The sequence below is a fragment of the Aeromonas sp. Marseille-Q7275 genome (assembly GCF_965119515.1).
Map to the genome: position 1 here is coordinate 1 of NZ_CBCPLW010000008.1, position 115,343 is coordinate 115,343.

The window sequence follows — 115,343 nt, forward strand, 5'->3', positions numbered from 1 at the left end:
TAACACGGCCTTAAGAAAGTGCCTCCATGATGCGGACAACGGCGTGCCGACAACAGGCGCATGGAAAGTCGGTGTGCATCACAACGAGAGGAAAAAATCATGGCGAAATCGATGGGAAGCGGCAGGGCCATCAGGGTATGGGATCCCCTGATCAGGGTATTTCACTGGGCAACCGTCCTGCTGTGCGTGCTCAACCTGTTCATCCTGGAGGAGGGCAGACGCAATCACCGCTATGTCGGGTACGCCCTGGCCGGATTGCTGGTGCTGCGCATCCTGTGGGGATTTGTCGGCTCCGACTACGCCAGGTTTGCCCAGTGGTTTCCGACCCCGGCCCGCCTGGGCCGCTACCTGCAGGCCAGCTGGCAGGGCAGACACCCCTATCATGCCGGCCACAATCCGCTGGGCGCCTTGATGATACTGCTGCTGTTGACCTGTCTGGTGGGGACGGCCGTCACCGGGGTCATGACGGGGTACGAGCGGCTGTTTGATGAAGAGCTCATGGAGGAGCTGCACGAATTCTTTGCCAAGGCGCTGCAGATCGCCATCTTCATCCATGTGCTGGCGGTCATCGTCCTCGATCGCCTGACCCGGGGGGATCTCATCAGGGCCATGATCACCGGCAGGAAGCGCGTACCGGCCGATACCGAGATCGTCGACAAGCGCTGAGGCACCTCGATCAGAGGAGATAAAAAAACCCCGCGATGCGGGGTTTTTTCATATCGGGTGTTGTCAGCCGACGTTGCAGCTCTTCAATTTCCAGATCCGATCCACGTAGTCCTGGATGGAGCGGTCGGAGTTGAACTTGCCCATGGTGGCCGAGTTGATGATGGCCTTCTTCGCCCACAGCGCCGGATCCCGATACCAGGTATCGATCAGCTTGTGCGCTTCCGAGTAGGAGGCGAAATCGGCCAGGGTCAGGTAGGGATCCCCCCCTTCCAGCAAGGAGCGCTTGATGGAGGCGAGCTCCCCCGGGCGACCCGGCGTGAAGTAGTCGGTGTCGAACCAGTCCAGCACCGCCTTGAGCTCGGAGTTGGCGTAGTAGAAGTCGTACGGGTTGTAACCGCGCGCCTTCAGGGACTTCACCTCGTCCACGTTCAGGCCGAAGATGGCACAGTTCTCGGCCCCGGCCTCTTCGGCGATCTCGATGTTGGCGCCGTCCAGGGTACCTATGGTGATGGCGCCGTTCAGAGCCATCTTCATGTTGCCGGTACCTGAGGCTTCGTAACCTGCGGTGGAGATCTGCTCGGAGACATCCGCCGCCGGGATCAGCTTCTCGGCCAGGCTCACCCGGTAGTTCGGCATGAACACCACTTTCAGCTTGCCCTGGATGCGGGCGTCGTTGTTGACCCGCTCCGCCAGCTTGTTGATGGCATAGATGATGTCCTTGGCCAGCTTGTAACCGGGCGCCGCCTTGGAGCCGAAGATGAACACCCGCGGGTGCATGTCATAGTCCGGGTTCGCCAGCAGACGGCGGTAGAGCGCCATGATGTGGATGAGGTTCAGTTGCTGGCGCTTGTACTCGTGCAGACGCTTGATCTGGACGTCGAAGATCGCCTCGGCCGAGACATCGATGCCGGTTTCCGCCTTGATGACCTTGACCAGCTTCTCCTTGTTGTGACGCTTGATGGTCATGAACTGCTGCTGGAACGCCTTGTCGTCGGCAAACTTGGTCACGCTGCGCAGCTTGTCCAGCTGCAGCGGCCACTCCTTGCCCACCACTTCGTTGTAGAGGGCGGCAAGCTCGGGGTTGCAGGCCAGCAGCCAGCGACGGGGGGTCACGCCGTTGGTGACGTTGCACATCTTCTCGGGCCACAGCTCGGCATACTCGGGGAAGAGATCCTCTTTCACCAGCTTGGAGTGGATCTCGGCCACGCCGTTCACCTTGGAGGAGCCGATGACGCACAGGTTGCCCATGCGTACCTTGCGCACGTCCCCTTCTTCGATGATGGAGAGCTTGGCCTTGATGGCGTCGTTGCCCGGCCACTTGGGCTCCACCAGCTCGTTCAGGAAGCGGGCGTTGATCTCGTAGATGATCTCGAGATGACGGGGCAGCACCTTCTCGAACAGGCTGACAGACCACTTCTCCAGCGCTTCCGGCAGCAGGGTGTGGTTGGTGTAGGAGAAGACCTGGTAGCAGATGGCCCAGGCGGCATCCCAGTTCAAGTCTTCCTCGTCCACCAGCACCCGCATCAACTCGGGGATGGCCACCGTCGGGTGGGTATCGTTGAGCTGGATGGCAATTTGCGCGGCAAAGTTACGGAAATCCGAACCATGGACCCGCTTGTAGCGGCGCATGATGTCCTTGATGGAGCAGGCACAGAAGAAGTACTGCTGGATCAGGCGCAGCTCTTTGCCTGCATCTGTCTCGTCATTCGGGTAGAGCACCTTGGAGATGGTCTCGGCCTGGGCCTTCTCTGCCTGGGAGTCGATGTAACCACCGGCGTTGAACACGTCCCAGTCGAAGAACTCGGAGGCGCGGGATTCCCACAGGCGCAGGATATTGACGGTGTGGCCGCCAAAACCGACGACCGGAATATCCCAAGGCACCCCTTTGATCTTGCGACCGGCGTGCCACACCTTCTTCAGGCCGCCCTTGTCACCGAACACGGTTTCCACGTAGCCGTAGAGCGGGATCTCCTGCACCGACTCGGGGCGGCAGATCTCCCAGGGGTTGCCATATTCACGCCAGGAGTCCGGGCGCTCGATCTGGCGGCCATCCTGGATCTCCTGACGGAACAGGCCGTGCTCGTAATGGATGCCGTAGCCCACCGCCGGGTAGTTCAGGGTGGCCAGGGAGTCGATGAAGCAGGCGGCCAGACGGCCCAGGCCGCCGTTGCCAAGGGCCATGTCCGGCTCTTGCTCGCACAGGTCGGTCAGTTCCAGACCGAGTTCACCCAGGGCCTCTTCGCAAATCTTGTACAGGGAGAGGTTGTGCAGGTTGTTGGAGGTCAGACGCCCCATCAGGAATTCAGCAGAGAGATAGTGAATCGCACGAGTATCTTTCTTGAAGTGAGTCTGCTGAGTACGGGTCAGGCGCTCGTACACCTGTTCGTTGACGGCGGCAGCGGTCGCTTTCCACCATGCTTCGGGAGAGGCTTTCTGTTCGCTTGTACCCAAGGTAGAACGCAGGTGACGCACGATACTCGCCTTGAGCTGATCTTTATCCAGTTGGAGATCCTGGTCTGTCTTCTTCTTGGTAGCCATAAACCATTTTCCTTCGTTACAAATAAAAAATGTTATCCCCTTGAGGGACCGGCGCTGTTGTTATCTCAGAATATGTTCCGGCGTGGGCATACTAGCTAAAGCCGGGGGTTTAAAAGTTAACGTGAGTCACACTTTAACGTATAAAAATGACAGTTTCACCATGAAAACCCTTTCCTATATCCTCCCTGAACAAAATAAAAATAACCTTAAAAATCAAACCATTGAATGAAATCCAAAAAGTTGGATTCATGAATAGGTTTTCAATGATTGCCAGCGGCTGAAAATACGTGAAAATAAGCGCCGACTCGGCCGGTGATGAAATCGCTTTCAATGCTTGGTGTATCAGCACGGCAATAAAAGGAAGCTGCCCCAATTGGGGCAGCTTCCTGAGCTGAATTAACCATGGGCCTTGAACTGGTTACTCATGGGGTCGTAGTGATAACCAATCTGCTGCAGACGGGTGGCCAGCTGATCCTCCGTCATGTCGTAGTAAGCCAGCAACTCTTCCAGACCATCGCACTCCAGCCGCAGCTTCTCGTTGATGATCCCGAGCAGAATATTGGCGTCCAGCCGTTGCAAGGTGCTCACATCCATCTTGGTCCCTCCTCTTGCCATACATACTGTATAACCATGAGCGCCGGCCCGCGCTTTGTCTATAGGTTAAAAAACACCCACCCCATCATCAATATAAATAGTGTTTAAATTCAAATGGTTAATATGAACCCCTGTTAGTCGGCTCACATTTTTAATCACAAACGCCTTGTCACTGGCATGAGATAGAACTACTGTATGCGCATACAGCATGGTTATTCATACAGGACACACATATGAGCCAGCCCCTGAGTCACCGCCCACTCTCCTCCTCTGCCGGTGTGATCACCACCTGGCCCACCCGCCATCAGAGCAAGGCGGAGCATGAGCATCGACTGGTCATGGATCTCCATGAAGCCCCGTTGCTGGATGCGCTGGGAAGATTGAGCCAAAGCGACAGCGGCTGGATCCTGCTCATAGCCCCGCCAGGGCTGCCCGTGGCCAAGCAACTGCAGGCACAGGGAATCAATCCCGCCCGGGTACTGGTGGTTCACGGCCCCAAGATCAAGAACTGGCAACGTCTGCTGGAGCAGAGCCTGGCCAACGGCCATTGTGCCGCCGTCTTGACCTGGCTGCCCGAACGGGTTGCTCTGGATCGCAGCCGCCTCAGCACCCTGGGGCAGCGTGCCGGTGTCCTGACCCGCTTCTTCGAGCCCACCCCTTCCCAGGGCTCTCTCTGCTACGGTGGGCAGGACGTCTACCTGAACCATTGAGTCATATCGTGCCGACCCGGGCTGGCAGGGCTCCCCACCCCCACGTCAGTCTGGCAGGGCGGCAACCAAGACGAGAAAGGCGACCCTGAGGTCGCCTTCTGTCATATGGCCTGGGCTGCCATCTGCCCGGCGCCCCGCCAGGGGCTTCTACCGGATCAGGCGAGCCTGGTATCCAGCTCGGCGATTTTGGCAGACCAGTAGGCCGGGCCGGTTTCATGGATGTTGTTGCCCTGGGAGTCGACCGCCACTGTCACCGGCATGTCTTCCACCTCGAACTCATAGATGGCCTCCATGCCCAGATCGGCGAAGGCCACTACCCGCGCCTTCTTGATGGCCTTGGCCACCAGGTAGGCCGCGCCCCCCACGGCCATCAGATAGACGGCCTGGTGCTGCTTGATGCTCTCGACGGTTTTCGGGCCCCGCTCGGACTTGCCTATCATGCCGATGAGGCCGGTTTCCCCCAGCATCATGTCGGTGAACTTGTCCATCCGGGTGGAGGTGGTGGGACCGGCCGGGCCGACCACTTCGTCACGCACCGCATCGACCGGGCCGACGTAGTAGATGAAGCGGTTGGTGAAATCGACCCCTTCCGGCAAGCCTTCGCCATTTTTCAGCATGTCGGCAATGCGCTTGTGGGCGGCGTCACGGCCGGTGAGGATCTTGCCGGACAGCAGCACGGTATCGCCGCTCTTCCAGCTGGCGAGCTCGGCCTTGGTGATGCCGTCGACATTGACCCGGCGCACGTTGCCGCCCGCTTCACGGGTGATTTCCGGCCAGTCACTCAGCCTCGGCGGAGTCAATTCGGCGGGGCCAGAGCCGTCGAGCTCGAAGTGAACGTGGCGGGTGGCGGCGCAGTTGGGGATCATCACCACCGGCTTGGAGGCGGCATGGGTCGGGGCGGATTTGACCTTCACGTCCAACACTGTGGTGAGGCCACCCAGCCCCTGGGCGCCAATCCCCAGCCGGTTAACCTTGTCATAGAGCTCGACCCGCAGCTTCTCTTCTGTGGTTTCTGGGCCCCGGGCGATCAGCTCCTGAATGTCGATGTGCTCCATCAGGGCTTCCTTGGCGAGCACGGCCGCCTTCTCGGCGGTACCGCCGATGCCGATCCCCAGCATGCCAGGCGGGCACCAGCCGGCGCCCATGGTCGGCACGGTTTTGAGCACCCATTCGACCACGTCGTCGGAGGGGTTGAGCATCACCATCTTGGACTTGTTCTCGGAGCCGCCGCCCTTGGCCGCTATGCTCACTTCCACCTTGTCCCCCGGGATCATGTCGATATGCACCACGGCAGGGGCGTTGTCCTTGGTGTTCTTGCGACTGCCGGCCGGATCCGCCAGCACGCTGGCGCGCAGCGGGTTGTCCGGATTGGTGTAGGCACGGCGGGTGCCCTCGTCCACCATCTCCTGCACCGTCATGTCGCTGTCCCACTGCACCTGCATGCCGATCTTGACGAAGCAGGTGACGATGCCGGTGTCCTGGCACAGGGGGCGATGCCCTTCGGCAGACATGCGGGAGTTGATCAGGATCTGGGCCAGGGCATCCTTGGCGGCCGGGTTGATCTCGCGGTCATAGGCAGCCTTGGCGGCGTGGACAAAATCGAGGGGGTGGTAGAAAGAGATGTACTGCAGGGCGTCAGCAATGGAATCGATAAAGTCCTGTTTTCTAATGATGCTCATATCATCCTCACTGGTCCTTGTCGTCGCTTGCGCGAGCAAGGGCTTCCATATGAGCCGGGCCTTCGGCAGGCGGCGAATGCGCACAGAGCCGGCGACTACGGCGTGTTTTTATAACGGTGTTTTTCTTAAAAATGCCGGCGGCCATGATACGCTTGAGCACCCGAACCGGCTAGGGAGCTGGGTGCAAACTGTTGCCTGTGTAACAAAAAATGAAACCAAGACTGCATATCCACCATTTCGACCCGCAAGCATCGCTTCACGCCCTGTTTGCCCGCTTGCAACACCAGGCCTGGGCCATCCTGCTGGAATCGGCAGGCCCAACGGGCGCCGACAACCGCTTTGACATCATCAGCGCCGATCCGCTTGCCACCCTGGAGACCCGGGGTGCCAGCACCTGCCTCACCCAGGCTGGTCACCAGAGCCATCATGACGGCGATCCCCTCGCCCTGCTCGCCGAGACCCAACGAGCCCTGCTGGGGGAGCTGGTGCAGGATGAGCATGACCTGCCCTTCATCGGGGGCGCCCTGGGGCTCTTTGGCTACGATCTGGGCCGACGATTCGAACGTCTGCCCGTCCAGGCCAGTGCAGACATCCAGGTACCCGACATGGCGGTGGGGATCTACGACTGGGCACTGCTGCGGGAGGTCGCGACCGGTCGCTGGCAGCTGGTGCACTGGGGAGATGAGGCCGGGCTCGTCAGACGATTGCAGTGGCTGGCGGCGCAAGCTCCTCAACCCTGCGCCCCCTTCGCCTTGCAGGGCGAGTGGCAGAGCAACATGAGCCGGGCCGAGTACGGCGAAAAGTTCGCCCGCATCCAGGCCTATCTGGCGGCAGGGGATTGCTATCAAATCAACCTGACCCAGCGCTTCAGCGCCCCCTATGGAGGGGACGAGTGGTCCGCCTATCTCGCCCTCAGCGCCGCCAACAAGGCCCCCTTCTCGGCCTTTGTCCGGCTGCCCCAGAGCGCCATTTTGAGCCTCTCCCCCGAGCGCTTCCTGCTGCTCGATGGCCGCCACATCGAGACCAAGCCCATCAAGGGCACCCGGCCCCGCCATCCGGATCCCGCTATCGACAAACAGGTGGCCGAGTCGCTCGCCAGTGCCGACAAGGACAGATCGGAGAACCTGATGATCGTGGATCTGCTGCGCAACGACATAGGCCGGGTCAGCCGCCCGGGCTCCGTCAGCGTGCCGAGCCTGTTTGCGGTGGAGTCTTTCCCCGCCGTGCATCACTTGGTCTCCACCATCCACGGTGAGCTGGATGCGCGCTGGCAGGGGGTGGATCTGCTGCGGGCCTGCTTCCCTGGTGGCTCCATCACGGGTGCCCCCAAGATACGGGCGATGGAGATCATCGAGGAGCTGGAGCCGGTGCGGCGAAACGCCTATTGTGGCAGCATCGGCTACCTGAGCCAGCATGGCCGGATGGACACCAGCATCTGCATTCGCACCCTGATAGCCGAAGCCGGCCGGCTCCATTGCTGGGCGGGAGGGGGCATCATCGCCGACTCAGACCCTGACGCCGAATATCAGGAGACCTACGACAAGGTGGCCCGCATCCTGCCGCTGCTGGATGCCCTGCGCCAGTGAGCCTGTGACAGCCTTAGCCAGCCCCGAGGAGACCAGGACCGAGATGGATATCGAGATGAACCGCGCCGAGCTGCTGACCCGCTTCCTGTTGCAACGCCCCGCCCCCGCCCACCGCCTGATGCTGGCGGGGCTCAAACCGGCGGCTGTGCTGATCCCCCTGGTGGAGCGCCCCCAGGGGCTGCATCTGTTGCTGACCCGCCGTAGCACTACCCTGCGCCACCACCCGGGGCAGATAAGCTTCCCCGGCGGGCGCCAGGATCCGGAAGATGAGAGCCTGATCCACACGGCCCTGCGAGAGACCCACGAAGAGCTCGGGATCCCCGCCTCCCAGGTTCGGGTCATTGGTAGTCTCACCCCCCTCAACACCATCTCCCTGTATGACGTCCTGCCGGTGCTGGCCATGATAGATCCCGACTATCGGCTTGCCCTCAGCCCCGACGAAGTGGAGCAGGCCTTCGAGGTGCCCCTCAGCCATGTGCTGGATCCGGCCCACCACATAGCCCTGACGCTCCCAAGAGCGGGCAAGCGCCACACCATCTACTGGATCCCCTGGCAACACTCCTTCATCTGGGGGGCCACCGCCAGCATGATCCGCCAACTGGCCCAGCACTTGTCAGGACAACATATTGATAACCTCGTAAGGTGAAAAATTATCCATTTAACATTCAACTAACACCGCATATGATAAATAAATTTTGATTATTTATTCTTTTGATCACATTTCTATAAGAAAGTGCGGGTTTCAGCCTCGTAAAGGTGAATCTGATCAACATTTTTGATTAAAAAAAAAGTATTCTTGCGCCGACTAATTAAAACCACACATTCGGGGTGAGACACATGTCCAATACTGTCACTGGCGCACAGGACGTTGCAGCCGCACAGGAGCAAGGGATCAGCTCGGTCCAATCACGCGGTTGGAGCAAACAAGACACCACCTGGGTTATCAGCCTGTTCGGCACCGCCGTCGGCGCCGGCATCCTGTTCCTGCCCATCAACGCCGGCATGGGTGGCTTCTGGCCACTGGTGGTGATGGCGCTGCTGGTCGGCCCCATGACTTACCTGGCCCACCGCGGCCTGGCGCGCTTCGTGCTCTCCTCCAAGAAGCCGAATGCAGATATCACCGAAGTGGTGGAAGAGCATTTCGGCGTGGGCGCCGGCAAACTCATCACCCTGCTCTACTTCTTCGCCATCTACCCCATAGTGCTGATCTACGGCGTGGGCATCACCAATACCGTCGAGAGCTTCCTGGTCAACCAGCTGCAGATGACGGCGCCACCGCGCTGGATCCTCTCCATAGTGCTGATCATGGCCATGATGTCGGTCATGCTGGCCGGTGAGAAGCTGATGCTGAAGGTCACCGAGTTCCTGGTGTACCCCCTCATCGCCATCCTGGCGGGTATCTCCCTCTACCTGATCCCGGACTGGACAGGTGCCGCCCTGGCCCAGGTGCCTTCCGCCAAGGATTTCGCCACCACCCTGTGGCTGACCATCCCGGTGCTGGTGTTCTCCTTCAACCACAGCCCGGCCATCTCCAGCTTCGCCCTGGCCCAGCGCCGTGATCATGGTGACAACGCCGTCGCCAAGTCCGACGCCATCTTGAAGCGCACCGCCATCATACTGCTGGGCTTCGTGATGTTCTTCGTCTTCTCCTGCGTGATGAGCCTGACTCCGGCCCAGCTGGCAGAAGCCAAGTCCCAGAACATTGCCGTGCTCTCCTACCTGGCCAACCAGCATGCGAGCCCCATCATCTCCTACTTCGGTCCGCTGGTTGCCTTCGTCGCCATCGTCTCCTCCTTCTTCGGCCACTACCTGGGTGCCCGTGAAGGTCTGAAGGGCATGGTGATGCAGCAGATGCGTTCCTCCGGCAAAGAGCCGAACCACAAGAAGATCGAACTGTTCATCATCGCCTTCTTCATTTTGACCCTGTGGGCCGTGGCCGTGATCAACCCCTCCATCCTCGGCATGATCGAATCCCTGGGTGGCCCCATCATCGCCACCATACTGTTCCTGATGCCGATGTACGCCATCAAGCGCGTCCCGGCCATGGCGAAATACCAGGGCCAGATCAGCAACCTGTTCGTGGCAACCATGGGCCTCATCGCCATCTCAGCCATCCTTTATCAGCTGGTCGGCTAACCCCGCCCCGATAGCTCGGGTCAACCGGATCACCGGTTGACCCGAGCAAAGACCCACAGCCCGGCAGGCTCAGCGTGCCGGGCTGTTTTCATTGCTGTGCCCCGGCAAGGGCCAGGATCAAGGCCATCTTCCGTATCAAGCGCCCTCCCCACTCGTTCACCTTCCCCCGCTGCGTTGCCGCCCGTGCAATATGCTCCTCTCCTCAGGCACCACGCCTGGACGAGAAGCAGGAGTGGTGTCAGCCCCCATGCTGCCGAGTGACCCCGCCCATTTACCCTTCTGACATTCCCCAGCCCTTTGCCGGGTTCCAGTGCACGGAGATGGATACGATGCCGCGCCAACATGGGGCCACCAGGGCCACCCCCTCAGGGGCCTGGGTTTGCCCCCAAGAAGCGGGATGTCGTCGCTCGCCGACGCTCCGATGCGGCGACACAGAACGAAAGCCTTGATTCGCCAATCCTGCGCCCGCATGCCTGCTGAGGAGCCTTGGTGCTTTGCCGCTATGACGACGCAGCGGCTGACTACCTATCAGCGCCTGAGCCTATAGACACCGCCACGCCTGCGGCCCTTCCTTCCAGAGGGGATAAGCGCGACCGCCCTCACCAGCAGACGCGTCCTCCCATGGACAAGAGGCCCGCAGCGGCAACCGGCAGATTGGATTAAGGAAGGGGCAAGCGTCGCTGACACAAGATCGCAGGCAATAAAAAGCGCCCTCCGAAGAGGGCGCCAGTACATAGCGGAAAGTCTAGGGGGATCAGGCTTCGCGGCTAGGCAGCGGGGCCGCCTCCATCAGGCTCTCATCCTCGGCCATGCAAGCGGCCGCGGTAAACAGCACGTCGGTGGAGCTGTTGAGGGCCGTCTCGGCGGAGTCCTGCAGCACCCCGATGATGAAGCCCACGGCGACGACCTGCATGGCGATGTCGTTGCTGATGCCAAACAGGCTGCACGCCAGCGGGATCAGCAGCAGGGAGCCACCGGCCACGCCGGAGGCGCCACAGGCGCTGATGGTGGCGACCACTGAGAGCAGAATGGCGGTAGCCAGATCCACTTCCATTCCCAAGGTATGCACTGCTGCCATGGAGAGCACAGTGATGGTGATGGCAGCACCGGCCATGTTGATGGTGGCACCCAGCGGAATGGAGACAGCGTAGGTGTCTTCCGGCAGACGCAGCTTCTCGGCCAGCGCCATGTTGACCGGGATGTTGGCGGCGGAGCTGCGGGTGAAGAAGGCGGTCACGCCACTTTCTTTCAGGCAGGTCAGCACCAGCGGATAGGGATTGCGCTTGATCTTCCAGAACACGATGAGCGGGTTGACCACGAAGGCGATGAACAGCATGCAGCCGATCAGCACCACCAGCAGTTGGGCATAGCCAAACAGGGCATCGAAACCTGTCTCGGCCAGAGTGGATGCCACCAGCCCCAGGATGCCGAGCGGCGCACAGCGGATCACCGCTCTGACGATGCTGGAAACCCCGTGGGACAGGTCGGTGATCAGCGCCTTGGTGCTGTCACCCGCGTGACGCATGGCGATGCCAAGGCCGATGGCCCAGGCCAGGATACCGATGTAGTTGGCATCCAGCAGCGCCTTCACCGGGTTGGTCACCACGTTGAACAGCAGGGTCTGCAGTACCTCGGTGATGCCGCCCGGCGGAGTGATCTCGGCACTGCTGGCCACCAGGTGCAGGTTGGAGGGGAACAGGAAGCTCGCCACCACGGCCACCACGGCTGCCAGGAAGGTCCCCAGCACATAGAGCAGCAAGATCGGCTTCATGTTGGTCTTCTGGCCCTGTTTGTGACCAATGATCGCCGACATCACCAGCACGAACACCAGCAGCGGGGCGACCGCCTTCAGGGCACCGACGAACAGGCTGCCAAGCAGACCCGCCGCCTTGGCCCATTCAGGCATGAACATGGCAAGGAGGATACCGAATACCAGACCGACCAGGATCTGGCTAACCAGACTGGTGCTGTTGACCAGTTTTATGAGGGGGTGTTGTTGTGTCATCAAATAGTCCCTGTGCACTCATGGTGCGTGAATCATTAGTCCTGTTGGCAACCTGCCGCGCGCATTGACACCGGCCTGTAGACGGTGGTGCCGTTGGCAAACCTTCTTCTGGATCTGTCCAGAACGCGTGGTGTTGCGGACAAGGAATATCCCATCTGCCACCGTTTTTTTCCACATAATCACTGAAAAATATCAGGGTTACCTCACAAAAAATCTACAACAATGTGATAACACAATATCAACCACGGTCAAATTGTCACCAAACCAGTCCGATCATCGGCCGATGTGGAAGCGAGAGTGGTATCATGCCGCTCACTTTGCACTGGAGCCTGTTGCCATGATCACCTCTTTATTGACCCGACACTTCGGCTTCGATCGGCTGCGCCCCGGCCAGGAAGCGGTGATCAGCCGCCTGCTGGCCGGCAAGAGTGCGGCGGCCATCTTCCCGACCGGCGCAGGCAAGTCCCTCTGCTATCAGTTGCCCGCGCTGGCACTGCCCCATCTGACCCTGGTCATCTCCCCCCTGCTGGCGCTGATGCACGATCAGCTCGCCTTCTTGCAGAGCAAGGGAATTGCCGCCGCAACTCTGGACTCCAGCCAGACCCCCGAGGAGAGCCGCCGGGTGATGCAGCTGGCCAGTGACGGCCAGCTCAAGATCCTGATGATCTCGGTGGAGCGCCTCAAGAACGAGCGCTTTCGCCGCTTCATCGCCCAGGTGCCGCTCTCCCTGCTGGTGGTGGACGAGGCGCACTGCATCTCGGAATGGGGTCACAACTTTCGGCCCGACTATCTGAAGCTGCCGGACCATCGCCGCGATCTGGCCATTCCCCAGGTACTACTGCTCACCGCCACCGCCACCCCGGCGGTCATGGCAGACATGCAGGCCAAGTTTGCCATCGCGGCCGAGGATCTGGTGGTGACAGGTTTCTATCGTCCCAATCTGGATCTCGCCGTCATTCCACTGGCCGGCAGTGCCCGCGATGGCTGGCTGCGTGACGAGCTGCGCCGCGATCCCGCGGCCCCCACCATCGTCTATGTCACCCTGCAACACAGCGCGCAGCAGTGTGCCGATCAGTTGCAGGCCATCGGCATCCGTGCCTGCGCCTATCATGCGGGGCTGGATCCCGCCCTGCGCAGCCAGATCCAGCACGACTTCATGGCCGGCCGACTCGACTGCATCGTCGCCACCATCGCCTTTGGCATGGGCATCGACAAGGCCGATATCCGCCGTGTCATTCACTACGATCTGCCCAAGTCCATCGAGAACTACAGCCAGGAGATAGGCCGTGCCGGGCGCGACGGCCTCCCCTCCCGCTGCATGGTGCTGGCAAGCCGCGCCCAGTTGCCTGTGCTGGAAAACTTTGTCTATGGAGACACCCCGGACAGGGAGGCCATCCTGACCTTGCTCCAGATCCTGCAACAGAGCGGTGCCGAGTGGGAATTTGGTCTGCTGCGCCTCTCCAACGAGACCAACATCCGCCAGCTGCCCCTCAAGACCCTGCTGGTCTATCTGGAGATGGCGGGGATCATTGCCCCGGCCTACAGCTACTTTGCCGAGTACCGCTTCAAGTTCGTGCTGGAAAAACGGGAGATCCTGGCCCGCTTCAACCCCGATCGCCGCCAGTTCCTGGAGCAGCTGTTTGCCTGTGCTCCCCAGGCGCGCAGCTGGTGCACCATGGACTTCGATGCGCTGTGGCAGGGTTATCAGGGGGAACGCCAGCGCGCCGCGGCGGCGCTGGATTATCTGCAGCAGCAGGGCTGGATCGAGCTTGAAAGCAAGCAGATGACGGAGGTGTATCGAGTCGTGCGCCAGCATATCGACCCGGCGGCACTGGCCGAAGAGCTGCATGGACTGTTTGAAAAGAAAGAGCAGAGCGAGCTGGCACGCCTCCAGGCCCTGCTGGGGTTCTTTACCTCGACTCACTGCCTGAGCCATGAGCTGGCCCGCTATTTTGCCGATGAAGAGGCGCCCGAGCGGTGCGGGCACTGCTCCGTCTGCCGGGGGGAGATGGCCGTGCTGCCGCCGCTGCCATCTCCAGGCTTGCCCAACGAGCACGGCTTGCGCGCCTGGTGCGATCCTCTGATTGCCCAGTGTCACCAGCGCCATCCCAGGATCCTGACCCGCTTCCTGTGCGGTATCGCCACCCCATTGACCACCCGGATCAAGGCGAGAAACCTGGCCGGTTTTGGCCAGCTGGCGGCCCATCCCTTCGCCGAGGTGCTGGCGGCGGTGTCGGCGATCTATCCTGCCGCCGCTTGATCACCCGCTTGCCGGACGCTGAAAAAATAAGACCCTCGCAGATGCGAGGGTCAAGCCAACGGAAACGTGCTTAAACAGAGCTTAGTATCTGCACAATCACCCACTCTCTTGCTAAAGCGATGACTGCTCGACACAGGGCCAATCTAGTGCAGCCGGAATGTAGCGTCAATGTAAAAATTAGAGCTTAAACACCAAACGACAAACATTACGTTAACGTAAGCGTCATGACATTTCCTCCCTTCTCCCCTGCCACCCTTGCCCCGCCTGCACTTCGATTCGACAAACCCGGGAGCCATCATTTTCTGCGCCTGCCACACAAACATTTATTTTTTATGTCTTTGACATTTGCATCACTGTCGTGGCAAAAATAATTTAACAGTCAGTAACATAGAGATGTCATTGGCTGCCTCTTCCCGCATGAGGATCGGGAAGCTCCCGTACAAACTTAAACCAATGATGGCGATGGATTACTGGGGGCTGTTGACTAGGCTTAAGAGGTAAACAGAACAAAAGTAGTGATCCACTCTTTTTCAGGGTAAGCGACTATAACGAGGGCTAAGTTATGGGCATCTTCGAGCACTATCAACAGCGGTATGAGAAGGCCAGAGAGGAGGAGTACAGCATCCAGGAGTTTCTGGATATGTGCAAACAGGACAAATCCTGCTACGCCTCCGCCGCCGAACGACTGCTGGCTGCCATCGGCGAACCGGAAATGATCGACACTTCCGTCAATCCGCGCCTCAGCCGCCTCTTTTCCAACCGCGTCGTCGCACGCTATCCCGCTTTCAAAGACTTCTATGGCATGGAAGAGGCCATCGAGCAGATCGTCTCCTACCTCAAGCACTCCGCCCAGGGACTGGAAGAGAAGAAACAGATCCTCTACCTGCTCGGCCCCGTCGGCGGCGGCAAATCCTCGCTGGCCGAGAAACTCAAGTCCCTGATGCAAAAAGTGCCCATCTATCGCATCAAGGGATCGCCGGTCAATGACCACCCCTTCTGCCTGTTCGACATCGAAGAGGACGGCGAGATCCTGGAAAAAGAGTACGGCATACCGCGCCGCTACCTGAGGCCCATCATGTCTCCCTGGGTCGCCAAGCGGCTGCACGAATTTGGCGGCGACATCACCAAGTTCAAGGTGGAGAAGGTCAACCCCTCCATCCTGGATCAGATAGCCATCGCCAAGACCGAGCCGGGGGACGACAACAACCAGGACATCTCCTCCCTGGTGGGCAAGGTCGATATCCGCATGCTGGAGCACTATGCCCAGGATGATGCCGATGCCTACTCCTACTCAGGGGCGCTGTGCAAGGCGAACCAGGGGATGATGGAATTCGTGGAGATGTTCAAGGCGCCCATCAAGGTACTGCACCCCTTGCTGACCGCGACCCAGGAAGGCAACTACAACGGCACCGAGGGGCTCTCCGCCCTCCCCTTCGACGGCATCCTGCTGGCCCACTCCAACGAATCCGAGTGGCAGCAGTTCCGCAACAACAAGAACAACGAGGCCTTCCTCGACCGGGTGTACATCGTCAAGGTGCCCTACTGCCTGCGCGTCTCGGAAGAGGTGAAGATCTACGAGAAACTGCTGTTCAACAGCGAGCTGACCGAGGCCAAGTGCGCCCCGGGTACCCTGGAGCTGCTGGGCCAGTTTTCCGTATTGTCACGGCTCAAGGAGCCGGAAAACTCCAGCCTCTACTCCAAGATGCGGGTCTATGACGGCGAGAGCCTAAAAGACACTGATCCCAAGGCGAAGAGCTATCAGGAGTATCGCGACTACGCCGGCGTCGACGAGGGCATGAACGGCCTCTCCACCCGCTTTGCGTTCAAGATCCTCTCCCGTGTCTTCAACTTCGACCATGCGGAAGTGGCGGCCAACCCTGTCCACCTCTTCTATGTACTGGAGCAACAGATAGAGCGCGAGCAGTTCCCGCAGGAGCTGCACGATCGCTACCTCGAGTTCATCAAGGGCTATCTGACCCCGCGCTACGTGGAATTTATCGGCAAGGAGATCCAGACCGCCTATCTCGAGTCGTATTCAGAGTACGGGCAGAACATCTTCGATCGCTATGTCACCTATGCCGACTTCTGGATCCAGGATCAGGAGTACCGTGACCCCGAGACCGGCCAGCTGTTTGATCGGGCATCGCTGAACAGCGAGCTGGAGAAGATCGAAAAACCGGCCGGGATCAGCAACCCGAAAGATTTTCGCAACGAGATCGTCAACTTCGTGCTGCGTGCACGGGCCAACAACGCAGGCCGTAACCCCAACTGGACCAGTTACGAGAAGCTGCGCACCGTGATCGAGAAGAAGATGTTCTCCAACACGGAAGAGCTGCTGCCGGTTATCTCCTTCAACAGCAAAACCTCGGCCGAGGAGCAGAAGAAGCACGATAACTTTGTCGAACGGATGATGGAGAAGGGCTACACCCGCAAACAGGTACGCCTGCTCTCCGAATGGTATCTCAGGGTACGCAAGTCATCCTGACCCTGCCGTGTTCAAGGGGGAGTTATGGCGCATTTTATCGACCGCAGGCTCAACGGCAAAAACAAAAGCGCTGTCAATCGGCAGCGCTTCATCCGCCGCTACAAGAAGCAGATCAAACAAGCGGTCTCGGATGCTGTCTCCAAGCGCAGCATTCAGGACGTGGACAAGGGCGAGAGCATCAGCATCCCGACCAAGGACATCGGTGAGCCCCATTTCCATCAAGGCCAAGGCGGTAAACGGGAGATGGTGCACCCGGGCAACGATCAGTTCGTCTCCGGTGACAAGATTGACCGCCCCAAGGGAGGGGGCAGCGGTCAGGGCGGGGGCGAAGGCCAGGCCTCGGATCAGGGTGAGGGAGCTGACGACTTCGTGTTCCAGATCTCGAAAGACGAGTACCTGGACCTGCTGTTTGAGGATCTGGAGCTGCCACGGCTGCAGAAGACCCAGCTCAACCAGCTGATGGAGATGAAAACATACCGCGCGGGCTACACCTCCAACGGGGTGCCCGCCAACATCAACGTGGTGCGCTCGCTGCAAAATTCGCTGGCGCGTCGCATGGCGCTGCAGGCGGGCAAGAAGCGCCAGCTGCGTGAACTGGAGGAGCGGCTGGCCCTGCTGGCCGTCGATCCCAACGAACATTTTGCCGAGATGGCACAGCTCGAAAAGGAGATCAGGGAGCTGAAACGGCGGATCGAGGCGGTGCCCTTCATCGACACCTTCGATCTCAAGTTCAACAACTTCGTCAAACGGCCCGTGCCCTCCAGCCAGGCGGTGATGTTCTGCCTGATGGATGTCTCCGGCTCCATGGATCAAGCCACCAAGGAGATGGCCAAGCGTTTCTACATCCTGCTCTATCTGTTCCTGAGCCGAACCTACAAGAACGTGGAGGTGGTCTACATTCGCCACCATACCCAGGCCAAGGAAGTGGACGAACACGAGTTCTTCTACTCCCAGGAGACCGGCGGCACCATAGTCTCCAGCGCCCTCAAGATGATGAATGACATCATCAACGAGCGCTACCCTGCCAACCAGTGGAACATCTATGCGGCACAGGCGTCCGATGGCGACAACTGGGCGGATGACTCGCCCCAGTGCCGGGAGATACTGATGCGCGACATCATGCCGCGGGTGCGCTACTACTCCTACATCGAGATCACCACCCGCGCTCATCAGACCCTGTGGCACGAGTACGAGTCGGTGGCCGAGCAGTACCCCCACTTCGCGATGGAGCACATTCGCAAGGTAGAGGACATCTATCCGGTGTTCCGGGAGTTGTTCAAGAAGCAAGCGGCTTGAGGGATCACATATGGTAGAAACCGCAAGAAAAATAGCACCGCTGGACGATGGGCCTGACTGGAACTTCGATCTGCTGGAGACCTATCACCAGGAGATTGCCCGGGTTGCCAAGTTTTATCGGCTGGATACCTATCCCAACCAGATCGAGGTGATCACCGCCGAGCAGATGATGGATGCCTACTCCAGCGTCGGCATGCCCATCGGCTACCAACACTGGTCATTCGGCAAGCGCTTCATCCACACCGAGCGCAACTACAAGCGCGGCCAGATGGGCTTGGCCTATGAGATCGTCATCAACTCCGACCCTTGCATCGCCTACCTGATGGAAGAGAACACCATGCCGATGCAGGCCCTGGTGATGGCGCACGCCTGCTATGGCCACAACTCTTTCTTCAAGAACAACTACCTGTTCAAGGCCTGGACCGATGCCTCCTCCATCATCGACTACCTGCTGTTTGCCAAGAACTACATCACCGAATGCGAGGAAAAACACGGCATAGATGCCGTAGAACGGCTGCTCGACTCCTGCCACGCCCTGATGAACTTCGGGGTGGATCGCTACAAGCGGCCCCAGAAGATCTCCCTGGCAGAGGAGAAGCGGCGCCAGAAGGCGCGGGAAGATTACCTGCAGACCCAGGTCAACGAGCTGTGGCGCACCCTGCCCAAGCAGCACAAGGCCGCCGGTATCGAGGACAGGCGCTATCCGCCCGAGCCTCAGGAGAACATCCTCTACTTCATCGAGAAGAACGCCCCATTGCTGGAGCCCTGGCAGCGGGAAGTGGTGCGCATAGTGCGCAAGATCAGCCAGTACTTCTACCCGCAGAAACAGACCCAGGTGATGAACGAGGGCTGGGCCACCTTCTGGCACTACACCATCCTCAATCACCTGTATGACGAGGGGAAGATCAGCGATCGCTTCATGATAGAAGTGCTGCACAGCCACACCAACGTGGTGTACCAGCCCCCCTACAACAGCCGCTACTACTCGGGCATCAACCCCTATGCCCTCGGTTTTGCCATGTTCACCGACCTGCGCCGCATCTGCGAGCACCCCACAGAGGAGGACAGATACTGGTTCCCCGATTACGCTGGCACCAACTGGGTCGACACCCTGCACTTCGCCATGCAGAACTTCAAGGACGAGAGCTTTATCAGCCAGTTCCTGAGCCCCAAGGTGATGCGCGACATGAAGCTGTTTGCCATCGATGACGACGATCTGAAGAACTACCTCAAGGTCTCCGCCATCCACAACGAGGAGGGTTACCGGCTGGTGCGCAACACCCTGTCAGCCCAATACAACCTGAGCAATCTGGAGCCCAACATTCAGGTCTACAACGTGGCGGTGAAGGGAGATCGCTCCCTCACCCTGCGTTATGTCCCCCACAACAGGATCCCCCTCGGCGAGTCGCGGCACGAGGTGCTCAAGCATCTGCACCAGCTGTGGGGATTCGATGTGGTGCTGGAGCAGGATAACGGCGAGCTCACCGCAGACATCATAGGGCGCTGCCCGGATCGCAAGAGCCTGACCTGATGGGCAGGCAAGGAGCATAAAAAAACGCGCCATCAGGCGCGTTTTTCGTTGTGACACACATCAGTTATCGCACAGGTTGCTCGGCATGTCCTGGCGCAGACGGGTCCACAATTTGCCTGACTCTATACCATACTGGCGCACCGTCATGAACACGGCCTCGTGATTCTTGGTCTCGGCCAAGCCCAGCAGCGTCTTGTAGTAGGCATCCGCCGTCTCGCGCGCCTGCTTGTCGGAGAAGTAATAGCGGCCGACCCGGCTGTACAATCCCTTGAACCCGTTGAGGATCAAGGCGTAGATCGGATTGCCGGAAGCAAAGGAGAGCTGGTGGTGCAGGCGGTAATCGAACTCGGCATAGGCCTCAGCCGTGTTCTCGACCTCATCGGCCCCGCGCAGGATCTCGGCGGCTTGCTCCGGGTTGTTGCGAATGGCACCACGGATGAAGATGGTGCAGATGTTGGTGCGCGCCGATAGCAGTTGGGCCACCAGATCCGGCACCTTGTCCTGATCGAGCCGTGCCAGGGTCTCCAGGATGTTGAGACCCGAGGTTTCCCAGAAATTGTTGACCTTGGTCGGTTTGCCATGCTGGATGGTGAGCCAGCCATCGCGGGCAAGGCGCTGCAGCACTTCGCGCAAGGTAGTGCGAGTCACGCCAATCAGCTCGGACAGTTCGCGCTCCGCCGGCAGAATGGATCCTGGAGGAAAGCGATTGTTCCAGATGGACTCGATGATGTATTCCTCGGCAAACCCGGCAGGGCTTTGCGCTTTTATGACCATGTGGTGACTCTGTTGTAGTGCGTAAAAAGGCTCACGAATAATAGCAAAGCCGGTCATGCTGGCAAGCAGAAGGTCAGTCCTCTGCTCACATTAACCCGATCTTTTTGTTAAAAATATGTATACAGCCATATGGCCGGAGCCAAGCAACACCAAATGATGGTGATATCGACGCCTCGCCGCTGGGCAAGTACGGCGGCGTTATTTATAGTTAGCGCTCCCTTGATTAAAATCATGTGCAATCAATTTGATAAAGGTGAATATCCGGATGTTCGGGTCGAGTCGGGCTCGACTGCATAGACGCAGATACCAACAACAGAACAGAGAACCATCATTATGCCAATCAGCCTAGGGCGCGCTTTTGCAAAGAATTTTTTGGGTAATGCCCCTCGGTGGTACAAAATTGCCATCGTTCTATTCCTGCTGATCAATCCGATCGTCTTCCACATTGATCCCTTCCTGGCTGGCTGGCTGCTGGTCGTCGAGTTCATCTTCACCCTGGCCATGGCGCTCAAGTGCTACCCGCTGCAACCGGGCGGCCTGCTGGCCATCGAAGCCGTGCTCATCGGCATGACTTCGGCGAACCAGATCAAGCATGAACTGGTGGCCAACATCGAAGTGTTGCTGCTGCTGGTCTTCATGGTGGCCGGCATCTATTTCATGAAGCAGTTGCTGCTCTACGTCTTCACCAAGATGCTGGTCCGCATCCATTCCAAGACCCTGCTCTCCCTCGCCTTCTGCCTGGTGTCGGCCTTCTTGTCCGCCTTCCTCGACGCCCTGACGGTGATCGCCGTGGTCATCAGCGTCGCCACCGGTTTCTACGCCATCTATCACAAGGTGGCCTCCCGCGACGAGTTTGAGGGTCAGCATCAGGATGACGAGGACATCGACGAGTTGTCTCGCCAGCACCTGAACGAGTTCCGTGCCTTTTTGCGCAGCCTGATGATGCATGCCGCCATCGGCACTGCCCTGGGGGGCGTGTGCACCCTGGTCGGCGAGCCACAGAACCTCATCATTGGTGAGCAGGCGGGCTGGCATTTCGGTGAATTTGCCATTCGCATGGCCCCGGTCACCATCCCCGTCTTCCTCTGCGGTCTGCTCACCTGCATCCTGGTGGAGAAGTGCCGCTGGTTCGGTTATGGCACCAAGTTGCCAGAGCCTGTGCGCCATATCATGGAAGCCTATGAGCGCGACGAAGATGCCGGGCGCAGCCCGCAAGACAAGGCCAAGCTGCTGGTCCAGGCGGCTATCGCCCTCTGGCTCATCACGGGTCTGGCCCTGCATCTGGCGGCGGTGGGCCTGATCGGCCTGACCGTCATAGTGCTCGCAACCTCCTTCACCGGCGTCACCGAGGAACATGCCCTCGGCAAGGCCTTCCATGAGGCGCTGCCCTTCACCGCCCTGCTCACCGTCTTCTTCAGCGTGGTCGCGGTGATCATCGATCAACAGCTGTTCAAGCCGGTGATCCAGTGGGTACTGGCTGCCAAACCCGAGGATCAGCTCGCCCTCTTCTATCTGGCCAATGGCTTGCTCTCCATGGTGAGCGACAACGTCTTCGTCGGCACCGTCTACATCAACGAGGTAAAGACCGCCCTGCTCAATGGCGCCATCAGCCGCGAGCATTTCGATCTGTTGGCGGTGGCCATCAACACGGGGACCAATTTGCCGTCGGTGGCCACCCCCAATGGCCAGGCGGCCTTCCTGTTCATGCTCACCTCGGCGCTGGCGCCGCTGCTGCGCCTCTCCTATGGCCGCATGGTGTGGATGGCTCTGCCTTACACCCTGGTGCTGGGGCTGGTGGGGTTCTTTGCGGTGGAACAACTGCTCGCCCCTGCCACCGAATGGTTCTACCAGGCCGGCTGGCTGACACAGGGGGGCGCCGTGCCAACCCTGGCACCCGCGGCCCACTGATGACGCGAGGGGCCATGAGGCCCCTTTCTTTTTAAATGAGGCTCTGCTCTAATTCAGCCATTATTTTTCTCTGTGAGATCAATCAGATGATCGAGTTTCTTCGCCGTATTGCCAGCCATCGTCTGGCCTGGGGCCTGCTGGCCGCGTCGGCTCTCTGCTTCGAGCTGTGCGCCCTCTTCTTCCAGCATGTGCTGGGTCTGCACCCTTGTGTGATGTGCATCTATGAGCGGATCGCCATCCTCGGGGTGTTTGCTGCCGGCCTGCTCGGCATGGTGGCGCCAGAAAAGTGGTATCTCCGCTGGAGTGCCATGCTGCTGTGGGGCTACAGCGCCTTCTGGGGCCTGAAGCTGGCACTCAAGCATGTGGATTACCAGGTGAACCCCTCCCCCTTCAATGTGTGCGAAGGCTTCGTCGACTTCCCAAGCTGGGCTCCCCTCGATCAGTGGGTGCCCTGGCTCTTCTTCCCGGACGGCGATTGCAGCGAGATCAGCTGGCAGTTCCTGAGTTTCTCCATGCCGCAGTGGTTGATCGCCATCTTCGCCGCCTACCTGCTGGTGTTTGCGGTGGTCGCCATCGGTAACCTGGTCAAGGGCCGCTGCTGCAACTGACGCTGACGCCGCCATATACGACGCATGCAAAAGGGAGCCATCGGCTCCCTTTTCAATCAACGGTGTCAGTCACCCAAGCCGCTCCCGTTTCTCCATGCCCCTGTCATCTGGCTGATGGCCAGCTTCGCCGCCTACCTGCTGGTGTTTGCGGTGGTCGCCATCGGCAACCTGATCAAGGGCCGCTGCTGCAACTGACGCTGACACCGCCATATGCGCCCCATACAAAAGGGAGCCATCGGCTCCCTTTTCCATCAGCGGGGCCAGTCACCCAAGCCGATCCCGTTTCTCCATGCCCCTGTCATCTGGCTGGTGGCCATCTTCGCCGCCTACCTGCTGGTGTTTGCGGTGGTCGCCATCGGCAACCTGGTCAAGGGCCGCTGCTGCAACTGAAGCTGACGCCGCCATAAATGACGCATACAAATAGGGAGCCATCGGCTCCCTTTTCAATCAGCGGTGTCAGCCACCCAAGCCGATCCCATTTCTCCATGCCCCTGTCATCTGGCTGGTGGCCATCTTCGCCGCCTAGCTGCTGGTGTTTGCGGTGGTTGCCATCGGCAACCTGGTCAAGGGTCGCTGCTGCAACTGAAGCTGACGCCGCCATCTATGACACATACAAAAAGGGAGCCATCGGCTCCCTTTTTATTTTCTGCATTATCTGTGCATGGTTGCACAGGCACGCACTCAACTCGCCTTGGCGGTGCTCATCCTGGCCTTCACCATGCCGACGACCATGGGCAGCAGCGAGATGCCGATGATGCCGAAGATGAGCAGGGTGAAGTTGTGGCGCACCACCGGCAGGTTGCCGAAGAAGTGTCCCGCATAGACGAACGACAGCACCCATAGCAAGCCGCCAATCAGGTTGAACGCCAGGAAGCGCGGGTAGGTCATGGCTCCCATGCCCGCCACGAAGGGGGCAAAGGTGCGCACTATGGGCAGGAAACGGGTGATGATGATGGTCTTGCCGCCATGCTTGGCATAGAAGGCGTGGGTCTTGACCAGATAGTCGCGGCGAAAGATCTTCGAATCGGGATTGCGAAACAGCTGATCCCCGAAGAAGTGGCCTATGGTGTAGTTCACCACGTTGCCGAGCACGGCGGCGATGATCAACACCCCCGCCAGGGTGTGCACGTCCAGCACGCTGCCCACTGTGAGGGCGCCTGCGGCAAACAGCAGGGAGTCGCCGGGCAGGAAGGGGGTCACCACCAGGCCGGTCTCACAGAAGATGATGAGGAACAGGATGGCGTAAACCCAGATGCCATAGTGCTCGAACAGCTCTTTCAGGTGCACGTCAACGTGCAGAATAAAGTCGATTGCAAACAGGATCAGATCCATTTTTTCATACCCATGAAGTGAACGGCGTGGAGTCTACGCCAATGCCTTGCGCCCGACAATCTGCGGCATCGCCTCTCCCCTCATTCCAGGGTATCCAGCCCCTTCCTGACCGTTGCGGGCAGGCAGGACTCCCACCCCCAGAGCAGCAACAGCAGCAGACTGACGTCGTCGAGCCAGCCAACGAAGGGCACCAGATCCGGGATGAGATCCACCGGACTGATGCCATATACGAGGATGAGGATCACCAACCCCTTGGCCCACCAGGGGGTGTCCGGGTGGCGAAAACCGACATAGAGGCGACGCAGGCGCCGCCAGATCAGCCAGCTCTTTCCGCTCATGACTCGATCAACTCGCCGCGCAGCCGCTGGATCTGATCCCGCATGGCGGCGGCCTGCTCGAACTCCAGATCCCGGGCATGCTGGAACATCTGCTCCTCCATCCGCTTGATCTCTTTGGCGATCTCGCTGGCGGAGCGAACATGGTACTCCCCTTGCGGCTCGGCCGCCTTGCGACTGCCCCTGCCCGGTTTGCCGGCGGTGCGGCTACCCCCCATGTCCATCACGTCCCCCACCGACTTGTTGAGGCCTGTTGGCGTGATGCCGTGCTCAAGGTTGTGGGCGTGCTGCAGGGCACGGCGCCGCTCTGTCTCCTCGATGGCCACCTTCATGGAGTTGGTGATGGTGTCGCCGTAGAGAATGACCTTGCCGTTGAGGTTGCGGGCGGCGCGGCCTATGGTCTGGATGAGGGAGCGAGTGGAGCGCAGGAAGCCCTCCTTGTCCGCATCCAGGATGGCCACCAGCGACACCTCCGGCATGTCGAGCCCTTCCCGCAGCAGGTTGATGCCCACCAACACGTCGAACTTGCCGAGCCGCAGATCGCGGATGATCTCCACCCGCTCCACTGTGTCTATGTCCGAATGCAGGTAGCGCACCCGCACATCGTGATCCGCCAGATATTCGGTCAAGTCCTCCGCCATCCGCTTGGTCAGGGTGGTGACCAGCACCCGCTCCTCCACCGCCACCCGCAGCCGGATCTCGGAGAGCAGATCGTCCACCTGGGTGGTGACGGGGCGCACCTCGATGACAGGATCGAGCAGGCCGGTGGGGCGCACCACCTGCTGCACCACGTCGCCGCCGGACTTCTCCAGCTCGTAGGGGCCAGGGGTCGCCGAGACGAACACAGTCTGGGGCATCAGGGCCTCGAACTCGTCAAACTTCAGCGGCCTGTTGTCCAGCGCCGAGGGGAGCCGGAAGCCGTACTCCACCAGGGTCTCCTTGCGGGATCTGTCCCCTTTGAACATGGCGCCTATCTGCGGCACAGTGACGTGGGACTCGTCGATGATGAGCAGGCCATCCCCCGGCAGGTAGTCAAACAGGGTGGGCGGCGGCTCGCCGGGGGCCCGCCCCGACAGATAGCGGCTGTAGTTCTCGATACCGGAGCAGTACCCCAGCTCCTGCATCATCTCGATGTCGAACTGGGTGCGCTGGCTGATGCGCTGCTCCTCCACCAGCTTGTTGAGGGAGAGCAACTGCTCGCGGCGTCCCTTGAGCTCTTCCTTGATGTGATCGATGGCCCCGAGGATGGTCTCCCTCGGCGTGGCATAGTGGGTCTTGGGGTAGATGGTGTAGCGCACTACAGTCTGCTCGATGGCGCCGGTCAAGGGATCGAACTGGGAGAGGCGCTCCACCTCCTCGTCAAACAGCTCCACCCGCAAGGCCAGCTTGTCCGATTCGGCAGGGTAGATGTCGATCACCTCCCCCCGCACCCGGAAGGTGCCGCGCTGGAAGGCCATGTCGTTGCGGGTGTATTGCAGCTCGGCGAGGCGGCGCAGAATGTCCCGCTGGTTGATCACATCCCCCACCTTCAGGTGCAGCATCATGCTGAGGTAGGCCTGGGGGTCCCCCAGACCATAAATGGCCGATACCGAGGCGACGATCACCACGTCTCGCCGCTCCAGCAGCGCCTTGGTGGCCGACAGCCGCATCTGCTCGATGTGATCGTTGATGGAGGCATCCTTCTCTATAAAGGTGTCCGTGGTCGGCACATAGGCTTCCGGCTGGTAGTAGTCGTAATAGGAGACGAAGTACTCCACCGAGTTCTCGGGGAAAAACTCCTTCATCTCCCCATAGAGCTGGGCGGCCAGGGTCTTGTTGGGAGCCAGTATCATGGTCGGGCGGTTCAGGGTGGCGATGACGTTGGCCATGGTGAAGGTCTTGCCCGACCCGGTCACCCCGAGCAGGGTCTGGTGGGCGAGGCCGGACTCGATGCCATCGAGCAGGCGGGCGATGGCCGCAGGCTGATCCCCCGCGGGTTTAAACTGGCTGGCCAGCTTGAAAGGCTTATTCATGACGACTCCCGACAAAAAACGGCAAGAGAGCAGTGTACCCCGAGTTGACGGGCCTGGGTATCCGCTCTCGCCCCCTGACGGCTATTGACCCCGAAATGCGACCTCTGTATGATGCTCCTCCTTGCCTGATGTTCCCCCGTAGTTCAGTCGGTAGAACGGCGGACTGTTAATCCGTATGTCACTGGTTCAAGTCCAGTCGGGGGAGCCAATTCCTCACCATCTCGGTGCAAGTTATCCACTTTAGTGCTTTCCTCTGCCAATTTTAATGCACAAGCCGTCCCTCGCGGCACACTCCCCATTTGATCCCCGGTTCCTGGCCAGCAGCGTTTTGTTCTGCTGCGTATAACTATTTGATTTTTATAGAAACATTTTTTTGCCGGTATTTTTTGAACAGTCCTTGCACCCCAGTATTGGCGCGGCTTGCAGGCTGATCGCCAAGTTTCATGAACAGGGTTATCCACAGTTTCTGTGGGTAAGTGTGCCAAACCCAATGCAGGCCTAGGTTGGCAGCGATTGTCTCCGCTTTGGCGAGGCGAAACATCTCGCCCCCCATTTTCTCCTGTTTTTGCCCTCCCCCCTAAATGGGTCGGACGGGGGCGAGCCCTCCTCTTCCTGCCACTTTTTTTTCGCCATGCCCCGTGCCATGGGTCAGCCTCCACCGAACGACAAAAAGGGTTCCTTTGCATCCCTCGCTTCCCGCCAGTCAAAAATGCTGAAAACCATGCTCAATCGCCCCCTGCGCAGCAGGTAATAAATTGTCCACAGGGCTGTCACCCCTTCCCTGGTCGACAGCAGAAATCACTCATTGACAGCGAGAACGGCAGCGGAAAATAGAGGTATTTTCCCCAAGTTGCCCGCGCATCCCTCCCCTCCCCGGGGAGACCAGCACTTAACTGGCCGTTAATCCGCTTTCGCGCTTCTTTCTTGATGAGGGATCCGGCACAATATCGGCCCCACTTTTTTCCTCGGTTTTTCCGGGCATGACCATAGATTTCGTGACACTGCTACATCAAAGCGACTCCCTGCTGCTGTTCGTGGTGCTGGCCTTCGGCCTGCTGCTGGGCAAGGTGCGCATCGGCAACTTCCAGATTGGCAACACCATAGGGGTGCTGTTCACCGCCCTGCTGTTTGGCCAGATGGGGTTCCAGTTCTCCACCTCCACCGAGAACGTCGGCTTCATGCTGTTCATTTTCTGTGTGGGGATAGAGGCGGGCCCGCACTTCTTCAGCGTCTTCCTGCGCGACGGCATCCACTACATCACCCTGACCCTGGTGATCCTGCTGACCGCCTTGCTGCTGACGGTGGGACTGGCCAAGTTCTTCAACCTGGGGCCCGGCATGGCGGCGGGGATACTGGCGGGGTCGCTCACCTCGACCCCGGCGCTGGTGGGGGCCCAGGATGCCCTGCGCAGCGGTCTGCTCAACCTGCCCCACGGCACCGACATGCAGCCCGTGCTCGACAACATGGGCATCGGCTACGCCCTGACCTACCTGGTGGGTCTGGTGGGTCTGATGCTGGTGGTGCGCTACCTCCCCTCCCTGGCACGACTCGACCTCAATACCGAGGCCCAGAAGATCGCCCGCGAGCGGGGGCTCTCCGACAGCGAGAGCCGCAAGACCTACCTGCCCATCATCCGCGCCTACAGAGTCGGTCCTGAGCTCGCCGCCTGGATAGGTGGCCGCACCCTGCGCGAAACCGGCATCTACCCCCACACCGGCTGCTATGTGGAGCGGATCCGCCGCAACGGCATACTGGCGAGCCCGGATGGAGACGCGGTGATCCAGGAGGGGGACGAGATCGCCCTGGTGGGCTATCCCGAGAGCCACGAGAAGCTGGACGTCAACTACCGCAACGGCAAGGAGGTGTTTGACCGCAACCTGCTCGACCTGCAGATCGTCACCGAAGAGATAGTGGTGAAGAACGACGCCGTGGTAGGCCGCCATCTGGTGGAGCTCAACCTGACCGAGAAGGGCTGCTTCCTCAACCGGGTGGTGCGCTCCCAGATCGAGATGCCGTTCGATCGCAACATCATGCTGCAAAAAGGCGACGTGCTGCAGATCAGCGGCGAGAAGCAGCGGGTCAAGCTGCTGGCCAACAAGATCGGCTTCATCAGCATCCACAGCCAGACCACGGATCTGGTGGCCTTCACCACCTTCTTCGTACTGGGCCTACTGATAGGCTCCGTCTCCCTGGTGTTCGGCCAGATAGAGTTCGGCCTCGGCAACGCCGTCGGCCTGCTGCTGGCGGGCATTCTGATGGGTTACCTGAGGGCCAACCACCCGACGGTCGGTTATGTGCCGCCCGGCGCCTTGCGCCTTGCCAAGGATCTCGGCCTCGCCGTCTTCATGGTGAGCACGGGTCTGAAAGCGGGGGGCGGCATCCTGGATCACCTCAGCGAGGTGGGGGTAGTGGTGCTCTTCTCCGGCATGCTGGTGACCACCTTGCCGGTGCTGGTGGGCTATCTATTCGGGGTCTGGGTGCTGAAGATGAACCCCGCCCTGCTGCTCGGAGCCATCACGGGGGCCCGTACCTGCGCCCCGGCCATGGACGTGGTCAACGAGGCCGCCAACAGCTCGATCCCGGCGCTCGGCTACGCCGGCACCTATGCGGTGGCCAACGTGATGCTGACCCTGGCGGGCTCCTTCATCATCGGTTTCTGGTTCTAGCCCAGATCCCCTTGACCCGACACTATCCGCAAAGAGGGAGCCCATGGGCTCCCTCTTTTGTTGTCGGGGCTGAGGGCTTTCAACGACCAGAGAGGGGCAGCAGGCCAGATAGCTGGAATCGTGCTATTGGCTGGCGGCGATGAAACTCAAAGAGCTAAAGCCCCCCCTGCGCGGCACTTACACTCAGTAAAACGAGTGAGGTGATCGTCATGAAACGCTTATGGATTTTCCTTGTTTGGGTGCTGGGTTCCCTGCCACTGGCCTGGAGCGCCGAAGCGGACAAGGCGGCAGTCGAAGAAGAGGCGCGCAGCGCCCTCAGCTTCGCCAGCGAGGATCTCGCCAAACCCATGTTGGGGGACCTCGACGCCATGATGGAACGGCGCACCATCAGGGTGCTGACCACCTACAACAAGACCGGCTACTTCATCCACAAGGGGGTGCAACGGGGGGTCACCTACGACGCCTTCATGCAGGTTGAAAAGCGGCTCAACGAGCAGCTGCGCAAGGACAAGGCCATCAAGCGCCACCTCAAGCTGAACTTCGTCTTCATTCCGGTCGCCCGGGAAAACCTGCTGAAGGCCCTCATCGACGGCAAGGGGGACATCGCCGCCGCCAACCTCACCATCACGGACAAGCGCAGGCAGCAGGGGGTAGAGTTCAGCGCCCCCCTCATCGAGAACGTGCGCGAGCTGCTCATCTCGGGGCCGGACTCCCCCAAGGTGGAGAGCGCCGCCGATCTCGGGGGCAAGAGCATCTATGTCAGGCCCTCCTCCAGCTACTTCGAGAGCCTGATGGCCTACAACCAGGCACGCAAGGAGGCGGGGGAACCCCTCATCGACATCCAGCCCGCCTCCGAGGTGCTGGAGGATGAAGATCTGGTGGAGATGGTCAATGCGGGCCTGCTCCCCTTCATCGTCATGGATGAGCACAAGGCCCGCTTCTGGCAGAAGATCTTCCCGGCTATCCGGATCCACGAAGAGCCCGTGTTCCGCGACGGCGGCATCATCGCCTGGGCGGTACGCAAGGAGAGCACCCAGCTGCTCGCCATGCTCAACGAGCAGATCAAGGCGCTGCGGGGCAAGGCCACCGGCGAGGCCATCCTGGCCCGCTACCTCAAGCAGAACAAGTTCATCAAGAGTGCGGCCGCCGAGGCCGAGCGCAAGAAGTTTCTGCAGGTGGTGGAGCTGTTTCGTGAATACGGCAACAAATACGACGTGGACTGGCTGCTGATCGCGGCCCAGGGCTATCAGGAGTCGGCCCTCAACCACAAGGCGCGCAGCCATGTCGGCGCCATCGGCATCATGCAGATCATGCCCGCCACCGGGAAAGGGCTCAAGGTGGGGGACATACGCCAGCTCGAGCCCAACATCCACGGCGGCGTCAAATACATGCGCTGGATGATAGATCACTACTACGCCGACGAGCCCATGACGGCCCTCGACAAGGCCCTGTTCTCGTTTGCCTCCTACAACGCCGGTCCCGCCCGGGTGGCGCGGCTGCGGGCCGAGGCCAAGAAGCGGGGGCTGGATCCCAATGTCTGGTTCCACAACGTCGAGTACGTGGCGGCCGAGAAGATAGGCCCGGAGACCGTGACCTATGTGGGCAACATCTACAAGTACTACATCGCGTACAAGCTGGTGATGGAGCAGTTGCAGCTCAAGGAGCAGGCCACCGACACCCTCAAGCAGCAGGAGAAGATGGGCGAGAAAGTCTCGGCGGCAGAGAAATCATAGGCAGCCAGGACCAATGCCAGTTGCAGGCGGGGCTCCCTCTTCAGCAGAGGCGAGCCCCGCCTCTTCTTAGGCAAAAAGAGCCCTTCTCCCCATGACCAGAATGAACAGAATGGGCAGAACAGCCTTAATAGCCATTACGGCCAGATTGTTTTCCAATCAGACACGATTAATTAACCTCTTTGCAACAATCACAAGGAGAACACCATGTTGCAAGGAACCTTCAAGCACACCCTGCTTTGCTGCCTGCTGGGGGCCAGCCTCGGCGTCCAGGCCAAGATAGACGAAGTCCACTTCCTGATCCCGGGCGGCGCCGGCGGCGGCTGGGACAACACGGCCCGTGGCACCGGCGAGGCCTTGACCAAGTCCGGCCTCATCACCACCGCCTCCTACCAGAACATCTCGGCCGGCGGCGGCGCCAAGGCCATCGCCCACCTGATCGAGACCTCGGCCCAGTCCGACAAGACGCTGCTGATCAACTCCACCCCCATCATCGTCAAGTCCCTCTCCAAGGAGCTGCCGCAATCCTTCCGGGATCTCACCCCGGTCGCCGCCATCATCGCCGACTATCAGGCGCTGGCGGTCCCCCTGGACTCCCCCTATCAGAACTGGGCCCAGTTGCTGGCCGCCTATGAAGCCAATCCCGCCAAGGTGAAGATTGCCGGCGGCTCCGCCCGCGGCAGCCTGGATCACCTGGTGGCCGCCATGACCTTCAAGAATGCGGGGGCCGATGCCGGCAAGCTGCGCTACGTGGCCTATGACGCCGGTGGCAGCGCCATGGCGGCGGTACTGGCGGGGGAAACCCAGGTGCTCTCCACCGGCTTTGGCGAGGCGATGGAGGCGGTCAAGTCCAGCCAGATGCGGATCCTCGGCGTCACCGCCCCCGAGCGGATGCCGGATGCGAGCGAGGTGCCCACCTTCAGCGAACAGGGCAACCCCACCGTCTTTGCCAACTGGCGCGGCTACTTCGCCTCTCCCGACGTCAGCCCCGAGCAGTCCGCCGAGTTCGCCGCCCTGCTCAAGCAGATGTACGACAAGCCGGAGTGGGAAGTGGTGCGCGCGCGCAACAGCTGGATCAACCAGTATCAGGCCGGCCCCGAGTTCACTGCCTTCCTCAACAGCCAGGAGCAGCAAATTGGCGGCCTGATGCGTGAGCTCGGCTTCATCAAGTAACCCTCAGCCCGTGGCGGGCCAGGCCCGCCCATCGGAGTCATCATGCGACTGACCAAGGAAAGGTTCGGGGGGCTGCTGTTTTTGCTGCTCTCCCTCGCCTATGGCTATCACGCCACCCAGATCCCCGGTTACCCGGGGGACGAATATGAACCCTTTACCGCCAGCACCCTGCCCTATGCCCTGGCGGGTGTCGGGGTCCTGCTCTCCCTGATCCTGATCTGTTCCCCGGGAGGAGAGCGACTGGGCAAGGAGTCCGGCAACTGGCGGCTGGTGTTCGCCCTGCTGGGGCTGATGCTGGTCTATGGCCTGGCCCTCGGCTGGCTCGGCTTCCTCATCGCCACCATCCTGTTCCTCATCGGCGGCATCCTGCTGATGGGCGAGCAGAGCCTCGCCTTCGCCTGCAAGGTGAGCATCCCCTTCACCCTCATTTTCTGGGCCCTGCTGACCAAGGGGCTCAATGTCTATCTCGAGCCGGGTCGGCTGTTCACCCAGTTGCTGGGATAAGGAGAACCCATGTTAGACGGAATCCTGCAAGGGCTCGGCACCGCCATGATGCCCATCAACCTCTTCATGGTGGTGGTCGGCTGCTTCGTCGGCACCTTCATCGGCATGTTGCCGGGCCTCGGGCCCGTCACCGCCATCGCCCTGATGATCCCCATCACCTACGGGCTGGATCCGGCCTCCGGCATCATACTGATGGCCGGGGTCTATTACGGCTCCATGTTTGGCGGCTCCACCGCCTCCATCCTGATCAACACCCCGGGCTGTTCCGCCAGCATGATCACCGCCATCGACGGCTATCCGCTGGCCTGCAAGGGGTTCGCAGGCAAGGCGCTGGCCATCGCCGCCTACGCCTCCTTCGTCGGCGGCACCCTGTCGGCCATCTTCCTGATGGTGGCGGCGCCCCTGCTCGCCAAGGTCTCCCTCGCCTTCCAGTCGGCGGACTACTTCGCCCTCATGGTGCTCGGGCTCTCCGCGGTGGCGGCCTTTGCCGGCAAGGGCCAGGTGCTCAAGGCGCTGATCATGGCGCTGTTTGGCATCATGATCTCCACCGTCGGCATCGACCGCAGCGTCGGGGTGGACAGATTCACCTTCGGCCTGCCGGATCTGCGGGATGGCTTCTCCTTCCTGCTGCTGGCCATGGCCACCTTCGCCCTGGCGGAGATCCTGATGACGGTGCTGCGCCCGGGCAAGGATACCAGCAAGGAGGAGGCGAGCAAGCTGCAGCAGCTAGGCTCCCTCAAACTCAGCCGGGACGAGGTCAAGGAGATAGCGCCCCCCATCGCCCGCTCCTCTGTGCTGGGGTTCCTCATCGGCGTGCTGCCGGGGGCCGGCGCCACCATCGCCTCCTTCATGGCCTATGGCGCCGAGCGCAACTTCGCCCGCAAGGGCAAGCGGGACGAGTTTGGCAAGGGCAGCCTGACCGGCATAGCCGCGCCGGAAGCGGCCAACAACGCCGCCTCCAGCGGGGCCTTCGTGCCGCTGCTGACCCTGGGGATCCCGGGCTCCGGCACCACGGCCCTGATGCTGGGGGCCCTCATCGCCTACGGTATCCAGCCTGGCCCGCGCCTCTTCATGGAGCACCCGGACGTGTTCTGGTCGGTGATCATCTCCATGTATCTGGGCAACGTGGTGCTCTTGATCCTCAACCTGCCGCTCATTCCCTACCTGGCCAAGGTACTGCAGGTGCCGCGCCCCGTGCTCATTCCCATGGTGCTGCTGTTCTCGCTCATCGGGGTCTATCTGGTCTCCTTCAACACCATGGACATCTATGTGATGGTGCTGGTGGCCCTGGTGGCCATCGGCCTGCGCCTGCTGGACTTCCCCATGGCCCCCATGCTGCTCGGCTTCATCCTGGGGGGCATGCTGGAGGACAACCTGCGCCGGGCCCTGGTGATCAACGACGGCTCCCTGAGCTTCCTGTGGGAGCGCCCCATCACCCTGGGCTTCACCCTGGTCACCCTGGTGATGCTGTTGCTGCCGCTCTGGCAGTGGTGGCAGGCCCGTCGCACGCCGGTGGCGACCCTGCAATCCGACCCGACCTGATCCCAGTCATCACAAAAAGAGCGCCAACAGGCGCTCTTTTTTTTGGGTTGGAACCGGCCACTCACCGCTGGCGATAGCGCCGCTCCGGCCGCCCGACGGTGCCGTATTCGAGCTCGGGGCTCGCAAGCTGCTGACCCACCAGAAACTCCAGGTAGCGGCGCGCCGTGGTGCGGCTCACCCCGACCCGGTTGCCTATCTCCTCGGCGCTGGCCCCCTGCTGATCGAGAGCCGCCAGCACCCTTTGCAGGGTGAGGGCGTCTATTCCCTTGGGCAGGCCGCCCGCCGCCACCTGTTGCAGCGGGGTGCCAAAGAGCGCATCCACCGCCTGCTGATCGATGTCCGCCAGGGCGGCCAGGGCGGCGCGGCTCTGGCAATATTTATCAAGGGTGTCGCGCAGTCGCTCGAACACCACGGGCTTCAAGATGAAATCCACCACCCCGAGGCGCATCGCCTCCTGCAGGGCTGCGGCTTCACGGGCGGCGGTGAGCAGGATGACGTCGAGGTGGGCCCCGCACTGGCGCAGCTCCCGTAGCAGGGAGAAGCCCTCCCCGTCCGGCAGCCACACGTCCAGCAACACCAGATCCGGCTTGAGGATGGCTATCTGCTCTCTCGCATCGAACAGGGTGAGCGCCACCCCCAACACCTCGAACCCCGCCAGCCGCTGCACGAAGCGACGGTGGATCTCGGCAATGGCCGGATCATCCTCGACGATCAGGATCTTGATCACTCACACCTCCTTGGGAATGTAACAGACGACGCAACTTCCCTGCGCCGTGGCTTCGATGGTGATGGTCCCCTGCAGGGCATCCAGGGTCCTGCGCACCAGGGCGAGGCCTATGCCGTGGCCGGGCTCCGCCTTGCTGCTCACCCCGCGCTCGAACAGGGTGTCCGCCAGGGCGGGATCCACCCCACCGGCCCCGTCCTCCACCTCCAGGATGAGATCCTGGCCAAGATCGCTCAAAGAGACCCGGATCGGCTGATAGGGGGCGCCATGGCGGCGGGTCGCCTCGAAGGCGTTGTCGATGAGGTTGCCAAGCAGGGTCACCAGCTGGGAGCCGCTGACCCGGGCGGGGATGTCGTGCAGGCGGGAATCCGGGTCCACCTCCAGCACCAGTCCCAGCTCGTGGGCCCTGTGGTACTTGCCAAGCAGCAGACCCGCCACCTTGGGCTTGGCGATGGCCCCCATCAAAAAGCTCAGCAGGGTCTGCTCGGTGGCCGCCTCCCGGCCGATGAAGGCGAGCGCCTCCCGGGTGGCACCCAGCTCGATGAGACCGGCTATGGTGCCGAGCTGGTTGTTGTGTTCGTGGGTCTGCACCCGCAGCAGATCGCTGTAGGCCTGCACCTGGGAGAGCTGGGCACTGAGCTCGGCCAGCTCGTCCTTGCGCCGAAAGCTCGAGACGGCGCCAATCAGTCTGCCCTCCTGCACCAGGGGCAGCCGGTTGACGATGAGGGACTGGCCGTTGAGCACTATCTCCTCGTCATACTGGGGCCGGGGATCCTGGATGAGGGAGAGCATGCGGCTGCCGGGCAGCAAGCGGGTGACGGGCTGGCCTATGGCGGCCTGCGCGGCCCGCTCATCGAGGCGCAGCAGCCGGATGCCGTTGGGATTGAGGGAGGTGAGCCTCCCTTGCTCGTCTATGGTGAGTATCCCCTCGCGCACCGTGCGCAGGGTGCAGTCGAGCTCCGCATAGAGGCGCCCTATCTGCTCGGGCTCAAACCCCAGCAGGGCCCGCTTGTAGCGCTTGGCCAGCCAGGCCGCGGCGGCGCTGTTGAGCAGCACTATGAGGAGGGTCATGGCGAGGCCGAAACGCAGGAAACCCTGGAGGTCCGCCTCTATGTCCCGCACCAGATAACCGACCGAGACCACGCCGATGACCCTGCCCATCTCATCCCGGATGGGCCCCTTGCCGCGCACCGAGACCCCGAGGGAGCCCTGGGCGCGGGAGATGTAGAACTCCCCCTGCAGGGCACGGGCAGGATCGTCCCCCATCATGGGTTTGCCTATCCGGTCCGCATTGGGGTGCACCAGGCGGCGCGCCTCCTCATCGCCGATGACGATGTAGCTGGCACCGACCTCGGCCCGCATCCGCTCCACCAGCACGTTGAGCCGCGCCCGATCGACCCGCTTCACCCCGGCGATGACGCCGGGCTCACGGGCCACCAGCCGCGCCACGTCCAGGGCCTGATCCCCCACCTCCCGGTAGCGCTGCTCGGCGACATAGTAGTAGCTGGCCCCGCTCAGCAGCACCAGCTGCAGCAGGCTGACCAGGCAGAGCATGAGCAGGATGCGTCCTTGCAACCCCAGCTTCATGCCTCCCTGTCACCTCGCAACAGATCGAGCAGCAGGCTGCCATCCCGCAGGGCCTTGTGCACCTGCACCGAGGTGGGCTTGGTGGGATCTTCGTAAAAATGGGTGGACTCTATCTGCAGCCGCACCAGGTATTCCGCCGGCAGCTGGCTCGCCAGGGACTGATGCAGCATGGGGAACAGCAGCCGATCGGCCCGGGTGATCTCCCCCCCCAGCAGCAGCTTGCCCGGGTTGAGCAGGCAGATGAGGTTGGCCAGCACCCGGGAGAGCCGGCCCGCCGCCTGGTGCAGTATGTCCTGACACAGGCTGTTGCCCGCCAGCGCCAGCTCGCACAGCTCGCGGATGTTGACGCTCGCCGGCAGATCGTGCTCCTGCATCCGCTCGCGCAGGTCCCGGTACTGGGCCTCCAGGGCCTGGTTGGTCACCAGCGTACAGGCACAACCGAAGCCGCCGCAGTAGCAGCGCTGACCATAGGGTTCGAGCTGCAGGTGGCTGAGATCCCCGAGCAGGGCCGACTCGCTCTCGATGAGCTGGCCGTTGACCACCATGCCCACCCCTATGTCGTTGTGGACGAACACCAGCACCGCATCGGCGCAGTTCTTGGCGGCGCCCCACTCCCGCTCGGCCTGGATCCAGGTGCGCACGTCGCCGCTCACCAGCACGGGTACCTCGAAGGCCTCTTGCAGGCTGGGCCCGAGCGGCCAGTTGCGCAGATCATAGAAGGGGAAGTGCTTGACCATGCCGGAGTGGCGCTCCACCTGCCCGGGCAGGCAGAGGGCGATGCAGGCCAGCCGCAGGGCCTTCTTCGGCAGGAAAACCTCGATGGCCCGCACCAGGCTGGCCAGCAGATCGTCGCGCTCCGACTCGCTGAACAGGTGACGATGACGCGCCAGGGAGTGGCCGGCGAGATCGAACAGGGCCATGTCCACGTAACCGCGGCCAAGACGCATGGAGAGAAACTGGAAGCGGCGTTCGTTGATGCGCAGCAAGGTCTGACGACGGCCACGGCCCACCGAGCTCTCGCCACAGGTGACCACCAGACCGCCATCGAGCAGTTCGCGGGTGATCTTGGTGATGCTGGCCGGTGAGAGGCCGGTCAAACGGGACAGATCGGTACGGGACAGTTCCTTGTGCTCTTCCAGGCTGGCGTAAACCAGGCCGTAGTTGAGCTGACGGATCAAATCGATACTGCCTTTCACGATCTCATTCATAGGGTAGGGGCTAACGAAAGGAACGAATGACGCGATTTTCCCACATTCTGCGCCGATCCCCAAATTTGCCGTCTGGAAATGACGTCCAGACGGCAAAAATGTGACTAGTAACGGAAGCGGGAGACGAGTTGACGCAATTTGTCACCCGTGCCGGCCAGGGCCCGGGTGGTGGTGTTGGACTCCCCGGCGGCCTCGGTCAGCTCGCTGACGATCTGCTGTATGGCCACCAGGTTCTTGTTGATCTCCTCGGAGACCGCATGCTGCTCCTCGGCGGCGGTCGCTATCTGGATGTTCATGTCGTTGATGGTGCTGACCGCCGTCACCATGCTGTCGAGGGAGCTGGCGATGTGGCTCGCCTCCTGCACCGTCTCCTGGCTGCGCGATTCGCTGGCCTGCATCACCTCCACCGCCTGACGCACGCCGCCCTGCAGCCGCTGCAGCATTTCGTTGATCTCCTTGGTGCTCTGCTGGGTGCGACCGGCGAGCGATCGCACCTCGTCCGCCACCACCGCAAAGCCGCGCCCCTGCTCACCGGCTCGGGCCGCCTCGATGGCGGCATTGAGCGCCAGCAGGTTGGTCTGATCGGCGATGCCGCGGATCACCTCCACCACGGATCCTATCTTGCCGGTCTCCTGGGCCAGCTGCTCGATGACACCGGAGGCGGTGTGCACCTCCTCCACCAGGCGGTTGATGCTGCCGATGGCGCTGCCCACCACCTCGCGGGCCGCATCGGATTCCCGCGCCGCGTCGCTGGTGGCCGTGGCCGCGTTGGAGGCGCTGGCCGCCACTTCCTGGGCGGTGGAGCTCATCTCGGTCACCGCGGTGACCACCTGATCCGTCTCCTTGCCGTGGCCTTGCATCTGCCGGTCGGCATGCTCGCTTAAGCTGTGCAGGCGATCCACGGCCCCCAACAGCTGATGGCTGGTCTCCCCGACCTGGCTCACCACCGACTGGATCCGCTCCACGAAGCGGTTGAAGGCGCTGGCCAGCTGGCCCACCTCGTCCTCGCTCTGCACCTTGAGGCGCCGGGTCAGATCCCCCTCCCCGTCGGCGATGTCATTGAGGGCCGCGACCGCATCCGCCAGCGGCCGGGTGACCCGGTTGCCGAGCACCACTGTTACCGCCAGGGTCACCCCCAGGATCACCAGAATGAGCAGCACGCTGCTCTGCAAGGAGCCGTGCATGTTCTCCTCGCGTTCGCTGCGCAGGGCCGCCAGCTCGGTGTCGATGTCATCTATGTAGAAACCGGTCCCCACCACCCACTGGTACTTGTCGAGCACCAGGTTGAAGGAGAGCTTGGGCGCATCCCGCCCGATGGAGGGCTTGTTGGTCCAGTACTCCGAGTAGCCATCCCCCTCACGGGCCGCCTTGACGATCTCCTGAATGAGGAAGGTGCCCTTGGTATCCTTGTCCTGCCAGCGGTTCTTGCCCTCCACCTCGGGGCGAGTGGGCAGCAGCAGGGTATTGCCCTGGAAGTCGTAGACGAAGAAGTAACCGTCACTGCCATAACGCAAGGGGCGCAGCAGCTCCTTCACCCGGGCACGGGCCTCCGGGCTGTCCGGCGCGGCATACTCTTTCTCGATGGCCGTCTTGGCGAGCATCAGGTAGCTGCTGAGCAGGGCCTTGCGCTCCTTGACCGCCTTGTCTCTCGCCACCACCAGCTCGGACTCCAGGTCGCTCCTGGCCACCAGGTAGTTGCTGAGGTTGACCACCAGGGCCATCAGCAGCACGGGGATGGCCCCCAGCAACAGAATTTTCTGCTTTAGCGTCATCTTGTACTTCCTTTAGCCATTTATTGTGGGTGCTTCGTTCCTGCTCGCTCAGCCATGGAGTGCTGGCCGAAGGGGGAGTGCCTTCGCTACAATCCCGCCACCTTCTATTATCGACCCGATGAACTGACCCATGAGCCAATGTCCTTGCGGTTCCTCTCTTTCCCTCGCCCAATGCTGCGGCGCACTTCACGCCGGCCAGGCCGCCACCACCACCGAGCAGCTGATGCGCTCCCGCTACAGCGCCTTCGTGCTGGGCTTGGGAGAGTACCTGGTCCACAGCTGGCACCCGGACTATCTGAACGGGCTGACCGCGGCCGACCTCTCATCGACCGACACCCGCTGGGATGGCCTCGAGATCCTCGCCAGCCAGGGCGGCCCCGATGACACCCTCGGCATGGTGGAGTTCAAGGCCTGGTTTTGGGAGGGGGATGAGCGCCACTGTCTGCACGAGCGCTCCCGCTTCGTGCGCCACCAGGGGCGCTGGGTCTACACCGACGGCGAGCAGGATCCGGCGCAGCCCAAAGCGGGTCGCAACGATCCCTGCCCCTGTGGCAGCGGCAAGAAGTTCAAGAAGTGCTGCGGCTGACCCTCCCTACACGCCGCCATCCGGCCAGCCCACGGGCTGGCCTTCCCCTCCTCTTCTCGCGCAGCCCCCTGCCCCGCCTCGGCGGTGACGTGACCCTCATCACATTTCGCTCATCACCCCACATACAATGAGCGTTTACGAACATTAATTTGGCCCATATCAAACATTTTCAGCCAGACAGGCGCCACACTGGCCTCATCTGGAAGAGATGAGACGGGCAAGAATGAAAAGAATCACCACAGAAGTCGTCATCATAGGGGGTGGCGCCACCGGGGCCGGCATCATGCGCGACTGCGCGCTGCGCGGCATCGACTGCATCCTGCTGGAGCGGGACGACATCGCCGCAGGCACCACGGGGCGCAACCACGGCCTGCTGCACTCGGGGGCCCGCTACGCGGTGACGGATCCGGAGTCCGCCCGCGAGTGCATTCAGGAGAACCGCATCCTCAAGCGGATCGCCAGCCACTGCGTGGAGGCGACCGGCGGCCTCTTCGTCACCCTGCCGGAAGATGACATCAATTTCCAAAGCACCTTCATGGAGGCCTGCGCCCAGGCTGGTATCGACACCCGCCAGCTGGATCCCCGCGAGGCGCTGCGGCTCGAACCCAACGCCAACCCGGCGATGATAGGCGCCATCCATGTGCCGGATGGCACCGTCGATCCCTTCCGCCTGGCCGCCGCAAACGTCTTGGACGCCAAGGAACACGGTGCCCGCATCTTCACCCACAGCAAGGTGCTGGGGCTCTTGCGCGCACAGGATAGGGTGCACGGGGTCAAGGCCATCAACACCCGCACCGGCGAGGCGTTCGAGGTGGAGTGCCAGGAGGTGATCAACGCCGCCGGCATCTGGGGCCAGCAGATCTGCGAATATGCCGACCTCGGCATCCGCATGTTCCCGGCCAAGGGCTCCCTGCTCATCATGGATTACCGCATCAACCAGCTGGTGCTCAACCGCGCCCGCAAGCCGGCGGACGCGGACATCCTGGTGCCGGGCGATACCATCTCCCTCATCGGCACCACCTCGAGTCGCATCGATTACCACAAGATTGACCAGCTCACCGTCGAGCCCGACGAGGTGGAGGTGCTGCTGCGCGAGGGGATCAAGCTAGCCCCCATCATGGCGCGCACCCGCTTGCTGCGCGCCTACGCCGGGGTGCGCCCCCTGGTGGCGGTGGACGGCGACGAGAGCGGCCGCAACATCAGTCGCGGCATAGTGCTGCTGGATCACGCCGAGCGCGATGGCCTCAAGGGCTTCAACACCATCACCGGCGGCAAGCTGATGACCTACCGCCTGATGGCGGAGTGGGCCACGGATCTCGTCGCCAGCAAGCTCGGCAACAACAGACCCTGCCGCACCGCCGAACTCAATCTGCCCGGCTCGCGAGATCCGGAAAAGGTCTCGGCCCCCGGTCTCTCGGTGCCGGTGGAAGGCTCGGCCCAGTACCGCCACGGCGAGCGGGTCATCGCCTTCTTCCGCGACAACCCCAAGGCCAACGCCCTCATCTGCGAGTGCGAGATGGTCACCGCTGGCGAAATCGAATACGCCCTGCGGGAGCTCGACGTGGACAATCTGGTGGATCTGCGCCGCCGCACCCGCCTCGGCATGGGCCCCTGTCAGGGGGAGCTGTGCGCCTACCGCGCCGCCGGTCTGATGCAGGAGTACGGCAAGGCCGATGGCCGTGAGGCCTGCGTCATGCTGCGCCAGTTCCTGGAGGAGCGCTACAAGGGCACCCGCCCCGTGCTCTGGGGCGATGCCCTGCGCGAAGCGGAATTTTACCTGGATCTACGAAGGCTCTTTGGTCGGGGAGTGGACGGCGCCCCACCTGGTGGCGGGAGCCCCCCTTCCCCCTCGCCCGGACCCCGTCCAGCCCATCCAGCCCATCCAGCCAAGGAGTGCAGCCATGAAATCTGACACTATCGTGATAGGCGGCGGCATGGCAGGCCTGTCGGCAGCCCTGCGCCTGGCCGAGGCGGGCCAGAAGGCGCTGCTGATGGCCTCGGGCCAGAGCGCCCTGCACTTCTCCTCCGGCTCGGTGGATCTGCTGGAGAGCGAAGGCGACCCTCGCGCCGCCCTGCCCGCCTTTATGGCGGCCCATCCGGATCACCCCTACAGCAAGGTGGGTCTTGCCAGCATAGAGGCGAGCCTCGCGGATCTGCAGCGCCACTGCGCCCTGCAGGGCTTGCCCCTGTTTCGCCAGGAGCGCAACCACCAGCGCCTGACCCCCATAGGCACCCTGAAATCGACCTGGCTCTCCCCCGAGACCTGCGCCTGCGTCACGGAGGCGCCCGCACCGGACGTCCTGCTGCTGGCGACGCTCGAGGGCTTTCGCGACTTCCACCCGGCGCTGGCGGCGGCCAATCTGGCGACCCACTCGCGCTTCGCCCACAGCCGCATCCTGACTGGTGAAATTCGCCTGCCCCAGCTCGCCGCGTTCAGCCGCAATCCCCACGAATTTCGCTCCGCCGACATCGCCCGCCTGTTTGACAAACAGCAGCACGACAAGCAGGACCTGCTGACGGATCTGGCCCGCGAGATAGGTCGCATGGTGCAGGAGTGCGGCGAGCCGGGCTGCCGCCATATAGTGCTGCCCGCCTGCCTGTCCCTGGGGCTGGTCGGCCCCCGTCTGGCAGAGCTGGAGCAGCGCACCGGCTGCACCATCAAGGAGGTGGCCACCATGCCGCCGTCCCTCATCGGGATGCGGATGCAGGAGGCCCTCAAGCGCCGCTTCCTGGCCCTCGGCGGCACCTTCCTCACCAGCGAGCGGGTGCTGGGGGCCCGCTACGAGGGCGACAGGGTGGTAGGCGTACACAGCCAGAATGGCGACGATCAGCTGTTCGAGGCGGACCACTTCGTGCTCGCCTCCGGCAGCTTCTTCAGCCGCGGGCTGGAGTCCCGCCTCGGGGGCATTCGCGAGCCCATCTTCGACGCCGACGTGCTGAGCCTGCCCGAGCACGACGCCTGGGCCGGTCGCCGCCTGTTCGACCACCACCCCTTCATGGGCTTCGGGGTCAAGACCGACGACCAGCTGCGGGTGCTGCGCGGCGGCAAGCCGCTCACCAACCTCTATGGCGCCGGCAGCGTGCTGGCCCACTATGACCCCGTTAAAGAGGGCTCGGGCTCCGGGGTCGCCGTCGCCACCGGCTGGCAGGCTGCCGGCCATATTCTGGCGGAGGGCTGAGATGCCTCCCCTTCACTTACTGACTGCGGGCAGCCAACTGCCCGTTCGACAATCCCATTGCCGCGTCCCTTGCGCTTTTTATCCGGCCCGGGAGGAGTAAATCATGCTACTGGATCACGCCAACCAAACCTTCGATCAGTGCATCAAATGCACCGTCTGCACCGCTTACTGCCCGGTGGCCAAGGCCAACCCCGCCTATCCCGGCCCCAAACAGGCGGGCCCGGATGGGGAGCGGCTGCGGATCAAGAGCCCGGAGCTCTTTGACAGCGCCCTCAAGCACTGCACCAACTGCAAGCGCTGCGAAGTGGCCTGCCCGAGCGGGGTGCGCATCGGCGACATCATCGCCAAAGCCAAGCATCAATACAGCGGCTTCAAACCGGGAGTACGCGAGTTCGTGCTTTCCCACACGGATCTCATGGGCAGCATGTCCACCCTGATGGCCCCTGTGGTCAACTTCACCACAAGCCTCAAGCCGATGAAGCTGGTGCTGGACAAGGCGCTGGGGGTCTCCTCCCACCGCGACCTGCCCAAGTACTCCCAGGGCACCTTCCGCGGCTGGTACAAGAAGCAGAAGGCCACCCAGGCCAGCTATGCGCGCCAGATAGCCTACTTCCACGGCTGCTACGTGAACTACAACCACCCGCAGCTTGGCAAGGAGCTGGTGCAGGTGCTCAACGCCATGAACATCGGCGTCCAATTGCTTGCGCGGGAGAAGTGCTGCGGCGTGCCGCTGATTGCCAACGGCTTCATGGACAAGGCCAAGCGCCAGGCGGCGTTCAATATCCAGCAGATGGAGAACTCCCTGCTCGGCAACGAGATGCCGCTGCTGGCCACCTCCTCCACCTGCGGCTTTACCCTGCGCGACGAATACCCCCACCTGCTGGAGCAGGACAACCACAAGGTGCGGGATCGCATCTCGCTAGTGACGCGCTTCCTATGGAACGAGTTCTACCAGGGCAACAAGCCGGCGATGAAGCCGCTCAATCTGCACATCGCCTACCACACTCCCTGCCACATGGAGAAGATGGGGGGCGTCATCTACACCCTGGAACTCTTGCGTGCCATTCCCGGAGTCAAGGTGACCGTGCTGGAGTCCCAGTGCTGCGGCATCGCCGGCACCTATGGCTTCAAGTCGGAAAACTACGAAACCAGCCAGACCATAGGCGAAGGGCTGTTCGATCAGATAAACCGCCTCAATCCTGATCTGGTCATCACCGACTGCGAGACCTGCAAGTGGCAGATAGAGATGAGCACCGCCTTCCGCTGCGAGCATCCGATCCACCTGCTGGCCAAAGCCTTGGCTTGAGATGAGCATGTCCCTATCTCGCTGTGAACATCCCAGCCACCTGCTGGCCCAGGCGTTGGTATAGCGGGCGGCAGACAGGGGCATAGGCAGAGACTAGTCGAGATGAGCACTCCGACCTGCCGCTGCGAGCATCCGATCCATCTGCTGGCCCAGGCGCTGGCCTGATCTTCTTCCAACATCCGGCCGGACGGCCCGTTTAGCAAAGGGGCCGACGGGTAAAAAACTGGCAAAAGAAGAGCCGGCAATCGCCGGCTCTTTTCTATGGTGCTTCAGATCCAGGGGTGCTGGATGATCAGGCTGTGCTGATCCAGCATGGACTGCAGTATGTCGTGAGAGGAGGAGCCGCTCAGGTTCCAGCCGCTCAGATCCACGTCCTTCAGGGTGATCTGCTGGGTCACCTGACCATCCCCCGCCGGAGAGACCGAGAGATTCACATCGCTCAGGCCCGCGCTGCCCGTGGTCACAGACGCAGAGAGGTGGCCCAGCAGGCCATCCACGCTGTTGTCGGTCACCCCCTTGAGCAGATCCGCCAGATCTATCTTGTCCCCCTCCTCCGGGTGGAAGTCGGTGACGGTGTCGATGGCCGGCAAGGCCGCCGTCCCCTCATCACCGCTGCCCCACACGAAGAGATCGCTGCCCGCGCCACCGGTCAGGATGTCGTTGCCCTGACCGCCCCTGAGCATGTCATCCCCCAGGCCGCCCAGTATGCGATCGTCCCCGGTGGACCCGAACAGCCAGTCACTCTGATCCGAGCCCAGCAGATCATGGCCGCTCTGGCTGTGGATATTGAGGGTCTCCTCGGCCGATCTCAGGGTGCTGCCACCCGCGCTGGATTCCGCACTCAGGGTCAGGGCATGATCCCCCGCCGTCAGACCGCTGAGGTAGAGGGGCACGGACTGATCCCCCGGCAGCAGCCAGTCGCCATTGCTGTCCGCATGGCCCACGCTCTGGCCGTGCTCGTCCACCACCTGGGCCCCCCCCAGATTCTGGATGCGGATGGAGAGTTCTCCCGGCGCCGGGTTGACCACGCTGGCGCTCAGGTTGAGCGGCACCCAGGCCCCTTGCAGGGTATGGATGTCGTGGGTACCCAGGCTGAGCTGGGGATCGTCTGCCTCTGCGGTCACCTGGATGCCAATCTGGGCGCTGTCGGTCAGGACGCCGCCCGACCCGGCATTGCCCTGATCCGAGGTGGTGATGGTCAGGTTGTCCTGTCCCCAGAAGTCCTTGGCCGGCTCGTAATGCAGGTTGCCATTGATGAGGTTGTTAAGATCATCAAGGGAGCCCACCAGGGTGATCTCGCTGGTACCCGCCCCCTGCACCGAGACGGCGCCCGCCGCCCCGAGCAGGGTCAGCACGCCGTGCTCGACCCGCAGCACCATGGACATGGGGGCCGTGCCCGCATCCACGTCCTTCACGCTGATCCCGGAGAGGGACAGTGAACCATCCTCCTTCACCTGCATGGCCCCCGGCACCTGGGTCACAGGGGCATCGTTGACCGCCTCCACCTCGATGGGCAGCACGTCGGTATCGGCCAGGGCGCCACCGCTGCCGGTGTTGCCCTGATCATTGGTCACCATGGTCAGTGCATCCTGACCATTGAAGTCCTGCTCGCCCTGATAGGTCACGCCCCCCGCCAGCAGGGCATTGATGGCATCTTGCGATCCGCTCAGCACCAGGGTATCGCTGCCGCTGCCGACCACTGTCACCCCGCTGCCGTCCGCCAGCACCAGGGTGCCGTGCAGGACCGACAGACGCACCTCCATGGGGCTGCTGCCCGCATCCACGTCTTGTACCTGCAGACCCTTGATGACGAAGGGAGTATCCTCCTGCGCCACCTGAGGGGTGTCCGGCAGCACGTTGACGGGGGCGTCGTTGACCGGCTGCACCTCGATGGGCAACACGTCGGTGTCACTCAGGGCACCGCCGCTGCCGGTGTTGCCATTGTCATTGGTGACCATGGTCAGGTTGTCACTGCCGTGATAGTCCGGATTGCCCTGATAGGTCACACCACCGGAGAGCAAGGCGTTGAGATCCGCCAGGGTGCCGGTCAGCACCAGAGATCCGGTGCCGTTGCCGGTCACGGTCACGCCGCTCCCTGCCGGCAGGTTGAGGGTGCCGTGCTCCACCGACAGACGCACCTCCATGGTGCCGCTGCCCGCGTCCACATCCTTCACCTGCAGACCATGGATGACGAAGGGCTTGTCCTCCTGCGCCACCTGGGGATCCGCTGGCAGCACGTTGATGGGGGCGTCGTTGACCGGGCTCACCTCCACCTGGATGGTGCCGTTGACCTCTGGGCCGAGGGCGCCGTTGTCCAGGCTCTGGGCCGTCACCTTGAGATCCAGGGTGCCATTGGCATCCTTGGTCACCAGCTCCACGGCACCCAGCTTGGTGCCATCCGTGGTGACCTGCCAGACACCGCCACCAAGATCCACCACAGTGCCATTGACCCCGTTTGGCAGGCGAATTTCGGCGCCATCGGGTACCCCTTCGATGGTGACTCGCACCTGCTCCGGGCCATTCTCATGGATATTGCTGGCGCTGCCGCCGGTGGCCTGGGTGTCCTTGGTCTCCAGCCCCAGGTTCAGGGTGATCACATCCCCCTCGGTGCCGCTCGCCTTGTCTTGAATGTCGGCGATGATGGGATCCCCCACCGGGTTGACGGTGACGGTGAAGCTGCCCTTGGTCTCGAGAGGCAGGGTCAGCCCCTTGTCCAGGGTGAAGGCGCTCAGGGTGAGCTCCACGCTGCCGCTGAAGTCTGCCGGCGGGATCAGGGTCAGCTTGGAGAAATCTGTGCCCACCGGCACCTGCCAGACACCGCCGCCGTTGTTGACCGCCGGGGCAGACAGGGTGAAGCCGTCCGGCACGCCCTTGATCTGCAGCGCCACTATCTGCTCGGAGCCATCATTGTCGATCAGGGTCGCGCCTAGTCCGCCGAGGTTGACGCTGCCATCCTCGTTGCCGCTCACATCCTTCACCGTAAGCTGGGCCGGATCGTTGACCGGCAGCACCTCGAAGCTGGCATTGCCGCTCCAGCTGCCGCGATCCGTCCCCGTGGTGGCGGTGTCCAGAATGTCCACCTTGATCTCCAGGGGGACCTGACCGCTGAAGTGCTGCTTGGGCACGAACACCAGATCCTTGAGGCCGTTGGCATCCACCACCAGGGACTGGACGGGATTTTTGTTGGCATCAAGGAAATGACCGTACTGGGCATCGACGGTCACAGTGACCTTCTCCACCGTCTCCAGGCCGCCATTGGCCACCGAGGGGCTGATGTCCGCGAGCTTGACCGAGAGATCGAGGTGGATCTCGGTGTCTTCCAGGTTGCTGGGCTGACCGTTCACATCTTTGACCTGCAGCGTCAGCTCGGGCAGACCATCGGCGCCGCCCTTGGTGTCCACCTCGGGGGTGATGGAGAGGGTGACGTCCTTCTCCACCTGCTTGATATCACCGCTCACCGTGTCGGTATTGACCAGACGCACGTTGAAACGCAGGCCGTCACCGGAATAGTCTTCCGGCAGGGTCAGGGTCAGACGGTCGAGATCGCCGAGACCATTTGGCAGCTTGATCAAGTACTCGCCGTTGACGAAGTCGAAGGTGAGCCCCTGCACGTTGACGCCCGACGGCAGACCCGTGATGACGATGCTGAGCTCGTCATCCCCGATGTCCGCCGTGCCCAGGGTCACCATGCTCTTGAGCTGGCTGCCGAAGTTGACACCGTGATCCTCCACCCCTGTGATGGGGGCGCTGTTGTCAAAATCGACATCGGCGGCCACCTGGCCCGAGTGGGTCGCGTCTTTGAACTCGGCACTGACGGTGAGCTCCCGATAAGCCGGGACGCTCACATCCCCCTCGTTGTTGTCGCCAAGATCGATCACCCTGGCGCTGACCTTGAAGGTGACTGTGCCCTTGTAGTCATCCGGCGAGCGCAGGGAGAAGCTCCCGAGGGCGCTGTTCGGCACTGTCCAGTTGCCCTGGCCATCGTTGATCCCACCCACCACCACGAAGCCGGGCGGCAGATCGCTGATCACCAGATAGTCGATGGTCTCGATGCTGCTGGGATCCAGATCTTCGAACACGAAGACGCCATTGAGCGGGATATCGTGCCCGTCCGGGCTCTCCAGTGCGCCGCCAATCTGTACCAGATTGCCATCGGGTTCGACCACGGCCTGGATATCCACATGCAGCTGACCATTGACCTCTTTGCTGACTACAACATTGGAATCCACATCCTTCTGAGTCACGGTGACATGGCTCTGGATAGTGGTGTCCCTGTCGCTGTCCTCCGGCCCCTTCACCAGCAGCTGACCGCCGCCGAGCAGGCTCTTCAGATCCGCGTCACTCAACGCCACCGCACCGCCGTTCACGGTGAGCTGGGTCTCAACCCCACCTGCGCGGATCCAGATCTCGTAACCTGGCTCTATGCCGGAGAGACTGAGGTGAGTCACCTTTTCGGCACCGTCGGTCAGGTCCGGCTGCCAGTCGAGGACGGTGAACTGATCCTCCAGACCATGGCTGCTCTTGGCATAGTCACCGGCGTCGATCACCGGCTCCACCTTGATGGTGAGCGGCACATCGAAGCTCTTGTGATCCCCGTCGTTTTCGGTCACCACCACGTGGCCGATGAGGTGGATGTCGGCGGTGCTGTTGGGGGGCGGCTGGATCTGCAGGTTGCCCAGACTCGAGACGTCGACCTGATAGGTCGGCTTGCCCTGGGTGTCGAGCCCGGCGAAGGTCAGGGTCAGCTCCTTGCCGTTACCATCGAACACCTTGGCTCCTTCCGGCAAGCCTTCCAGCACCAGGTTGAGGGTTTCGGAACCATCACCCGTCGTCTCTCCCGACGCCAGTTTGAAGTCCAGCGGTGCCTTGCCATCTTCCCCTATGGTGGTGACATAGCCCTTGCCATCCTGGCTCCAGTCGGTGCTGTCCAGATTGAAGTGAGGCTCATCCACCACCCCCACCAGATCCACATGCAGGCTCTGGCTGCCGGTCACCTTCTCGCTGACCACTGTATGGGTCTGGCCGTTGGCATCGGTCAGGGTGGCGGTGTCTTTCACCACCCCCTGGATGCCGAGATCGAAGTCGACGTTGCTGTCCTTCGGCGGCTCCAGCTTGAGCTCGCCGATGCGGGCATAGGGCACCTCGTAATAACCGTTCGCATCCGGGGTGACCGCCACGCCGCCGAGCCAGAGGGTGGCACCGGCGGGTAAGCCGCTGATGCGCACGAACATCTGCTCGGAACCGTCCGTGGTATCCCCCAGATGGGCGAGCACTATCTTGCTGCCAAGATCCAGCAGGTTGTCTTCCTTGCCCTGGATGTCGCGCACCGTCAGCTTGGCGTCATCCGCCTGCGGGTTGACGTTGATCACCAGTTCGATGGGATCGCCGAGGGCCGTCTCCTGGCCGGTGACCACGGGGGTTTTCTCCGTGCTGACCGGGGTCACAACGAGCTTGATGTCGCCGCTGTAGTCCTTGCCGGGCACCACGGTGACCTTGTTGATCTCCCCCGCTGAGACGGTCACCAGGCCGTTTGCATCGGGTGTGAGCACCTTGCCGTTAAGGGTCAGGCTGCCCTCGCCGGACGCCCACTTGATCTGGTAGCTCAACGTCTCGGAGCCATCGGTGTCCGTCAGGTTGGCCTGCACATTGAGGGCTACACCACTGCCATCCTCGTTGATGCTGTAGTGCTGGTGGGTGCTTGCCCCATCCCAGAGCGGCTTGTCGGCAATGCCCTGCACAGTGATATCCAGGTTGCCGGTCAGCACCGGGGGTTTGCTCCCCTCGGTGACGCCAACCTGCAGCTGCACCGGGAAGCGCAGCGGCTTGCCGCCATCGTTGTAGCTCGAGTAGTCGTGATCGGGCACAAAGGTCACGCCCTTGAGTTCGAACTTGTCGTTGGTACCGACAACGGCTTGCATCGCCGCTGGCGGCACCTGATACCAGGTCTTGCCACCCTGAGTCACCGTCGTGAGCGCCACTCCGTTGTAATAGAAGGTGCCCTGGGCATTGGCCGGCGCCTGGATAAGCAATTTCTCGACGAACTCGCCCCGATCGTAGTCGCCTATGTCCAGATTCATGGTGATGGGAATGCCATGAGTGGGGTCACTGGCCCCCGCATCCTCGGCACCGGTGACGGCGCTGACGCTGAGCTTGCCCGCCTCGTCCCTGATGGTCAGGGTCAGGACCCCGTCATCGGTATCCCCATCCCCATCCACCAGGTGGAAGTCGACCTTCTGCACCAGGGTGTTGTTGCTGTGATCTATATCCGCCCGGGCGGTGAAGCTGTATTTCCCCTCGGCGTTGATCACCAGGGTGCCTATGGTCTGCCCAGTGCTGTCTGTGACCGTAATGGTGGTGTCGCCCTTGGCGGCGATGGGGTGCGGGGTGCCATTGATGGTGACCGACCTGATCACGGCATCGTCAGCACCTTCATTGGCGGTGGCCAGCAGATCGCCGCTCACTTTCGTCCCCTGATCCAGGGACTTGCTGGCATCGACGGCCACCGGCACATCGTCCTGCACGCTGACGTGGCCTATCACCTCGGCGCTGAGATCCCCATCGCTGTCCAGGGCCTGCAACGGCAGCTGGATATCCAGCAGATCCTTGCCCTGGACACTGTGATCCAGGTTGCCGGTCAGTTCGAAGGTATAGCGGCCGGAGACATCCAGGGTCAGCTTGAAGATGAGCTTGCCCCCGCTGTCCTTGCCAAGGTAGACACCCTGCTGGCTGTCGGCGCTGAGGGTCACGGCCTTGCCCCCTGAGCTGAGCGTGTTCAAGGCATTGAAGCGGGCCACATCCAGTTGCAGGGCGGCAACCCGGTCGCTCCCGGCGGCGATCGTCACCTGGCCGACGGCGATCTCCCCCGTCCCGGACGGGCTGGTGCCGACGTGCTGACCACTGCCACCATTGAGATCCGACTCCTTGACGGTGACGCTCCCGATGGAGGTGATCACCGGATCGGCTGCATCGGTGATCACTGCCGTGGTATTGCCGGTGATCACCGAGCCGTCGCTGTCGGTCACCTGCACCGGCAGGGTCAGGTTCAGCCTGTCGTCGGCGCCGTGATCCAGGTTGGTGTGCACGGTGATCTGGTAATCCAGAGTCGCCGAGCTGTGGGCCGCTATGCTGCCCGGCACGCTCGGCAGGGTGACAGTCAACACCAGGGTGCCGCTCGCGGTGACCCCCTGGAAGCTGTGGCCGTTGCTGCCCGGCACCTCCTGCCAGATCAGGGTCTCGCCGTTGTGGGTGATGACCTTGCCGCTCGCATCCAATACCTGGCCGGAGAGAGTCAGGCGCACGTCCACCACGGGATCCGAATCCGCCTTGATGGTCAGGGTGCCGGTGGCCTGCTGGTCGTCCGCGATCTGGTTGCTCGCGGCCCCCTCGAAGCGCCCCTCGGTCAGGGTCACCCCGGTGAGGCTGAGGGTCGGCTTGTCCCCTTCCGCGATGCTGATGTTGAGGGTGCCCGAGGTGGTGTCGTTGTTGCCCGCCCCTTTGTCGCTGTCGACGACATTGACCTTGAATGGCAGCTCGGTGCTGCTGCCATTGGCCTGGTGTACCCCCTCGAACAGGGTCACCTTGTAGTCGAAGCCATTGCTGGCGGCGTTGTCGAGCTTGCCGCTGATCTCGACCTGCAACACCTCGACCCGCACGCCGTTGACTTCCACATAGCCCTTGAGGATCTGGTTGCCCGGGATGCCGGCATCGCCGTCCACCAGTTCGTATTTCACGCTCTGGCCCAGGGCGCTCAGGGCCGGCTGCTCGTTCACATCCGCAAAGGAGACCTCGCTGACCCGATCCGAGCCCGCGTCCACGGTGAAGTGGCCGGTGCCGGTCAGGGGAGTGTTGCCATCGAGGTTGCCCTCATCCAGGTTCACCCCGCTGCCCGCCACAAAGCCGGGCGCATTGCCATCCTTGATGGTGAGCGGCAAGTCGGTGGAGACCCTGTCCCCGTCCTTGTCGGTCAGGGTCACGGTCAGCGGTAAGTCGAGGGATTCGCTACCCTGGTGATCCAGCTCACCGCTCAAGACAACCTTGGCCGTGACGCTCCAGTTGCCGTTGTTGTCCACCAGATCCAGCTCGGCGCGCAGTACCTCGCGGCCATCCGCACTGGTACCCACCAGATCCCCATTGGCATCCAGGGTGAAGGTCACCGGGCTGCCGTGGCTGCTGTATTTGCCATCCAGGCTCTGCTGGATGGCGTTGATATCGAACTTGAGGCTGTCGGGGGCCAAGGCATCGGAGCCGTGACTCACGGTGAAGCTCATGTGGCTGACCACATCCTTGGCCCCTTGGTTGGCCTCGATCATGGCGGTGCCGGTCACGGCGCTGATCACCGGGTTGGCCCCGTCACCGATGGTGACGCTCAGGGTGGAGGAGACTTTGTCTCCATCGGAATCGGTCAGGGTAAAGCCCGCCTTCAGCAGGCTGTCGGCACTGCCCTGATCCAGCGGCTGGTTCAGGGTAAAGACGTAGTGACCTTTCTGATCCAGCGTCAGGGTAAACACATTCTGGCCGTTGACCGCGCCGCTGATGCTGTTGCCGCTGATGCTGATGACAACGGGTTGGCCACCGCTGGTGAGTCCCTGCAGGCCCGGCTGGCTGGCATCGAAGCTGATGCTGGCAAGGGGATCGCTGCCAGCGGTGATATCGAGATCCCCGGTCAGGGTCTGACCGGCGCTCCAGTCGCTGTCTTCCGTCAGGGTGAGGGAAACGGGGTCGACCTGGGGCAAGGCGCCGTCGGTGATCTGGATATTGAGGGTGCCGAGATTGCTCTTGTCCCCGTCAAAATCGGTGCCCTGCACCTGCAGCCCCAGGTTGACGCTGTTGGTGCCCACAGGTTGATCCAGCACGCCATCAAGCTTCACATGGTACTTTCCATCCAGATCCAGGGTCACGGTCAGCACCGTCTTGCCGCTTGCATCCAGCAGGGTGATCTGGTTGCCATTGACCTGATAGCTGGTCGGCTTGCCGCCGCTGGTGAGACCATCCAGGGCGGGCTGGTTTGCCTCGAAATTGAGGGATACCAGGCGATCGCTGCCCACATTGACCGGCAGCTGGCCATCCAGGGAGTGGCTGGCGCCCCCTTCCTGCAGGCTGATGCCGCTGTCGATGCCGAGGTTCGGATCGGCTGCATCGGCGATCACTGCCGTGGTGTTGCCGGTGATCACCGAGCCGTCGCTGTCGGTCACCTGCACCGGCAGGGTCAGGCTGAGCTTGTCGTCGGCGCCGTGATCCAGGTTGGTGTGCACGGTGATCTGGTAATCCAGGGTCGCCGAGCTGTGGGCCGCTATGCTGCCCGGCACACTCGGCAGGGTGACAGTCAACACCAGGGTGCCGCTCGCGGTCATCCCCTGGAAGCTGTGGCCGTTGCTGCCCGGCACCTCCTGCCAGATCAGGGTCTCGCCGTTGTGGGTGATGGCCTTGCCGCTCGCATCCAATACCTGGCCGGAGAGAGTCAGGCGCACGTCCACCACGGGATCCGAATCCGCCTTGATGGTCAGGGTGCCGGTGGCCTGCTGGTCGTCCGCGATCTGGTTGCTCGCGGCCCCCTCGAAGCGCCCCTCGGTCAGGGTCACCCCGGTGAGGCTGAGGGTCGGCTTGTCCCCTTCCGCGATGCTGATGTTGAGGGTGCCCGAGGTGGTGTCGTTGTTGCCCGCCCCTTTGTCGCTGTCGACGACATTGACCTTGAACGGCAGCTCGGTGCTGCTGCCATTGGCCTGGTGTACCCCCTCGAACAGGGTCACCTTGTAGTCGAAGCCATTGCTGGCGGCGTTGTCGAGCTTGCCGCTGATCTCGACCTGCAACACCTCGACCCGCACCCCGTTCACTTCCACATAGCCCTTGAGGATCTGGTTGCCCGGGATGCCGGCATCGCCGTCCACCAGTTCGTATTTCACGCTCTGGCCCAGGGCGGTCAGGGCCGGTTGCTCGTTCACATTCGCAAAGGAGACCTCGCTCACCCGATCCGAGCCCGCGTCCACGGTAAAGTGACCGGTGCCGGTCAGGGGAGTGTTGCCATCGAGGTTGCCTTCATCCAGGCTCACCCCGCTGCCCGCCACAAAGCCGGGCGCATTGCCATCCTTGATGGTGAGCGGCAAGTCGGTGGAGACCCTGTCCCCGTCCTTGTCGGTCAGGGTCACGGTGAGCGGCAAATCCAAAGACTCACTGCCCTGGTGATCCAGCTCGGCGCTCAAGACAACCTTGGCGCTGACGCTCCAGTTGCCATTGTTGTCCACCAGATCAAGCTCGGCGCGCAGTACCTCGCGGCCATCCGCACTGGTACCCACCAGATCCCCATTGGCATCCAGGGTGAAGGTCACCGGGCTGCCGTGGCTGCTGTATTTGCCATCCAGGCTCTGCTGGATGGCGTTGATATCGAACTTGAGGCTGTCGGGGGCCAAGGCATCGGAGCCGTGACTCACGGTGAAGCTCATGTGGCTGACCACATCCTTGGCCCCTTGGTTGGCCTCGATCATGGCGGTGCCGGTCACGGCGCTGATCACCGGGTTGGCCCCGTCACCGATGGTGACGCTCAGGGTGGAGGAGACTTTGTCTCCATCGGAATCGGTCAGGGTAAAGCCCGCCTTCAGCAGGCTGTCGGCACTGCCCTGATCCAGCGGCTGGTTCAGGGTAAAGACGTAGTGACCTTTCTGATCCAGCGTCAGGGTAAACACATTCTGGCCGTTGACCGCGCCGCTGATGCTGTTGCCGCTGATGCTGATGACAACGGGTTGGCCACCGCTGGTGAGTCCCTGCAGGCCCGGCTGGCTGGCATCGAAGCTGATGCTGGCAAGGGGATCGCTGCCAGCGGTGATATCGAGATCCCCGGTCAGGGTCTGACCGGCGCTCCAGTCGCTGTCTTCCGTCAGGGTGAGGGAAACGGGGTCGACCTGGGGCAAGGCGCCGTCGGTGATCTGGATATTGAGGGTGCCGAGATTGCTCTTGTCCCCGTCAAAATCGGTGCCCTGCACCTGCAGCCCCAGGTTGACGCTGTTGGTGCCCACAGGTTGATCCAGCACGCCATCAAGCTTCACATGGTACTTTCCATCCAGATCCAGGGTCACGGTCAGCACCGTCTTGCCCCCCGCATCCAGCAGGGTGATCTGGTTGCCATTGACCTGATAGCTGGTCGGCTTGCCGCCGCTGGTGAGACCATCCAGGGCAGGCTGGTTCCCCTCGAAATTGAGGGACACCAGGCGATCGCTCCCCACATTGACCGGCAGCTGACCATCCAGGGAGTGGCTGGCGCCCCCTTCTTGCAGGCTGATGCCGCTGTCGATGCCAAGGCTCGGGTCCACGCCGTCGTTGATGGAGACCACCAGATCGGTGCGGGTCTCGTCACCGTCGATCTCCTTGGCCGAGACGGTAAGCCCCAGGGACAGGTTGTCGCTGCCCTGGTGATCCAGAGGCCCATTGAGGGAAACGGTCACCTTGCCGTCGATGTCGCTGCCAGACTGGCTGGCGTCCAGCTCGGCCTTGATCACGTCAATGCGACTGCCCTGATCATCGATGTAAAAGCCGGTGAGCAGGCGATCGCTGCCGAACTCGAAGCTGAGCACATGGCCGTCGCTGCTGAGCCCGCTGCCGTTCAGACGAGTGAGCGTCGCGGCCTGATCGGCAAAGGCAAGGGAGTCCGCCAGCAGGGGATCGGCCTGATGGCCCACCACGAACTCGCTCTGGCCCACCACGGCGCCCTGCTGGGTGAAGCCGTCTTCCGTGAGCGAAATGGGGGCTATGGTGAAGTCCGGCGGCGTGCTGTCCACCAGCTTGACGGTGAGATTGGCACTCACCAGATCCCCGTCGCTGTCGCGGTATTCGAGGGAGAACGGCAGGCTCTGGCTGTCCTGGCCGTGATCCAGACTCTGGTTCCAGACGATGCGGTAGCTGCCGTCATTGGCCAGGGTCAGGGTGAAGACGGTGACGCCCCCCGCGCTCGCGGTCAGGGTCTGGCCGCTGATCTGGTAGCCGAGGGCCGCGCCCTGGCTGGTGAGGCCGAGCTGCTCTAGGGCGCTCTGATCGGCACCGAAACTCACCTGCAGGTTGCCATCCAGACCCGCCCCCGTGTGCAGGGAGCCGGTGGCGCTCACCGGGCCCTTGGCCAGATCCGCCTCGGACAGGGTCAGGGTATCGCTCTGGCCGATGAGGGGGGCGCCGTCGATCACCCGGTTCCCCGCCAGATCCGTCACCTCGGCGCGTACCTCGAAGGGGCCTTGAATGCCGGAGAGATCCAGGCCATTGAGCTGCCAGCGGCCGTCGCTCTCCACCAGGGCGCTGCCGCTATAGAGGGTCTGGCCGTTCTGGCCGATGAGGGTGATGGTGACGCGCTGGCCAGCTTCCACCTCTGTGGTGCTGCCGCTCAGGGTGACATTGCCCTGGCCCAGCAGGCTCTGGGTGTCGAGATCGTCGATGTCGATGCCAGCACGGGTGTCGACGGTGACGGTCAGGGTGTCGCTGGCCCGGTTGCCGGCGATGTCCACAGAATCGACGCGAAAATCATAGGCACCATCGGCCAGGGTAGTTGGGATCTGGTATTGCCAGTTGCCGTTGCCATCCACGGTGAGTACGGTCAGCACATTGCCGCCGAGGCTCAGGGTGACGGTAGCACCGGGCTCTCCCTTCCCTTGCAGCAGCGGCGTGGTGTCGCGGGTCAGATCGTCCACCTGGCTGGCGCCGGTGTCGCTCTCGTCGGTGAGATCCAGCGTGATGGTAGTGATGGTGTCGAGCAGGGTCTGACCGGTGTCGCTGGCCCGGTTGCCGGCCGCATCCTGGGTATCGGCCACTATGGTGAGCGGGCCGTCCACCAGCTTGCCGGTGACGTCGCCGAAGTTTGCCTCCCAGACGAAGCCCGGCAGCACCACTGTGGTGGTGGTCAGGCGATTACCATCCTGATCGATCAGGGTGACGGTCACCGTCTGGCCCACCTCGACGTCCTCGACAAAGCCGCGAATGATGACGCCGGCCGCCTCGTCGGCGTTGATGATGTTGTCGTCGGTCTGGGGCTCGGTGATGGTGATGGCCGCCAGGAGATCCTGATCTTCCGAATAGAGCAGCTCGTCCCCTGGCTGGGCGCCCTGATGGTCGGTGTCAAAGCCGGACTCCGCCAGGGTATATTCGCTGTTGAGATCCACCACCACGAAGCCGCCGGCACTGGAGCCGACCACACCGCCACCCGTGGCGGCTGCTGCGTTACCGGCCGCGGTCTCCTCAAACAGCTCGGTCGGGTCGGCCCCCTGACGGATGGCCTCCTGCAGGCTGGCCAGCTCGGGATCCATGGCCACGTTCGGTTCTGCCTGCGCCAGCTCGGGCTGGTCGGCGTCCGGGGTCTTCGCGGGATCGGCCAGTTCGAAGCGCCCGTCCCCTTCGGTGAGCAGGCGCATGCCCGGCAGCAGCTGCATCCCCAGAGTGGCGCGGTGCAAGGAGCCATCGGCATCCATCACCAGCACGGTGCCCTCCACCTGGGTAACAAGAGTCGGTTTCTCTATTCGCAGCTCAGCCATACATCCTCCAACGGGTAAACACAGACAGCCCAGACCCACAAGGGTACAGGACGTCACCGTGACAGGCGGCTATTTTACCGCCTCTGCCGACCCAGATCCCTTCGCCATTTTCGAAAATATCGAAAGTAAATGCCGTAAACCTTCCTATTAAATTCAATAAAGTGCTGCCATTCACGGGATATCTCGGGATAGACACCCTTTTTCACGCCCCAGATGAAAAACATGGCTCTCCTGGTACCCATCCATACGACAACTCCTGACCTGCCCGCCCCCGGCCAGGCTTCCCCACTATTTCACCAGGGGAAGGCGAGTCGTCCGTCCCCAGCAGGAATAAAGAATAAATATTCACTTTTACTTGGCGATAACTCTGGCCAAAGAGGCCATCCCCCCGCCCTTACACCCTTTGGCACGCCCCTGCTTCCCCGAGGCGCCGGCCAGCCGCAGCAGATCACCATGGAGAGGTGATGGGGATAACCACCAGATTGGGCTCAATAATTCAACCTGGATCTCACTTTTTGCATTAGCCCCCCATGCCAATTGATCTAGCGCAACTCCCACAGGGATAAATGATTATCCATTTTACCCATTTGGTATTATTCCCCCGAGCAAATGCATAAAAAACATTTTATATGCAGTCATAACAATTAATCGGCCTGCCATGCCCATAACCATGGGCACAGATGTCCACGCACCAAGATGGAACGGTCAGGCTCGGCATGGACATTTTATCTGGGAGTGATGACCGTGGGTTCACATAACAAGCCATTTCGGCCGGGTCTGGCCGCCCTGCTGCTGACGGCCCTGCTGGGCACCAGCATGCTGGCGCAGGCAGACGAGGCCTCCCCCGAGGGCAAGATAGAGGCGCGCAGCGAGCTGTTCGCCAAGGATCACGCCGATCAGTTCAGCAGTTGGAAAGACACCAGCGAGAGCCGCGAGCGCACCGACGCCCTGGCGGAAGATCCGCAGATGGTGGTGCTCTGGGCCGGCTACCCCTTCTCCAAGGATTACAACAAGCCGCGCGGCCACTTCTATGCGCTGACCGACGTACGGGAAACCCTGCGTACCGGCGCCCCCAAGACCGCCGAAGACGGTCCGCTGCCCATGGCCTGCTGGAGCTGCAAAGGCCCGGATGTGGCCCGCGTCATCGACGAGAAGGGTGAGGATGGCTACTTCAAGGGGATGTGGGCAAAAGGCGGCCCCGAGATCGTCAACACCATCGGCTGCGCCGACTGCCACGACACCGCCTCGAAAGAGTTCAAGGAGGGCAAGCCTGCCCTGCACCTCTCCCGTCCCTATGCCGATCGCGCCATGACCGCCATCGGCAAGCCGTTCAAGGAGCAGGGGCGTTTCGATCAACAGTCTCAGGTGTGCGGCCAGTGCCACGTGGAGTACTACTTCAATGGCCCCACCAAGGCGGTGAAATTCCCCTGGGACAAGGGCACCACGGTAGAGCAGATGGAGCAGTATTACGACGAAATCGGCTTTGCCGACTGGACCCATGCCCTCTCCAGGACCCCCATGCTCAAAGCCCAGCACCCCGAGTACGAGACCTGGCGCGCCGGCATTCACGGCCAGAACAACGTCGCCTGCGTCGACTGCCACATGCCCAAGGTGCAGAACGAGCAGGGCAAGGTCTACACGGATCACAAGGTGGGCAACCCCTTCGATCGCTTCGACCAGACCTGCCGCAACTGCCACACCCAGAGCAAGGAGATGCTGCAAGGGGTGGTCAAGCAGCGCAAGGATGCGGTTCACGATCTCAAGCTCAGAGTCGAGAAGCAACTGGTGCACGCCCACTTCGAGGCCAAGGCCGCCTGGGATGCCGGTGCCACCGAAGCCGAGATGAAGGACATTCTGCAGGACATCCGTCACGCCCAATGGCGCTGGGACTTCTCCATCGCCTCCCACGGGGTGCAGATGCACGCCCCGGAAGTGGCGCTGCGCATGCTGGGAACCGCCCTGGACAAGGCCGCCGACGCCCGCACCAGGCTGGCACGCCTGCTGGCCGCCAAGGGGATCAGCAACGAGATCGCCATTCCCGACATCTCCAGCAAGGAGAAGGCCCAGGCCGCCCTTGGCATGGACATGAAGCAGATGAATGCCGACAAGGCCCAGTTCCTCAAGACCACAGTCCCCGCCTGGGATGCCGAGGCCAAAGCGGCCGGACGGCTGGCACAGTAATGGCGCCTGCGAGCCCGGCTAGGCCGGGCTCGCAATGGATGGAGGCTTCCTATGGGTGATTTAACGATGGATTTCTTACGACTGATGCTGATGGCAGCCATGCTGCTGACCAGCCTGCAGGGCCAGGCCGCCGAGGCGACGAGCGCCCCTGCGGCCCTGCCCGCGACACATGACGTGGCGTTCTTGCGCAGCCCCGACAAGGCCTGCACCGACTGCCACAAGGAGCAGAGCGAGGGGATGCACGGCAAGCATGGCCAGGCGACCAACCCCAACAACCTGGCACCGGTGACCTGCACCAACTGCCACGGCCAGCCCTCCCCCAAACACCGGGAAGGGGTCAAGGATGTGATGCGCTTTAGCGACAGCTTCAACAACAAGCTGAGCACCGGGACCTACCCCATCGCCGAGCAGAACGGGGTCTGCATGAGCTGTCACGAGCCGGGGCCCCTGCGCGAGGCGCTCTGGGCCCACGACGTGCACGCCACCAAGCTCAGCTGCACCAGCTGCCACCAGCTGCACCCGGCCAGGGAGCCCATGGTGGCTATTCCGGAGAAGTCCCGCATCAAGCTCTGCGTCGACTGCCACAGCAAGCAGCATCAAGCCAAGGCGGTCGGCCTGCAGGTCAATGCGGGCAAGGAGGCACCATGAGCTGCTCTCGTCGTGACTTCATGGCGGGGATGGGCGCGGGGGCCCTCATCATGATGACGGGGCCGGTGCGCGCCGGCGCTGCCAGCCTCGCCCACAGCCAGACCATAGACGGAGTGCGCTACGGCATGCTCCATGACGAGACGGCCTGCATCGGCTGCACCGCCTGCATGGATGCCTGCCGGGAGGTGAACAAGGTACCGGAAGGAGTCTCGCGCCTCGAGATCATCCGCTCCGGCCCCATCGGCACCTTCCCAGATGCCGAGTACCACTTCTTTCGCAAGTCCTGCCAGCACTGCGACAACGCCCCCTGCGTGCACGTCTGCCCCACCGGTGCCTCCCATATCCGCAAGGAGGATGGCATCGTCGACGTCAACCCGGACTTGTGCGTCGGCTGCATGTACTGTCTGGCCGCCTGCCCCTATCAGGTGCGCTTTATCAACCCTGTGACCAAGGTTGCCGATAAGTGCGACTTTTGCCGCAAGACCAACCTGGCGGCGGGCAAGGAGCCAGCCTGCGTGGCCTCCTGCCCCACCAAAGCGCTGGTGTTCGGCAATCTGGATGACCCGGACAGCCCCATCGCCAAACGGCTGGTGAAGGAGACCACCTATCGCTACAAGCAGGTACTCGGCACCTCGCCCAAGATGTACCGCGTGCCCAAAGGGGAGATAACGTCATGACCATGCAAGCGGCATTTCACTTCCCCTCCCTTGTCTGGGAATTTGTCCGATCGCCATCTACCGCAGTAACAGAAGGAGGAATGGATCATGTGGCATGACGCCTTTCACTTCCCCTCGCTGGTGTGGGACTGGCCCATCGCTATCTATCTCTTTCTGCTCGGCATCTCCGCCGGGGCCACCACCCTCTCGGTGCTGCTGCGCCGCCAGGGGGCCGGCAGCGAGAGCGGCATCATCAAGGCGACCGCCCTGCTGGCGCCGGTGAGCGTAGTTCTGGGGTTACTGATCCTTATCTTCCATCTGGCCCGCCCCTGGACCTTCTGGAAGCTGATGTTCCACTACCAGTTCGACTCCGTGATGTCCATGGGGGTCATGCTGTTCCAGGTCTACATGGCGGTGCTGTTCGCCTGGCTAGGGGTGGTGTTTCGGGCCGAGATCGAGACCCTGCGTAGCCGGTTGCTGAAAGAGAAGTTCGCCTTTGTGGATGGGCTGATAGGCTTGCTGGCTCGTTTCGAGCGCCTGCTGGCACCGCTCTTGCTGCTGCTCGCCGTGCTGCTGGGGGCCTACACCGGCTTTCTGCTCTCGGCGCTCAAGACCTATCCGCTGTTGAACAACCCTGTGCTGCCGGTGCTGTTCCTCGTCTCCGGCGTCAGCTCCGGCATCGCCTCCACCATCTTGCTGGCGGTCACCCTGTTCAAGGAGAACCATCACAGCCAGGGGGTGAGCTTTGTCCACCGCTTCGAGCGGCCGGTGCTGGCGGTGGAGGTGCTGCTGCTGGTCTGCTTCTTTACCGGGCTCTACTTCGGTGGCGGCCAAAAAGAGGTGGCCATGTGGGCCGCCATCGGCGGCGGCTTCTGGGCCCAGGTGTTCTGGCTCGGGGTGGTGGGCATCGGCATGCTGCTGCCCCAGTTGCTGACCCTGCTGGCCCCGGCGCCGCTGCGGGAGCGCAACAGCCATCTGGTGCTGGTCTGCTGTCTGACCCTGGTGGGGATCCTGCTGCTGCGCTACTTCGTGCTCTATGCCGGCCAGATGACGGTGGTATGAGGGGAAGTGCATGATTTGTAACAAAAGCGACCATACGATGTCGGCTTGCAGCATGACCCTGATGGATATGCTGCTGTCTGATGCTGCGTCATCCTCGTATGCCGGCCAGATGACGGTGGTTTAAAGGTATGAACACCAGCGCCAGCCGCCCTCGGGTGACTGGCGCTGGCTTGTTGCTGGCCCAATGAATTTCTGGTGATGCCACACCCGTTGCTTGGCAATGTTCTCCGCCAAAGGGAGACGACGCGGCGTGTGTGTCATGACATGAATGAGATCAAAGATTGAACCGGAGGTTGTGTGCTGGCGGAGCTCGGCTATCTCTCACTGCTGCTGGCAGCGGCGCTCTCCCTGTTGCAGGGCACCCTGCCCTGGCTGGGCTTGCGGCTCGCCTCCCCCGCGCTGCTGCGCTGCGTCACGCCGCTGGCGCTGAGCAATGCCATACTGCTGGGGGCCGCCCTGCTGCTGCTCGCCGGCTGTTTTGGCCTCGATGACTTTACCCTCACCTATGTGGCCCAGCATGCCAACAGCGCCCTGCCCCTGGGCTTCAAGCTGGCAGCCGTGTGGGGCGGCCACGAGGGCTCCATGCTCTTCTTCGTCTTTGCGCTGGGGCTGTGGGGGGCGCTGGTCGCCCTCTGCTCCAAGCGGGTCGATCCGTTGATCACAACCCGGGTACTGGCCATCATGGGGCTGATCGTCGGGCTCTTTGCCCTCTATACCCTGCTCTTCTCCAGCCCCTTTGACCGCCAGTTTCCGGGGCCGCTGGAGGGGCGCGATCTCAACCCCATGCTGCAGGACATCGGCCTCATCATCCACCCGCCCCTGCTCTATCTCGGCTATGTCGGCTTTGCGGTCAACTTCGCCTTCGCCATGGCGGCGCTGCACTCGGGCCGGCTCGATGGCGCCCTGGCCCACTGGAGCCGCCCCTGGGCGCTTGGCTCCTGGGTCTTTCTCACCGCCGGCATAGTGCTGGGCTCCTGGTGGGCCTATTACGAGCTCGGCTGGGGCGGCTGGTGGTTCTGGGATCCGGTGGAAAACGCCTCCCTGCTGCCCTGGCTGCTCGGCACCGCCCTGCTGCACGCTCTGGTGGTGTGCGAGAAGCGCGGCGCCTACGGCCACGGCGTGCTGTTGCTCTCCATCTTCACCTTTGCCTTGAGCCTGCTCGGCACCTTCGTGGTGCGCTCCGGGGTGCTCACCTCGGTGCACGCCTTCGCGGTGGATCCCAATCGCGGTCTCACCCTCTTGCTGCTGCTCGGGCTGCTATTGACCACGGCACTCACCCTGTTTGCCCTGCGAGCGGACATTCGCGCCCCCTATGCCCGCTTCGGTTTGCTGTCGAAAGAGGGGTTGCTCGGCGCTGCCATACTGCTGCTCTGTGTGGCCTGCGCCTGCGTGCTGCTCGGCACCTTCTACCCCATGGTGTTCCAGTCGCTCCATCTGGGGTCGCTCTCGGTGGGCGCCCCCTACTTCAACGCTGTTTTCGTACCGCTGGCGCTGGCGCTGATGGCACTCATGACCCAGATCCCGCGCCTTCGCTGGCAGCGCCTTGCCAGGGTCTCCCCCCTCGGGACGCTGCTGCCGCCCCTGCTCGGCCTGCTGGGGAGCGGCCTGCTCAGCCTCGGCTATCGCGAACAGGGATCCATGGGCTGGAGCGGCATCCTCGCCAATATGGCGAGCCTCTGGCTAATCGCGAGCCTGCTGCTCAATGTCTCATTCAAGACTCGCGACCTGAGCGCCAGCCGGCTGGGGAGCCTGCTGGCCCACCTCGGGGTGGCGGTCTGCGCCCTCGGCATCGCGCAGGTGAGTCACCACAGCCAGGAGGGGGGTACTGTGCTCTCTGCTGAGCGCCCCTACCGCCTCGGCGCCTATGAATTTCGTTACGAGGGGAGCGAGCCCCTGCTCGGCCCCAACTACACCGCCGAGCGCATCACTCTTAGCGCGTATAAGGACGGTAAAGAGGTGGCAAGGCTGGCCCCGGAGCGACGCCATTACAGCGTGCGCACCATGAACATGAACGAGCCCGGCATTGCCTGGGGGCTCTTTGGGGATCTCTACGTGGTGCTGGGAGAGAAGATGGGGCCGGAGGCCTATGCCATGCGGCTGCACCATAAACCGCTGGTGCGCTGGATCTGGCTCGGTGGCCTGTTGATGATGGCGGGTGGCGCCCTGCGTTTGCTGGGGCGCAAGCCCTTGCTGGCATCCCATCCAGCCAGGATCCCGCAGTCCCTGCGCGAACAGGAGGCACCATGAGCCCGCGCCTGCGTCTCTTCCTCCCCCTGATCATCACCCTGGGCCTCGGCACCCTGCTCTGGCTCGGCCTTGGCAAGGATCCTTACCGCCAAGACGAGGCGACCCTGGGGCGTACCCTGCCCCCCTGGCAGAGTGACAACCTGCTGGATGGGGGCCTTATCCATACCGCCAACCTCAAGGGGGAGCCCTTTGTGCTTAACGTCTGGGCCAGCTGGTGCCCGAGCTGCCGCGCCGAGCATCCGCTGCTCACCGAGCTGGCAAGCGCCGTGCCCCTCTACGGCCTCAACTACCGGGACAAGGGGGATGCCGCCCGCGCCTGGCTCGCGCAGGCGGGCAACCCTTATCGCACCGTGCTGGCCGACCCCGACGGCAAGCTGGCAATGGAGCTCGGCGTCTACGGCACGCCGGAGACCTATCTCTTTGCCGCCGATGGCACCCTGCTTAGCCGCCACACGGGGGAGCTCACCAAGGAGGTCTGGCAGCACCAGTTTGCGCCCCTGCTTGCAGAGGCTCACAGCAAAACCCCTCGCCTGGAGCAAGTACGGGAGAGTAAACCATGAGCCGTCTCGGCCACGCCCTGATCGCGCCGCTCTTGCTGGCATTGAGCCTCGGGACCCTGGCCAGCGGAGTCGACACCTATCAGTTCCAGCACCCCGAGTTGCAAGACCGGGCCCAGGATCTCGCCCGCGCCCTGCGCTGCCCCCAGTGCCAGAACCAGAACCTGGTGGAGTCCAACTCCCCCATAGCCCGGGATCTGCGCCTCGAGGTCTACCGCTGGGTGGACGAAGGGCAGAGCGATGAGCAGGTGATCGCCCGCATGACGGAGCGCTTCGGCGATTTCGTGCGCTACGATCCCCCCTTCAAGGGCAGCACGGTACTGCTGTGGGGAGGGCCCCTGCTGCTGCTGGGGCTGGCGCTGAGGCTCCTTCGTCGCCGCCTGAAGACCAGAGGGGAGCAGGCCACTCCGCCCGATGACAGGGTCAATCTGCGTGAGAGAGATCCCCGCAGCGCATTGAATCGCCTCATCATGGCAAGGGAGCAGGCTGGCCTCCCTCCCCATGATCCCCTCTATCGGGAGCTGGCCGCCGCCCACCTTGCCCATGCCACGCCTGTCGCCGAGCTGGCCCTGCGCGAGCGGCTGACCCAGGCCCCCGGCCGCAGCGGGCGGCACGCGCGCGCCCTGCTGCTGCTCGGGATAGTGGCGCTAGACGTTGTGGCCGGCATTTATGCCGCCAGCGGCCGCTACCAGGCGTGGCAGGCCTATCAATCCCGCCCCGATCCCCTAGCGGGGTTGAGCCCGCGGGATCTGCAGGACAAGGCGCTCGGCGCCCTGCACCAGCAGCTGCAACGCAACCCCGAAGATCTAGAGGCCTGGGCCGAGCTCGGCCAGTTGTATCTCTATCGGGACGAGTACGACAACGCCCTGCTCGCCTACCAGCGTCTGGCCCTGCTGGAAGGGGGCGCCAGCGCGGCGACCCAGGCCGCGCAAGCCACAGTGCTCTACTATCAGGCGGGTCAGCGGCTCACCCCCGAGGCCAAGCGCCTGCTGGGCAGTGCCCTCAAGCAGGACAAGGGGGAAGTGAGCGCCCTGATGCTGCTCGCCTCCGATCACTTCCTGCACGGTCGCTACTCCCAGGCGATAGCCCTGTGGCAGCAGCTGCTCGACAGCGAGCGCCCTCGCATCAACCGGGCCGCGCTGATTGAGGCCATCCAGACCGCCCGTATCATGGGGGGCTGACAGCACGCGTGATGAGGGCTGACCGCCCCTGTCACGCTTGGCCCGCACAGGCGCCGCCGACGGGGAAATCACTTGCCAACCTCCCGTAGACAGCCGAACAATAGGCGTCTATTGAACCTATTTTTGGAGCCTCTCCCATGATCCCCATTCGTTGCAAGGCCGTCTCCGGCGTTGCCCTTTCCACTGTCGATGGCGAAACAAAACTGCTGGTGATGAAACGGGTCAAGGGCAGCTTCTGATGTCATGTGGCGGGCACGGTCGAGGCGGGTGAAACCGGCTGGCAGACCATAGTGCGCGAGTTTGGCGAGGAGACGGGTATCACGGTTTGCGAGTTATACACAGCCCATTATCTGGAACAATTTTACGAAAGCGCTTCAAATACGGTGGAGGTAGTGCCGGTATTTGTGGTCTATTGCCCGCCCAATCAAGCGGTCACTCTCAACGACGAGCACACCGAGTATCGCTGGTGTTCGCTCACCGAGGCCAAGGCGCTGGTGAGCTTTCCCGGGCAGCAGGCGCTCTATGACCATGTCTGGCACCATTTTGTGGCGCGCCGCCCCTCGCCGCTGATGAGGGTGGCGCTGCGCTGATCCGGGTCGGCTGACCGCTCCCTCGCAGCCCCTGCCGGCGCCCCTCTTCACCTTCACAAAGAGGATTAATGGTGCGTTCGACCCGATGCCGCCCCGGAAGGCGCAAAAAGAGTAGCAATGATGGGCCAGAAAGGGCATATAGTGCGCCCCATGATGGGCAGAACCCGGCCAATGTACGCGCCAGGTGTGGCTCATTATGAATCCCGTGAGAGGGCGCCATAGCCGTGAATTCGGCTATTTCAAGGTGAGCCATCCCATAAAATGGAAATATCGGGCCGTCAGACGTTGTGAAGCGTCAATTACCGTCATATAACTTAGCCAAATGTCCCTGTCAGTCGTAGTAGAGCCAAACCATGAACCTTCGTCCTTTTCTTCCCCTGCTGCTCGGCGCCTTCCTCCTTCCCGCCAGCATGGAAAGCGCCCATGCCAACCCGTTTTCTGCGACCTCCTCCTCCACCAACAGCCTGATGGCACCACGCACCAATCTCGCCCTGGGATCCGATGCCTTCGTGGTTGCCAATCCCAGAACCGGGGAGATCCTGGCTGAACGCAACGCCAACCGGGTGATGGCGATCGCCTCCATCACCAAGCTGATGACGGCGCTGGTGGTGCTGGATGGCAACCAGCGCCTCAACGAAATGCTCACCGTCACCATGGACGATGTGGACAGGATCAAGGGCACCGGCTCCCGCCTGGCTATAGGCTCCCGCCTCAGTCGCGCCGACATGCTGCACATCGCCCTGATGTCGTCGGAAAACCGGGCCGCCTCGGCCCTGGCGAGACACTACCCCGGCGGCCGCCGCGCCTTTATCGAGGCGATGAACGCCAAGGCCCGCATGCTCGGCATGTGGAGCACCCATTTCGCCGACAGTACCGGGCTCAACCCCCGCAATGTCTCCAGCGCCCACGATCTCGCCAAGCTGGTGGCCAGCGCCTCCAGCTACCCGCTGATCCGCCAGTACTCCACCACAGAGCACAGACTGGTGCGCAACGGCAAACGCCAGATGCAGTACCACAACTCCAACCGCCTGGTGCGGGAAGGGAGCTGGCCCATCATGGTCTCCAAGACCGGCTACATCCGCGAGGCGGGTCGCTGCCTGGTGATGGACACCCGGGTCAACAATGAACCCGTGGTCATGGTGCTGCTTCACGCCAACACCACGGATGAGCGGGTGGCCGATGCCAAGAAGATCAGAACCTGGCTGGAAACCTCGGGCCGCATGACCCTGACCGCCCAGTCCACCCCGCGCCCTAAGCTCTTCTCGGCGCAATAAGCGGATCTCCCCGGACCGCAGGCCGCTCGCCTGCGGTTTTTTGTGGCCGACCTCCTGGCTCCTGCCCCTCCCCTGGCCCTTGCGCCGATGGCAAGGATCGCCCCTTCCATTCCCAGCAGCAAACATCAGCAAGACATGAAAAGAGATGATGAAACACTGGCGATAAATGTTAACACAGTGATAAATCACATTTTCAAGCAAGCGGATTTGCTGATCCCGCTGCCGATGATAACGTGATGCCCAGCTCGTAACCCCGGTCGGCTGGATCCGGGTTGCCGAAGGATTCAATCTGGTATGTTCAATGGCAAGGATGACGTGATGAAGATAGTCGTATTGGGGGGTGGGGTGATAGGGGTGGCCAGCGCCTGGTATCTGGCCAAGGCGGGCCATCAGGTGACCCTGCTGGAGCGGCGCGGCGGGGGGGCGCTGGAGACCAGCCATGCCAATGCGGGTCAGATCTCCCCCGGCTATGCCTCCCCCTGGGCGGCCCCGGGCATCCCGCTCAAGGCGGCCAAATGGCTGCTGCAAAAGCACGCCCCCTTCACGGTTCGCCCCACCTCGGATCCCTTCCAGCTGCGCTGGATGCTGAAGATGTTCGCCAACTGCACCCCGGCGGCCTATGCCACCAACAAGGGGCGCATGGTGCGTCTGGCCGAATACAGCCGGGACTGCATGAAGTTGCTGCGCGACGAGCTGGCGCTGGATTACGAAGGCCGCCAGCTTGGCACCCTGCAGCTGTTTCGAAGCACGGCCCAGTGTGAGGCCAGCAAGCGGGACATCGAGGTGCTGGAAGAGTACGGCGTGCCCTATGAGGCGCTGGATGCCAGCGGCTGTGAAGAGGTGGAACCCGCCCTGGCGCGGGTACGCGGCAAGATAGTGGGGGGCCTGCGCCTGCCGGGGGACGAGACGGGGGACTGCTTCCGCTTCACCCAGGCCCTGGCGGCGGAGGCGGCGCGCCTCGGGGTGGAGTTCGTCTTCGACTGCCCCATCGACGAGGTTGAACTCGCCCAGGGACGCGCCGTGGCGGTCCGTGCCGGTGAGCGGCGCTGGCAGGCCGATGCCATCGTCTGCGCCCTGGGCAGCTATGGCACCGGCTTCCTGCGCCCACTCGGGATAGAGCTCCCCGTCTACCCGGTCAAGGGCTACTCCCTCACCCTGCCGATGACAGACGCCGCCGGGGCGCCGTGCAGCACAGTGCTCGACGAAACCTACAAGGTGGCCATCACCCGCTTCGACGAGCGGATCAGGGTCGGCGGAATGGCCGAGCTCAGCGGCTTCAATCTGGCGCTCAACCCCAGACGCCACGACACCCTGGCCATGGTGGTGAGGGATCTCTTCCCCGAGGGGGGCGACCTCCCCCGGGCCGAGTTCTGGACCGGGCTGCGCCCCATGACCCCGGACGGCACGCCCCTGGTGGGCCCAAGCCCCATCCCCGGGCTCTGGCTCAACACCGGCCACGGCACCCTGGGCTGGACCATGGCGGCAGGATCGGGCCGCTTGCTGGCCGATCTCATCTCGGGCAGCGCCCCCGCCATCAGCGACGAGGGGCTCACCCTGGCCCGCTACGGCTAGCCCCCAGGACGCAATGCCAGATGCAAGAGAGGGAGTGCCTGGCACTCCCTCTCTTTATTCGCCCCCCTTCGCAGGGACCGGGCCACCCGGCGCCAGCCCCGGCATCGACTGCCAGACCCGGGCGGGATCCGGCTCTTCGATGGCCGCCATCATCAGCTGCTCGCTCCAGCGTCTGTGCAGCAGCCACAGCTGTGCCCCCGCCTCCCCCTGCCCCTTGGTGCACTGCTTGGCCACGTCCGCGGTCCGGTAGAAATAGCGCACCAGGGTGGTGAGCTCGGGCTCGGGCCAGCGGCAGCCAAAGTGGCGCAGCCGCTCGGACCAGAAGGTGACCTGTCGCCCCTCGTGCTCCTGCTCGACCCCGTGCAGGGCAGGAATGAGATCCATCGCCTGCCACAGCGCCCCGTACCCGACGAAGCGCTCATCCAGCGCCTCCAGCGCCTCGTCCAGCATCAGCAGGGTCTGCGGCCAGCTGTCGGCCTGCTCGCGGATGATCTCCTGCGCCTCGCACACCGCCGAAAGCCAGGCCAGGGCCAGCCGGCAGATGATGGCCTCCTTGTTGGGAAACAGATGGTAGAGCGACTTGATGCCCACCCCGGCGCGGGCGGCGATGGCATTGGTGTTGAGGGCCGCAAACCCCTGCTCCTGCAACAGGGCCAGGGTGGCCTGCTCGATGCGGCTCACCACCTCCTGGCTGCGCAGCTGCCTGGGTTGGCGCCGCATGCAAAGTTCGGCCGGCAGCACGTGTTGTGACATTCTCTTCCCCCGATGCGGTGTCCGCCCCCAGGGGGCGACTGGTTGTCATAACTACATGATGAGACAAGGTAAACACAAGTCAAAAAAAGTGCAGCAATCACTGGCATTTTTCAGAATAGCTGCGATAACCATAAGTGCTCATATCTGCAGTAAAAACTGCAATTAACCCAAGGAGAGCGCGCTATGGATAGCAAACACCCCCGTCTCAGGCTGGGCGCCATCGCCCTGCTGGTGAGCGGCCTGCTCGGCTGCCAGCAAGACAGCAGTGAACCGCCCCCCGGCAACACCCTCTATCTCAACGGCAAGATCCACACCCAGGATGGGCAACGCAGCCAGGCCGAGGCCATGGTGGTGCAAGGGGGCAAGTTCACCTACGTGGGCACTCGCGAAGGGGCCGAGGCCTTGAAAAACAGTGCGACCCAGGTGGTGGATCTGCAAGGGAGGATGGTGCTGCCGGGCCTGCACGACAACCACATCCACCTGCTCGGCACTGTGGCGCTCGACATGTGCGATCTGGACGGCCAGAGCGTCAACCTGGATCAGCTGGCGGCCAAGATCGGCGAGTGCCTGCCCCGCTACGCCCCGGCTCCCGGGGAGTGGCTGGTGGTCAACCAGTGGTCGCCCTATGACGGCAACACCCCCACCGCCACCCATGCCACCCTGCTGGCGGCCCTGGATGCGGCGGCGCCGAACAACCCCGTGATGCTGGCCGGGGTCGACGGCCATGCCGGCGGCTACAACTCCCAGGCGCTGGCGCAGGCACAGGACGAAGACGGCAATGTGGTCGGCTTCAATGCCACCACCCTGGCTCCGGGCGGCGTGTTCGAGGCCTTCATCCCCTATGTGGATCTCGCAACCGGCGTGGTCCGGGACGCGGCCCGCAGCGCCATTGCGGTCCCCGACACCGGGGTGCTGAGCGCGGAGGGTGAACAGGCGCAGGCGCAGTATGACAAGATTCTCCCCGCCATCTCGACACTGATGGCCTCCCGCGGCATCACTGGGGTACAGGATGCCTGCGCCAACGACTTCATCCGGGGGCGGCTGCTCAAGATGCAGGACCAGGATCTGCTTCACATGCGCGTCACCGCCGCCACCTGCTTCAACCAGGATGACTACAGCGGCAAGCTGGACATCGACGGGCACCTGGCCAAGGCGAACCAGGTGCGCGACGCCTTCGCCGGCAACCCCCTCATCAAGGCCGATGCGGTCAAGATCTTCCTCGACGGCGTGCTGGAGGGGGATCCCTTCACCAGTCCCCCCTTCCTGCCCAATGCCGGCATGCTGGGGAACTACCATCATCCCCATCTGGCCCTGGATCCCGACAGCGGCGAGGTGAGCATCACTGCAGACAGCGAGGATGCGGGCAGCAACGGCATCGTCAACTACAAGGAGGCGGATCTGGCGCGTTACGTCACGGCGCTGGATGGGGCTGGATTTGGCATCCACATGCACAGCATCGGTGATCGCAGCACCCGGGTGGCCCTCGATGCCCTGGAGGCGGCCCGCGCCAGCAACGGGAACAGCGGCATCCCCCACACCCTGGCCCACCTGCAGGTGGTGCACCCGGACGATCAGAAACGCCTCGGCGAGCTAGGCCTCTACCTCACCTTCACCTATGCCTGGACCACGCCCCAGCTTGCCTACGACATGCTGGTCAGCCCCTTCATCCAGCCAACCAGGGTGGGACAGTCCCTGAGCGAGGCCATCTACGACCCCATGGGTTATCTCCATGACGCCCTCTACCCGGTCGAGAGTTCACGCCAGGCCGGCGCCGTGCTGGTGGCGGGCAGCGATGCCCCGGTGGACAGCCGGGACCCGCGTCCGTTCGAGAACATGGCCGCCGGCATCGTGAAGGCGGCCGGCAGCGGCGACGACTTCCGGGCCAGTCAGCGCACTTCCCTGGCCGAGATGCTGGCCGCCTACACCATCAACGGCGCCAGGGCGGTGCGTCAGGGCGACATCACCGGCTCCATCGAGGCGGGCAAGTCGGCGGACTTCATCGTGCTGGACCGGGACCTGTTCGCCTTGGTCAAGGCCGGCACGCCGGAGCAGATTGCCCAGACCCAGGTCGAGCAGACGGTCTTCATGGGGGAGACCGTCTACCGCAAACCCTGAACGACACGGGCCCCGAGGGGCCCGTTTCTTATGGCTCACTCTTATTGCTCACAGGGGGGCGACTCCTCCCCCTGCCCGGGTTGCAGGGCCAGGGTGAAGAGCGCCGCCACCATGTCGGACTGGGTGATAATGCCCACCAGCCGCTCCCCTTCCACCACCGGCATGTGGTGCAAGCCCCCGTCGGAGAAGGCTTCCACCAGATCGTAGAGGGGCTGGTAGCGCCGCGCCGTCTGCACCTCCCGGGTCATCAGATCCGCCACCCGCAATTGCTCGAGCGCCTCCCGCCCCCTGGGCTGGCGGCTCTCCCTGTCGATCATCAGATCATGCAGGGTGATGATGCCCGCCAATCGGCCCCCCTCGTCCGCCACCGGCAGCGCCTTGATCTGATGGCGAGAGAGCAGCTCCCAGGCCGTCATGGCGGATGCCTCTGGGGAGCTGACCACCAGATCCCGCGACATCACCTCCTGGCAGCGCACCGTGCCCACTCGCCCCCGCAGGGCGTGCAACTGGGCCTCCTGCAGCAGCTCCTGCAGATCCTGGCGGCTGATGTCGAGCAGCTCCCCGTGCTTGTCCAGGGCAAAGTCGATGTCCTGGGTGGCGAGCCGGGCGCTCGGCTGGGGATCCGCCGTCTGGTGACGATTGGGCGCCACCTTGCCGCCATTGGGATAACGGCGCCCCAGGGCGCGGTTGTAGAGCAGCCCCAGGCTCAGCAACAGCAGGGAGTTGAGCAGCACCGGCAGCAGCACATAGCCGACCCCCAGCGCCCGGATCCCCTCGCCGCCGATGACGGCGGTCAGGGCCACGGCGCCGCCGGGCGGGTGCAGGCTGCGGGTAAGGAACATGGCGGCGATGGCCAGCATCACCGCCAGGGCCGAGGCAAGGGCCATGTCCGGCACCAGGCTGGCACTCAGTACCCCCATCAGGGCCGAGACCCCGTTGCCCACCAGGATGGACCAGGGCTGGGCCAGGGGGCTCGCCGGGGCGGCAAACAGCAGCACGGCGGAGGCCCCCATGGGGGCGATCAGCCAGTGCACCTCTAGCCCCAGCCCCCACTGGCAGAGCAAGGCGGTGCCCAGCAAGCCGACGAAGGCGCCAAGGGCGCCGTAACAACTCTCTTTGAGGCTGGTATTGGTCGATACCGGCAAAAAATCCCTGAATTGCATCCTGCTCCCGAAGACGATAACATTTATTTCAAATGCGCAATTCTAGCCAGTTCCCCCGTCCAGTACCAACACGAGTGTCATCGCGGCCTCCGGAGCCCGGGGGCGGCTCACCTCAATCCGGTGATCGGGGATCGCAATGCCATCCCCCTCGACCTGTGCTGGCTGGCCGAAGCGCGGGAGTGGGAGCGGGCGCAAAGCCCGGCACCCTGCCTGCCAACCTGCCCTCCCCTGCGGCTCTGAGGGGCTTAAGATCATCATGCAAAAAAGAGGGAAGGCTTTCGCCTTCCCTCTCTCGTTATCTCAGTGCTCTTGCCTTGTCTGCCGAGCTAGCTGGATGGGCTGCTCAGGCCAGTTCGGCCCGCAGCGCCTTGGTGGCATCGACCATCACCTTGAGGGCAGCCTCGGTCTCTTCCCAGCCGCGGGTCTTGAGGCCGCAATCCGGGTTGACCCAGAGCCTGTCGGCCGGGATCTGCTTGGCCGCCTTGCGGATGAGGTCCTCAATCCAGCCCTGGCTCGGCACGTTCGGGGAGTGGATGTCGTAGACCCCAGGGCCGATCTCGTTGGGGTAGTTGAAGCGCTCGAACGCTTCGAGCAGCTGCATCTGACTGCGGCTCGTCTCTATGGTGATGACATCCGCGTCCAGCGCCGCCACCGCCTCTATGATGAGGTTGAAGTCGCTGTAGCACATGTGGGTGTGGATCTGGGTGCTGTTCACCACAGGGCTCGCGCTCAGGCGGAAGGCGCGCACCGCCCAGTCGAGATAGGCCTGGTGATCCTGCTTGCGCAGGGGCAGCCCTTCGCGGATCGCCGGCTCGTCGATCTGGATGATCTTGATGCCGGCGGCTTCCAAGTCAGCCACCTCGTCACGAATGGCGAGACCAATCTGCAGGGCGGACTGCTCGCGGCTCACATCTTCGCGGGGGAAGGACCAGCAGAGTATGGTCACGGGCCCGGTCAGCATCCCCTTGACCGGCTTGTCGGTCAGGCTCTGGGCAAACTTCGTCCATTCGAGCGTCATGGGGGTGGGTCTGTCGATATCCCGGGTGATCACCGGCGGCTTGACGCAGCGGGAGCCATAGCTCTGTACCCAGCCGAAGCGGGTGATGGCAAAGCCGTCCAGCAGCTCACCGAAATACTCCACCATGTCGTTGCGCTCGGCTTCGCCGTGCACCAGCACGTCCAGCCCGATGGCTTCCTGGCGCTCAATCGCATCCTTGATCTGGGCCTGGATGCCCGCCTCGTAGGCGCTATCGTCGATGCGACCGGCACGCCATTCCTGGCGCAGCACCCGAATGTCGGAGGTCTGCGGGAAGGAGCCTATGGTGGTGGTGGGCAGCAGCGGCAGCTTGAGATCCGAGCGCTGCGCCTCGGCCCGCACCGGGTAGGCGCTCTGGCGATCGAAGTCGCTGTTGGTGAGGCTGGCGAGCCGCGACTGCACCGCTTTCTTGTGGACCCGGCTGTCGGACTCCCGATCGACGATAGGCTGGCTGTAGGCCTCGATTTTGCCCAGATCGCCCCCGTCGAGATAGTCCGCCAGCAGCCCCAGCTCGTAGCACTTTTGCAGGGCGAAGGCGAACCAGCTGCGGGTCTGGGGATCCAGCTCGTGCTCCAGGGTCAAATCCACCGGGCTGTGCAGCAATGAGCAGGAGGAGGCGACCCAGAGGCGCTCGCCAAGCTTCTCTTTCAGCGCTTTCAGGGTCGGCGCCAGCTTGCCCAGGTTGGCACGCCAGACGTTGCGACCGTTGATGACCCCAGCCGAGAGGACCCACTGGGCCGGTAAATGCGGCACGAGCGTCTCCAGCTGCTCGGGGGCGGCCACCAGATCCAGGTGCAGGCCATCCACCTTGAGGCTGGTGATGATGTCGCGCTGATGGGCGACCGAGCCGAAATAGGTGGTGAGCAGCAACTTGCAGGGGCCGGCCAGGCGCTCATAGGCATTGAGATAGGCCAGACGCCACTCGTCCGGCAAGTCCAGCGCCAGGGCAGGCTCGTCGATTTGCACCCACTCCACCCCTTGCGCGGCCAGCTTCGCCAGGATCTCCTGATAGACGATAAGCAGGCGGTCGAGCAGTTCCAGACGAGAGAAACCGCTCTCTTTCTCCTTGCCGAGCCAGAGGTAGGAGACAGGGCCCAGCAGCACCGCCTTGACCGGCAGCCCCAGCGCCTTGGCCTCTTCGACTTCGTCAAACAGCTGGCTCCAGCCCAGCTTGAAGCGCTGATCGCGGCTGAACTCGGGCACCAGGTAGTGGTAGTTGGTGTTGAACCACTTGGTCATCTCGGCGGCGGCGGCGGCCGGACCGGTCGGCGCACGGCCACGGGCGACCCGGAACAGGGTGTCGAGATCGGTGTCGCCGTGGCGGTGACGGGCAGGCACGGCGTCCACCAGCAGGCTGGTGCCGAGCACCTGATCGTACCAGGCGAAGTCGCCCACCGGCAGCAGGTTGACCCCGGCGGTGCGCTGCGCCTGCCAGTGGCGCTCACGCAGGCTCTTGCCCACGGCGACCAGCTCGGCCTGGGTGGTCTCGCCACGCCAGTAGGATTCCAGGGCAAATTTCAACTCGCGCTTGGCGCCGATGCGGGGGAAGCCCAGGGTGTGTGCTCGTGTCATAGGTCCAATTCCTTATGCTCATTCATCTGATGGGAAACTGGATGATTTAGCCATCCAGATGTTTACACATCTAGAGTGACGAGATAAGGTGACCTTGGCTATTGAATCCTCTTCAACTGGCTCTCAAGAAATCCTCAACTGACGCACAAAGGAGCAGTGCCATGGGTGTGCCCAACCAGTCGACCAGCCATCAGAACACCAACGCGGGCATCGATCTCAAGCACCTGAAGACCATCAGTGCCCTGGCCGAACAGGGCTCCCTGGCGGGGGCGGCCCTCAGCCTCAACCTCACCCAGTCCGCCCTCTCCCACCAGTTGAAAGAGCTGGAGACCCGCCTCAATCTGGAGCTGTTTCTTCGCAAGAGCCGCCCCCTGGTGCTGACGGCGGCCGGCCAGCATCTGCTGGCCCTGGCCCGCCAGGTGCTGCCCGCCCTGGCCCAGACCGAGCGCCAGCTGCTGGCCCTGCACAGCGGGGATGCGGGCAGGCTGCATCTGGCGCTGGATTGCCACAGCTGCATCCAGTGGCTGCTGCCGCTGTTGCCGGGCTTTCGCCGCCAGTGGCCCGGAGTGGCCCTGGAGGTGGAGTCGGTGCCCGGCTTCGATGCCATCAGCGCCCTGCTCGGCGGCCAGCTCGACCTGCTGCTCACCTCGGACGTGCAGGCGCGCGGGGATCTCCACTTCGAGCCCCTGTTCGCCTTCGATCTCACCCTGGTGATGGCGCCGGATCACCCCCTCTGTCAGCAGGGCCGGATAGCCCCGGACGATCTGCGACCCGAGGTACTGCTGGTCTACCCGGTGGAGCGGGCCCGCATGGACGTGTTCAGCCGCTTCCTGCAACCCGCCGGGGTGGAGCCCGCCCGCTGCAAGCCGGTGGACAACACCTCGGTCATGCTGCAGATGGCCGCCGCCGGGCTCGGGGTCGCCGCCCTGCCGCGCTGGGCCAGCGAGGAGTTCGTGCGCCAGGGCCTGCTCGAGGCGCGTCCCCTGGGCACCGGGATCCGCCGCCATATGTATGGGGCAGTGCGCGCCGCCGACAAGGATCAAGCCTGCCTGCAGAGCCTGTTCGAGCGCATTCGCACCCAGATGGCCGAGCAATGACAGGGTATGAAAACGCCGCCCCAGGGGCGGCGTTCACGCTCTCTTTTCCATGGACCTGCTATCTAACGCCTCAGGATCCCTCGCCGCAGCTGGCGGCCCCCTGCCGCCTCGGGCAGTTGCCGCAAAGCTCCCCATCCCCTCGCCTGTAGTGCAGGCAGCAGCGCTGGCGCACATAGCCAGGAAAAGCCTCATCCCGGGGGAGCGAGGCCGGACGCCAACCCGCCAGATGCCCGGCGGGCAGGCCGCAGGCGGCGAGCCAGAGCGGGGCATGGGCTTCGACCACCGCCGGGCTCACCTCGTCGAAGAAATCCGGCACCCGCACCAGGGCCGCCAGCAGATCGTCCGCCAGGAGCGGGCGCACGAAACCGGGGCGCAGCCGCTGCGCCTCCCCAAGCAGCGCGAACAATGCCTGCCAGTGGGCCTGGAGCCGTTCCCCCGCCGCCTTGATCAGGGTCTTCACCTCCCCCTTGATCATGGGCTCCGCCGGCAGGCTGAAGCCGGACACCAGCCCCTCCTGATAGCCCTGCCCCATGCGATCCAGGGCGGGCACGGCTCCCACCCGATAGACGGCCACCATGGCGAGGTAGATGGACTGCCAACAGAGCATGCCCCAGCTGCGGGTCAGCCAGTAGGCCGCCCCCGCCTCCGGGTGCGCCTGCTGCCAGTGACCATGCAGGGCAGCCGCCACCTCGTTCGGGGCACCATGAGGGGGGGCCGTCAGCAGAGCGGGGCTCTCCCCCGCCAGCCGCCCCTTGAGAGAGGGGATAAGCCCGGCCGCCGCCGCAAACAGGGCGTCGTGATCCGCCAGCAGGCTATGCTGGCTGTGCACCGCCAGGGCGCCGAGTCCACGAGCCAGGGCATGTTTGGTGTTCACCGCCAGGGCGCCTGGGCCGCGAGGCAGGGTGTGCCCCGGCGCAGGTCCGGGGCGCAAGGTCAGAATGCGTATTTGAGTCGAGCCTCCACATTGCGCTCAGCCCCGAACCAGCAGTTGTTCTGGTCGTAGCAGGAGTAGTAGGTCTTGTTCAGCAGGTTGCTGGCGCTAAGCGAGACCCCCACCCCCTTCATGCTCGCGCTGAGGGCGGCGAGATCATAGGAGGCGGACATGTCCATCAGCAGATAATCCGGCACTGTGTCGGTGTTGGCGGCATCCATCTCGGCCTCCCCCACGTAGCGCAGGCCGGCGCCGACCCGCATTCCCTCCAGGCTGCCGCCCGGCAGGTAGTTGCTCCACAAGGAGGCCATCTGCCTGGGCACCCAGACCGGGGTCTTGCCCTGCAAGTCGGTGGTGTCCTTGGTGATCTCCATGTCCTGAAGGGTATAGCTCAGCGCCAGATCCAGCCGGCTGGTGAGATCGGTGCGCCCCTCCAGCTCTATCCCCCTGGAGACGATTTCGCCGGTCTGCAGCTTGGGCCCGTAGACGTTGTCAGGATCCGTCACCAGGGCGTTCTCCTTGGTGATGTGGAACGCCGAGATCGTGGCCGTCTTGCTCATGTCCTCGGAGAGGAACTTGAGCCCCCCCTCCCACTGGTGGCCGGTAGCGGGATCGAACGCCTTGCCGCTCTTGTCCGCCCCCGGCACCGGCTCGAAGCTCTCGGCATAGCTCACATAGGGTGACAAGCCATAGTCCAGCTCATAGAGGGCGCCGAGACGGAAGGAGAGATTGTCCTGATCGATCTGGGCCAGGGACTGGCTGGCAGCCCCCAGGTAGAGGCCGCGGCTGTCGGTGTCCATCCGGTAGCTGTCGTAGCGGGCGCCACCTATGGCCACCAGCCGGTCGAGGCGCACCTGATCCTGCAGATAGACGCCGGTCTGGGACTGGCGAATGGTCTTGCGATCCTCATAGGAGAAGGTCAGGGCATCCGGCCGGATCTGGTTGTGGTCCGGGTTGAAGATGTCGATGGCGGGCGCCGAGTAGTCGAGGGTGTCCTGATAGAGGATGCGCGCGTCCAGATATTGGTAGTCGATCCCGAGCAGCAGGTTGTGCTGGGCACCGCCGGTCTGCACCTTGCCCGCCAGCTGGTTGTCGATGACAAAACCGCGGGACGCCTCATCGGTGAGATAGGCGTTGCGGGCCAGGGTGCGGTTGTCCGCCGCCAGGGCCGCGTTGTAGGTGTTGCGCTGATAGGCAGAGGCATCCATGTAGCGGGCATTTTGCAGCACCTGCCAGTTGGCGTTGAAGTCGTGGCTCAGCTTGTAGCCGAGCAGGGTCACATCCCGGTTGTACTCGTTCCAGTTCTCGTCGCCGAGGAAGGTGTCGCTGCCAAGCTGCCCCAGAGGGTTGCTCTTGACCGAGCCGCTGGCGGGCACAGTGGTGTAGATGCCGGCTTGCGGATCCTTCTGGTAGTAGAGGTTGAGGTTCAGCAGGGTGCGGTCGCTCAACTGCCAGTCCAGGGAGGGCGCAAAGACGTAGCGCTCCTCTTCGGAGGTCACTGCCTGGCCATCTTTCTGGCGGGCCAGCCCCACCACCCGATAGGCGAGCTGCTCGTTGATGGCACCTGTGCTGTCGAGGGTCATCTCCTTGAGGGTGCCCGTCCCCGTCGTCACGCTGACGTTATGCTTGGCTTCCCGCTGGGGACGCTTGGCAATGAGGTTGACCATGCCGCCGGGGGGCATGCTGCCATAGAGCACCGAGGTCGGCCCCTTGAACACCTCCAGCTGCTCGATGGCCACAGGATCTATCTGGGGTTGCAGGTTCCACTCGTTGTATTGCAGCAAGAGGCCGTCATAGAAGTTCTGGTAGTTGTCAAAGCCGCGGATGTTGAACAGGTCCAGCCGGTTGACCGCCCCGCCCCGCAGCTCGGTATTGACCCCGGGCACGTAACGCAGCGCCTCGCTCACCGAGCTGACGCCGCGCTGTTCCAGAGTCTCGCTCTCCACGACCGAGATCGCCTGGGGCGTCTCTATGGGGTCAAGCCGGGTCTTGGTCGCCGTGTTGCGATAGGTCTGACCCAGCACGGTCAGGGTCTCGTCGGCCAGCGCCGCGTCCTGGCTGCCGGGTGCGGCGGCCAGCACAGAGCCTGCCAACAGGGTGGAGATGGTCGCGGCGACCACGGTCAATGGGGGGTGAACAAGTTGCATCTGATCCTCGACTGCCTACTGCATGTGAATAGTAACAAATATCATTTGCATTTTATTGTTCTAATTTGCCGCGGAATTAACAATTTGGGGCATGTTGGCGGGTCAGTGACAAAGAAAGGGGGAAGAAGAGCGCCATCTGACTGCGTGACGAGTGAAACAGAGTGCAGGGGAAGCCAAATGGAGAGGGTGTAACCTGGCGCGCTTTCGCCGGGGTGGCCTCAAGGCCCCTGTCCTGCCAGCCGAACCGGGCCGGATCAGCGCCCGCATCCGGCCTTCGCTTTAGAGCAGTTGCTCCTTTTTCATCCACACCCTTGATCCGGGTCAAGCCCTGCTGACAGGGATGGCGATAGTATGCGGCCCCTTTTATCAGTCCTGTTTGAGACGATACGAGGCTATACGATCACCCCAATGAATGACACCATCAATAAAGATCTGCACTGTCACACCCAGCTCCACGTCTCCTTCGCGGTGATAGTGCTGACCCTGCTCACCGCCCTGGTGGGGGTCAGTTGCAGCATCCAGCGTGCGGCCGAAGTGAAGTATCACAAGGTGGCCGCCATGTTCGTGCACAACATGGCGACCCAGTTCATCGCGTTGCAATTCAAGCCGCTGGAGCACGTCCTCAACGAGACCGGCAGCTTCATCGACAAGCCCGCCCTGCAGGCCTTTCTCGGCGACGGGCACGCCCCCCTTCGCATGACCCTGATGCAAACGTTGTCCCTCACCCCCTATGTGAAAAGCATCCTGGTCGCCGATCAGCAGGGGCGCTTCAACTCTGTCCCCCACCTGCCGATCGAGGCGGGCTTTGATGCCAGAGAGCGGCCCTGGTTCAAATCTGCCGCCTCCCGCACCCTCTTCGTCAGCTACACGGACCACTACGCCAGCAGAATCGACCAGCAGCGGACCGTCTCCGTCTCCCGGCCCATCGTCGACAAGGAGGGCTTTCCCCTCGGCACCCTGGCCATGGAGCTCGATCTCGAGCAGATGAGCCATCCCCTGCGCCTGCTCAAGACCCCCCTCAAGGGGGAGTTCTATCTCATCTCCCGCAGCGGCGACACCCTGCTGCATTCCAATGTGGGCAACCTGTTTCGCCGCCAGCTGGCGCCGCAGCTCATCGCGCAGATGACCAACGGGGCAGACCACCTCTATGACGCCGAGCACCAGACCCATGTCTACTACTACGCCTTCTCCAACCCGGACTGGTTCGCCATCTACACCGTCAGCGACGCCGAATTCAAGGAGGCCAGCCACAGCGAATCCTATCAGTTGCAGATCGCCGTGGCGGGTTGCCTGCTGATCTGCCTGCTCTGCTGGGGATCCCTGCGCCATGCCATCAACAAGATGATCGTCGAGATCATCGCCCTGATGCGCGTCGGCCGCATCGACATGAGCAAGCCCGGAGAGCTGCTGCGCCAGGAGATCCAGAGCGCCCATCACCAGATGCAGGAGGCGGTCGCCGCCTCCAACACGGATGCCCTGACCGGCCTCTTCAATCGCCGCAGCTTCGATCAGGATCTGGCCAGCCATCTGGCCGACGGCCGCCCCTTCTCCCTCGGCATGATAGATCTGGACAACTTCAAGGCCATCAACGATCAGCTGGGGCACCTGGTGGGCGACCGCGTCCTCCAGGCCGTGGCGCAGGAAGGGGTGACGGTGGCCGACGGCCTGGCCAGGCTCTACCGCTACGGCGGGGAGGAGCTGGCCATCCTGATCTCCGGGGAGGACGAAGCCCAGGCACTGGCCCTGCTGGAGCGCTGGCGCCAACGGGTCCTGCAGCGTCAATGGCGAGAGGCCGGGCTGGTGGTGACCTTCTCGGCGGGGCTGGGGCAGTGGCGCCATGAATCGGCCGCGCACCTGATAGCCAGGGTCGATCGGGCACTCTATCAGGCCAAGGAGGCGGGCAAGAACCGGGTTCACCCGGCAGACTGACGGGGCTGGTTATCTGGCGTCATACGGGAGTTATGAAGTGCCCCGTTGCCGAGCCTAGCGGGGCGCTATGGGCAGCCAGTACTCCATGGAGGCATCGGGCTGCTGGCCGTCAAAGCCCGGGGCATAGCGCTCCAGCTCGAAGCCATCCAGCCCGCGATAGCCGGAGGAGGGCAGCCAGTGCAGGATAAACCAGTTGAGGCTCTGCCCCAGCTGGCTGATGGGGCCGAGGTGACCCAGCACCGCATACTCCTGGGAGGGAACCCGAAGGCCTGCCAGCCCGGGGCCGGGCTCACTTCCTCCTCTGCCGCCACCCCGGCCCAGTAAGGCAGCCGCTCCCCCGCCCCCGAGACGTCCACCACCCCCAGCAGCTCGCTGGACGACAGGCGCCCACCCGCCTCGCGCCAGGCCCCCCAGATGGCGGGCACCGTCTGCTGAAAGTCCGGCGCCTTCGCAAAGAGGCCCCGGATCTCCCCTGACGCCGTGCAGGTGAACCCGGCCGGCTCTCCACTCCGCACCTGCACCAGCCTGGGAGGGCTGGCCAGGGGCATGGGGGCCCGCACCAGGGGAGTGCGCAGCCCCAGCCGCAGGCCCCGCTTGCGATAGGCCAGGGGGGAGCAGCCAAAGTGCTGCTTGAAGGCCCGGCTGAAGCTGACTTCCGAGCCAAAACCGTGGTTCAGCGCCAGATCCAGCACCCGCTGGCGGCTCGAGAGCAGCGCCTCCGCCGCCTGGCTCAGCTTCAGCTCGCGCACATAGTGGGCCACCGTCTGGCCGGTCTCGTGCAGGAAGACCCGCTGCAACTGCCAGCGCGACCAGCAGCTCTGCTCGGCCAGTTGCTCCAGCGACAGGGGCTGATCCAGGTGGGTGTGAATGTAGTCGAGCACCCGCTCGATGCGGGTGAAATGGGGGCGCGTCTGTGGCGCCGGGTCTGGGAAAGCGGGGAAGCTTGTCATGCTGTGGTCGGGCTCTGTGCCGGCGAAGGGGCGCATTCGCCCAAGTGGCCACATTAAACATGGCCGCCGTGCCGGGGGCAAGCCTTGTGCGGCCCGGCGCCCACTCGCAAGCACCTTGCCCCCAGACGTTCCCTTGTCACAAAAATGACGCCTTTCCCTGCCACATTGTTAGCAGACAAGGTTGTCAATTGCCCCAGGGGCACCATTCAACTCGTGACATGCAGGGAGAGCCAAGATGAAGAAGATTGCCTTGATCACCGGAGCCCGGGGCGGCATAGGGTCCGCCATCACCACCGCCTTGCTGGCCCAGGGGTATCGCATCATCGCCACCCACTCCAGCGTCAATGCCGCCGCTGCACGGGAGTGGTACCAGGAGCAGGGGTATCAACCGGATCGGGTGCGGCTGCTGGCGCTGGATGTGGCCGACACCGCCATGTGCCGCGAGACCCTGGGCCGCCTGCTGCAGGAGGAGGGCCGGGTGGACGTGCTGGTCAACAACGCCGGCATCACCCGGGATGGGGCCTTCAATCGGATGGCGCCGGATCAGTGGTTCGAGGTGATCCACACCAACCTGTGCAGCCTCTACAACGTGACCCAGCCGCTGTTCGATGCCATGTGCGAGCAACGCGATGCCCGCATCATCAACATCTCCTCGGTCAACGGCCAGAAGGGGCAGTTCGGTCAGGTCAACTACTCGGCGGCCAAGGCGGGCATGCTGGGCTTCACCAAGGCGCTGGCGGCGGAGGGGGCCCGCTTCGGGGTCACGGTCAACGCCATCGCCCCCGGCTACACCGCCACCCCCATGGTGGCGGCGATCCGCACCGACATCCTCGACAGCATCAAGGCCGACATTCCCATGCGCCGCCTCGCCAAGCCGGAGGAGATAGCCGCCGCCGTGGCCTTCCTCGCCAGCGAAGCAGGGGCCTATATCACGGGGGAGACCCTGGCCATCAACGGCGGCCTCTATATGAAGTAGCGCCGGGATAATTGCAATAGACAGAGGGCAGCCAACGGGCTGCCCTCCGCTTTTGGTCGGTGCTACAAGGGGCGCGCCGCCCCCCCGGGCTCGGCGAAATGGCTGCGCAGGGCGGTGATCACCCGGCGCACCTTCTCCGGGATCTCCCGCTGGGGGGTGATGGCGTGGATCTCCATGGGCGGCACCCGAAAGCCTGGCAGCAAGGCGAGCAGGCGGCCCTGGGCGAGATCCTCTGCAACTTCCCCCTCGGGTTGCAGGGAGATCCCCTGCCCCGCCAGGGCAAACTGGCGCAGGGGCAGCACGTTGTTGCATTGCACCCTGGGTTTGCACCTCACCCTGTGCTCGCCCCCCCGCTCGTCAAGGAGCAGCAAGCCGCTCCCCAGCATGTCGCCGCAGAGCCAGTCGTGCGCGGCCAGATCTGCCGGGGTGCGCGGCGTCCCCTTGCGCGCCAGGTAGGCGGGGGCGGCGCACAGCAGCATCCGGGTCTGGCCCAGCTTGCGGGCCACCAGGGTGGAGTCCGGCAGGGAGCCGACCCGCAGCGCCACGTCGATGCGCTCGGCAATGAGATCCCGCTTCTCGTCGTCGGCGATGATCTGGATGCACAGGCCCGGGTGGGCCTGCAACAGGGGCGACAAGGCCAGCGCCAGCGGCTGGCCCGCCATCCCCACGGGGGCGGTGATCCGCACCTCCCCGAGCAGGCTGTCGCGCACTTCCGAGAGGCGCAGCTCGGTCTGGTTGAGGGTCTGTTGCAGGGCCTGGCACCCCTGCCACACCACCTCCCCCGCCTCCGTCAGGTTGAGGCGACGGGTGGAGCGATGGAGCAGAGGCAGGCCGAGCAGGCTCTCCAGCTGGCCGATGTGCTGGCTGACGGCGGAGGGGGTCATGCCGAGGGCCTTGGCGGCCCCCGTCATGGTGCCCGCCTCCACCACGGCGGCGAAGATGGCGTAACGTCTGAGCTGATCCATTATTAAATCCAGCTTACAAGTGAATGCAATTTACAGAGGATTATTAAATCACATCTGGGGGCGTAGGATAGCCTCATTCCCACAGTGAAGGAGAGATATCCATGAAGATTGCCCTCATAGGTGCCAGCGGTTTTGTCGGTTCAGCCATCCTCAATGAGGCCGTCAGCCGCGGCCATCACGTCACCGCCATCGTCCGCGATGTCAGCAAAGTCGCTGCCCACCCGCAGGTCACCGCCGTGGCGGTAGATGCCCAGGACCCGCAGGCGCTGGCCGAGGTGCTCAAGGGGCACGATAGGGTGATCAGCGCCTACAACCCGGGCTGGAGTGCCCCGGACATCTACGACCAGTACCTCAAAGGGGCCAGCGCCATCGTCGAGGCAGCCAACGCAGCCCACGGCTGGCTGCTGGTGGTCGGCGGTGCCGGCAGCCTGGAGATAGCCCCCGGCGTGCAGCTGGTGGATACCCCGGACTTCCCGGCCGAGTGGAAGCAAGGCGCCCTGGCGGCCCGCGACGGTCTCACGGCCCTTCGCCGCGAAACGACCCTCGACTGGCGCTTCGTCTCCCCGCCGGTGTTCCTCGAACCCGGCGAGAAGCGCGGCGGCTACCGTCTCGGGGGGGATCAGGTGCTCTTTGACGGCGACAAGCCTGCCGGGATCACAGTCGGGGATCTGGCGGATGCCGTGCTTAACGAAGCGGAACAACCGGCCCACCTGCGCCAGCGCTTCACCCTGGGTTACTGAAGAGAGTGATCTGGGCGCGCTGGGCGGGCGCTCACCCTCTAACCTCTGCGCCACACTACCCAAGGGGGGGCTGATGCCTCCCCTTTGTTCATTCGCCTCCCACTGGCACAGCGCCTTCCCTGGCCCCAGGCAGATTCATGGGCAAGGCGATCGGCTGGGTCGCATTTTCTCCGTGCAATCGACAAATTTCCCCAAAGGGATCGAATCCTATTTCGACTTTTGTATATAACTAAGAATATTTTGTTGCTTCCACCTTATAACTCCGAACAGTAGCATCCCCTTAAACCCAAACGGTGCCATCGTGAGCCACGGACCCGAGTCCTGCCACTCGCCACACCGCCGTCTTTGTCGCGGATCCTCGGGGCTGTACCCGACATCCGACACCTGAGGAGATGCACATGGAACATTCATCACTGCCCATCATCGACTATGCCGCGATCACTGGTGCCCCCGAGGAGCGCCGCCAGATGCTGGCCAAGCTTGGCCGGGCGGCCCGCGACATCGGCTTCTTCTATCTGACAGGCCATGGTCTGAGCGAAGCGCAGCAACGGGAAACCCTGGCGCTGGCGGCCCGCTTCTTCGCCCTGCCCCTGCAGGAGAAGCTGACGGTGCAGATGGTGCACTCCCCCCACTTTCGTGGCTACAACCTGGTGGGGGCCGAGCTCACCCGGGAGCGGCCGGACCGGCGGGAGCAGTTCGACATCATGAACGAGGAGCAGGCCCTCCCCCTGGCGCAGGCCAGCCACCCCTGGCAGCGGCTCACAGGCCCCAACCAGTGGCCCGCTGCCCTGCCCGGGATGAAGACACAACTGCTGGCGTGGCAGGAGCGGCTGAGCGACATCACCCTCACCCTGCTCGCCGCCTTTGCCGAGGTGCTGGAGCAACCGGCCGGGGTGTTCGATGAGAGCATCCAGGGCGCCCCCTATCAGCACATGAAGCTCATTCACTACCCGGGACGGGAAGCGGGGGGCTGCGGCCAGGGGGTCGGCGCCCACAAGGATCCCGGCTACCTGACCCTGGTGATGCAGGACGATCACTCCGGCCTCGAAGTAGAGACGGCGAGCGGCTGGATTTCCGCGCCCCCCCTGCCCGGCGCCCTGGTGGTCAACATAGGCGAGCTGCTGGAGCTTGCCTCCAACGGCTACCTCAAGGCGACCCTGCACCGGGTGCAGAGCCCGCCCCCCGGGGTCTCCCGTCTCTCCTGCGCCTTCTTCATGGCGGCGAGACTCGATGCCACAGTGCCGCTGCTCACCCTCTCCCCCGAACTGGCGGCGCAGGCGCAAGGGCCAGAGAGCGACCCGGCCAACCCCCTCTTCTATCAGGTGGGGGAGAACGTGCTCAAGGGCAGGCTGCGCTCCCACCCGGATGTGGCGGCGCGCCACTATGCTCGGCAACACAGGGGAGCGCAGGAGCCGATACCGGCCTGATGCTATCAAGGGGGGGCGACAAGCCGCCATCCCGACCACAGGAGAGGGGCGCCGGCGCGGCCCCGTCCACCGATTTTCACACCAGAACAACAACGCCATAGCCTGGCAACCACGGAGCAAAACGATGAAATTCAAGACCATGAGCGTGCACAGCGGCCAGCGGATCGACCCCCAGACCGGCGCACTCACCACCCCGCTCTACCAGAGCAGCACCTTCAGCTACGTCAATGCCCAGGCGGGCAAGGAGCGCTTCGCAGGCCAGGCCCCGGGCTTTATCTACAGCCGCTTCGGCAACCCCACCACAGCCGAGCTGGAGCTGAAACTGGCGGCCCTCGAGGGCGCCGACGAGGCGCTGGTGGTGGCGAGCGGCATGGCGGCGGTGAGCGCCATCCTCTATGCCCTGGCCAGCAGCGGGGATGAAGTGGCCTATGTCGGCCCCCTCTACGGCGGCACCGAGGCGTTCTTGAAACAGACCTTCAGCCGGGCCGGCATCACCATCACGGGTTACGACAGCGATCAGGATCTGCTGGCCAACATCAGCCCCGCCACCAGGGTGATCCTGTTCGAGACCCTGACCAACCCCACCCTCAAGGTGGTGGATCCCCGGGTGGTGGTGGAAGCGGCCCGCAAGGTGGGCGCCATCACAGTGTGTGACAACACCTTCCTCACCCCCTACCTGCTGCGCCCGCTGGAGCTCGGCATCGACGTGGTGATGCACAGCGGCACCAAGTACCTGGGCGGTCACGGCGACATCATCGCCGGGGTGGTGGCAGGCTCCCACGCGCTGATGAAGTCGATCCGCACCGTGGCCCTCAAGCACATCGGCTCCCCCATAGGCCCGCAGGAGGCCTACCTGCTGCAGCGCGGGGTCAAGACCCTGCCCCTGCGCATGGATGCCCACCTGCACAATGCCCAGAAGGTGGCCGACTTCCTCGCCGCCCACCCGGCGGTGAAGAAGGTGATCTACCCGGGCCTTGCCAGCCACCCGGGCCACGACGTCCTCGGCGCCTTCGCCAGCGGCTTTGGCGGCATGGTGAGCATAGAGTTGGAGGGGGGCTTTGCGCGCTGCGCCACCCTGCTCGACAACCTGCAGCTGTTCGTACAGGCGGTGAGCCTAGGGGATCTCGAGAGCCTGGCCTGCCATCCGGCCAGCACCACCCACGCCGCCATGGACGAGGCGAGCCGTCTCGCGGCTGGTGTGAACGACGATCTCATCCGCTTCAGCATCGGGGTGGAAGACGCCGACGATCTCATCGCCGATCTGGCGGCGGCGCTGGCCCTGATCTGACCCTAAGCCGCCATGCACGACCGGCGCCACGCGCAATAAAAAAGGGAAGGCCAGGCCTTCCCTTTCTCTCATCCATTCCCTAGTGCGGGAAGGGGCCTAACTCAGGCGTCGTGATAATCCTGGCAGGCGCTCAGGGTGTTCTCCATCAGGCTGGCCACCGTCATGGGCCCCACGCCACCGGGCACAGGGGTGATGAAGGCGGCGTGATTGCGCGCCGTTTCAAACTCCACATCCCCCACCAGAGAGCCATCGGCCAGGCGGTTGATCCCCACGTCGATCACCAGGGCCCCCGGCTTGACCCACTCCCCCGGAATGAAGTTCGGCTTGCCCACCGCCACCACCAGCAGATCGGCACGGCGCACCTGGGCCTCCAGATCCTGGGTGAAGCGGTGACAGGTGGTGGTGGTGCAACCCGCCAGCAGCAGCTCCAGCGTCATCGGGCGACCGACGATGTTGGAGGCACCGACCACCACAGCATGCAGACCGTGGGTCTTGACGCCGGTCGCCTCGATCAGGGTCATGATCCCCTTGGGTGTGCAGGGACGCAACGCCGGGATGCGCTGGGCCAGACGGCCCACGTTGTAGGGGTGGAAACCATCCACGTCCTTGTCGGGACGAATGCGCTCCAGCACCTGGGTGGTGTCGCAATGAGCCGGCAGGGGCAACTGCACCAGGATGCCGTCCACCTCCGCATCCTCATTGAGCCGGTCGATCAGGGCCAGCAACTCTTCCTGGGTCGCATTGGCGCTGAGATCATAGGAGCGGGAGACAAACCCCACCTCTTCACAGGCACGACGCTTGCTGCCCACATAGACCTGGGACGCCGGATCCAGCCCCACCAGGATCACCGCCAGACCCGGTGCCCGCTTGCCCAGAGCCAACCGCTGTTGGACTTGTTCGGCGACCTGATTGCGAATCGTTTGCGCAACCTGTTTTCCATCAATGATTTTGGCAGACATCGTTCTTCACTCACCATGTGTTCAACTGCCGCGCATTGTCGCATTTTTTTGGCGCGGGTGTTAGCGGCTCTCGCCTGGCGGGCAATAAGTAGGCATTTGAATTTACTGGCGGAAAAAGTCGTTGACGCTGACTTTGACGCTTGGGTATGATGCCCGCCCGTTGCCCAGTCGTACCGCCCCCGGTATGCTGGACGATGAGATTTCGGTGATTAGCGCAGCCCGGTAGCGCATCTGGTTTGGGACCAGAGGGTCAAAGGTTCGAATCCTTTATCACCGACCAGGTTCATCGGGAAGTCCTTCGGATTTCTTGATACAACGCGCCCTTAGCTCAGTCGGATAGAGCAACGGCCTTCTAAGCCGTGGGTCGCAGGTTCGAATCCTGCAGGGCGCGCCATTGATGTGACTCTTCCCTCGAAGAGCGACATCGAAGGCAGATTTCAGTGGTGGCTGTAGCTCAGTTGGTAGAGTCCCGGATTGTGATTCCGGTTGTCGTGGGTTCGAGCCCCATCAGCCACCCCATTATTAGCTGTTCGCGCTGAATCAAGCCGACAGGGGCAAGCCTGACTTGCCATGAACCGGGCATCTGATGCCCTCATCAAAACCGGCCCTGCGCCGGTTTTTTTGTGCCTGCGCCCCAGCCTCGCCGCCTGTCCCGAGCGCTCCGCTCCCTCTTTATGCGCTTTGCCCCTCCCCCCTTGCTCTCTCACGCTTGTCCCTGTGCTGGTCGGTCAATGCCACCGCCTGGTGCTGCCCCCTCCCCTGGCTGGATCACAGACATGATCGGAGCCATCACGGCCCCGATGTATCCCTGCTTCCCATGACGCAGCGCAAGCTTCCATGCCGATGACCGTGATATGGATAAAAACTAGGCAAATGCCTTGTCTGCTTCCCTCATAAGGGCGAGCAACCACTTACGCCCAGGCAGCGCACCACAGGTTGCCGCCGCGCCTGATGCGAGGGGAAGTCGGGCAGAACGTAAATAGATTGTTAAACTAGATGGTCGTGATTCATCTTTTCGTAATCCATTCACTGCACAATAACGCAATATATTGAAAAAAAAGGAGTAATTGAAAGCCAGCGGCACAACAACAGACAGATCCCCTGCCATGACCCCACACAGCGCAGTGGAAATCTTCCCATACTAAGTGTCAGCAATGTAGATGCCCTCCAAGGAGAGACTGAGATGAGTGAAGAAAGCAAATGCCCCTTCAACCACACCGCCGGCGTCGGCAGAACCAACCTTGATTGGTGGCCGAATCAGTTGCGGCTGGATCTGCTGCACCAGCATTCCCCCAGCTCCGATCCCATGGACAACGATTTCAACTATGCCGAGGCATTCAACAGCCTCGACTACAAGGCACTCAAGAAAGACCTGGTCAAGCTGATGACAGACTCCCAGGAGTGGTGGCCGGCGGACTTCGGCCACTACGGTCCCCAGTTCATCCGCATGACCTGGCACGCCGCAGGCACCTATCGCATCACGGATGGCCGTGGCGGCGGTGGCCGCGGCCAGCAACGCTTCGCTCCCCTCAACAGCTGGCCCGACAACGTCAACATCGACAAGTCCCGTCGCCTGCTCTGGCCCATCAAGCAGAAGTACGGCAACAAGATCTCCTGGGCCGATCTGCTGATCCTCGCCGGCAACGTCGCGCTGGAGTCCATGGGCTTTAGAACCTTCGGATTTGGTGGCGGCCGCCCGGATGTGTGGGAGCCGGATCAGGACGTCAACTGGGGTGACGAGATCGCCTGGCTCGGGGTCGACCCCGACCGGGTCAAGGGCGACCGCGAGCTCGCGGCCCCCTTTGGCGCTACCCACATGGGCCTCATCTACGTCAACCCCGAAGGCCCCAATGCCAGCGGTGACTACATGGAGGCGGCCAAGGACATCCGCTCCACCTTCGGCCGTATGGCCATGAATGACGAAGAGACAGTCGCCCTCATTGCCGGTGGCCACACCTTCGGCAAGGCCCACGGCGCCGCCCCCGAATCCCACAAGGGTCCCGAGCCGGAAGCCGCCCCCCTGGAAGCCCAGGGTCTGGGCTGGATGAGCGACTACGGCAGCGGCCACGGCAAGGATACCGTCTCGAGCGGCCTCGAAGTGACCTGGACCAAGACACCGGCCCTGTGGAGCAACAACTTCTTCGAGAACCTGTTCAACTTCGAGTGGGAGCTGACCAAGTCGCCGGCGGGCGCCAAGCAGTGGGTGGCCAAGGATGCACCGGAGATCATTCCCGATGCGCATATCCCGGGCAAGTTCCACAAGCCGACCATGCTGACCACCGACCTGACCCTGCGCTTTGACCCCGAGTTTGGCAAGATCTCCCGCCACTTCTATGAGGATCCCCAGGCCTTCGCCGATGCCTTTGCCCGCGCCTGGTACAAGCTGACCCACAGGGACATGGGCCCCATCGCACGCTATCTGGGGCCGGAAGTGCCCAAGGAAGAGCTGATCTGGCAGGACCCCATCCCCGCCGTCAATCACCCCCTGGTCGATGACAAGGACGTGGCCGCCCTCAAGGAGAAGATCCTGGCGGCCTCCCTGACCGTCGCCGAGCTGGCATCCACCGCCTGGGCCTCGGCAGCCACCTTCCGCGGCTCTGACAAGCGCGGCGGCGCCAACGGTGCCCGCATCCGCCTGGCCCCGCAAAAGGATTGGACAGTCAACCAACCGGCACAGCTGGCCAAGGTGCTCAAGACCCTCGAAGGCATCCAGCAGGGGTTCAACACCTCGGCCACCGGTGGCAAACGGATATCCCTCGCCGATCTCATCGTGCTGGCCGGCGGCGTCGGTGTCGAACAGGCGGCCAAACTGGCGGGGGTCACAGTGACCGTGCCCTTCACGCCGGGTCGCATGGATGCCTCCCAGGCCCAGACCGATGTGGACTCCTTCGCCGTGCTCGAGCCCCTCGCCGACGGGTTCCGCAACTACGGGGGCGAGTGCGCCGCCTTCGCGGAGACCATGCTGATCGACAAGGCCCAGTTGCTCACCCTGAGTGCCCCCGAGATGACGGTACTGGTGGGCGGCATGCGGGTGCTCGGCACCAATGTCGGCAACTGCCACGGGGTCTTTACCTCTGCCCCCGGCACCCTCTCCAACGACTTCTTCGTCAACCTGCTCGACATGGGCACGGAGTGGAAACCGGCAGCAGGAGCCAAGGGCATCTACGAGGGGAGTGATCGCAAGACAGGCAAGGTGAAGTGGACCGGCACCCGCGTCGATCTGGTGTTCGGCTCGAACTCCCAGTTGCGGGCCCTGGCGGAGGTCTATGCCAGTGCGGACGGGAAGGAGAAGTTCGTGAAGGACTTCGTGGCGGCCTGGGCCAAGGTGATGAACCTGGATCGCTTCGATCTCGCCTGACCCGCACTCTCTGCATGCCGCCTAGCCTGCTTCAAGGGACATGGGTGAGAGATGACCGGGCACCACAAGACAAAAACCCGACCATAAGGTCGGGTTTTTATATTGGCGGCGGGTCTGGATTGACCCGGACTGCCCTGCCCCTTGTCGAACCAGGGTTCAAACCGAGCGCCATCACCGGATAAAGTAAAAGGGCCTGTCTTGCGACAGGCCCTTTTACTTTATTTGGCGGTGAGGGAGGGATGATTCGCCACTTCGTGGCTCACCCCTTCGGGGCGGCCTGCGGCCGTTCATCGCAGCAAGCTGCTCTGCTCGAACCCGGCGAGGCTTCTCACCCTCCCTTTATACGCATCAGGGAACACGGTAGCCCAGATGCAAAAAACCGACCCTGAGGTCGGTTTTTTATAATTTGGCGGTGAGGGAGGGATTCGAACCCTCGATACGTTGCCGTATACACACTTTCCAGGCGTGCTCCTTCAGCCACTCGGACACCTCACCAAATTTTCGACTGTCGTTTAACGTGTTCAATCTCCACGTGATGTTCTGCACTGTTGCGCCGGAACGGGGCGTAATTTAGGGGAAAGCCCCGCCGGCGTCAACGGCTTTTTGGCTGCCGCGAACCGTTCGCACATTAAACGCGCAACTCAGTGCACAGATTCCGGTGCGACCTGGATCTCCGGCAGATTAAGGAAGCCGAGGCGTTCACATTCGGACACCACTTCATGGGTCGCCGCCGTGGTGCTTTCGACAAACAGCAGGAACTGCTCGACGGAGAGACCCGCCTTGGTGAAGACGGTGTGGCCCACGACGAGGCGCGGCAGGTTGTCATCTATGATGTCGAGGAACACCTTGAGGGACGGGTATTGCATGTTGAGACGACCCAGCTCGGCCACCAGGGGCAGCAGGGATGAGGGGCGCACCTCCAGTTCGGATGAAAACAGCAACCCTTCCTCTTCCACGAAGATCCGGCTCTCCTGGATGCCCTCGACGGACTGCAGGGAGACCATGTGGATGCCGTGGCACTGATCGCACACATAGTGCTCGATCCGGGCCTGCTGCAGCCAACGCATTATCATTTCAGAGCTGGGGATATTCATCATTTTCACGAACACAATAAGGATCAAGGGGCGCAGTCTAAACCAATTTTCCGACAACCAAAAGCGCACAGGTGGGATCACCCCCGGTCTCGCTTCTTTTTGGCAAGCGCTATGCATATACTCAGCCATTCTCGTACCGTACTCGCCTCCACAGAAGGCCCGATGACCATCCAAGAAAAGTATCGCCTGCACCTCAAATCCCTCTCGGATGAACTGCTCGCCCTGCAAAAACCCATTCGCATCCTGGATGCCATCAAATGGCCCCGCCATCTGCAGACCGAGTTTCTCGCCAAGGGCGGACGAGTGTTGCCCGCCATCGATGCCGACTTCTATCAGGCCCTCCCCCTCGATTTCGATCCCCGCAACAAATACCTGGAGCTCAAGGAGCTGAGGGACAGGATCCGCAGAAAATTGGGGCTGCAGGATGATCTGGGCCGGATCCTGCAAGAGACGGTGGATCAGTACATGGTGGTCATCGAGATGCTGCGCCAGCGCGGGCAGCCGGACTTCCAACGTTACAGCCAGTTGCTGTACGGCTCGGCGAGCGATCATCTGCGCGGGGATCGCAAGACGTTAAAGGAGCTGGGAGCCCGTCTGTGCGACATCTTCTCCCTGCCCGGCGCCCGCCATCTGGTGCGCCCCTACCCCAAGGAGTTCGAGGGGGAAGCGGCGGTGGCCAGGTTGCAGGGCAAGCTGTCGAACTACTTCAGCGATGGCACAGTGCAGGTCAAGCTGAGCGATGGCATCGTCTCCGATGCCGCCGCCGGGGGGGATTACATCAAGCTGAGCTCCCACGCCCGCTTCTCCGAGCTGGACTTGCAGGTATTGGAGGTGCACGAGGGCTGGGTGCACGTGGGCACCACCCTCAACGGCCGCCAGCAATCCTATGCCACCTGGCTGGGGGCCGGCTCGCCGCGCATCACTGCCTGCCAGGAGGGGCTGGCCGTGCTCATCGAGACCCTCACCTTCAGCTCCTTCCCGGACAGGGCCAAGCGCATCTCGGATCGGGTGATGGCCATCGACATGGCGGAGCGCGGCGCCGATTTTATCGAGGTGTTCCGCCACTTCGTCGAGAAGGGGGCCAGCGAACACGATGCCTACAAGATCACCCAGCGGGTGTTTAGGGGCGGCATGGTCGAGGGAGGCGCCTGCTTCACCAAGGATCTCTCCTATGTGAAGGGCTATGTGGAGACGGTCAACTTCATCCGCAGCGCCGTGCTGGAAGGGGTGCCGGAGATCCTGCCCATGCTGTTCGTCGGCAAGGTGACCCTGGACGACATCCCCGTGCTCTATCAGCACTATCTGGAGGGGCTCATCGACGCCCCCCGCTACCTGCCCCCCATGTTTCGCGATCTCACCGGCCTCTATGTCTGGTTCGGCTTCGCCTCCGGCATGTCCCTGGTGGACATAGGCCGGGTACAGCAGCATTTTCGCCAGCTGTTCCACCGCCTGCCGGTGGCCGACCCCATCATAGCGCCGGTGGACATAGAGATAGACTGAACCCTTCGTCGACAAAAAAGGGCGCCCACGAGGCGCCCTTATCCATGCTGTGGCTTACCTGTAAGCCCGTCCTTCCAGATAGTGCTTGCGGCAGAGCGACACATAGCGATCGTTCCCCCCTATCTCCACCTGCTCGCCGTCGCGCATCACCTGCCCTGCCTCGTTGACGCGAGAGTTCATGTGCGCCTTGTTGCCGCACCAGCAGATGCTTTTGAGCTCCTCGAACTTGTCCGCCAGGCAGAGCAGGTGGTAGGAGCCGGGGAACAGCTCGCCGCGAAAATCGGTCTTGAGGCCGTAGGCGATCACCGGTATGTCCTGCTCATCGACGATGCGGGCGAGCTGATACACCTGCTCCCGGGTCAGGAACTGCGCCTCGTCGACGATGAACACATCGATATGGCGATTTGCATGGCGCGCCTTGACCATCTCGAACAGATCGCAGCTGTCGCTGAAGACCTCCACCTTCAGCTCCAGCCCGACCCTGGCGCTGATGATCCCCGGACCGAAGCGGTCATCGATGGCGGGGGTCATGGCCAGCGGAACCATGCCACGCTCCAGATAGTTGAAGTGAGCCTGGATGAGCTGGGTCGACTTGCCCGAGTTCATGGTGGCGAATTTGTAGTGCAGTGAAGCCATGATGGGGTTCCGAAACGGGATTGATGGGGGGCATGCTAACCAAAGCCCCTGCCAAAACCAAGGGGCCCGTGGGCCCCTTGTTCTCTTTATGCGACGGCCAGGGCGCGGTGCATCCGAGCCTTGCGCAAATGATAACCGGAGAAGATCAGGAACCAGAGCGCGCTGACAGTGAAGCCAGCCAGCACCGAGTGCATCAGCCCCATCACCAGGTAACCGAGCGCGGCACCGAAGGCGATGGCGAGCGCATAGGGCAGCTGGGTCATCACGTGATCGATGTGATGGCAGCCGGCGCCGGTGGCCGACAATATGCTGGTGCTGGAGATGGGTGAGCTGTGATCACCGAACACGGAGCCCGCCAGCACGGCGGCCAGCATCGGCAGCATCAGGCTGATGTCGCTGGCGGCCGCCATGTCGCCGGCCAGCGGCAGCATGATGCCGAAGGTACCCCAGCTGGTGCCGGTGGCAAAGGCCATGGCGCAGGAGAGGATAAAGACCACAGCCGGCAACACCTCGATCGGCAGGTTGCCATTGGCCATGGAAGCCAGGTACTTGCCGGTCTCCACGTCGCGCACCACGGCGCCTATGGTCCAGGCAAACAGCAGGATGTTGATGGCGGGCAGCATGGCCATGATCCCCTGGGGGGCCGCCTTCATCCAGTTGCTGGCACCCAGCTTGAGGCGCATGGCCAGACCGATGGAGACCACCAGGCTGCACAGGGCGCCATAGACCAGAGAGGAGCCGACGTTGGTGTTCTCGAATGAGCCGAGCACGCTGAACGGCAGGCCTTTGTCGGCCAGCACGGCGGCGCCGGAATCTATCATGAAATAGACGGTGGCCAGGGTCAGGGTCAGGATCGGCAGCACCATGTCGATCATGCCGCCATTGCTCTCCTCGGGAGACTCCATGTCCAGGCCGATGGGACGGCCCTTGGACTCATCCCACAGCTTGCCCTCCAGCGCCCACTGCTCGTGTTGACGCATGGCGCCGATGTCGAGCTGGAAGGCGATCACCACCAGCACCATGATCAGGGTGAAGACCGCATAGAGGTTCATCGGGATCATCTCGACGAAGGCGGAGATGGGGCTCTGATCGGTCAGACCATGGGCCGCCATGATGCCGCCCACCAGGGCGATGATGTAGGCGCCCCAGGAGGAGATGGGCATCAGCACGCAGACCGGCGCCGCGGTGGAGTCCAGCAGATAGGCCAGCTTGGCGCGGGAGATCTGGAAGCGATCGGTGACCGGGCGGCAGATGGCCCCCACCGACAGGCTGTGGAAGAAGTCGTCGATGAAGAAGGCGAACACCATCATGCCGGTGAGGGCCTTGGCCCCCTTGCGGGTCTTGGCGCGGCGCGCGGCCCACTCGGCGAAGGCCCGGGTCGCCCCGGAGACGCTCATCAGGCTGATGAGGCCCCCCAGCAGCAACATGAACAGGATCATGTTGACGTTGTCCCGGTTGAGCGCACCGTCGACCCAGAAGATCTTGAGCACGGTGTTCAGCATGTAATGCAGGGATTCGAGGGGGGAGAACTGGTTGAGCAGCAGACTGCCTGCGACTATGCCCACCCCCAGCGACACCAGGACGCGGCGGGTGATGATCGCAAGGGCGACGGCCAACAGGGGGGGAACGACGGACCAACCGGAGTCGGCGTAATGAACGATGTCCATGATCTCTTTGCACCTAAAGACAACAGGTGGAGATCTACCGAGAGGATCAAAGAAACAAAACCCAGGGCGGGCATACTCCTCAGCCCCTTCAGGTAGCGCTCCATAGTGGATGACTATGGCAGTCCTGCACCTGTTCGATGCAGAACCAGCAACCCGGTATGATGGCCTGGTCACTTCGGCGCCGACTCCTTTCATCGAGCATCGCAGGCATCACCCTCCGCTCGGTTACTCATAGGCAGCGCGCCTCTACTTAAAGGTATTCGCGGCACATTTTATCGAGCCACCGGGTGATAGCAAGTTTTTTGATTAAATTTCAAGGCTTGTGTGGCGAAAAGCGGAAAAATGGTAGTCAAATGGTTCATAAAATACGACATGGTCGATATTTTCATCTACTCGGCACTCATTCGGAAATGAAACTCCTGCAAAGAGAATAAAGCGGGCGGTGTGAATAATTACCGGACTTTATTTATCTGCCTAATTAATTATTTTGGCAGGCTTGACTTGGTGCCAATCCCCCCTATAAATTATCGAAAAACCAGCCCTTCCCATTAATATTTCTGCTCGCGTGGTAGCCAATATGAACGAATTTCTGAAAATTCTGCTGAATATCCGTAGTCTGCGCGCAGCCTGCCGCGATTTGTCTCTGGAGCAACTGGAAGAGGGACTGCAGAAATTGTCCGAGGTGGTCGCCGAGCGCCAGCAGGATGAATCTGCCGAACGCCAGGCCCGTGAAGAACATCAGAAGAAAATTGCCGAATACGCCGAAATGTTGAAAGCCGCAGGGATAGATCCTGCCGAATTGGTGGGCACAGTTGCCACCGAAAGCACCAAGGCCAGCAAAGGCAAACGCGCCCCCCGCCCCGCCAAATATCGTTATCTGGACAATGGCGTGGAAAAAACCTGGACCGGCCAGGGCCGCATGCCCTCCGCCATTGCCAAGGCCGTGGCCGAAGGCAAATCCGTGGAAGACTTTGCCATCTGATCTGAAGCACAGCCCCGCCCAATAAAAAACCTCGCCATGCGAGGTTTTTTATTGTTTCCATGCCGGGCGCCTCAGCGCCTGTCTGCCGCCTTGACCCAGAGCACTTCCGGGGTACCGGCAGAGACCAGCAAGTATCTGGCCACCGTGAAAAACCAGTCACTTAGCCGATTCAGATAGGGCAGGATCGCCGGGTTCACCTGCTCTTCCCGGCTCAGGCCGAGCAGCAGCCGCTCGCAGCGACGGGTCAGGGTGCGCACCACATGGGCCTGCGCCGCCGCCCGCGAACCGCTCGGCAGAATGAAATTGCGCAATACCGGCAACTGGGCGCTGTAAGCATCAATCTGTTGCTCCAGCCGCGCCGTCCAGGCCTCATTGACCTGCCACAGGGAGGCATTTTGCGCCTCGCTGGAAAACGCCAGCTCCCCACCCAAATCAAATAGCTCCTGCTGCAGCAATATGAGTTGAGCCAATAATGCCGGCTCATTCTCGGGTATTTCTGCCATCAGCAGACCTATCTGGGAATTGAGCTCGTCAATGGCGCCATAGGTCTCGACCCGCCGGTCATCTTTTGCAAGGGAGGAGCCATCAGCCAGCCGCGTGAGGCCCTTGTCCCCTTGCCGGGTATATATTCTCATTCTGACATCCTGTTAATAATGGGAATAATCATGGACTCCAATCCATTGAGTTTTATCTCGTACGCCAGTGCCAGGGTTTGGCCCAGCGCACCAGCCGGAAAACCGCTGCGCGCCATCCATACCAGATAGGGCTCTGGAATATCTATGATGCGTCGCCCCTGATATTTACCGTAGGGCATCTTGCCCGCCAGGGTGAGCAATACCCGCTCATCGGAGAGTCTGTCCATATCAATCGATATTCAGATATTTATGGGTCTGGATGGAGAGCCGCCAATTACGGGCGATGCAGGTCGCCATGGCCAGCTCGGTGGCTCTGGGCTTCTGGCTGATGGGCTGCAATGCGATCACCACGTCGGGACGCAGGCTGGCGGTTTCCAGCAGGGCATCGAGCTCCTCGATGTGGCGCTCGGTGGCCACCGGATGCTTGATCTCGTTGGCCCGCTCCAGAGCCGATACCAGCACAGGCAAGCCCCCCTTCATGCCGATCTTGGGGGAGACGGTGACCCAGGTCTGCGCGTGGGTCAGGATCTCGCTGGTACCACTGGTTTCGATCTGCACCTGATATCCCGCCGCCAGCAGGGCCGACGAGAGTTCGTGTAGATCGTAGAGACAGGGCTCGCCACCGGTCAACACCACATGACGCGCCCGGTAACCCAGGGTCTCGAAGCTCCCCAGGATCTCGCCCGTGCTCATCTTGCTCCAGCCGTCGGACTCGTTGGATCGGTCGAGCACCTCGCGGCTGCCCACCTCACGGGCAGGATCCACCACCCAGGTATGGCGGGTATCGCACCAGGGGCAGCCCACGGGGCAGCCTTGCAGGCGAACGAAGATGGCGGGTACGCCGGTAAAGACGCCCTCCCCCTGGATGGTCTGGAAGATCTCGTTGATTGGGTAGTGCATCTCGGTCACGGCTTGCTGCAAAAGGCGCGGATTATACCCCAAACCCGCGAAAGAGGCAGGATCACAATCCGGTTTTCTCGCGCAAGCTGGTCATGATGCCCGCCTTGTCGTCCAGATAGCGCTGCAGGCCGCGGCTGCGCAGCTCGCAGGCAGGGCAAGTGCCACAGCCATCCCCCTGGATGCCGTTGTAGCAGGTGAGCGTCTGCTGGCGCACCGTCTCGAGGTGGCCATAGTGATCCGCCAGGGCCCAGGTTTCCGCCTTGTCGAGCCACATCAGAGGGGTCTCGAAGCGAATGGCGCGATCCAGCCCCAGCGACACAGCCTGATTGAGGGCCTTGACGAAGTCGTCGCGGCAATCGGGATAACCGGAGAAGTCGGTCTCGCACACCCCGGTGATCAGGGTGTCGGCACCGACCTGATAGGCATAGATGGCCGCCAGGGTCAGAAACAGTATGTTGCGACCCGGCACGAAGGTGTTGGGCAGGCCGTTGTCCTGCAACTCACCGCTGACCGGGATGTCGTCACGGGTCAGGGCCGAGACGGCCAGCTCACCCAGCATGGTCACATCCATCACCTTGTGGGCGGCAATCCCGAGCTGCCCGGCCAGACGGCGAGCGGTCTCGATCTCCTCCCGATGACGCTGGCCATAGTCGAAGGTGATGGCGTGCACTTCATCATAGAGGGCTAGGGCCTGCACCAGACAGGTGGTACTGTCCTGACCACCACTGAATACCACGACGGCTTTTTTCACGTTCATCACTCCTGTTTGCAATTCAGATTCAGGCACGGCGACCTTGGGCAAAGTCATGCCACTGCCGGTTCAACTCGGTAAAGAGGTTCATCAGCGGGGCGAAGCGCTCGGGCTCCCCTTCCCACTGGGATAACAGATGGTAGCCCGCCTCCAGGGTCGACAGCGCCTCGGGAAACGGCTTCTTGCGAATGGAATATTGCCCCGCCATGGCGCCGAGGGTGATCCTCGGCAACCCCAACAGGGCCGGGTTGCTGTGCAACATGCGATAGGCCTTGCGCCAGGTGCCATCGAGCAGGATGAAGTGCACCTCTTTGGCTTGCTCACGGCCCTCACGCACCTGCGCCAGGGTCAGGGCCTCATCATCGGGCCACAGCAGATAGCACTGCACCTTGGGGTCGGCGAGCAGGGCATTGAGCCAGTCGGCATCGGCGAAGCTCTCCCCCACGTGAATGCGGGCATGGCTGAGGGAGGCGGCCAACAGGGCGGCCGTTCCCTTGGGGTGGGCGACCTCGTTGGGGTGCTGCAGGATATGGAGCGGTGCGAGGTGGGGCACCTGCCGGATATATTCACACAGGCAGGCTTTGAGGGCTCGGGCACAGCGTGTACAGTATCGGCTCTCTCTGTCGTTGGGTTGTTTCATGTTGTCAGAAAAATCGGGTCTGCTCTGGGTCATCACGCTTTCGCTCGTCACTGCCTTGCTCTTCTTCACCGTACCGAACCACCAGCTCTCCTTCGATCGCGACCTGATCGCCCAGGGCGAAGGGTGGCGCATCATAACAGGCAATCTGGCCCACACCAACGGATGGCACCTGTTGCTCAACCTGAGCGGGCTTGCGGTGCTCTACAGCCTGTTTCGCGAATACCTGACGGGCTGGCGCCTGCCCGTGCTGCTCCTGCTGCTGGGGACGGCCGTTGGGCTCGGGATCTGGTGGTGGTGCCCGCAGACCCAATGGTACATGGGGCTCTCCGGCCTGCTGCACGGCGTGTTCGTGTGGGGGGCCATGCAGGATATCCGCTATCGTCGCTACTCGGGCTGGCTCATGCTGCTTGGCATCGTCATCAAGCTCGGGCTGGATTTTTACAGTGCGGGCGAGAGCCCTGTCTCTGCCCTCATTGGCGCCAGGGTGCACATAGAGTCGCATCTCATCGGCTCGGCCGCCGGCCTGCTGCTCGGCCTCTTCCCCATCGGCCTGGGTGTGCAGACCGTCAAGCCCTGACCCCTGCGGTTAAGGGCTGCCACTCATTAGCAGCAGCGCTCAGCTACCCATCAAAACGCAACAGGCCGGATCTGCAATCCGGCCTGTTGTCATTCAGGGGTCGGCCCCTTATCGGCAGAGCTCGGCGTTGATCGCCCCCAGCACGGCAGCCGGATCCGCCGCCTGGGTAATGGGGCGGCCTATCACCAGGTAGTCGGCCCCCGCCTCCACCGCCGCCAGCGGCGTCATGACCCGGCGTTGATCCCCGGCCGCCGATCCGCTCGGGCGAATGCCCGGGGTCACCAGCTTGAAGTCAGAGCCGAGCAAGGTTTTCAACTCGCGAGCCTCCTCGGCGGAGCAGACCACGCCGTCCAGCCCTGCCGTTTTGGCGAGGGTGGCCAGCCGGATCACCTGCTCGGCCGGACTCACATCCAGACCCAGGGGCGCCATGTCGGACTGCTCCATGCTGGTCAGCACGGTCACACCGATAAGCCAAGGCGCCTTGTCGCCATAGGGCAGCAGCGCCTCCCTGGCAGCGCGCATCATGCGCTCTCCCCCGCTGGCATGGACGTTCACCATCCAGACCCCGAGCTCGGCACTCGCCGCCACGGCCTTGGCAACCGTATTGGGAATGTCGTGAAACTTCAGATCCAGGAACACCTCGAAGCCCTTGGCCACCAGCTGGCGCACGAACTGGGGGCCAAACAGGGTAAACATCTCCTTGCCCACCTTGAGGCGGCACTCGGCCGGAGAGATCTGTTCAATGAAGGCGAAGGCATCGGCTTCGTGCTGATAATCCAGCGCGACCAGTACTTTGGGGTCTTGCATGTCACTTCCTATGGGTTGTTATGCCACATCCAGACTCGACACGGCCGGCGAGCCGGTCGCAGTCTGGCGTCTTGCTCACTCGGGTTTGCGCCAGGTTCGGCTTGCCGCCCCCGCTCGAGACGCGCGGGGACGGACTTTTTGTCACTAAGGGCTATTCACCATCCAGGCCACGGATAGGCTTGATGGAGCCCCACTGCCGGCAGGAGGGACACTGCCAGAACAGCGAATGGGTGGCAAAGCCGCACTGGCGGCACTTGTGGGTCGATTTTATCTTGATCTGCTCGCCGACCAGCTGCTGCAGCAGCTCCAGACTCTCCTTGGCGGGTCCCTCCTCGGCGCTCGCCAGCTGGAAGCCCACCAGCTGGTAAAACCCCTTCATGGAGGGGTGGCGCCGCAGCTGGCGCAGCACCAGGGCGCGGGCCTGGCTCAGGCCGTCGCGCGCCTCCACCAAATTGGCCAGGGCCAGGGTCACGCTGACACCGGCATGATCCTCCACCGCCTTCTCCAGCAGCGGGATCAGCTCCTGGGTGCGGCCAAGCTGCTGATAGCAATCGAGCAGCCTAGGCATGGCCTCGGAGGCAAAATCCATGTCCTGCTCGAACACCCGCAGCAGATCCTTGCTGGCCTCCTCGAACTTGCCCTCCTCCATCGACAGATCGGCCAGACGCAGGCTGGCCCGAGCACAGGCAGGGTGGGCTGCGAGCGCCCGCTTGAACTTGGCGATCCCCGCCCCCTTGTCACCGTCGCGCAAGGCGCTCTCCGCCTGCTCGCAGTAGAAATGGGAGATGGGCTCCGCCAGCTTCTTGCCCTGGAATTTCTGCAGGCGAATGGCGACCTCGATGGCCTTGTCCCAGTCACGCAGCTGTTGATGGATGATGAGCAACTGCGCCAGAGCCGTCTCTTCAAAGTCGCTGTCTTCGCACAGCTCCTTCCAGAGCGCTTCGGCCCGGTCCAGCAGGCCGGCAGCCAGGAAATCCCGGGCCAGCTCCTGCAGCGCGAGCTGACGCTGCTCCCGGGTCAGCTGGCGGGCGACCAGGTTCTGGTGGATCTTGATGGCACGATCGACCTCCCCCCGCTGACGAAACAGGTTGCCGAGGGAGAGATGGGTTTCGATGGTTTCGCTGTCGACTTCCAGCAGCTGGATAAAGAGATCCACCGCCTTGTCCGACTCGTCAGACAGCAAATAGTTGAGGCCCGCCACGTACTGGCGGGAAAACTGGTTACTCTGTTGCTGGGTGTCCTGGCGAACACTCCTGCGTCCCATGTACCAGCCATAACCAGCGGCAATCGGCAACAGCAGGAAAAGCAGTTCAAGCATCGAGGGACATTATTCCTTGGCTGGCGACCGGGCTAGCTCCAACTCACGGGATTGACGACGCATGGTGCGACTAAGGGTACGGTTTTGCAGTTTCAAGCGCAGGAAGAGCAGACCGAACACCAGCCAGCCCAACAGGAAGCCACCGGCAAAGAAGAACCCCAGCAGCATGGAGAGAGAGAACTCCCCCTGGGCGATGAGATAGTTGAACTGCACCAGCTGGCCATTTTGCGAACCAATGGCGAGGGTCAGTACAAACACCAGCACCAATGGGATGAGGGCCAAGATACGCTTCATAAGATCTCCCTGTCTGTAGCTAATGAGAGACTGATTATCCTTAAAATCACAGGCAGACTCTAGAGCGAATGGGAAAAGACTGCGAGAAACCTGACAAATCACATATCTAAAGACGTAAAAATAAAAAAGGCATACCCAGGTATGCCATTTTCTGCATTATTCGATGATGTTCACGCGTTCGCGCAACTCTTTACCAGGCTTGAAATGCGGGACATATTTCCCGGTCAGTTCAACCTTGTCCCCAGTCTTGGGGTTGCGACCCACGCGGGGCGCACGATAGTGCAGTGAGAAACTTCCAAATCCTCGGATTTCAATCCGGTCGCCGTTTTGCAAGGTCGATGCCATCTGCTCAAGGATCTCCTTGATGGCGGCTTCGACATCTTTGGCCGGCATATGCATGCGGCTGGCAGCCAATTGTTCGATGAGATCTGATTTGGTCATAAGGTTAAATCTCCTTCCCCGATCACATGCAATTTTCATTATGCCAAGATAAAAAAGGGCGGCGTGAAGCCGCCCTTTTCTTGCATCAAGGATTACTCACCCTTGGCGGCTTTGAACGCTTCCATCATGGCATTGCTGAACACAACTTCTTCTTGTTGGTTCAGGCTGTCGATGGCAACACGCTCGTCAGCCTCGTCCTTGGCACGGACAGACAGGCTTACGGTACGGTTCTTGCGATCAACACCCATGAATTTGGCTTCAACTTCGTCACCAACAGACAGCACCAGAGTGGCGTCTTCTACACGGTCACGAGCAGCGTCGGAGGCACGCAGGTAGCCTTCCACGCCGTCAGCCAGTTCGATCACGGCACCCTTGGCATCAACCTCGGTAACCTTACCCTTCACGATAGCACCTTTCTTGTTGTCAGACAGGTACTTGTTGAACGGGTCTTCTTCGATCTGCTTGACACCCAGGGAGATGCGCTCGCGCTCCGGGTCCACTTGCAGAACAACGGCTTCGATTTCGTCGCCCTTCTTGAATTCACGAACTGCTTCTTCGCCCTGGTTGTTCCAGGAGATGTCAGACAGGTGAACCAGGCCGTCGATGCCGCCGTCCAGACCGATGAAGATACCGAAGTCAGTGATGGACTTGATCTTGCCGGAAACACGGTCGCCCTTGGCGTGAGTTTCGGCAAACAGCTGCCACGGGTTGGATTTGCACTGCTTCAGACCCAGGGAGATACGACGACGCTCTTCGTCGATGTCCAGAACCATCACGTCAACCACGTCGCCAACGTTGACAACCTTGGACGGGTGGATGTTCTTGTTGGTCCAATCCATCTCGGATACGTGTACCAGGCCTTCAACGCCTTCTTCGATTTCAACGAAGCAGCCGTAGTCGGTCAGGTTGGTCACGCGGCCAGACAGACGGGTGGTCTCCGGGTAACGCTTGGCGATAGCAACCCAGGGATCTTCGCCCAGCTGCTTCAGACCCAGGGATACACGGGTACGCTCGCGGTCGAACTTCAGAACCTTGACTGCGATCTCGTCGCCAACGTTGACGATTTCGGAAGGATGCTTAACGCGCTTCCACGCCATGTCGGTGATGTGCAGCAGGCCGTCAACGCCGCCCAGATCTACGAATGCACCGTAGTCGGTCAGGTTCTTGACGATACCCTTAACTTCTTGACCTTCTTGCAGGTTGGCCAGCAGGCTTTCGCGCTCGGAGGTGTTCTCGGTTTCGATCACGGCACGACGGGAAACGACAACGTTGTTGCGCTTCTGGTCCAGCTTGATGACCTTGAACTCGAGTTCTTTGTTTTCCAGGTGAGCGGTGTCACGGATCGGACGCACGTCAACCAGAGAACCCGGCAGGAAGGCACGGATGCCGTTCAGCTCAACGGTGAAACCACCCTTGACCTTGCCGTTGATGATACCGATAACGGTAGCTTGCTCTTCGTATGCCTTCTCAAGCTGCAGCCAGGCTTCGTGGCGCTTGGCTTTTTCGCGGGACAGCTTGGTTTCGCCGAAACCATCTTCGATAGAGTCCAGAGCCACGTCAACGGTGTCGCCTACATTGATTTCCAGCTCGCCCAGGGCGTTCTTGAACTCTTCAGCAGGAATGGCAGACTCGGATTTCAGACCGGCGTCAACCAGTACAAAACCGTTCTCGATAGCAACGACGGTGCCCTTGACGATGGAACCTTGACGGGTTTCAACGGCGTTCAGGGACTCTTCAAAGAGTTGAGCAAAAGATTCGATCATTGTTTGTGTCACAAATGAAACATCCACTCGCAATCCGGCACAAGCGGGGTTGTTTTAAATTATCTGCGCCATCCATGGTGCAGACGACTGACATCAGCTGGTGCTGACATCACCAAGTTGTTGCTCCGCATAGGCGAGCACCGTTGCCAGTACGTCATCTATGGTCATAGACGTTGAGTCTACCACAAGAGCATCTTCCGCGGGTTTCAGGGGGGCAACGGCGCGATTTCTGTCGCGGTCGTCACGTTCCCGAATCTCGGTTAAAAGACGCTCAAAGTTAACATCAAAGCCCTTATCTTGCAACTGCTTATAGCGGCGCTGCGCCCGCTCCTCCGCGCTGGCATCGAGGAAAATCTTCACCTCGGCCTCGGGGAAAACCACTGTGCCCATGTCACGGCCATCGGCAATGAGGCCCGGCAACTGGCGGAAGGCTCGCTGGCGGCGCAGCAGAGCCTCGCGCACGCGGGGGAAGACGGCGACCTTGCTGGCGGCATCGCTCACTTCCTGGGAGCGGATGGTACGGGAAACATCCTCCCCTTCCAGCACCACCTTGACCTGTCCGCCGTCAACCTGGAACTGCACGTCCAGATTGGCGGCCAGGGGCACCAGCGCGGCTTCGGCATCGAGCTCCACATCGTGGTGCAAGGCCGCCAGCGCCAGTACCCGGTAGATGGCACCGGAGTCGAGCAGGTGCCAACCCAGTTTCTCTGCCAACAGCTGGCACAGGGTGCCTTTACCGGCTCCACTCGGGCCATCAATTGTCATCACGGGGGCCATCTGAGGCATAACTTTTCTCCTGCGCACTCGGCATGTTGACTGGTTGCCCGCATCCCTGTCGGGAGGGGTAATGGGCGCCGATTATACCCGAATGCACCGGCGCTGGCAGTTGTCGAGGCGCACAATTGCGCAAAAGTCGTCGCGATTGCGCCTATTATGACCAATCGAGTGGATCATTCCTGAATACAAGCTTTTGTTCTTATGGTTGTTAGGGGTGAGGCACGTTAAACTAGCCGCCTTTTTCAAGCAGCTGTAGTCAGGAGCAACCCTATGAGCAGCATTACTCTCGTAGCCAAATCCAAGTTGCCGACCCCTTGGGGTATCTTCACGCTGGTAGGCTTTCAGGAAACCGGCACAGGCAAGGATCACGCCGCGCTGGTGATGGGCGATATCGCGGACGGTGAGCCCGTGCTGGGCCGAATTCATTCCGAGTGTCTGACCGGGGATGCCCTGTTCAGCCTTCGCTGCGACTGCGGCTTCCAGCTGCAGGCCGCCATGGAGAAGATCGCCAAGGCCGGTCGCGGCGTCTTGCTGTATGTCCGTCAGGAAGGGCGTGGCATCGGCCTGCTCAACAAGATCCGCGCCTATCATCTGCAGGATCAGGGCGCCGACACCGTCGAAGCCAACGTGGCACTGGGCTTTGCCGCCGACATGCGCGATTACACCATCTGTGCCGACATGCTGAAGGCCTTGGAGGTCAAGAGCCTGCGCCTGATGACCAACAACCCGCGCAAGCTGAAGGCGATGGAATCCTTTGGCATTCCGGTGGCCGAGCGCGTCCCCCTGCAGGAGGGTCGCAATCCCCACAACGAGTTCTATCTCTCCACCAAGGCCAACAAGCTGGATCACCTGTTCAAGAAGTGATGGCTCGCAGCCCGGCATCGGCATGAAAAACGCCTCCATCGGGAGGCGTTTTTGTTGGCGATCTTGCTGCCCTATCTGTTGTCCCCCTAGTTGTTGCCCCTCAGGGCACAGTCCGGGGTTGGCTCCGGCTTGGCCTGTGCCAACAGGAAATCCCGCAGCGCCCGGTTGGCCATGGAGAGGGGATCCCCCCGCCGCCAGGCCACGCAGAGATCGAGGAAGATGGGCGGAGCAAAGGGGATCCCGCTGAGAGTCGTCTCCTCCTCCAGCGCCATGCGCAGGAAGGTGGTCACGGCGAACCCTTGTCTCACCACCGCCTTGAGCAGGGGGATGAGGTTGCTCTCGAAGCCGATGTTGGGCTCGATTCCCAGGCCTTGTGCCAGCGCCTCCATGTGCTCTCTGTGGTAGAAGCCCCGCCGGAACATGGCGAGCTCCTGGTTGAAGAACTGGGGCAGCGAGACAGCGCCGGCCCCCCGCAGAGGATGCTCCTCCCCCACCACCATCAGCATCTCTTCCCGCAGCAGCTGGGCCCCCTCGAGAGCAGGCGGCAAGTCGCTGGTGATGAGGATGGCGAGATCCAGGCTGCCGTCCACCATGCGACTGAGCAGTTCCCGGGTGCCCGCCTCCTCCACCCGGATCTTCAAACCGGGGTAGCGATGCTTGAACGCCATCAGGATCGGCGGGAAGTAATAGGAGCCCATCATGTAGGGGATGCCGATGCGCACCTCCCCCCGCTCCAGTCCCTTGAGCTCGGCCATCTCCGCCTCTGCCTGGTGCATCTGCAGCAGCAGCCGCTCGGCATGGCGGCAGAGCACCTCTCCCTCCGGGGTGAGCCGCACGCTGCGATCCTGCCTGTCGAACAGGCGCAGATCGAGTTGTTGTTCCAGCTTGGCGATGGCCATGCTGACGGCCGGTTGCGCCACGTGCAGGCCCTGGGCGGCCTTGGTAAAGGAACCCGCGTCCCGCACCGCCAGCAGGTAACCGAGCTGTTTCAGATCCATATCAATTCCATTTATTAGACTGATAACTTAAATATATTATATTTATATAAGGCGACCCACTACTCTGCACAAAAGTCGTCGGGACAACTCCAAATGATCGAAGTCGGCAGTCGCGAATGGATACGCGCCACCCTGGCCCTCAGCCTGGGATCCTTCCTGGTATTTCTCAATCTCTATCAGACCCACCCCCTGCTGCCCCTGCTGGCGGAGGTGTTCTCCGTCAGCTCCCTGTCGGCGGGATGGACCCTGGCGGGCTGCACCGCGGGGCTCGCGGGATCCCTGCTCATCTGCGCCCGCCTGGCGGACAGGTTCGGGCGACGCCGGATCATGCTGTGGACCCTGACCTGCGCCATCCTGCTCTCCCTGTGCATTCCCTGGGTGACCCGCTTCGATCTGCTGGTGTGCCTGCGCGTGCTACAGGGGGCGCTCCTGGCCGGGCTGCCTGCCACCGCCATCGCCTACATGGGAGAAGAGTTCAGCAAGCGCGCCCTGCTCTCGGCGGTGGGGGTCTATATCGCCGCAAACTCCCTCGGCGGCATCGCCGGCCGTGTGGTCGGCGGCCTGCTGGCAGGCTGGTTCGGGGACTGGCAGCATACCTTCCTCGGCATCGGACTCATCAGTCTCGCCCTATTGCCGCTGGTCATCTGGCTGCTACCGGCCCAGACCCGCTTCGTGGCCGTGGAGGCCGCCCCGGGGCAACTGCGCCGCGCCATCCAGAGCCACCTCGGCAATCCCTTGCTGCTGGGTGCCTATCTCATCGGCGGGCTCAACTTCATGGTCTTCCTGAACCAGTACAGCTACCTCACCTTCCTGCTGGCCAAGGCCCCCTTCTCCCTGCCGACCCAGTGGCTCGGCATGCTGTTTCTGACCTACCTCACCGGCACCCTCGCCTCCTCCCTGAGCGGCCGCTGTGCCCATCGCTTTGGGGCGCAGCGCCTGCTGCTGGCGGGGATCACCCTGATGGCGCTCGGCAGCCTCGCCCTGCTGCAGGGGACCCTTGCCGCCATCATAGGGGGTCTGCTGGTCTCGAGCTTCGGCTTCTTCCTCGCCCACGCCTGCGCCAGCGCCTGGGTCGGTCAGCATGTGGAGCACAACAGGGCGCTCGCCTCGTCGCTCTATCTGGTGGGATATTATCTGGGGGCCAGTCTGGGGGGGCTTTACTTGCATCCCTTCTGGGAGCGGGGGGGTCTCTGGGGATTGGTGCTCGGCATCGAGCTGGTATTGTGCGTCACCGCCGCCTTGAGCCTCTGGCTCGGTCATCTCAAGGGGCGCGCGGCGCCGCCCCTCTCCTGTCACGCCTCGTCACGCCAGTGACGGGGCCCGCAACTCACAGGCCGTCGTAATAGTCCGCCGGCACCGGCACCACGGCGCCTGTGTGCAGCTCCTCGTCGATCACCTCGCTCAAGGGGCGCAGATGAAACTTGATCTGCCCCGACGGCAGCATCATCCCCACATCCGGGTTGCGCCCGTCGTCCATGTTGGCCGTCTTGAACGCAAGCCCGGGATGGGCGGCCACCAGGGCTGGCAGCGAGGGCACCACCAGCTCTATGTGCTCCAGCCCCGCCTGATGGGCGCGGCCCGCCTTGGGGGCGGCCAGCTCGATGCAGGGGACAGTGATCTGCTGCCAGCAGACGGGTTGATGCAGGCGATAGGTGGCGATGGGGCGGCCCCCTATCATCCCCTCCACCAGCAGCACCCCATGGCGCGCCAGCGTCTCTTTCAGGGCGAGGTATTCCGGCAGGGTGGCGGCGCGGTAGCAGAGATGATCCACCTGGGGGGCCTCGCACTCTCCCATGAGGGCGTGCATTTCAGTGAGCAGTTGGCAAACGAATGGGGCCATGGGCCCCAGCGTGGTATCCAGTGGATGAGACATGATCACCATTTCTTCTTGGGTTGGAACAGGACATCGAGCTCGTCCGCTTCTTTGTCCTTGATGTTTTGCAGCTCCTTCTCGCTGTGCTGCTGCAGATGTTCTTCCAGCTGGCGCATCCCCTGGCGCATGTCCTCTTCCCGCGCCAGCAGGTAGGGATCCTTGTCGGAGACATTGGCCAGGGCGCCGAGCCCCTTGGTATAGAGCTGACGGCAGGTGCCGTACTGCCCCTGGATCTGGGCATCCATGGCCCGCTTGATCAGGTTGGCGATGTTGATCTTGAGCTGCATCAGCTCGAGGCGGCGATCCTCCTGGGCGAACCCCTGGGGATCAATCTTGCCCTTGTTGTGCTCGACCCGCAGCACGGCCCGCATCTTCTTGGCCAGTTGCAGCATCTGGATCGCCTGACGATCGGACTCCGGGGTCTTGAAGTGCCCCTCGTCCTGACTGCTGTAGTTCTCCTGCACGTTCTTGATCTGGGTCTGGACGTCGATGATGCGCTGCTTGACCTGAGGGTTCGGCATCACCTGCACTATGGCGCGGTAGGCATCCAGGATCCGGTGTTGCAGCAGCAGCACCATGTTCTTGGAGAAGGGCACCAGGTTGACGTTCAGCAGCACCTCTTCGGTCTCGTCCGCCACCGCCTTGTGGCGGGCGATGGCCTGGCGCTTGTCGGCTTCCGCCTTCTGTTTGTATTGCTGCACCACGTTATAGGCGATGACCAGAAACAGGAGTGCGCCAATCGACAGCAATATCAAGGTTAAAATCATAGGGTATTCACACTCCTGTCCCAATCCAATTGCGTGATCCTACAACAGCTTACCCGCATAGGGTAGCGCCCAGATCGCACCTTGCCTCACAACAACGCAAGGGAGCCGCGGCAAGGGCGATGCCCGGGGCCTCATGCTCCATATCGCCCGCCGCCCCCATTACTTGAGGCAAAACCCCTTCGACTGGAGGAATCCCAGCATGAAGGGACGCGCCTCCTTGCCGAGGATGGCCTTGATCTGTCCGCTCCAGGTCTGCACCTTGTTGTTGCTGCTGCGGGCCAGGTAGTAGTCGTGGATTTGGCTGTCGTATTGCGCCAGCAGGGCGCGATCGAGCGTCTCTGGATAGCGGTTCTCGTGCACCACCAGCGCGCGGGGCAGCCGCGGCTTCTGCTCAGGCTGCTGGTCGGGATGACCCAGGCAGAGGCCGAACAGCGGGATCACCTGATGAGGCAGCCCCAGCAGCTCGCTCACCGCCGTCGGGTTGTTGCGAATGCCGCCGATGTAGACGCCCCCCAGGCCCAGGGACTGGGCCGCCAGCAGGGCATTCTGGGCCATCAGGGCCCCGTCGATGGCCCCTATCATGAGCTGCTCCACGAAACCGGTCTGGGCCTCCGGCACTATCTGGCTGTGGCGCTGATAGTCGGCGCAAAACAGCAGGAACTCCGCCGCCTCGGCCACATGGGCCTGGTGCCCGGCCAGCTCGGCCAGGGTGGCACGCAGCCCCTTGTCGGTCACCCGGATAAGGCTGTTGGCCTGCAGGAAGCTGGAGCTGGAGGCGCTCTGGGCGGCGCTCAGTATCTGATCGAGTTGCGAGGCGCTGATGGGCTCAGGGGTGAACTGACGAATGGAGCGATGGGAAAGGATGAGATCTATGGTCGGGTTCATGGTGCCTCCAAAATGAAGGCCACACTGTACCCAAAAAAAGCGAGGGGCCCAAGGCCCCTCGTCACCCTCAGGGGGCAGGATAGACATAGGGGGCCTGCAGCCCTAGCGGGAAGCCCAGCGCCCAGTAGAGCAGCAGGAAGCAGGTCCAGCTCACCAGGAAGGCCAGGGAGTAGGGCAGCATCATGGAGACCAGGGTGCCGATGCCGGTGCTCTTCACATACTGCTGGCAGTAGACCACCACCAGGGGGAAGAAGACCATCAGCGGGGTGATGATGTTGGAGGCGGAATCCCCTACCCGATAGGCGGCCTGGGTCAGCTCGGGGGAGATCCCCACCGCCATCAGCATGGGCACCAGGATGGGGCTGATGAGCGCCCACTTGGCCGAGGCCGACCCCACCACCAGGTTGACGCTGGCGGTGAGCAGTATCATGCCGACTATGGTCACCTCCCCCGGCAGCGCCAGGGCGTGGAGCACCTCGGCGCCGGAGAGGGCCAGCAGGGTCCCCAGGTTGGAGTCACCGAATGCCTTGATGAAGAGGGCGCAGAAGAAGGCCATCACCATGTAGGAGCCCATCTTGTTCATGGTGGCCGACATGGCATCGATCACATCCTTGCCGCTCTTGAAGCTCCCTGCCACGAAGCCGTAGACGATGCCGGGCAGGATGAAGAGCAGGAAGATGAGGGGCACGATGGACTTCATCACGGGCGCCGCGAAGGTGGTGAGCGATCCATCCGGTGCCCGCATCGGCGAGTCGTCCGGGGACAGGGCCAGCCCCAGCAGCACCACGGCCGCCAGCATGGCAAACCCGGCCCAGTTGAAGGCCCGGCTCTCCTGCGCGCTGTAGCGCCCCATCTCGTCGGCACTCTCCAGATCCTCGTTGAGGGGCACCTGCTTGAGGCGCGGCTCCACTATCTTCTCGGTGACAAACCAGCCCACGCAGATGATCAGCAGGGAGGAGGCGCCGGTGAAGATGATGTTGCACAGGGTGTTGACCATGTAGTCGGGGTCGAGCAGCTGGGCCGCCGACTGGGTGAACCCCTGCAGCAGGGCATCCCCGCCTGAGGGGAGGAAGTTGGCGGCGAAGCCACCGGAGACCCCGGCAAAGGCCGCGGCTATGCCCGCCAGTGGGTGACGGCCCGCCGCATGGAAGATGATGCCACCGATGGGGATCACCAGCACATAGCCCGCATCTGCTGCGGTATGGCTGACGATGGCCACCAGGATCAGCATGGGGGTCAGGAAGCGCGCCGGGGTGACCTTGAGCAACTTCTTCAGGCCGGTGTTGATGAAGCCGGACTGCTCGGCCACCCCGACCCCCAGCATGGCCACCAGCACTATGCCAAGGGGCGCAAAGCCGGTGAAGGTGGTGACCATGCTGGCGAGAAACTCGGCCAGCCCTGCCCCGGTCAACAGATTGTTGACCACCACGGCCTCTCCGGTGCGAGGGTTGACCAGATCGAAGGAGAACTGGGAGCCTATCCAGGAGCCGACCCAGACGATCAGCAAGGCATAGAGGAACAACATGGCGGGATCCGGCAGCTTGTTGCCCGCCTTCTCGACCCCGTTCAGGAAGCGGTTCAACCAGCCATTGGGACTGGCCGGACGCTCGTTCACTGCGGCTTGACTCATTATGGTGATACTCCATTACCAAGGAATGAGCGCGCATACTAGCGATAACGTCTAATGAATCCCATGATATGAGACAAAAATTCGATTAATTATGTTTAATTTGGCATGTAGCACTCCTGAAATGGGACATGCCGCACACTTATCGGCAAGGATCTCAACGACTTGCCAGCGGATAGTGGCCAAGCTTGCACTGGATCCCGAAGCCTGCCGCCGCCACCTCCTCCGGGGTCATGGGGGGG

At 62.6% G+C, this 115,343-nt stretch carries 84 protein-coding genes, 5 tRNA genes, 1 other RNA gene, 3 pseudogenes and 1 riboswitch (1 of these 94 running past the window's edge); of the genes and pseudogenes, 49 read left to right on the forward strand and 44 right to left on the reverse strand.

The window, feature by feature from the left end; translation table 11 throughout:
* Window positions 1–111: 111 nt before the first annotated feature.
* Window positions 112–666 (forward strand): cytochrome b/b6 domain-containing protein, encoded by a 555-nt coding sequence (locus ACWPWQ_RS09195; RefSeq protein WP_454009688.1) that lies wholly within the window; start codon window positions 112–114, stop codon window positions 664–666.
* A 63-nt stretch (window positions 667–729) separates the two neighbouring features.
* On the opposite strand, the gene ACWPWQ_RS09200 is transcribed toward ACWPWQ_RS09195, so the two are convergent.
* Both ACWPWQ_RS09200 and ACWPWQ_RS09205 read right to left on the reverse strand, forming a co-directional pair.
* Window positions 730–3,204 (reverse strand): glycogen/starch/alpha-glucan phosphorylase, encoded by a 2,475-nt coding sequence (locus ACWPWQ_RS09200; protein ID WP_202045852.1) that lies wholly within the window; start codon window positions 3,202–3,204, stop codon window positions 730–732.
* A gap of 396 nt (window positions 3,205–3,600) precedes the next feature.
* Window positions 3,601–3,798: a DUF4250 domain-containing protein gene (locus ACWPWQ_RS09205; RefSeq protein WP_005323525.1), complete on the reverse strand. Its 198-nt coding sequence runs from the start codon at window positions 3,796–3,798 to the stop codon at window positions 3,601–3,603.
* Between the two features lie 233 nt (window positions 3,799–4,031).
* On the opposite strand from ACWPWQ_RS09205, the gene ACWPWQ_RS09210 reads away from it, so the two are divergent.
* Window positions 4,032–4,508, forward strand: coding sequence for a cell division inhibitor (locus ACWPWQ_RS09210; RefSeq protein ID WP_404836544.1), 477 nt, complete (start codon window positions 4,032–4,034; stop codon window positions 4,506–4,508).
* A gap of 155 nt (window positions 4,509–4,663) precedes the next feature.
* Here the strand turns inward: ACWPWQ_RS09210 and ACWPWQ_RS09215 are convergent, their stop codons facing one another.
* Window positions 4,664–6,187, reverse strand: a complete 1,524-nt coding sequence (locus tag ACWPWQ_RS09215) for a fumarate hydratase (RefSeq protein ID WP_202045854.1) — start codon at window positions 6,185–6,187, stop codon at window positions 4,664–4,666.
* Window positions 6,188–6,396: 209 nt separating this feature from the next.
* Between ACWPWQ_RS09215 and pabB the strand changes: the two genes are divergently transcribed.
* The 3 genes from pabB (at window position 6,397) to ACWPWQ_RS09230 (ending at window position 9,909) form a co-directional block, all read left to right on the forward strand.
* Entirely contained in the window at window positions 6,397–7,773 is a 1,377-nt protein-coding gene (pabB, locus tag ACWPWQ_RS09220) for an aminodeoxychorismate synthase component I (protein WP_454009609.1), read from the forward strand.
* Window positions 7,774–7,828: 55 nt separating this feature from the next.
* Window positions 7,829–8,419, forward strand: a complete 591-nt coding sequence (locus tag ACWPWQ_RS09225) for a CoA pyrophosphatase (protein ID WP_454009689.1) — start codon at window positions 7,829–7,831, stop codon at window positions 8,417–8,419.
* A 191-nt stretch (window positions 8,420–8,610) separates the two neighbouring features.
* The gene (locus ACWPWQ_RS09230) at window positions 8,611–9,909 is read left to right on the forward strand and encodes an HAAAP family serine/threonine permease (RefSeq protein WP_025327124.1); all 1,299 of its coding nucleotides are present in this window, start codon (window positions 8,611–8,613) and stop codon (window positions 9,907–9,909) included.
* A 754-nt stretch (window positions 9,910–10,663) separates the two neighbouring features.
* Here ACWPWQ_RS09230 and sstT read toward each other — a convergent pair.
* A complete protein-coding gene (gene sstT / locus ACWPWQ_RS09235) occupies window positions 10,664–11,914 on the reverse strand; it encodes a serine/threonine transporter SstT (protein ID WP_454009610.1) in 1,251 nt (416 codons plus the stop codon).
* 337 nt (window positions 11,915–12,251) lie between these two features.
* On the opposite strand from sstT, the gene ACWPWQ_RS09240 reads away from it, so the two are divergent.
* The 4 genes from ACWPWQ_RS09240 to ACWPWQ_RS09255 all read left to right on the forward strand — a co-directional run bounded on the left by ACWPWQ_RS09240 (window position 12,252) and on the right by ACWPWQ_RS09255 (window position 19,486).
* Window positions 12,252–14,174, forward strand: coding sequence for a RecQ family ATP-dependent DNA helicase (locus tag ACWPWQ_RS09240; RefSeq protein ID WP_454009611.1), 1,923 nt, complete (start codon window positions 12,252–12,254; stop codon window positions 14,172–14,174).
* Between the two features lie 562 nt (window positions 14,175–14,736).
* Entirely contained in the window at window positions 14,737–16,659 is a 1,923-nt protein-coding gene (locus ACWPWQ_RS09245; RefSeq protein WP_202045858.1) for a PrkA family serine protein kinase, read from the forward strand.
* Window positions 16,660–16,683: 24 nt separating this feature from the next.
* A complete protein-coding gene (locus ACWPWQ_RS09250) occupies window positions 16,684–17,955 on the forward strand; it encodes a YeaH/YhbH family protein (RefSeq protein ID WP_202045859.1) in 1,272 nt (423 codons plus the stop codon).
* A gap of 10 nt (window positions 17,956–17,965) precedes the next feature.
* Complete coding sequence (locus ACWPWQ_RS09255; RefSeq protein ID WP_139434294.1) at window positions 17,966–19,486, forward strand: SpoVR family protein; 1,521 nt, start codon at window positions 17,966–17,968, stop codon at window positions 19,484–19,486.
* Window positions 19,487–19,546: 60 nt separating this feature from the next.
* Here the strand turns inward: ACWPWQ_RS09255 and fadR are convergent, their stop codons facing one another.
* Window positions 19,547–20,260 (reverse strand): fatty acid metabolism transcriptional regulator FadR, encoded by a 714-nt coding sequence (fadR, locus tag ACWPWQ_RS09260; RefSeq protein ID WP_139434293.1) that lies wholly within the window; start codon window positions 20,258–20,260, stop codon window positions 19,547–19,549.
* Window positions 20,261–20,593: 333 nt separating this feature from the next.
* On the opposite strand from fadR, the gene nhaB reads away from it, so the two are divergent.
* From nhaB to ACWPWQ_RS09280, 4 genes are all read left to right on the forward strand, one after another.
* On the forward strand, window positions 20,594–22,168 hold the full coding sequence (nhaB, locus tag ACWPWQ_RS09265; protein WP_454009612.1) for a Na(+)/H(+) antiporter NhaB: 1,575 nt from the start codon (window positions 20,594–20,596) through the stop codon (window positions 22,166–22,168).
* An 86-nt stretch (window positions 22,169–22,254) separates the two neighbouring features.
* Window positions 22,255–22,776, forward strand: coding sequence for a disulfide bond formation protein DsbB (dsbB, locus tag ACWPWQ_RS09270; RefSeq protein WP_454009613.1), 522 nt, complete (start codon window positions 22,255–22,257; stop codon window positions 22,774–22,776).
* A gap of 24 nt (window positions 22,777–22,800) precedes the next feature.
* The gene (locus ACWPWQ_RS09275; protein ID WP_454009614.1) at window positions 22,801–22,971 is read left to right on the forward strand and encodes a hypothetical protein; all 171 of its coding nucleotides are present in this window, start codon (window positions 22,801–22,803) and stop codon (window positions 22,969–22,971) included.
* Window positions 22,972–22,986: 15 nt separating this feature from the next.
* Window positions 22,987–23,166: a hypothetical protein gene (locus ACWPWQ_RS09280; protein WP_454009615.1), complete on the forward strand. Its 180-nt coding sequence runs from the start codon at window positions 22,987–22,989 to the stop codon at window positions 23,164–23,166.
* A 291-nt stretch (window positions 23,167–23,457) separates the two neighbouring features.
* On the opposite strand, the gene ACWPWQ_RS09285 is transcribed toward ACWPWQ_RS09280, so the two are convergent.
* From ACWPWQ_RS09285 to uvrB, 3 genes are all read right to left on the reverse strand, one after another.
* A complete protein-coding gene (locus tag ACWPWQ_RS09285) occupies window positions 23,458–24,108 on the reverse strand; it encodes a DedA family protein (protein ID WP_454009616.1) in 651 nt (216 codons plus the stop codon).
* Window positions 24,109–24,188: 80 nt separating this feature from the next.
* Window positions 24,189–24,446 carry a YkvA family protein gene (locus tag ACWPWQ_RS09290; protein WP_454009617.1) on the reverse strand — a complete coding sequence of 86 codons (258 nt, stop codon included), beginning with the start codon at window positions 24,444–24,446 and terminating at the stop codon, window positions 24,189–24,191.
* Window positions 24,443–26,455 carry an excinuclease ABC subunit UvrB gene (gene uvrB, locus ACWPWQ_RS09295; protein ID WP_454009618.1) on the reverse strand — a complete coding sequence of 671 codons (2,013 nt, stop codon included), beginning with the start codon at window positions 26,453–26,455 and terminating at the stop codon, window positions 24,443–24,445. Before uvrB ends, ACWPWQ_RS09290 begins: the two co-directional genes overlap by 4 nt.
* Window positions 26,456–26,587: 132 nt before the next feature.
* Between uvrB and ACWPWQ_RS09300 the strand changes: the two genes are divergently transcribed.
* Window positions 26,588–26,663, forward strand: a tRNA-Asn gene (locus ACWPWQ_RS09300).
* 138 nt (window positions 26,664–26,801) lie between these two features.
* Here ACWPWQ_RS09300 and ACWPWQ_RS09305 read toward each other — a convergent pair.
* On the reverse strand, window positions 26,802–26,996 hold the full coding sequence (locus ACWPWQ_RS09305; protein ID WP_241672725.1) for a hypothetical protein: 195 nt from the start codon (window positions 26,994–26,996) through the stop codon (window positions 26,802–26,804).
* A 439-nt stretch (window positions 26,997–27,435) separates the two neighbouring features.
* Here ACWPWQ_RS09305 and ACWPWQ_RS09310 point away from each other — a divergent pair, with 439 nt between their 5' ends.
* The 5 genes from ACWPWQ_RS09310 (at window position 27,436) to ACWPWQ_RS09330 (ending at window position 34,070) form a co-directional block, all read left to right on the forward strand.
* Window positions 27,436–29,121, forward strand: a complete 1,686-nt coding sequence (locus ACWPWQ_RS09310) for an aspartate:alanine antiporter (protein ID WP_139434287.1) — start codon at window positions 27,436–27,438, stop codon at window positions 29,119–29,121.
* Window positions 29,122–29,330: 209 nt separating this feature from the next.
* Complete coding sequence (locus ACWPWQ_RS09315; RefSeq protein WP_454009619.1) at window positions 29,331–30,854, forward strand: transglycosylase SLT domain-containing protein; 1,524 nt, start codon at window positions 29,331–29,333, stop codon at window positions 30,852–30,854.
* A 204-nt stretch (window positions 30,855–31,058) separates the two neighbouring features.
* On the forward strand, window positions 31,059–32,024 hold the full coding sequence (locus ACWPWQ_RS09320; RefSeq protein ID WP_454009620.1) for a tripartite tricarboxylate transporter substrate binding protein: 966 nt from the start codon (window positions 31,059–31,061) through the stop codon (window positions 32,022–32,024).
* A gap of 42 nt (window positions 32,025–32,066) precedes the next feature.
* Window positions 32,067–32,528: a tripartite tricarboxylate transporter TctB family protein gene (locus ACWPWQ_RS09325; RefSeq protein WP_139434284.1), complete on the forward strand. Its 462-nt coding sequence runs from the start codon at window positions 32,067–32,069 to the stop codon at window positions 32,526–32,528.
* 9 nt (window positions 32,529–32,537) lie between these two features.
* Window positions 32,538–34,070, forward strand: a complete 1,533-nt coding sequence (locus ACWPWQ_RS09330; protein ID WP_139434283.1) for a tripartite tricarboxylate transporter permease — start codon at window positions 32,538–32,540, stop codon at window positions 34,068–34,070.
* A 61-nt stretch (window positions 34,071–34,131) separates the two neighbouring features.
* Here the strand turns inward: ACWPWQ_RS09330 and ACWPWQ_RS09335 are convergent, their stop codons facing one another.
* The 4 genes from ACWPWQ_RS09335 to ACWPWQ_RS09350 form a co-directional block, all read right to left on the reverse strand.
* Window positions 34,132–34,797 carry a response regulator gene (locus ACWPWQ_RS09335; RefSeq protein WP_202045868.1) on the reverse strand — a complete coding sequence of 222 codons (666 nt, stop codon included), beginning with the start codon at window positions 34,795–34,797 and terminating at the stop codon, window positions 34,132–34,134.
* A complete protein-coding gene (locus ACWPWQ_RS09340; RefSeq protein ID WP_202045869.1) occupies window positions 34,798–36,381 on the reverse strand; it encodes an ATP-binding protein in 1,584 nt (527 codons plus the stop codon).
* Entirely contained in the window at window positions 36,378–37,589 is a 1,212-nt protein-coding gene (locus ACWPWQ_RS09345) for an ROK family protein (RefSeq protein ID WP_454009621.1), read from the reverse strand. The genes ACWPWQ_RS09340 and ACWPWQ_RS09345 overlap by 4 nt, the downstream gene beginning before the upstream one ends.
* Window positions 37,590–37,693: 104 nt before the next feature.
* Complete coding sequence (locus ACWPWQ_RS09350) at window positions 37,694–39,361, reverse strand: methyl-accepting chemotaxis protein (protein ID WP_454009622.1); 1,668 nt, start codon at window positions 39,359–39,361, stop codon at window positions 37,694–37,696.
* A 130-nt stretch (window positions 39,362–39,491) separates the two neighbouring features.
* Here ACWPWQ_RS09350 and ACWPWQ_RS09355 point away from each other — a divergent pair, with 130 nt between their 5' ends.
* The 4 genes and pseudogenes from ACWPWQ_RS09355 (at window position 39,492) to glpC (ending at window position 44,432) form a co-directional block, all read left to right on the forward strand.
* Window positions 39,492–39,947, forward strand: coding sequence for a YchJ family protein (locus tag ACWPWQ_RS09355; protein WP_427253930.1), 456 nt, complete (start codon window positions 39,492–39,494; stop codon window positions 39,945–39,947).
* A gap of 223 nt (window positions 39,948–40,170) precedes the next feature.
* Window positions 40,171–41,852, forward strand: a pseudogene (glpA, locus tag ACWPWQ_RS09360) (anaerobic glycerol-3-phosphate dehydrogenase subunit A).
* On the forward strand, window positions 41,849–43,126 hold the full coding sequence (gene glpB, locus ACWPWQ_RS09365; protein WP_454009623.1) for a glycerol-3-phosphate dehydrogenase subunit GlpB: 1,278 nt from the start codon (window positions 41,849–41,851) through the stop codon (window positions 43,124–43,126). The pseudogene glpA and the gene glpB overlap by 4 nt, the downstream one beginning before the upstream one ends.
* A gap of 103 nt (window positions 43,127–43,229) precedes the next feature.
* Complete coding sequence (gene glpC / locus ACWPWQ_RS09370; RefSeq protein WP_454009624.1) at window positions 43,230–44,432, forward strand: anaerobic glycerol-3-phosphate dehydrogenase subunit GlpC; 1,203 nt, start codon at window positions 43,230–43,232, stop codon at window positions 44,430–44,432.
* Between the two features lie 269 nt (window positions 44,433–44,701).
* Here the strand turns inward: glpC and ACWPWQ_RS09375 are convergent, their stop codons facing one another.
* Window positions 44,702–57,931 (reverse strand): retention module-containing protein, encoded by a 13,230-nt coding sequence (locus ACWPWQ_RS09375; RefSeq protein WP_454009625.1) that lies wholly within the window; start codon window positions 57,929–57,931, stop codon window positions 44,702–44,704.
* Between the two features lie 738 nt (window positions 57,932–58,669).
* On the opposite strand from ACWPWQ_RS09375, the gene nrfA reads away from it, so the two are divergent.
* The 10 genes and pseudogenes from nrfA to ACWPWQ_RS09425 all read left to right on the forward strand — a co-directional run bounded on the left by nrfA (window position 58,670) and on the right by ACWPWQ_RS09425 (window position 69,899).
* A complete protein-coding gene (gene nrfA / locus ACWPWQ_RS09380) occupies window positions 58,670–60,112 on the forward strand; it encodes an ammonia-forming nitrite reductase cytochrome c552 subunit (protein ID WP_454009626.1) in 1,443 nt (480 codons plus the stop codon).
* A gap of 51 nt (window positions 60,113–60,163) precedes the next feature.
* Window positions 60,164–60,760: a cytochrome c nitrite reductase pentaheme subunit gene (nrfB, locus tag ACWPWQ_RS09385; RefSeq protein ID WP_454009627.1), complete on the forward strand. Its 597-nt coding sequence runs from the start codon at window positions 60,164–60,166 to the stop codon at window positions 60,758–60,760.
* Window positions 60,757–61,437 (forward strand): 4Fe-4S dicluster domain-containing protein, encoded by a 681-nt coding sequence (locus ACWPWQ_RS09390; protein ID WP_454009628.1) that lies wholly within the window; start codon window positions 60,757–60,759, stop codon window positions 61,435–61,437. Before nrfB ends, ACWPWQ_RS09390 begins: the two co-directional genes overlap by 4 nt.
* A gap of 87 nt (window positions 61,438–61,524) precedes the next feature.
* On the forward strand, window positions 61,525–62,478 hold the full coding sequence (nrfD, locus tag ACWPWQ_RS09395; RefSeq protein ID WP_454009629.1) for a cytochrome c nitrite reductase subunit NrfD: 954 nt from the start codon (window positions 61,525–61,527) through the stop codon (window positions 62,476–62,478).
* Window positions 62,479–62,775: 297 nt separating this feature from the next.
* Window positions 62,776–64,725 (forward strand): heme lyase NrfEFG subunit NrfE, encoded by a 1,950-nt coding sequence (gene nrfE / locus ACWPWQ_RS09400; RefSeq protein WP_454009630.1) that lies wholly within the window; start codon window positions 62,776–62,778, stop codon window positions 64,723–64,725.
* Window positions 64,722–65,285 carry a DsbE family thiol:disulfide interchange protein gene (locus ACWPWQ_RS09405; protein ID WP_454009631.1) on the forward strand — a complete coding sequence of 188 codons (564 nt, stop codon included), beginning with the start codon at window positions 64,722–64,724 and terminating at the stop codon, window positions 65,283–65,285. The genes nrfE and ACWPWQ_RS09405 overlap by 4 nt, the downstream gene beginning before the upstream one ends.
* On the forward strand, window positions 65,282–66,463 hold the full coding sequence (gene nrfF, locus ACWPWQ_RS09410) for a heme lyase NrfEFG subunit NrfF (protein ID WP_454009632.1): 1,182 nt from the start codon (window positions 65,282–65,284) through the stop codon (window positions 66,461–66,463). Before ACWPWQ_RS09405 ends, nrfF begins: the two co-directional genes overlap by 4 nt.
* A gap of 137 nt (window positions 66,464–66,600) precedes the next feature.
* A pseudogene (locus tag ACWPWQ_RS09415) lies at window positions 66,601–67,053 on the forward strand (NUDIX hydrolase).
* Window positions 67,054–67,406: 353 nt separating this feature from the next.
* Window positions 67,407–68,327: a D-alanyl-D-alanine endopeptidase gene (pbpG, locus tag ACWPWQ_RS09420; protein ID WP_454009633.1), complete on the forward strand. Its 921-nt coding sequence runs from the start codon at window positions 67,407–67,409 to the stop codon at window positions 68,325–68,327.
* Window positions 68,328–68,645: 318 nt separating this feature from the next.
* Window positions 68,646–69,899: a D-amino acid dehydrogenase gene (locus tag ACWPWQ_RS09425; RefSeq protein ID WP_454009690.1), complete on the forward strand. Its 1,254-nt coding sequence runs from the start codon at window positions 68,646–68,648 to the stop codon at window positions 69,897–69,899.
* A 54-nt stretch (window positions 69,900–69,953) separates the two neighbouring features.
* Here the strand turns inward: ACWPWQ_RS09425 and ACWPWQ_RS09430 are convergent, their stop codons facing one another.
* Window positions 69,954–70,652 carry a TetR/AcrR family transcriptional regulator gene (locus ACWPWQ_RS09430; RefSeq protein ID WP_454009634.1) on the reverse strand — a complete coding sequence of 233 codons (699 nt, stop codon included), beginning with the start codon at window positions 70,650–70,652 and terminating at the stop codon, window positions 69,954–69,956.
* Between the two features lie 183 nt (window positions 70,653–70,835).
* On the opposite strand from ACWPWQ_RS09430, the gene ACWPWQ_RS09435 reads away from it, so the two are divergent.
* Window positions 70,836–72,767: an amidohydrolase gene (locus ACWPWQ_RS09435; RefSeq protein WP_454009635.1), complete on the forward strand. Its 1,932-nt coding sequence runs from the start codon at window positions 70,836–70,838 to the stop codon at window positions 72,765–72,767.
* A 41-nt stretch (window positions 72,768–72,808) separates the two neighbouring features.
* Here the strand turns inward: ACWPWQ_RS09435 and ACWPWQ_RS09440 are convergent, their stop codons facing one another.
* Both ACWPWQ_RS09440 and metE read right to left on the reverse strand, forming a co-directional pair.
* Window positions 72,809–73,930, reverse strand: a complete 1,122-nt coding sequence (locus tag ACWPWQ_RS09440) for an HPP family protein (RefSeq protein ID WP_454009636.1) — start codon at window positions 73,928–73,930, stop codon at window positions 72,809–72,811.
* A gap of 343 nt (window positions 73,931–74,273) precedes the next feature.
* Window positions 74,274–76,538, reverse strand: a complete 2,265-nt coding sequence (metE, locus tag ACWPWQ_RS09445) for a 5-methyltetrahydropteroyltriglutamate--homocysteine S-methyltransferase (RefSeq protein ID WP_454009637.1) — start codon at window positions 76,536–76,538, stop codon at window positions 74,274–74,276.
* A gap of 161 nt (window positions 76,539–76,699) precedes the next feature.
* Between metE and ACWPWQ_RS09450 the strand changes: the two genes are divergently transcribed.
* Window positions 76,700–77,635 (forward strand): LysR substrate-binding domain-containing protein, encoded by a 936-nt coding sequence (locus ACWPWQ_RS09450; protein WP_319912405.1) that lies wholly within the window; start codon window positions 76,700–76,702, stop codon window positions 77,633–77,635.
* 70 nt (window positions 77,636–77,705) lie between these two features.
* Here ACWPWQ_RS09450 and ACWPWQ_RS09455 read toward each other — a convergent pair whose 3' ends face one another.
* The gene (locus ACWPWQ_RS09455) at window positions 77,706–78,491 is read right to left on the reverse strand and encodes a siderophore ferric iron reductase (protein WP_454009691.1); all 786 of its coding nucleotides are present in this window, start codon (window positions 78,489–78,491) and stop codon (window positions 77,706–77,708) included.
* A gap of 77 nt (window positions 78,492–78,568) precedes the next feature.
* Window positions 78,569–80,713: a TonB-dependent siderophore receptor gene (locus ACWPWQ_RS09460; RefSeq protein ID WP_454009638.1), complete on the reverse strand. Its 2,145-nt coding sequence runs from the start codon at window positions 80,711–80,713 to the stop codon at window positions 78,569–78,571.
* Window positions 80,714–81,121: 408 nt separating this feature from the next.
* Here ACWPWQ_RS09460 and ACWPWQ_RS09465 point away from each other — a divergent pair, with 408 nt between their 5' ends.
* Entirely contained in the window at window positions 81,122–82,642 is a 1,521-nt protein-coding gene (locus ACWPWQ_RS09465) for a sensor domain-containing diguanylate cyclase (RefSeq protein WP_454009639.1), read from the forward strand.
* Between the two features lie 54 nt (window positions 82,643–82,696).
* On the opposite strand, the pseudogene ACWPWQ_RS09470 reads toward ACWPWQ_RS09465, so the two are convergent.
* Window positions 82,697–83,673 (reverse strand): annotated as a pseudogene (locus ACWPWQ_RS09470) (helix-turn-helix domain-containing protein).
* 154 nt (window positions 83,674–83,827) lie between these two features.
* On the opposite strand from ACWPWQ_RS09470, the gene ACWPWQ_RS09475 reads away from it, so the two are divergent.
* Entirely contained in the window at window positions 83,828–84,568 is a 741-nt protein-coding gene (locus ACWPWQ_RS09475) for an SDR family oxidoreductase (RefSeq protein WP_454009640.1), read from the forward strand.
* A 62-nt stretch (window positions 84,569–84,630) separates the two neighbouring features.
* On the opposite strand, the gene ACWPWQ_RS09480 is transcribed toward ACWPWQ_RS09475, so the two are convergent.
* Window positions 84,631–85,533, reverse strand: a complete 903-nt coding sequence (locus ACWPWQ_RS09480) for a LysR family transcriptional regulator (protein ID WP_454009641.1) — start codon at window positions 85,531–85,533, stop codon at window positions 84,631–84,633.
* 101 nt (window positions 85,534–85,634) lie between these two features.
* Here ACWPWQ_RS09480 and ACWPWQ_RS09485 point away from each other — a divergent pair, with 101 nt between their 5' ends.
* From ACWPWQ_RS09485 to ACWPWQ_RS09495, 3 genes are all read left to right on the forward strand, one after another.
* Window positions 85,635–86,273, forward strand: coding sequence for an NAD(P)-dependent oxidoreductase (locus ACWPWQ_RS09485; RefSeq protein ID WP_454009642.1), 639 nt, complete (start codon window positions 85,635–85,637; stop codon window positions 86,271–86,273).
* 398 nt (window positions 86,274–86,671) lie between these two features.
* Window positions 86,672–87,700 (forward strand): isopenicillin N synthase family dioxygenase, encoded by a 1,029-nt coding sequence (locus ACWPWQ_RS09490; RefSeq protein ID WP_454009643.1) that lies wholly within the window; start codon window positions 86,672–86,674, stop codon window positions 87,698–87,700.
* Window positions 87,701–87,824: 124 nt separating this feature from the next.
* Window positions 87,825–88,988: a trans-sulfuration enzyme family protein gene (locus ACWPWQ_RS09495; protein WP_454009644.1), complete on the forward strand. Its 1,164-nt coding sequence runs from the start codon at window positions 87,825–87,827 to the stop codon at window positions 88,986–88,988.
* 101 nt (window positions 88,989–89,089) lie between these two features.
* Here the strand turns inward: ACWPWQ_RS09495 and folD are convergent, their stop codons facing one another.
* A complete protein-coding gene (gene folD / locus ACWPWQ_RS09500; protein WP_005326697.1) occupies window positions 89,090–89,947 on the reverse strand; it encodes a bifunctional methylenetetrahydrofolate dehydrogenase/methenyltetrahydrofolate cyclohydrolase FolD in 858 nt (285 codons plus the stop codon).
* Between the two features lie 203 nt (window positions 89,948–90,150).
* Here folD and ACWPWQ_RS09505 point away from each other — a divergent pair.
* The 4 genes from ACWPWQ_RS09505 (at window position 90,151) to katG (ending at window position 93,305) form a co-directional block, all read left to right on the forward strand.
* Window positions 90,151–90,227: transfer RNA gene (locus tag ACWPWQ_RS09505), tRNA-Pro, on the forward strand.
* A 37-nt stretch (window positions 90,228–90,264) separates the two neighbouring features.
* A tRNA-Arg gene (locus ACWPWQ_RS09510) sits at window positions 90,265–90,341 on the forward strand.
* Between the two features lie 49 nt (window positions 90,342–90,390).
* Window positions 90,391–90,466: transfer RNA gene (locus tag ACWPWQ_RS09515), tRNA-His, on the forward strand.
* A 664-nt stretch (window positions 90,467–91,130) separates the two neighbouring features.
* Window positions 91,131–93,305: a catalase/peroxidase HPI gene (gene katG, locus ACWPWQ_RS09520; protein ID WP_454009645.1), complete on the forward strand. Its 2,175-nt coding sequence runs from the start codon at window positions 91,131–91,133 to the stop codon at window positions 93,303–93,305.
* Between the two features lie 223 nt (window positions 93,306–93,528).
* On the opposite strand, the gene ACWPWQ_RS09525 is transcribed toward katG, so the two are convergent.
* The 3 genes from ACWPWQ_RS09525 to ACWPWQ_RS09535 all read right to left on the reverse strand — a co-directional run bounded on the left by ACWPWQ_RS09525 (window position 93,529) and on the right by ACWPWQ_RS09535 (window position 94,402).
* Window positions 93,529–93,657: non-coding RNA, RtT sRNA (locus tag ACWPWQ_RS09525), on the reverse strand.
* A gap of 55 nt (window positions 93,658–93,712) precedes the next feature.
* A tRNA-Ser gene (locus ACWPWQ_RS09530) sits at window positions 93,713–93,800 on the reverse strand.
* Window positions 93,801–93,946: 146 nt separating this feature from the next.
* The gene (locus ACWPWQ_RS09535) at window positions 93,947–94,402 is read right to left on the reverse strand and encodes a type III secretion system chaperone family protein (protein ID WP_161507131.1); all 456 of its coding nucleotides are present in this window, start codon (window positions 94,400–94,402) and stop codon (window positions 93,947–93,949) included.
* Window positions 94,403–94,561: 159 nt separating this feature from the next.
* Between ACWPWQ_RS09535 and ACWPWQ_RS09540 the strand changes: the two genes are divergently transcribed.
* Entirely contained in the window at window positions 94,562–95,899 is a 1,338-nt protein-coding gene (locus ACWPWQ_RS09540; protein ID WP_454009646.1) for a flavohemoglobin expression-modulating QEGLA motif protein, read from the forward strand.
* Between the two features lie 54 nt (window positions 95,900–95,953).
* On the opposite strand, the gene ACWPWQ_RS09545 is transcribed toward ACWPWQ_RS09540, so the two are convergent.
* Both ACWPWQ_RS09545 and ACWPWQ_RS09550 read right to left on the reverse strand, forming a co-directional pair.
* Window positions 95,954–96,535: a thymidine kinase gene (locus ACWPWQ_RS09545; protein WP_454009647.1), complete on the reverse strand. Its 582-nt coding sequence runs from the start codon at window positions 96,533–96,535 to the stop codon at window positions 95,954–95,956.
* 86 nt (window positions 96,536–96,621) lie between these two features.
* Window positions 96,622–98,202 (reverse strand): Na+/H+ antiporter NhaC family protein, encoded by a 1,581-nt coding sequence (locus ACWPWQ_RS09550; protein WP_202045897.1) that lies wholly within the window; start codon window positions 98,200–98,202, stop codon window positions 96,622–96,624.
* Between the two features lie 85 nt (window positions 98,203–98,287).
* Window positions 98,288–98,459: riboswitch (Lysine riboswitch) on the reverse strand.
* A gap of 320 nt (window positions 98,460–98,779) precedes the next feature.
* Between ACWPWQ_RS09550 and ACWPWQ_RS09555 the strand changes: the two genes are divergently transcribed.
* Window positions 98,780–99,184 carry an H-NS family histone-like protein gene (locus ACWPWQ_RS09555; RefSeq protein ID WP_025327182.1) on the forward strand — a complete coding sequence of 135 codons (405 nt, stop codon included), beginning with the start codon at window positions 98,780–98,782 and terminating at the stop codon, window positions 99,182–99,184.
* A 71-nt stretch (window positions 99,185–99,255) separates the two neighbouring features.
* On the opposite strand, the gene ACWPWQ_RS09560 is transcribed toward ACWPWQ_RS09555, so the two are convergent.
* From ACWPWQ_RS09560 to ACWPWQ_RS09580, 5 genes are all read right to left on the reverse strand, one after another.
* Window positions 99,256–99,819 carry a cob(I)yrinic acid a,c-diamide adenosyltransferase gene (locus tag ACWPWQ_RS09560; RefSeq protein WP_043133473.1) on the reverse strand — a complete coding sequence of 188 codons (564 nt, stop codon included), beginning with the start codon at window positions 99,817–99,819 and terminating at the stop codon, window positions 99,256–99,258.
* Complete coding sequence (locus ACWPWQ_RS09565; protein ID WP_005327834.1) at window positions 99,816–100,046, reverse strand: DUF3820 family protein; 231 nt, start codon at window positions 100,044–100,046, stop codon at window positions 99,816–99,818. Before ACWPWQ_RS09565 ends, ACWPWQ_RS09560 begins: the two co-directional genes overlap by 4 nt.
* A gap of 1 nt (window position 100,047) precedes the next feature.
* Entirely contained in the window at window positions 100,048–100,719 is a 672-nt protein-coding gene (queE, locus tag ACWPWQ_RS09570; RefSeq protein WP_454009648.1) for a 7-carboxy-7-deazaguanine synthase QueE, read from the reverse strand.
* A gap of 61 nt (window positions 100,720–100,780) precedes the next feature.
* A complete protein-coding gene (queC, locus tag ACWPWQ_RS09575; RefSeq protein ID WP_454009649.1) occupies window positions 100,781–101,470 on the reverse strand; it encodes a 7-cyano-7-deazaguanine synthase QueC in 690 nt (229 codons plus the stop codon).
* A gap of 28 nt (window positions 101,471–101,498) precedes the next feature.
* Complete coding sequence (locus ACWPWQ_RS09580; RefSeq protein WP_454009650.1) at window positions 101,499–102,143, reverse strand: tRNA-uridine aminocarboxypropyltransferase; 645 nt, start codon at window positions 102,141–102,143, stop codon at window positions 101,499–101,501.
* Here ACWPWQ_RS09580 and rrtA point away from each other — a divergent pair.
* Window positions 102,109–102,687 carry a rhombosortase gene (rrtA, locus tag ACWPWQ_RS09585; RefSeq protein ID WP_454009651.1) on the forward strand — a complete coding sequence of 193 codons (579 nt, stop codon included), beginning with the start codon at window positions 102,109–102,111 and terminating at the stop codon, window positions 102,685–102,687. The genes ACWPWQ_RS09580 and rrtA overlap by 35 nt on opposite strands.
* Before the next feature lie 108 nt (window positions 102,688–102,795).
* Here rrtA and pyrF read toward each other — a convergent pair whose 3' ends face one another.
* The 6 genes from pyrF to cmk form a co-directional block, all read right to left on the reverse strand.
* Window positions 102,796–103,494, reverse strand: coding sequence for an orotidine-5'-phosphate decarboxylase (gene pyrF / locus ACWPWQ_RS09590; RefSeq protein ID WP_202045902.1), 699 nt, complete (start codon window positions 103,492–103,494; stop codon window positions 102,796–102,798).
* Window positions 103,495–103,645: 151 nt separating this feature from the next.
* Window positions 103,646–104,812, reverse strand: a complete 1,167-nt coding sequence (gene lapB / locus ACWPWQ_RS09595) for a lipopolysaccharide assembly protein LapB (RefSeq protein WP_234691347.1) — start codon at window positions 104,810–104,812, stop codon at window positions 103,646–103,648.
* 9 nt (window positions 104,813–104,821) lie between these two features.
* Window positions 104,822–105,106 (reverse strand): LapA family protein, encoded by a 285-nt coding sequence (locus ACWPWQ_RS09600; protein ID WP_005327818.1) that lies wholly within the window; start codon window positions 105,104–105,106, stop codon window positions 104,822–104,824.
* 156 nt (window positions 105,107–105,262) lie between these two features.
* A complete protein-coding gene (ihfB, locus tag ACWPWQ_RS09605) occupies window positions 105,263–105,547 on the reverse strand; it encodes an integration host factor subunit beta (protein WP_005299934.1) in 285 nt (94 codons plus the stop codon).
* Between the two features lie 92 nt (window positions 105,548–105,639).
* On the reverse strand, window positions 105,640–107,310 hold the full coding sequence (gene rpsA / locus ACWPWQ_RS09610; RefSeq protein WP_005327816.1) for a 30S ribosomal protein S1: 1,671 nt from the start codon (window positions 107,308–107,310) through the stop codon (window positions 105,640–105,642).
* Window positions 107,311–107,403: 93 nt separating this feature from the next.
* Window positions 107,404–108,096: a (d)CMP kinase gene (cmk, locus tag ACWPWQ_RS09615; protein ID WP_042649706.1), complete on the reverse strand. Its 693-nt coding sequence runs from the start codon at window positions 108,094–108,096 to the stop codon at window positions 107,404–107,406.
* Between the two features lie 261 nt (window positions 108,097–108,357).
* Here cmk and ribA point away from each other — a divergent pair, with 261 nt between their 5' ends.
* Window positions 108,358–108,951: a GTP cyclohydrolase II gene (gene ribA, locus ACWPWQ_RS09620; protein ID WP_005327814.1), complete on the forward strand. Its 594-nt coding sequence runs from the start codon at window positions 108,358–108,360 to the stop codon at window positions 108,949–108,951.
* An 86-nt stretch (window positions 108,952–109,037) separates the two neighbouring features.
* Here the strand turns inward: ribA and ACWPWQ_RS09625 are convergent, their stop codons facing one another.
* Window positions 109,038–109,949: a LysR family transcriptional regulator gene (locus tag ACWPWQ_RS09625; RefSeq protein WP_454009652.1), complete on the reverse strand. Its 912-nt coding sequence runs from the start codon at window positions 109,947–109,949 to the stop codon at window positions 109,038–109,040.
* Window positions 109,950–110,042: 93 nt separating this feature from the next.
* Between ACWPWQ_RS09625 and ACWPWQ_RS09630 the strand changes: the two genes are divergently transcribed.
* Window positions 110,043–111,263 (forward strand): MFS transporter, encoded by a 1,221-nt coding sequence (locus ACWPWQ_RS09630; RefSeq protein WP_265436951.1) that lies wholly within the window; start codon window positions 110,043–110,045, stop codon window positions 111,261–111,263.
* Window positions 111,264–111,276: 13 nt separating this feature from the next.
* Here the strand turns inward: ACWPWQ_RS09630 and ACWPWQ_RS09635 are convergent, their stop codons facing one another.
* The 5 genes from ACWPWQ_RS09635 to ACWPWQ_RS09655 form a co-directional block, all read right to left on the reverse strand.
* Window positions 111,277–111,831 (reverse strand): VOC family protein, encoded by a 555-nt coding sequence (locus ACWPWQ_RS09635; RefSeq protein WP_454009653.1) that lies wholly within the window; start codon window positions 111,829–111,831, stop codon window positions 111,277–111,279.
* Window positions 111,825–112,589 carry a hypothetical protein gene (locus ACWPWQ_RS09640; RefSeq protein WP_042650272.1) on the reverse strand — a complete coding sequence of 255 codons (765 nt, stop codon included), beginning with the start codon at window positions 112,587–112,589 and terminating at the stop codon, window positions 111,825–111,827. The genes ACWPWQ_RS09635 and ACWPWQ_RS09640 overlap by 7 nt, the downstream gene beginning before the upstream one ends.
* A 159-nt stretch (window positions 112,590–112,748) precedes the next feature.
* The gene (gene nfsA / locus ACWPWQ_RS09645; protein WP_454009654.1) at window positions 112,749–113,474 is read right to left on the reverse strand and encodes an oxygen-insensitive NADPH nitroreductase; all 726 of its coding nucleotides are present in this window, start codon (window positions 113,472–113,474) and stop codon (window positions 112,749–112,751) included.
* Window positions 113,475–113,541: 67 nt separating this feature from the next.
* Window positions 113,542–115,104, reverse strand: a complete 1,563-nt coding sequence (locus ACWPWQ_RS09650; protein ID WP_042650274.1) for an AbgT family transporter — start codon at window positions 115,102–115,104, stop codon at window positions 113,542–113,544.
* 154 nt (window positions 115,105–115,258) lie between these two features.
* Window positions 115,259–115,343, reverse strand: the end of a protein-coding gene (locus ACWPWQ_RS09655; RefSeq protein WP_454009692.1) for a putative bifunctional diguanylate cyclase/phosphodiesterase. 1,856 nt of this gene lie beyond the right edge of the window; only the last 85 of its 1,941 coding nucleotides appear in the window; its start codon lies beyond the right edge, outside the window — the gene reads right to left on this strand; the stop codon is at window positions 115,259–115,261.

What these genes read in the sequence shown, in the direction of transcription:
- nrfB (WP_454009627.1), top strand. Translation starts at nt 60,164, where the DNA reads ATGGGTGATTTAACGATGGATTTCTTACGACTGATGCTGATGGCAGCC.
- ribA (WP_005327814.1), top strand. Translation starts at nt 108,358, where the DNA reads ATGAGCAGCATTACTCTCGTAGCCAAATCCAAGTTGCCGACCCCTTGG.
- ACWPWQ_RS09390 (WP_454009628.1), top strand. Translation starts at nt 60,757, where the DNA reads ATGAGCTGCTCTCGTCGTGACTTCATGGCGGGGATGGGCGCGGGGGCC.
- ACWPWQ_RS09495 (WP_454009644.1), top strand. Translation starts at nt 87,825, where the DNA reads ATGAAATTCAAGACCATGAGCGTGCACAGCGGCCAGCGGATCGACCCC.
- ACWPWQ_RS09560 (WP_043133473.1), bottom strand. Translation starts at nt 99,819, where the DNA reads ATGAGAATATATACCCGGCAAGGGGACAAGGGCCTCACGCGGCTGGCT.
- pabB (WP_454009609.1), top strand. Translation starts at nt 6,397, where the DNA reads ATGAAACCAAGACTGCATATCCACCATTTCGACCCGCAAGCATCGCTT.
- ACWPWQ_RS09375 (WP_454009625.1), bottom strand. Translation starts at nt 57,931, where the DNA reads ATGGCTGAGCTGCGAATAGAGAAACCGACTCTTGTTACCCAGGTGGAG.
- ACWPWQ_RS09275 (WP_454009614.1), top strand. Translation starts at nt 22,801, where the DNA reads ATGCAAAAGGGAGCCATCGGCTCCCTTTTCAATCAACGGTGTCAGTCA.
- ACWPWQ_RS09425 (WP_454009690.1), top strand. Translation starts at nt 68,646, where the DNA reads ATGAAGATAGTCGTATTGGGGGGTGGGGTGATAGGGGTGGCCAGCGCC.
- ACWPWQ_RS09215 (WP_202045854.1), bottom strand. Translation starts at nt 6,187, where the DNA reads ATGAGCATCATTAGAAAACAGGACTTTATCGATTCCATTGCTGACGCC.
- lapB (WP_234691347.1), bottom strand. Translation starts at nt 104,812, where the DNA reads ATGCTTGAACTGCTTTTCCTGCTGTTGCCGATTGCCGCTGGTTATGGC.
- ACWPWQ_RS09310 (WP_139434287.1), top strand. Translation starts at nt 27,436, where the DNA reads ATGACCATAGATTTCGTGACACTGCTACATCAAAGCGACTCCCTGCTG.
- ACWPWQ_RS09430 (WP_454009634.1), bottom strand. Translation starts at nt 70,652, where the DNA reads ATGTCACAACACGTGCTGCCGGCCGAACTTTGCATGCGGCGCCAACCC.
- pyrF (WP_202045902.1), bottom strand. Translation starts at nt 103,494, where the DNA reads ATGCAAGACCCCAAAGTACTGGTCGCGCTGGATTATCAGCACGAAGCC.
- ACWPWQ_RS09200 (WP_202045852.1), bottom strand. Translation starts at nt 3,204, where the DNA reads ATGGCTACCAAGAAGAAGACAGACCAGGATCTCCAACTGGATAAAGAT.
- pbpG (WP_454009633.1), top strand. Translation starts at nt 67,407, where the DNA reads ATGAACCTTCGTCCTTTTCTTCCCCTGCTGCTCGGCGCCTTCCTCCTT.
- ACWPWQ_RS09280 (WP_454009615.1), top strand. Translation starts at nt 22,987, where the DNA reads ATGCGCCCCATACAAAAGGGAGCCATCGGCTCCCTTTTCCATCAGCGG.
- sstT (WP_454009610.1), bottom strand. Translation starts at nt 11,914, where the DNA reads ATGACACAACAACACCCCCTCATAAAACTGGTCAACAGCACCAGTCTG.
- nrfF (WP_454009632.1), top strand. Translation starts at nt 65,282, where the DNA reads ATGAGCCGTCTCGGCCACGCCCTGATCGCGCCGCTCTTGCTGGCATTG.
- ACWPWQ_RS09320 (WP_454009620.1), top strand. Translation starts at nt 31,059, where the DNA reads ATGTTGCAAGGAACCTTCAAGCACACCCTGCTTTGCTGCCTGCTGGGG.
- ACWPWQ_RS09625 (WP_454009652.1), bottom strand. Translation starts at nt 109,949, where the DNA reads ATGGATCTGAAACAGCTCGGTTACCTGCTGGCGGTGCGGGACGCGGGT.
- ACWPWQ_RS09565 (WP_005327834.1), bottom strand. Translation starts at nt 100,046, where the DNA reads ATGGACAGACTCTCCGATGAGCGGGTATTGCTCACCCTGGCGGGCAAG.
- ACWPWQ_RS09250 (WP_202045859.1), top strand. Translation starts at nt 16,684, where the DNA reads ATGGCGCATTTTATCGACCGCAGGCTCAACGGCAAAAACAAAAGCGCT.
- nrfD (WP_454009629.1), top strand. Translation starts at nt 61,525, where the DNA reads ATGTGGCATGACGCCTTTCACTTCCCCTCGCTGGTGTGGGACTGGCCC.
- folD (WP_005326697.1), bottom strand. Translation starts at nt 89,947, where the DNA reads ATGTCTGCCAAAATCATTGATGGAAAACAGGTTGCGCAAACGATTCGC.
- ACWPWQ_RS09285 (WP_454009616.1), bottom strand. Translation starts at nt 24,108, where the DNA reads ATGGATCTGATCCTGTTTGCAATCGACTTTATTCTGCACGTTGACGTG.
- ACWPWQ_RS09460 (WP_454009638.1), bottom strand. Translation starts at nt 80,713, where the DNA reads ATGCAACTTGTTCACCCCCCATTGACCGTGGTCGCCGCGACCATCTCC.
- ACWPWQ_RS09630 (WP_265436951.1), top strand. Translation starts at nt 110,043, where the DNA reads ATGATCGAAGTCGGCAGTCGCGAATGGATACGCGCCACCCTGGCCCTC.
- ACWPWQ_RS09580 (WP_454009650.1), bottom strand. Translation starts at nt 102,143, where the DNA reads ATGACCCAGAGCAGACCCGATTTTTCTGACAACATGAAACAACCCAAC.
- metE (WP_454009637.1), bottom strand. Translation starts at nt 76,538, where the DNA reads ATGACACGAGCACACACCCTGGGCTTCCCCCGCATCGGCGCCAAGCGC.
- ACWPWQ_RS09600 (WP_005327818.1), bottom strand. Translation starts at nt 105,106, where the DNA reads ATGAAGCGTATCTTGGCCCTCATCCCATTGGTGCTGGTGTTTGTACTG.
- glpC (WP_454009624.1), top strand. Translation starts at nt 43,230, where the DNA reads ATGCTACTGGATCACGCCAACCAAACCTTCGATCAGTGCATCAAATGC.
- ACWPWQ_RS09255 (WP_139434294.1), top strand. Translation starts at nt 17,966, where the DNA reads ATGGTAGAAACCGCAAGAAAAATAGCACCGCTGGACGATGGGCCTGAC.
- ACWPWQ_RS09225 (WP_454009689.1), top strand. Translation starts at nt 7,829, where the DNA reads ATGAACCGCGCCGAGCTGCTGACCCGCTTCCTGTTGCAACGCCCCGCC.
- ACWPWQ_RS09555 (WP_025327182.1), top strand. Translation starts at nt 98,780, where the DNA reads ATGAACGAATTTCTGAAAATTCTGCTGAATATCCGTAGTCTGCGCGCA.
- ACWPWQ_RS09355 (WP_427253930.1), top strand. Translation starts at nt 39,492, where the DNA reads ATGAGCCAATGTCCTTGCGGTTCCTCTCTTTCCCTCGCCCAATGCTGC.
- ACWPWQ_RS09350 (WP_454009622.1), bottom strand. Translation starts at nt 39,361, where the DNA reads ATGACGCTAAAGCAGAAAATTCTGTTGCTGGGGGCCATCCCCGTGCTG.
- katG (WP_454009645.1), top strand. Translation starts at nt 91,131, where the DNA reads ATGAGTGAAGAAAGCAAATGCCCCTTCAACCACACCGCCGGCGTCGGC.
- ACWPWQ_RS09435 (WP_454009635.1), top strand. Translation starts at nt 70,836, where the DNA reads ATGGATAGCAAACACCCCCGTCTCAGGCTGGGCGCCATCGCCCTGCTG.
- ACWPWQ_RS09290 (WP_454009617.1), bottom strand. Translation starts at nt 24,446, where the DNA reads ATGAGCGGAAAGAGCTGGCTGATCTGGCGGCGCCTGCGTCGCCTCTAT.
- ACWPWQ_RS09440 (WP_454009636.1), bottom strand. Translation starts at nt 73,930, where the DNA reads ATGCAATTCAGGGATTTTTTGCCGGTATCGACCAATACCAGCCTCAAA.
- ACWPWQ_RS09475 (WP_454009640.1), top strand. Translation starts at nt 83,828, where the DNA reads ATGAAGAAGATTGCCTTGATCACCGGAGCCCGGGGCGGCATAGGGTCC.
- ACWPWQ_RS09650 (WP_042650274.1), bottom strand. Translation starts at nt 115,104, where the DNA reads ATGAGTCAAGCCGCAGTGAACGAGCGTCCGGCCAGTCCCAATGGCTGG.
- rrtA (WP_454009651.1), top strand. Translation starts at nt 102,109, where the DNA reads ATGTTGTCAGAAAAATCGGGTCTGCTCTGGGTCATCACGCTTTCGCTC.
- ACWPWQ_RS09550 (WP_202045897.1), bottom strand. Translation starts at nt 98,202, where the DNA reads ATGGACATCGTTCATTACGCCGACTCCGGTTGGTCCGTCGTTCCCCCC.
- nrfA (WP_454009626.1), top strand. Translation starts at nt 58,670, where the DNA reads ATGACCGTGGGTTCACATAACAAGCCATTTCGGCCGGGTCTGGCCGCC.
- ACWPWQ_RS09405 (WP_454009631.1), top strand. Translation starts at nt 64,722, where the DNA reads ATGAGCCCGCGCCTGCGTCTCTTCCTCCCCCTGATCATCACCCTGGGC.
- queE (WP_454009648.1), bottom strand. Translation starts at nt 100,719, where the DNA reads ATGCACTACCCAATCAACGAGATCTTCCAGACCATCCAGGGGGAGGGC.
- fadR (WP_139434293.1), bottom strand. Translation starts at nt 20,260, where the DNA reads ATGGTCATAAAAGCGCAAAGCCCTGCCGGGTTTGCCGAGGAATACATC.
- ACWPWQ_RS09635 (WP_454009653.1), bottom strand. Translation starts at nt 111,831, where the DNA reads ATGGTGATCATGTCTCATCCACTGGATACCACGCTGGGGCCCATGGCC.
- ACWPWQ_RS09230 (WP_025327124.1), top strand. Translation starts at nt 8,611, where the DNA reads ATGTCCAATACTGTCACTGGCGCACAGGACGTTGCAGCCGCACAGGAG.
- ACWPWQ_RS09240 (WP_454009611.1), top strand. Translation starts at nt 12,252, where the DNA reads ATGATCACCTCTTTATTGACCCGACACTTCGGCTTCGATCGGCTGCGC.
- ACWPWQ_RS09305 (WP_241672725.1), bottom strand. Translation starts at nt 26,996, where the DNA reads ATGTTTCGCCTCGCCAAAGCGGAGACAATCGCTGCCAACCTAGGCCTG.
- ACWPWQ_RS09485 (WP_454009642.1), top strand. Translation starts at nt 85,635, where the DNA reads ATGAAGATTGCCCTCATAGGTGCCAGCGGTTTTGTCGGTTCAGCCATC.
- ACWPWQ_RS09340 (WP_202045869.1), bottom strand. Translation starts at nt 36,381, where the DNA reads ATGAAGCTGGGGTTGCAAGGACGCATCCTGCTCATGCTCTGCCTGGTC.
- nhaB (WP_454009612.1), top strand. Translation starts at nt 20,594, where the DNA reads ATGCCAATCAGCCTAGGGCGCGCTTTTGCAAAGAATTTTTTGGGTAAT.
- ACWPWQ_RS09545 (WP_454009647.1), bottom strand. Translation starts at nt 96,535, where the DNA reads ATGGCTTCACTGCACTACAAATTCGCCACCATGAACTCGGGCAAGTCG.
- ihfB (WP_005299934.1), bottom strand. Translation starts at nt 105,547, where the DNA reads ATGACCAAATCAGATCTCATCGAACAATTGGCTGCCAGCCGCATGCAT.
- cmk (WP_042649706.1), bottom strand. Translation starts at nt 108,096, where the DNA reads ATGCCTCAGATGGCCCCCGTGATGACAATTGATGGCCCGAGTGGAGCC.
- glpB (WP_454009623.1), top strand. Translation starts at nt 41,849, where the DNA reads ATGAAATCTGACACTATCGTGATAGGCGGCGGCATGGCAGGCCTGTCG.
- ACWPWQ_RS09245 (WP_202045858.1), top strand. Translation starts at nt 14,737, where the DNA reads ATGGGCATCTTCGAGCACTATCAACAGCGGTATGAGAAGGCCAGAGAG.
- ACWPWQ_RS09195 (WP_454009688.1), top strand. Translation starts at nt 112, where the DNA reads ATGGGAAGCGGCAGGGCCATCAGGGTATGGGATCCCCTGATCAGGGTA.
- ACWPWQ_RS09540 (WP_454009646.1), top strand. Translation starts at nt 94,562, where the DNA reads ATGACCATCCAAGAAAAGTATCGCCTGCACCTCAAATCCCTCTCGGAT.
- dsbB (WP_454009613.1), top strand. Translation starts at nt 22,255, where the DNA reads ATGATCGAGTTTCTTCGCCGTATTGCCAGCCATCGTCTGGCCTGGGGC.
- ACWPWQ_RS09345 (WP_454009621.1), bottom strand. Translation starts at nt 37,589, where the DNA reads ATGAATGAGATCGTGAAAGGCAGTATCGATTTGATCCGTCAGCTCAAC.
- ACWPWQ_RS09325 (WP_139434284.1), top strand. Translation starts at nt 32,067, where the DNA reads ATGCGACTGACCAAGGAAAGGTTCGGGGGGCTGCTGTTTTTGCTGCTC.
- rpsA (WP_005327816.1), bottom strand. Translation starts at nt 107,310, where the DNA reads ATGATCGAATCTTTTGCTCAACTCTTTGAAGAGTCCCTGAACGCCGTT.
- ACWPWQ_RS09205 (WP_005323525.1), bottom strand. Translation starts at nt 3,798, where the DNA reads ATGGATGTGAGCACCTTGCAACGGCTGGACGCCAATATTCTGCTCGGG.
- ACWPWQ_RS09210 (WP_404836544.1), top strand. Translation starts at nt 4,032, where the DNA reads ATGAGCCAGCCCCTGAGTCACCGCCCACTCTCCTCCTCTGCCGGTGTG.
- ACWPWQ_RS09315 (WP_454009619.1), top strand. Translation starts at nt 29,331, where the DNA reads ATGAAACGCTTATGGATTTTCCTTGTTTGGGTGCTGGGTTCCCTGCCA.
- ACWPWQ_RS09450 (WP_319912405.1), top strand. Translation starts at nt 76,700, where the DNA reads ATGGGTGTGCCCAACCAGTCGACCAGCCATCAGAACACCAACGCGGGC.
- ACWPWQ_RS09535 (WP_161507131.1), bottom strand. Translation starts at nt 94,402, where the DNA reads ATGATGAATATCCCCAGCTCTGAAATGATAATGCGTTGGCTGCAGCAG.
- ACWPWQ_RS09330 (WP_139434283.1), top strand. Translation starts at nt 32,538, where the DNA reads ATGTTAGACGGAATCCTGCAAGGGCTCGGCACCGCCATGATGCCCATC.
- nfsA (WP_454009654.1), bottom strand. Translation starts at nt 113,474, where the DNA reads ATGAACCCGACCATAGATCTCATCCTTTCCCATCGCTCCATTCGTCAG.
- ACWPWQ_RS09465 (WP_454009639.1), top strand. Translation starts at nt 81,122, where the DNA reads ATGAATGACACCATCAATAAAGATCTGCACTGTCACACCCAGCTCCAC.
- ACWPWQ_RS09490 (WP_454009643.1), top strand. Translation starts at nt 86,672, where the DNA reads ATGGAACATTCATCACTGCCCATCATCGACTATGCCGCGATCACTGGT.
- ACWPWQ_RS09640 (WP_042650272.1), bottom strand. Translation starts at nt 112,589, where the DNA reads ATGATTTTAACCTTGATATTGCTGTCGATTGGCGCACTCCTGTTTCTG.
- ACWPWQ_RS09480 (WP_454009641.1), bottom strand. Translation starts at nt 85,533, where the DNA reads ATGGATCAGCTCAGACGTTACGCCATCTTCGCCGCCGTGGTGGAGGCG.
- uvrB (WP_454009618.1), bottom strand. Translation starts at nt 26,455, where the DNA reads ATGAATAAGCCTTTCAAGCTGGCCAGCCAGTTTAAACCCGCGGGGGAT.